This is a genomic window from Beijerinckia sp. 28-YEA-48 (assembly GCF_900104955.1).
GTDB lineage: Bacteria > Pseudomonadota > Alphaproteobacteria > Rhizobiales > Beijerinckiaceae > Terripilifer.
Genome location: NZ_FNSI01000002.1, coordinates 229,496 through 344,838, shown reverse-complemented (window position 1 = coordinate 344,838; position 115,343 = coordinate 229,496). Strand labels below are relative to the sequence as shown.

110 protein-coding genes and 2 pseudogenes (2 of these 112 running past the window's edge) are annotated in these 115,343 nt (G+C 56.2%); 55 read left to right on the top strand and 57 right to left on the bottom strand.

Annotation, left to right across the window (positions count from 1 at the left end; genetic code table 11):
* Nucleotides 1-915, bottom strand: partial view of an FAD-binding protein gene (locus BLW50_RS29465; protein WP_090710550.1) — the 5' portion only. The gene continues 792 nt to the left of window position 1, outside the view; 915 of the gene's 1,707 nt are visible here — the first part of the coding sequence; its start codon is at nt 913-915; its stop codon lies beyond the left edge, outside the window.
* 61 nt (nt 916-976) lie between these two features.
* On the opposite strand from BLW50_RS29465, the gene BLW50_RS29460 reads away from it, so the two are divergent.
* Nucleotides 977-1,753, top strand: coding sequence for a GntR family transcriptional regulator (locus BLW50_RS29460; RefSeq protein ID WP_139267782.1), 777 nt, complete (start codon nt 977-979; stop codon nt 1,751-1,753).
* A 113-nt stretch (nt 1,754-1,866) separates the two neighbouring features.
* Here BLW50_RS29460 and BLW50_RS30805 read toward each other — a convergent pair whose 3' ends face one another.
* Nucleotides 1,867-2,091 carry a hypothetical protein gene (locus tag BLW50_RS30805; protein ID WP_090710543.1) on the bottom strand — a complete coding sequence of 75 codons (225 nt, stop codon included), beginning with the start codon at nt 2,089-2,091 and terminating at the stop codon, nt 1,867-1,869.
* Between the two features lie 96 nt (nt 2,092-2,187).
* Between BLW50_RS30805 and BLW50_RS30800 the strand changes: the two genes are divergently transcribed.
* The 17 genes from BLW50_RS30800 (at nt 2,188) to BLW50_RS29375 (ending at nt 20,306) form a co-directional block, all read left to right on the top strand.
* Nucleotides 2,188-2,346 carry a hypothetical protein gene (locus BLW50_RS30800; RefSeq protein ID WP_170850459.1) on the top strand — a complete coding sequence of 53 codons (159 nt, stop codon included), beginning with the start codon at nt 2,188-2,190 and terminating at the stop codon, nt 2,344-2,346.
* Between the two features lie 420 nt (nt 2,347-2,766).
* Entirely contained in the window at nt 2,767-4,335 is a 1,569-nt protein-coding gene (locus tag BLW50_RS29450; RefSeq protein ID WP_090710540.1) for a class I adenylate-forming enzyme family protein, read from the top strand.
* A complete protein-coding gene (locus BLW50_RS29445) occupies nt 4,325-5,443 on the top strand; it encodes an acyl-CoA dehydrogenase family protein (RefSeq protein WP_090710536.1) in 1,119 nt (372 codons plus the stop codon). Before BLW50_RS29450 ends, BLW50_RS29445 begins: the two co-directional genes overlap by 11 nt.
* A gap of 100 nt (nt 5,444-5,543) precedes the next feature.
* Complete coding sequence (locus tag BLW50_RS29440) at nt 5,544-6,233, top strand: TetR/AcrR family transcriptional regulator (RefSeq protein ID WP_170850457.1); 690 nt, start codon at nt 5,544-5,546, stop codon at nt 6,231-6,233.
* 144 nt (nt 6,234-6,377) lie between these two features.
* Nucleotides 6,378-7,298, top strand: coding sequence for an SDR family NAD(P)-dependent oxidoreductase (locus BLW50_RS29435; RefSeq protein WP_090710532.1), 921 nt, complete (start codon nt 6,378-6,380; stop codon nt 7,296-7,298).
* Between the two features lie 14 nt (nt 7,299-7,312).
* Entirely contained in the window at nt 7,313-8,224 is a 912-nt protein-coding gene (locus tag BLW50_RS29430) for a MaoC/PaaZ C-terminal domain-containing protein (protein ID WP_090710894.1), read from the top strand.
* On the top strand, nt 8,224-8,640 hold the full coding sequence (locus BLW50_RS29425) for a Zn-ribbon domain-containing OB-fold protein (protein ID WP_090710530.1): 417 nt from the start codon (nt 8,224-8,226) through the stop codon (nt 8,638-8,640). Before BLW50_RS29430 ends, BLW50_RS29425 begins: the two co-directional genes overlap by 1 nt.
* Nucleotides 8,637-9,785, top strand: a complete 1,149-nt coding sequence (locus BLW50_RS29420) for a thiolase C-terminal domain-containing protein (protein WP_090710527.1) — start codon at nt 8,637-8,639, stop codon at nt 9,783-9,785. Before BLW50_RS29425 ends, BLW50_RS29420 begins: the two co-directional genes overlap by 4 nt.
* Nucleotides 9,786-9,974: 189 nt before the next feature.
* On the top strand, nt 9,975-11,510 hold the full coding sequence (locus tag BLW50_RS29415; protein WP_090710523.1) for a class I adenylate-forming enzyme family protein: 1,536 nt from the start codon (nt 9,975-9,977) through the stop codon (nt 11,508-11,510).
* Between the two features lie 23 nt (nt 11,511-11,533).
* Complete coding sequence (locus BLW50_RS29410; protein WP_090710891.1) at nt 11,534-12,346, top strand: ABC transporter ATP-binding protein; 813 nt, start codon at nt 11,534-11,536, stop codon at nt 12,344-12,346.
* Nucleotides 12,343-13,059: an ABC transporter ATP-binding protein gene (locus BLW50_RS29405; protein WP_090710521.1), complete on the top strand. Its 717-nt coding sequence runs from the start codon at nt 12,343-12,345 to the stop codon at nt 13,057-13,059. The genes BLW50_RS29410 and BLW50_RS29405 overlap by 4 nt, the downstream gene beginning before the upstream one ends.
* Nucleotides 13,060-13,122: 63 nt before the next feature.
* On the top strand, nt 13,123-13,995 hold the full coding sequence (locus BLW50_RS29400) for a branched-chain amino acid ABC transporter permease (RefSeq protein ID WP_090710889.1): 873 nt from the start codon (nt 13,123-13,125) through the stop codon (nt 13,993-13,995).
* An 8-nt stretch (nt 13,996-14,003) separates the two neighbouring features.
* A complete protein-coding gene (locus BLW50_RS29395; protein WP_244544523.1) occupies nt 14,004-15,017 on the top strand; it encodes a branched-chain amino acid ABC transporter permease in 1,014 nt (337 codons plus the stop codon).
* A 17-nt stretch (nt 15,018-15,034) separates the two neighbouring features.
* The gene (locus tag BLW50_RS29390) at nt 15,035-16,237 is read left to right on the top strand and encodes an ABC transporter substrate-binding protein (RefSeq protein WP_090710516.1); all 1,203 of its coding nucleotides are present in this window, start codon (nt 15,035-15,037) and stop codon (nt 16,235-16,237) included.
* Nucleotides 16,238-16,336: 99 nt separating this feature from the next.
* Nucleotides 16,337-17,449, top strand: a complete 1,113-nt coding sequence (locus BLW50_RS29385) for a CaiB/BaiF CoA transferase family protein (RefSeq protein ID WP_090710514.1) — start codon at nt 16,337-16,339, stop codon at nt 17,447-17,449.
* Nucleotides 17,450-17,667: 218 nt separating this feature from the next.
* Entirely contained in the window at nt 17,668-18,771 is a 1,104-nt protein-coding gene (locus tag BLW50_RS29380) for an aromatic ring-hydroxylating dioxygenase subunit alpha (protein WP_170850456.1), read from the top strand.
* A gap of 773 nt (nt 18,772-19,544) precedes the next feature.
* Entirely contained in the window at nt 19,545-20,306 is a 762-nt protein-coding gene (locus tag BLW50_RS29375; RefSeq protein ID WP_090710507.1) for a Crp/Fnr family transcriptional regulator, read from the top strand.
* A gap of 131 nt (nt 20,307-20,437) precedes the next feature.
* Here BLW50_RS29375 and BLW50_RS29370 read toward each other — a convergent pair whose 3' ends face one another.
* The 25 genes and pseudogenes from BLW50_RS29370 to BLW50_RS29250 form a co-directional block, all read right to left on the bottom strand.
* Complete coding sequence (locus BLW50_RS29370) at nt 20,438-20,812, bottom strand: DUF488 domain-containing protein (RefSeq protein WP_090710505.1); 375 nt, start codon at nt 20,810-20,812, stop codon at nt 20,438-20,440.
* A gap of 148 nt (nt 20,813-20,960) precedes the next feature.
* Nucleotides 20,961-22,131, bottom strand: a pseudogene (locus tag BLW50_RS29365) (NnrS family protein).
* Complete coding sequence (locus BLW50_RS31205; protein ID WP_244544522.1) at nt 22,131-22,316, bottom strand: globin family protein; 186 nt, start codon at nt 22,314-22,316, stop codon at nt 22,131-22,133. Before BLW50_RS31205 ends, BLW50_RS29365 begins: the two are co-directional and overlap by 1 nt.
* Complete coding sequence (locus tag BLW50_RS31200; RefSeq protein ID WP_244544521.1) at nt 22,317-22,616, bottom strand: group III truncated hemoglobin; 300 nt, start codon at nt 22,614-22,616, stop codon at nt 22,317-22,319.
* Between the two features lie 4 nt (nt 22,617-22,620).
* Nucleotides 22,621-22,830 (bottom strand): cbb3-type cytochrome oxidase assembly protein CcoS, encoded by a 210-nt coding sequence (gene ccoS, locus BLW50_RS29355; protein ID WP_090710886.1) that lies wholly within the window; start codon nt 22,828-22,830, stop codon nt 22,621-22,623.
* Nucleotides 22,827-25,058 carry a cation-translocating P-type ATPase gene (locus BLW50_RS29350; RefSeq protein WP_090710503.1) on the bottom strand — a complete coding sequence of 744 codons (2,232 nt, stop codon included), beginning with the start codon at nt 25,056-25,058 and terminating at the stop codon, nt 22,827-22,829. Before BLW50_RS29350 ends, ccoS begins: the two co-directional genes overlap by 4 nt.
* Nucleotides 25,055-25,834, bottom strand: a complete 780-nt coding sequence (locus tag BLW50_RS29345) for a DUF2189 domain-containing protein (protein ID WP_090710501.1) — start codon at nt 25,832-25,834, stop codon at nt 25,055-25,057. The genes BLW50_RS29350 and BLW50_RS29345 overlap by 4 nt, the downstream gene beginning before the upstream one ends.
* Before the next feature lie 11 nt (nt 25,835-25,845).
* Nucleotides 25,846-26,046 carry a hypothetical protein gene (locus BLW50_RS29340; protein ID WP_090710499.1) on the bottom strand — a complete coding sequence of 67 codons (201 nt, stop codon included), beginning with the start codon at nt 26,044-26,046 and terminating at the stop codon, nt 25,846-25,848.
* The gene (ccoP, locus tag BLW50_RS29335; RefSeq protein WP_090710497.1) at nt 26,043-26,921 is read right to left on the bottom strand and encodes a cytochrome-c oxidase, cbb3-type subunit III; all 879 of its coding nucleotides are present in this window, start codon (nt 26,919-26,921) and stop codon (nt 26,043-26,045) included. Before ccoP ends, BLW50_RS29340 begins: the two co-directional genes overlap by 4 nt.
* A 4-nt stretch (nt 26,922-26,925) precedes the next feature.
* Nucleotides 26,926-27,090 (bottom strand): cbb3-type cytochrome c oxidase subunit 3, encoded by a 165-nt coding sequence (locus BLW50_RS29330; RefSeq protein ID WP_090710495.1) that lies wholly within the window; start codon nt 27,088-27,090, stop codon nt 26,926-26,928.
* A gap of 5 nt (nt 27,091-27,095) precedes the next feature.
* A complete protein-coding gene (gene ccoO / locus BLW50_RS29325) occupies nt 27,096-27,827 on the bottom strand; it encodes a cytochrome-c oxidase, cbb3-type subunit II (protein WP_090710493.1) in 732 nt (243 codons plus the stop codon).
* Nucleotides 27,828-27,832: 5 nt separating this feature from the next.
* Nucleotides 27,833-29,491, bottom strand: a complete 1,659-nt coding sequence (ccoN, locus tag BLW50_RS29320) for a cytochrome-c oxidase, cbb3-type subunit I (protein WP_090710491.1) — start codon at nt 29,489-29,491, stop codon at nt 27,833-27,835.
* A 21-nt stretch (nt 29,492-29,512) separates the two neighbouring features.
* Nucleotides 29,513-29,959 carry an Rrf2 family transcriptional regulator gene (locus BLW50_RS29315; protein WP_090710488.1) on the bottom strand — a complete coding sequence of 149 codons (447 nt, stop codon included), beginning with the start codon at nt 29,957-29,959 and terminating at the stop codon, nt 29,513-29,515.
* On the bottom strand, nt 29,959-30,216 hold the full coding sequence (locus tag BLW50_RS29310; RefSeq protein WP_090710485.1) for a hypothetical protein: 258 nt from the start codon (nt 30,214-30,216) through the stop codon (nt 29,959-29,961). Before BLW50_RS29310 ends, BLW50_RS29315 begins: the two co-directional genes overlap by 1 nt.
* Before the next feature lie 1,547 nt (nt 30,217-31,763).
* Complete coding sequence (locus BLW50_RS29300) at nt 31,764-32,279, bottom strand: MarR family winged helix-turn-helix transcriptional regulator (protein ID WP_090710480.1); 516 nt, start codon at nt 32,277-32,279, stop codon at nt 31,764-31,766.
* A 94-nt stretch (nt 32,280-32,373) separates the two neighbouring features.
* Nucleotides 32,374-32,859 carry a (2Fe-2S)-binding protein gene (locus tag BLW50_RS29295; RefSeq protein WP_090710478.1) on the bottom strand — a complete coding sequence of 162 codons (486 nt, stop codon included), beginning with the start codon at nt 32,857-32,859 and terminating at the stop codon, nt 32,374-32,376.
* Between the two features lie 7 nt (nt 32,860-32,866).
* On the bottom strand, nt 32,867-36,247 hold the full coding sequence (locus tag BLW50_RS29290; protein ID WP_170850455.1) for a molybdopterin cofactor-binding domain-containing protein: 3,381 nt from the start codon (nt 36,245-36,247) through the stop codon (nt 32,867-32,869).
* A gap of 325 nt (nt 36,248-36,572) precedes the next feature.
* Nucleotides 36,573-37,256: a helix-turn-helix domain-containing protein gene (locus tag BLW50_RS29285; protein WP_139267781.1), complete on the bottom strand. Its 684-nt coding sequence runs from the start codon at nt 37,254-37,256 to the stop codon at nt 36,573-36,575.
* Entirely contained in the window at nt 37,210-37,740 is a 531-nt protein-coding gene (locus tag BLW50_RS29280) for a helix-turn-helix domain-containing protein (RefSeq protein ID WP_210186181.1), read from the bottom strand. The genes BLW50_RS29285 and BLW50_RS29280 overlap by 47 nt, the downstream gene beginning before the upstream one ends.
* Nucleotides 37,741-37,882: 142 nt before the next feature.
* Entirely contained in the window at nt 37,883-38,713 is an 831-nt protein-coding gene (locus BLW50_RS29275; protein ID WP_090710468.1) for an ABC transporter permease, read from the bottom strand.
* The gene (locus BLW50_RS29270) at nt 38,704-39,444 is read right to left on the bottom strand and encodes an ABC transporter permease (protein WP_090710466.1); all 741 of its coding nucleotides are present in this window, start codon (nt 39,442-39,444) and stop codon (nt 38,704-38,706) included. The genes BLW50_RS29275 and BLW50_RS29270 overlap by 10 nt, the downstream gene beginning before the upstream one ends.
* An 11-nt stretch (nt 39,445-39,455) precedes the next feature.
* Nucleotides 39,456-40,268 (bottom strand): ABC transporter ATP-binding protein, encoded by an 813-nt coding sequence (locus BLW50_RS29265; protein ID WP_090710465.1) that lies wholly within the window; start codon nt 40,266-40,268, stop codon nt 39,456-39,458.
* Nucleotides 40,269-40,374: 106 nt separating this feature from the next.
* Complete coding sequence (locus tag BLW50_RS29260; RefSeq protein WP_170850454.1) at nt 40,375-41,400, bottom strand: fumarylacetoacetate hydrolase family protein; 1,026 nt, start codon at nt 41,398-41,400, stop codon at nt 40,375-40,377.
* A 90-nt stretch (nt 41,401-41,490) separates the two neighbouring features.
* On the bottom strand, nt 41,491-42,090 hold the full coding sequence (locus BLW50_RS29255) for a thiamine pyrophosphate-dependent enzyme (RefSeq protein ID WP_170850453.1): 600 nt from the start codon (nt 42,088-42,090) through the stop codon (nt 41,491-41,493).
* Nucleotides 42,077-42,640: a thiamine pyrophosphate-binding protein gene (locus tag BLW50_RS29250; RefSeq protein ID WP_090710458.1), complete on the bottom strand. Its 564-nt coding sequence runs from the start codon at nt 42,638-42,640 to the stop codon at nt 42,077-42,079. The genes BLW50_RS29255 and BLW50_RS29250 overlap by 14 nt, the downstream gene beginning before the upstream one ends.
* A 396-nt stretch (nt 42,641-43,036) precedes the next feature.
* Here BLW50_RS29250 and BLW50_RS29245 point away from each other — a divergent pair, with 396 nt between their 5' ends.
* The 9 genes from BLW50_RS29245 (at nt 43,037) to BLW50_RS29200 (ending at nt 53,369) form a co-directional block, all read left to right on the top strand.
* A complete protein-coding gene (locus tag BLW50_RS29245) occupies nt 43,037-44,044 on the top strand; it encodes an ABC transporter substrate-binding protein (RefSeq protein ID WP_090710455.1) in 1,008 nt (335 codons plus the stop codon).
* A 102-nt stretch (nt 44,045-44,146) separates the two neighbouring features.
* Nucleotides 44,147-45,166 (top strand): ABC transporter substrate-binding protein, encoded by a 1,020-nt coding sequence (locus BLW50_RS29240; protein WP_090710453.1) that lies wholly within the window; start codon nt 44,147-44,149, stop codon nt 45,164-45,166.
* Between the two features lie 27 nt (nt 45,167-45,193).
* Nucleotides 45,194-46,897, top strand: a complete 1,704-nt coding sequence (locus BLW50_RS29235; RefSeq protein WP_090710451.1) for an asparaginase domain-containing protein — start codon at nt 45,194-45,196, stop codon at nt 46,895-46,897.
* 336 nt (nt 46,898-47,233) lie between these two features.
* The gene (locus BLW50_RS29225; RefSeq protein WP_170850452.1) at nt 47,234-47,815 is read left to right on the top strand and encodes a helix-turn-helix domain-containing protein; all 582 of its coding nucleotides are present in this window, start codon (nt 47,234-47,236) and stop codon (nt 47,813-47,815) included.
* An 11-nt stretch (nt 47,816-47,826) separates the two neighbouring features.
* Nucleotides 47,827-49,944: a hydantoinase/oxoprolinase family protein gene (locus BLW50_RS29220; RefSeq protein WP_090710446.1), complete on the top strand. Its 2,118-nt coding sequence runs from the start codon at nt 47,827-47,829 to the stop codon at nt 49,942-49,944.
* The gene (locus tag BLW50_RS29215; protein WP_348272892.1) at nt 49,910-51,772 is read left to right on the top strand and encodes a hydantoinase B/oxoprolinase family protein; all 1,863 of its coding nucleotides are present in this window, start codon (nt 49,910-49,912) and stop codon (nt 51,770-51,772) included. The genes BLW50_RS29220 and BLW50_RS29215 overlap by 35 nt, the downstream gene beginning before the upstream one ends.
* Nucleotides 51,772-52,044, top strand: a complete 273-nt coding sequence (locus tag BLW50_RS29210) for a hypothetical protein (protein WP_090710443.1) — start codon at nt 51,772-51,774, stop codon at nt 52,042-52,044. Before BLW50_RS29215 ends, BLW50_RS29210 begins: the two co-directional genes overlap by 1 nt.
* Before the next feature lie 9 nt (nt 52,045-52,053).
* On the top strand, nt 52,054-52,653 hold the full coding sequence (locus BLW50_RS29205) for a helix-turn-helix domain-containing protein (RefSeq protein ID WP_090710441.1): 600 nt from the start codon (nt 52,054-52,056) through the stop codon (nt 52,651-52,653).
* 11 nt (nt 52,654-52,664) lie between these two features.
* Nucleotides 52,665-53,369, top strand: a complete 705-nt coding sequence (locus tag BLW50_RS29200; protein ID WP_090710439.1) for an isochorismatase family protein — start codon at nt 52,665-52,667, stop codon at nt 53,367-53,369.
* A 147-nt stretch (nt 53,370-53,516) separates the two neighbouring features.
* On the opposite strand, the gene BLW50_RS29195 is transcribed toward BLW50_RS29200, so the two are convergent.
* Nucleotides 53,517-54,512 (bottom strand): LysR family transcriptional regulator, encoded by a 996-nt coding sequence (locus BLW50_RS29195; RefSeq protein WP_090710437.1) that lies wholly within the window; start codon nt 54,510-54,512, stop codon nt 53,517-53,519.
* Between the two features lie 117 nt (nt 54,513-54,629).
* Here BLW50_RS29195 and BLW50_RS29190 point away from each other — a divergent pair, with 117 nt between their 5' ends.
* From BLW50_RS29190 to BLW50_RS29145, 10 genes are all read left to right on the top strand, one after another.
* Entirely contained in the window at nt 54,630-55,838 is a 1,209-nt protein-coding gene (locus BLW50_RS29190; RefSeq protein WP_090710435.1) for a metal-dependent hydrolase family protein, read from the top strand.
* 49 nt (nt 55,839-55,887) lie between these two features.
* Nucleotides 55,888-56,799: a branched-chain amino acid transaminase gene (locus BLW50_RS29185; RefSeq protein WP_210186180.1), complete on the top strand. Its 912-nt coding sequence runs from the start codon at nt 55,888-55,890 to the stop codon at nt 56,797-56,799.
* Between the two features lie 11 nt (nt 56,800-56,810).
* Complete coding sequence (locus BLW50_RS29180; RefSeq protein ID WP_170850451.1) at nt 56,811-57,974, top strand: M24 family metallopeptidase; 1,164 nt, start codon at nt 56,811-56,813, stop codon at nt 57,972-57,974.
* A 10-nt stretch (nt 57,975-57,984) separates the two neighbouring features.
* Nucleotides 57,985-58,962: a hypothetical protein gene (locus tag BLW50_RS29175; RefSeq protein ID WP_090710430.1), complete on the top strand. Its 978-nt coding sequence runs from the start codon at nt 57,985-57,987 to the stop codon at nt 58,960-58,962.
* 37 nt (nt 58,963-58,999) lie between these two features.
* A complete protein-coding gene (gene dctP / locus BLW50_RS29170) occupies nt 59,000-59,986 on the top strand; it encodes a TRAP transporter substrate-binding protein DctP (protein ID WP_170850450.1) in 987 nt (328 codons plus the stop codon).
* A 42-nt stretch (nt 59,987-60,028) separates the two neighbouring features.
* Nucleotides 60,029-60,559 (top strand): TRAP transporter small permease, encoded by a 531-nt coding sequence (locus tag BLW50_RS29165; RefSeq protein WP_090710424.1) that lies wholly within the window; start codon nt 60,029-60,031, stop codon nt 60,557-60,559.
* Nucleotides 60,560-60,568: 9 nt separating this feature from the next.
* Entirely contained in the window at nt 60,569-61,879 is a 1,311-nt protein-coding gene (locus tag BLW50_RS29160; protein ID WP_090710422.1) for a TRAP transporter large permease, read from the top strand.
* An 8-nt stretch (nt 61,880-61,887) separates the two neighbouring features.
* A complete protein-coding gene (locus tag BLW50_RS29155; RefSeq protein WP_170850449.1) occupies nt 61,888-63,159 on the top strand; it encodes a metal-dependent hydrolase family protein in 1,272 nt (423 codons plus the stop codon).
* Nucleotides 63,160-63,336: 177 nt separating this feature from the next.
* Nucleotides 63,337-64,635, top strand: a complete 1,299-nt coding sequence (locus tag BLW50_RS29150) for an MFS transporter (RefSeq protein WP_170850448.1) — start codon at nt 63,337-63,339, stop codon at nt 64,633-64,635.
* 390 nt (nt 64,636-65,025) lie between these two features.
* Nucleotides 65,026-65,850, top strand: a complete 825-nt coding sequence (locus tag BLW50_RS29145) for an alpha/beta hydrolase (protein WP_244544520.1) — start codon at nt 65,026-65,028, stop codon at nt 65,848-65,850.
* A gap of 44 nt (nt 65,851-65,894) precedes the next feature.
* On the opposite strand, the gene BLW50_RS29140 is transcribed toward BLW50_RS29145, so the two are convergent.
* The 21 genes from BLW50_RS29140 to BLW50_RS29040 form a co-directional block, all read right to left on the bottom strand.
* Nucleotides 65,895-66,485, bottom strand: coding sequence for a malonic semialdehyde reductase (locus BLW50_RS29140; RefSeq protein ID WP_090710881.1), 591 nt, complete (start codon nt 66,483-66,485; stop codon nt 65,895-65,897).
* Nucleotides 66,486-66,537: 52 nt separating this feature from the next.
* The gene (dapA, locus tag BLW50_RS29135; protein WP_170850447.1) at nt 66,538-67,434 is read right to left on the bottom strand and encodes a 4-hydroxy-tetrahydrodipicolinate synthase; all 897 of its coding nucleotides are present in this window, start codon (nt 67,432-67,434) and stop codon (nt 66,538-66,540) included.
* Nucleotides 67,435-67,468: 34 nt separating this feature from the next.
* Entirely contained in the window at nt 67,469-68,197 is a 729-nt protein-coding gene (locus BLW50_RS29130) for an ABC transporter ATP-binding protein (RefSeq protein ID WP_244544519.1), read from the bottom strand.
* 89 nt (nt 68,198-68,286) lie between these two features.
* Nucleotides 68,287-68,682 (bottom strand): VOC family protein, encoded by a 396-nt coding sequence (locus BLW50_RS29125; RefSeq protein ID WP_090710410.1) that lies wholly within the window; start codon nt 68,680-68,682, stop codon nt 68,287-68,289.
* A gap of 29 nt (nt 68,683-68,711) precedes the next feature.
* A complete protein-coding gene (locus tag BLW50_RS29120; RefSeq protein WP_244544518.1) occupies nt 68,712-69,500 on the bottom strand; it encodes an ABC transporter permease in 789 nt (262 codons plus the stop codon).
* A 19-nt stretch (nt 69,501-69,519) separates the two neighbouring features.
* Nucleotides 69,520-70,065, bottom strand: coding sequence for a VOC family protein (locus BLW50_RS29115; protein WP_090710408.1), 546 nt, complete (start codon nt 70,063-70,065; stop codon nt 69,520-69,522).
* Nucleotides 70,066-70,122: 57 nt separating this feature from the next.
* Entirely contained in the window at nt 70,123-71,109 is a 987-nt protein-coding gene (locus BLW50_RS29110; protein WP_090710406.1) for an ABC transporter substrate-binding protein, read from the bottom strand.
* A gap of 64 nt (nt 71,110-71,173) precedes the next feature.
* The gene (locus BLW50_RS29105) at nt 71,174-72,109 is read right to left on the bottom strand and encodes a fumarylacetoacetate hydrolase family protein (RefSeq protein WP_090710404.1); all 936 of its coding nucleotides are present in this window, start codon (nt 72,107-72,109) and stop codon (nt 71,174-71,176) included.
* A 185-nt stretch (nt 72,110-72,294) separates the two neighbouring features.
* Entirely contained in the window at nt 72,295-72,978 is a 684-nt protein-coding gene (locus BLW50_RS29100) for a GntR family transcriptional regulator (RefSeq protein WP_090710400.1), read from the bottom strand.
* 293 nt (nt 72,979-73,271) lie between these two features.
* Nucleotides 73,272-74,183, bottom strand: a complete 912-nt coding sequence (locus tag BLW50_RS29095) for an alpha/beta hydrolase (protein ID WP_090710397.1) — start codon at nt 74,181-74,183, stop codon at nt 73,272-73,274.
* 13 nt (nt 74,184-74,196) lie between these two features.
* Nucleotides 74,197-75,285 (bottom strand): DODA-type extradiol aromatic ring-opening family dioxygenase, encoded by a 1,089-nt coding sequence (locus BLW50_RS29090; RefSeq protein ID WP_090710395.1) that lies wholly within the window; start codon nt 75,283-75,285, stop codon nt 74,197-74,199.
* 59 nt (nt 75,286-75,344) lie between these two features.
* Nucleotides 75,345-76,100 (bottom strand): SDR family NAD(P)-dependent oxidoreductase, encoded by a 756-nt coding sequence (locus BLW50_RS29085; protein WP_090710393.1) that lies wholly within the window; start codon nt 76,098-76,100, stop codon nt 75,345-75,347.
* A gap of 10 nt (nt 76,101-76,110) precedes the next feature.
* Nucleotides 76,111-76,908: an FAD binding domain-containing protein gene (locus tag BLW50_RS29080; RefSeq protein ID WP_090710877.1), complete on the bottom strand. Its 798-nt coding sequence runs from the start codon at nt 76,906-76,908 to the stop codon at nt 76,111-76,113.
* Nucleotides 76,909-76,923: 15 nt separating this feature from the next.
* Nucleotides 76,924-77,406: a (2Fe-2S)-binding protein gene (locus tag BLW50_RS29075; protein WP_210186179.1), complete on the bottom strand. Its 483-nt coding sequence runs from the start codon at nt 77,404-77,406 to the stop codon at nt 76,924-76,926.
* A 23-nt stretch (nt 77,407-77,429) separates the two neighbouring features.
* Nucleotides 77,430-78,293, bottom strand: coding sequence for a PDR/VanB family oxidoreductase (locus BLW50_RS29070; protein ID WP_244544517.1), 864 nt, complete (start codon nt 78,291-78,293; stop codon nt 77,430-77,432).
* 126 nt (nt 78,294-78,419) lie between these two features.
* Nucleotides 78,420-78,803, bottom strand: coding sequence for a RidA family protein (locus tag BLW50_RS29065; protein ID WP_090710871.1), 384 nt, complete (start codon nt 78,801-78,803; stop codon nt 78,420-78,422).
* A gap of 49 nt (nt 78,804-78,852) precedes the next feature.
* Nucleotides 78,853-79,893, bottom strand: a complete 1,041-nt coding sequence (locus BLW50_RS29060) for an ABC transporter substrate-binding protein (RefSeq protein WP_090710388.1) — start codon at nt 79,891-79,893, stop codon at nt 78,853-78,855.
* Nucleotides 79,894-79,933: 40 nt separating this feature from the next.
* On the bottom strand, nt 79,934-80,737 hold the full coding sequence (locus BLW50_RS29055) for an ABC transporter permease (RefSeq protein ID WP_090710386.1): 804 nt from the start codon (nt 80,735-80,737) through the stop codon (nt 79,934-79,936).
* Entirely contained in the window at nt 80,734-81,609 is an 876-nt protein-coding gene (locus BLW50_RS29050; protein WP_170850446.1) for an ABC transporter permease, read from the bottom strand. Before BLW50_RS29050 ends, BLW50_RS29055 begins: the two co-directional genes overlap by 4 nt.
* A gap of 11 nt (nt 81,610-81,620) precedes the next feature.
* Nucleotides 81,621-82,682: an ABC transporter ATP-binding protein gene (locus BLW50_RS29045; RefSeq protein ID WP_170850445.1), complete on the bottom strand. Its 1,062-nt coding sequence runs from the start codon at nt 82,680-82,682 to the stop codon at nt 81,621-81,623.
* A 175-nt stretch (nt 82,683-82,857) separates the two neighbouring features.
* Nucleotides 82,858-84,132 (bottom strand): aromatic ring-hydroxylating dioxygenase subunit alpha, encoded by a 1,275-nt coding sequence (locus BLW50_RS29040; protein ID WP_170850444.1) that lies wholly within the window; start codon nt 84,130-84,132, stop codon nt 82,858-82,860.
* 188 nt (nt 84,133-84,320) lie between these two features.
* Between BLW50_RS29040 and BLW50_RS29035 the strand changes: the two genes are divergently transcribed.
* The 5 genes and pseudogenes from BLW50_RS29035 to BLW50_RS29015 all read left to right on the top strand — a co-directional run bounded on the left by BLW50_RS29035 (nt 84,321) and on the right by BLW50_RS29015 (nt 91,074).
* Nucleotides 84,321-85,091: a FadR/GntR family transcriptional regulator gene (locus BLW50_RS29035; RefSeq protein ID WP_090710375.1), complete on the top strand. Its 771-nt coding sequence runs from the start codon at nt 84,321-84,323 to the stop codon at nt 85,089-85,091.
* Nucleotides 85,088-87,403: a xanthine dehydrogenase family protein molybdopterin-binding subunit gene (locus tag BLW50_RS29030; protein WP_090710373.1), complete on the top strand. Its 2,316-nt coding sequence runs from the start codon at nt 85,088-85,090 to the stop codon at nt 87,401-87,403. The genes BLW50_RS29035 and BLW50_RS29030 overlap by 4 nt, the downstream gene beginning before the upstream one ends.
* Entirely contained in the window at nt 87,403-88,455 is a 1,053-nt protein-coding gene (locus BLW50_RS29025) for an alpha/beta hydrolase family protein (protein ID WP_090710371.1), read from the top strand. The genes BLW50_RS29030 and BLW50_RS29025 overlap by 1 nt, the downstream gene beginning before the upstream one ends.
* A 548-nt stretch (nt 88,456-89,003) precedes the next feature.
* Nucleotides 89,004-90,005, top strand: a pseudogene (locus tag BLW50_RS29020) (IS30 family transposase).
* Between the two features lie 373 nt (nt 90,006-90,378).
* On the top strand, nt 90,379-91,074 hold the full coding sequence (locus BLW50_RS29015; protein ID WP_090710369.1) for a vWA domain-containing protein: 696 nt from the start codon (nt 90,379-90,381) through the stop codon (nt 91,072-91,074).
* Nucleotides 91,075-91,622: 548 nt separating this feature from the next.
* Here BLW50_RS29015 and BLW50_RS29010 read toward each other — a convergent pair.
* The 5 genes from BLW50_RS29010 to BLW50_RS28985 form a co-directional block, all read right to left on the bottom strand.
* Nucleotides 91,623-92,849: a CaiB/BaiF CoA transferase family protein gene (locus BLW50_RS29010; protein WP_090710366.1), complete on the bottom strand. Its 1,227-nt coding sequence runs from the start codon at nt 92,847-92,849 to the stop codon at nt 91,623-91,625.
* Nucleotides 92,846-93,658, bottom strand: a complete 813-nt coding sequence (locus BLW50_RS29005; protein WP_170850443.1) for an IclR family transcriptional regulator — start codon at nt 93,656-93,658, stop codon at nt 92,846-92,848. Before BLW50_RS29005 ends, BLW50_RS29010 begins: the two co-directional genes overlap by 4 nt.
* Nucleotides 93,659-93,662: 4 nt before the next feature.
* On the bottom strand, nt 93,663-94,802 hold the full coding sequence (locus BLW50_RS29000) for a thiolase family protein (protein WP_090710361.1): 1,140 nt from the start codon (nt 94,800-94,802) through the stop codon (nt 93,663-93,665).
* 1,395 nt (nt 94,803-96,197) lie between these two features.
* Nucleotides 96,198-97,148: a PDR/VanB family oxidoreductase gene (locus BLW50_RS28990; RefSeq protein WP_090710357.1), complete on the bottom strand. Its 951-nt coding sequence runs from the start codon at nt 97,146-97,148 to the stop codon at nt 96,198-96,200.
* A gap of 10 nt (nt 97,149-97,158) precedes the next feature.
* Nucleotides 97,159-97,860 (bottom strand): TetR/AcrR family transcriptional regulator, encoded by a 702-nt coding sequence (locus BLW50_RS28985; RefSeq protein WP_090710354.1) that lies wholly within the window; start codon nt 97,858-97,860, stop codon nt 97,159-97,161.
* A 283-nt stretch (nt 97,861-98,143) separates the two neighbouring features.
* Here BLW50_RS28985 and BLW50_RS28980 point away from each other — a divergent pair, with 283 nt between their 5' ends.
* From BLW50_RS28980 to acs, 13 genes are all read left to right on the top strand, one after another.
* The gene (locus tag BLW50_RS28980) at nt 98,144-98,629 is read left to right on the top strand and encodes an aromatic-ring-hydroxylating dioxygenase subunit beta (RefSeq protein WP_090710352.1); all 486 of its coding nucleotides are present in this window, start codon (nt 98,144-98,146) and stop codon (nt 98,627-98,629) included.
* 47 nt (nt 98,630-98,676) lie between these two features.
* Entirely contained in the window at nt 98,677-99,939 is a 1,263-nt protein-coding gene (locus tag BLW50_RS28975) for an aromatic ring-hydroxylating oxygenase subunit alpha (protein ID WP_090710349.1), read from the top strand.
* A gap of 44 nt (nt 99,940-99,983) precedes the next feature.
* Nucleotides 99,984-101,183 carry an ABC transporter substrate-binding protein gene (locus BLW50_RS28970; protein WP_090710347.1) on the top strand — a complete coding sequence of 400 codons (1,200 nt, stop codon included), beginning with the start codon at nt 99,984-99,986 and terminating at the stop codon, nt 101,181-101,183.
* Nucleotides 101,184-101,237: 54 nt separating this feature from the next.
* The gene (locus BLW50_RS28965) at nt 101,238-102,113 is read left to right on the top strand and encodes a branched-chain amino acid ABC transporter permease (RefSeq protein WP_090710345.1); all 876 of its coding nucleotides are present in this window, start codon (nt 101,238-101,240) and stop codon (nt 102,111-102,113) included.
* The gene (locus BLW50_RS28960; RefSeq protein ID WP_090710343.1) at nt 102,106-103,917 is read left to right on the top strand and encodes a branched-chain amino acid ABC transporter ATP-binding protein/permease; all 1,812 of its coding nucleotides are present in this window, start codon (nt 102,106-102,108) and stop codon (nt 103,915-103,917) included. The genes BLW50_RS28965 and BLW50_RS28960 overlap by 8 nt, the downstream gene beginning before the upstream one ends.
* Nucleotides 103,914-104,612 (top strand): ABC transporter ATP-binding protein, encoded by a 699-nt coding sequence (locus tag BLW50_RS28955; RefSeq protein ID WP_090710340.1) that lies wholly within the window; start codon nt 103,914-103,916, stop codon nt 104,610-104,612. Before BLW50_RS28960 ends, BLW50_RS28955 begins: the two co-directional genes overlap by 4 nt.
* Before the next feature lie 13 nt (nt 104,613-104,625).
* Complete coding sequence (locus BLW50_RS28950) at nt 104,626-105,450, top strand: alpha/beta fold hydrolase (RefSeq protein ID WP_090710338.1); 825 nt, start codon at nt 104,626-104,628, stop codon at nt 105,448-105,450.
* Nucleotides 105,451-105,480: 30 nt separating this feature from the next.
* A complete protein-coding gene (locus BLW50_RS28945; protein WP_090710869.1) occupies nt 105,481-106,611 on the top strand; it encodes an FAD-dependent oxidoreductase in 1,131 nt (376 codons plus the stop codon).
* A gap of 36 nt (nt 106,612-106,647) precedes the next feature.
* Nucleotides 106,648-107,148 carry a YbhB/YbcL family Raf kinase inhibitor-like protein gene (locus BLW50_RS28940; protein ID WP_244544516.1) on the top strand — a complete coding sequence of 167 codons (501 nt, stop codon included), beginning with the start codon at nt 106,648-106,650 and terminating at the stop codon, nt 107,146-107,148.
* A 13-nt stretch (nt 107,149-107,161) separates the two neighbouring features.
* Nucleotides 107,162-108,553, top strand: a complete 1,392-nt coding sequence (locus tag BLW50_RS28935; protein WP_170850442.1) for an MmgE/PrpD family protein — start codon at nt 107,162-107,164, stop codon at nt 108,551-108,553.
* 3 nt (nt 108,554-108,556) lie between these two features.
* Entirely contained in the window at nt 108,557-108,961 is a 405-nt protein-coding gene (locus BLW50_RS28930) for a RidA family protein (RefSeq protein ID WP_090710333.1), read from the top strand.
* Nucleotides 108,962-109,002: 41 nt separating this feature from the next.
* The gene (locus tag BLW50_RS28925; protein ID WP_090710332.1) at nt 109,003-109,632 is read left to right on the top strand and encodes an amino acid synthesis family protein; all 630 of its coding nucleotides are present in this window, start codon (nt 109,003-109,005) and stop codon (nt 109,630-109,632) included.
* 170 nt (nt 109,633-109,802) lie between these two features.
* The gene (gene acs / locus BLW50_RS28920) at nt 109,803-111,734 is read left to right on the top strand and encodes an acetate--CoA ligase (protein ID WP_090710868.1); all 1,932 of its coding nucleotides are present in this window, start codon (nt 109,803-109,805) and stop codon (nt 111,732-111,734) included.
* Between the two features lie 1,275 nt (nt 111,735-113,009).
* On the opposite strand, the gene BLW50_RS28915 is transcribed toward acs, so the two are convergent.
* From BLW50_RS28915 to BLW50_RS28905, 3 genes are all read right to left on the bottom strand, one after another.
* On the bottom strand, nt 113,010-114,224 hold the full coding sequence (locus tag BLW50_RS28915; protein WP_090710330.1) for an amidohydrolase family protein: 1,215 nt from the start codon (nt 114,222-114,224) through the stop codon (nt 113,010-113,012).
* A gap of 91 nt (nt 114,225-114,315) precedes the next feature.
* Nucleotides 114,316-115,341: an ABC transporter ATP-binding protein gene (locus BLW50_RS28910; protein WP_090710328.1), complete on the bottom strand. Its 1,026-nt coding sequence runs from the start codon at nt 115,339-115,341 to the stop codon at nt 114,316-114,318.
* Nucleotides 115,334-115,343, bottom strand: the final stretch of a protein-coding gene (locus tag BLW50_RS28905; protein WP_090710327.1) for an ABC transporter ATP-binding protein. 980 nt of this gene lie beyond the right edge of the window; only the last 10 of its 990 coding nucleotides appear in the window; the start codon falls outside the window, past its right edge; the stop codon is at nt 115,334-115,336. Before BLW50_RS28905 ends, BLW50_RS28910 begins: the two co-directional genes overlap by 8 nt.

Genomic DNA, 115,343 nt, shown 5'->3' with positions numbered 1-115,343 from the left:
TGGCGAGCCTCGTCCTGCTTCGTTTTCCTTGACGATGGCATAGGCGGTCACATCGCGTGGCGCCGTATAGACACCGCTGTCTTTCAGCCCATAGTTTTCGAGGAACTCCTCCATGCGTCCGTTCAACAGACGCCCGCCGAGCTTGTAGCGGAACGGATCCCACATGATGGGGTCCATGCCGACGAGGCGCGGCGCAAGATGTCCGATGGGGAAAAACTGCGGGAATTCCATGTCGATAAGATCGGCGCCGGCGCGCAAGGCGAGCGCATAGGCATCGCCGTTCATGTTGGTCGAGGCGCTGTTGCGTTGGAACAGCTTGGTCAAGCCACCGGCGGCGAGAATGGTCGCCTTGGCGTTGATGGTCACCGTGCGCCCATCATCCACATTGACGCCGACAGCGCCGACGACACGGCCGTTATGAACGACAAGGTCGCGGATCGCCAAGCCGCTGACGCGTTTGAGCGTGCGCACGCGCGAAACCTGGGTGCGCAAAACTTGGGCGACAGCCGGGCCAGTGTTGAGAATGTCGACATAGACGCAGCGCGGAACGCTATGGCCGGGCGCTTGCACGCCATTGATGCGTCCCTCAGCGTCGCGGGCCCAGCCGACATTCCAGCCATCGAGTTCGCGGATGCGCTCAGGCGCTTCGCGGCACAGGATGCCGGCGAGCTCTTCATTGCAGATGCCGCGGCCGGCTTTCAGCGTATCTTCGAGATGAAGTGACCAGCTGTCCTCGGCCTGCTCGCCCAAGGCAGCGGCCACAGTCATCTGCGCCATGATCGTCGCGCCGCCTCGGCCGACGAGGCTCTTGTCAACGAGCAGCACTGACGCGCCAGCCTTGGCGGCTGTGATTGCGGCGGTCATTCCGGCCGCTCCAGCCCCAATCACCAGAACGTCGGTTACAATATCGGGCATCTGTGCCTCCCTGCTACCGTGGGTGTTAGATAACCGTTCTTGACATGTCAAACTAAATTATTTGAAATGTCATTGGACAGGAAGCAGCGGAGGCGTTATTGCGCCAAAATCAGAAAACTGCACTGGGGAAATGATGCGTGCGGACGCCGAAAGTCTTCCGAAGAAATCGCTCAACGAAGAGGCTTTTGAGCAGATCAAACACGACATCGTCTGGTGCAAGCTTTCGCCTGGCGAGGAAGTTAGCGAAGCTCGGCTGACGGGCCTCTATGGTTTTGGCAAGGCGTCCATCCGTCGCGCCCTGTCGCAGCTTGCCCAGGAAGGATATGTGATCCCGATTCCTCGATCTGGGCATCTGATCACGCCAGTGACGCTGCAGTCGGTCAAGGAAGTGTTCGAGCTGCGGATGTTGATCGAGCCCGTGGTGATGGAAAAGGCCTGCGGCCATGTCGATGCCGCCCGGCTGCAGGCTCTAAATGCCGAATGCGCCGTTGGCTATGTTCCCGGAGACACGGTGAGCGAGGGCCGTTTTGTTGCGGCCAATCGGGCCTTTCACATGGAGATCGCCAACTGCTCCGGCAACTCCCGCATGGCCAACTCCCTATCGCAGATCATTGATGAAATGACCCGCTTGCTTCATCTCGGCTTCGTCTTGCGCGAACGGCCGGAAGAATTGCATCAGGAGCACGATACCTTGATCGAAGCCCTGTCTAGCGGCGATAAACCACGCGCTCGCGCCATCACCGAGGCGCATATCAACACCATTCGCACCTTGGTAGTCGAGGGCATCATCAAGCATACGAATTTAAGCGGAACCAGTATTTCACGCGCCAAAGCTTGATACCAAGCATGATCCCTGCCGGAGGATAGGCGCGATGGAGAGCAGGAAATAGTGAAGGAGAGCCGCTGAACAAAAGTGTGCAATGTCGAATGTTGATCAGCACGTCGATCCTGTCATACCAGGCTGCGATCACCCGGCCGCATGGCGCCTCCCGCTGACAGAAGAACAATGAGACGCCGCGACTCTGGATGTCGCTTGGCCAACAGCTCGATGCGCTGCTGAGCGCGTCCCGTGCGGTCACGACTGAAATAGCCGCAAGTTTCGACGCCGATCTGCAACCGGCGACCTACCAGATCGTCCAATGGCTTCACGCCTTCGGGGCCGCCCAGGCGAGCCATGTCGCGGACGCGTTGCGCAGCCGGCCGCCTGGTGCGGCAGCTCAAGCAAGCCGGAATCGTCAAGTCCCGTCCCGATCCGGCTGACAGCGCGGAGTGATGCTGTCCCTGACAGATCAGGGCTCGAACAAGATGCGCGCCGCGATCAAGTACAAGGGCGAAGTCTTTCGCCGTCTTCTCGACAGCTGGAGCGAAGCCGACCTACGTATTTTCACGAGCTTGCTGCGTCGCTTCAACACCGGCAAAGCCGATGACTAGCTACGGTCTTTGCCTACGCATCCGCCCCATGGCACCGGCGCGCGACGGTCATCAGACGACAGGCTGTGTCTCAAGGCGGGCCAGCAGGTGCGTCGTAAAGAAGGGCGTCAATTTCCGATCGCGGCGTTCACATGCTCCGCAGGCTTCTTATCATCGATGCGCGGGAAATTCGTGGTGCTTGAGTTCGTGGCCCCGGCTGGGAACGGCGTGAGGTTTAGGAACTATTCCTTTTAACGAACGCGTTCGATTGCCTAATTTTGTTGGGCTTTCAGCGAGCCCAGAGGAAGCCTCTCAAGAGCTGAATCTTTGATCTAACGCCCGGGACAGGGAGCACCAATTGGTGCCGGTTAAGTTGGCATTGACTGGTTAAATAAGTAGTATTACTGTTTAATCAATAAGAAACGATGTTCAGGGGCGAGCATGAGTATCACGTCTGCCTTAAAGAGGGCTGGGCAGGTGGCGGGGAGCCACTTGGCCATGGTGACAAACGATACGAGCATATCGTGGCTTATGTTGAATGATCGCGTCGCAAGAATCGCGGGGGGCTTGCGGGACGAGGGTATCGAACCTGGAGATCGTGTCTGCGTTCTGATGCTCAACCGACCCGAATTTCTCGAAATCCACTACGCAACAGCGTGGGCCGGCGCGATCCTGGTGCCGCTCAACTTCAGATTCGCGGCCGCCGAACTGCGCGATGCCATTCGTAAAACCAACTCCCAGCTGCTGATCGCCGATCCATTTTTTGCCGAAACGGTCCGACAGGTTTGCCAGGAGATTGATACGTTGCGGGTGATTTGGACCGGCGGCGAGGACATGCCGCAGGCCGATCGCTATGAGCGCCTTCTCGAAGCCGATGCCATCGAGGATTTGAGTACCGGGCAAGACCAGTCGGTGGCCGGCATTTTCTTCACCGGCGGCACGACCGGTTCGCCGCGCGGCGTGGCGATTTCCAGCGCCAGTCTTCGCGTCGAGTTTCTCGAATTGCGCCAAGCGCTCGAATTCGATCGTAGCAGCATCTACGTCCACATGATGCCGATGTTTCATCTCGCAGACTTCGGCATGGGCAGCGCTCTGACTTTGGCCGCAGGCACCCATTGCTTCCTGGAGCAATTTACGCCGCAAGCCTGCCTCGATCTGATCCGGCGGTATCGGCCGACGCATCTGTGTCTCGTGCCGACCATGGTGTCGATGGTTCTTGATGAAGCGCAGGCGCAGGCTTCCAGCGGCGGCAGCGCGATGGATCTGCTGTCGAGCGTCAAGATGATCGTATATGGCGCGGCGCCAATGACACCGGCCTTGATCGAGCGGCTTCAAGAGGTCGTGCCCGGTGTCAAGCTGCGCCAATTTTATGGCATGACCGAGTTGGCCGGCGCCTGTGTCACCCTGGCGCCGGAAGATCACGATCCCGCGCCCGACAAGGTTCATCGGATGCGCAGCATCGGCCAGTCGATGGCGACGTCCGAAGTCAAGATCGTGCGCGAAGACGGATCGACATGTAAAGCCGATGAAGCCGGAGAAATTCTCGTCCGTGGTCCCCTCGTCATGCTCGGCTATTGGGAGGACCCGGAAGGCACCGCCGCCGTGCTAAAAAATGGCTGGATGCACACTGGTGATGTCGGCAGCATAGACCTGGATGGTTTCATCAAAATCCATGATCGCACCAAGGACATGATCATCTCGGGCGGTGAGAACATCTATTCGCTCGAAGTCGAGAATGCACTGGCGCGCCATCCAAAAGTGCTGCAATGCGCGCTCGTCGGCTTGCCCGATGAGAAATGGGGTGAGCGGGCTCATGCTGTTGTCGTCGTGCGCTCCCCGGATGTGCAAGACAGCCTCTCCAAGGATTTCGAGACGCACTGCCGTGGGCTGATTGCCGGCTATAAAATCCCCAGAAGTTGGACTATTCGCAGCGAGCCGCTGCCGCTCAGCGGCGTCGGCAAGGTCCAGAAACAGAAACTGCGTGCGGAGATTATCGCCAATGCGGGTTGAGACGGAAGAGCTTCGGATTTTTCAGGATCACGTGCGGCGCTTTGTCGAACGCGAGATCAGCCCGTTTCACCGCCAATGGGAACAGCAGGGCATCGTGCCGCGCGATCTGTGGCTGGCCGCCGGTCGTGCTGGCATTCTGTGCTGCACGGTCTCGGAAGAATTCGGCGGCGCCGGCGCCGATTATGCCGCCAGCGCCATCGTCACCCATGAACTGGGGCGTGCGGGCGCAACAGGGCCGGGCTTTATCATTCATTCGGAAATGGCCGCGCCCTATATCCAGAAACACGGTAGCGCCGCGCAGAAGCAGCGCTGGCTGCCCGATCTGGTGGCCGGCAAGGCGATCGCCGGCGTGGCGATGACCGAACCTTCCGCCGGCAGCGATCTGCGCGGCATCAAGACACGGGCGAGGCCGACCGCTGATGGCTATGCCCTCAGTGGCCAGAAGGTGTTCATCTCCAACGGGCAGCTCGCCGATGTGCTGATTGTCGCCGCCAAGGTGGAGGGCAGCGGGCGCCTGTCTCTGTTCCTGGTCGACACCACGTTGCCAGGCTTCAAGCGCGGTAAGAATCTTGAAAAGATCGGCTGCCATGCGCAGGACACATCGGAAATCTTCTTCGGCGATGTGCCGCTCGGTGAGGCCGATCTTCTCGGCGGTCTTGGCGGCGGCTTCGATCTCTTGAAGGAGGGACTCATTCGCGAACGCTTGACCGTCTGCATCTCCTCGCAGGCACGGGCCGAGGCCTGTTTGGCGACAACAGCGGACTATGCCAAACAGCGCGAACTGTTTGGCCAGAACCTTCTGTCGTTCCAAAACACGCGCTTCAAACTGGCCGAAGTCAAGGCGGACCTGCTGGCTGGCCGGGCGTTGGTGGATCGGTTACTGGCCAGTTATCTTGCCGATGACATCGACGGCGTGGATGCGGCCGCCGGAAAGTTGTGGGTAACTGAAATGTTGGGGCGTACCGCGGATACCTGCCTGCAAATTCACGGTGGTTGGGGGTACATGCTAGACTTCCCGATCGCCAGGGCTTTCGTAGATGCGCGGGTCGATCGGATTGCTGGGGGCAGCAGTGAAGTGATGAAAGAGATTATCGCGCGGGCGATATGATACACGATGCCGCAAATCGCGGTCGATCCGGCACAGTCCGATTTCGGCGGTGAAGCGGAACGGGGTTGGCCGGGCCTCCTGAGCCAAGTCGGGGATCGACGTGAAAGCAGCAACGAAGCGGAAAGCTAAACCGAAGATCGCCGAGGCGCCCAAAGTCGTCAAACGCGGACGGAAAGACGCGCAGTCGTCTCGGACTTCTCGTGACGGTTTGTTGCAGACGGCTGTCGAACTCTTCGCCAAGTTTGGCTTTGATGGTGTTTCGACTGGCGACATCGCCGCCGCCGCAGGTTACTCGCAAGCGATCATTCATTATCATTTTGGCTCGAAGGATCAGCTTTGGCGCGAAGCGCTCACCTTCCTGATGCATGATCTCGATGCGCGCTTTCCGCTCGACAAGAACGAGCTGCGGGATTTGAAACCGTCCGATCGGCTGCGTGTCATCGTCCGGCGCTTCATTGCGCTGTCGCACTATAACGCCGATCTGGCGAGCATCATGATGCGCGAGACATTGGCCGACAGTGATCGCCTGAAATGGCTGATCAGCCGCCACTTTCAAAAGCGCGTCGATTTTCTGGATGAAACGATCAAGGAGCTGATCCAGGCTGGAGAAGCCAAGGACATTCCTTCTTATCTCGTGACGCAGAATATCTTGACCACGGCCTCCATGATGTTTTGCCTGGCGCCGATGATCAAGCTCGTCCATGGCGTTGACGTCAACGACAAGAGCCAGGGCGGCGCCATTTCCGATGCGCTGCTGCAGCTGTTTCTAACGGGTCTCCTGAAAAACTAGTAGGTGTTGCGGCAAAGCTCGCGCTGACGATGAGCTTCGGCCTCGCATCGAACGGTCGTGACAAAAACTGTTTGACTAAGTAGGAAAACAACTAATATAAATTGGATCAACGAACGCCACTCAGGCTTAAAAGGACATCCGCCGATGCAGGCCGCCAATCTCGCAAACAAGGTCGTGATCGTGACGGGCGCCGGGCGGGGCATTGGCCGCGAAATCGCATTGTTCGCCGCTAAGGAAGGCGCGCGCGTTATCGTCAATGATCTTGGCGGTGAGCCCAATGGCAGCGGCAGCAACAGCACGGTGGCGGGCGAGGTCGTGCGCGAAATTCAAGCCGCCGGTGGAACGGCGGCCGCTAGCACCGATTCCATTTCGAGCAAAGAGGGCGCGGAAAAAATCATCCAGACGGCGCTCGATCATTTTGGCCGTGTTGATGGTGTCATCAACAATGCCGGCTTCCTGCGCGATCGCATGTTCTACAATATGAGTGATGAGGAATGGGATGCGATCATCCAGGTCCATCTCTACGGCTATTATTATGTGTCGCGCGCCGCCGCGCCGCATTTCAAGGCGCAGAACTCCGGCGCCTATGTACATTTCACCTCGTCGTCCGGCCTGATGGGCGCTGTCGGCCAATCAAACTATGCGGCGGCCAAGATGGGCGTCGTCGGCTTGTCCACAGGCATCGCCTTTGACATGGCGCGCTACAATGTCACTTCCAATTGCATCGCCCCCTCAGCCTGGAGCCGGCTTGTCGCGGGCGTTCCCTTGCGCTCGAAGGCCGAGGAGGAGCGCGCGGCGATGTTCCAGAAGAAGATGGGCCCGGAAAAGATCGCGCCGCTTTGCGCTTTTCTCACCAGCGATGCGGCCAAGGATATCACGGGCCAGATCTTCAAGGTGCGCGGCAATGAGATTTTCCTGATCAGTCAGCCGCGTGCGGTCCGCTCGGTGCATCACGATGGTGGCTGGACCATGCAAAGCCTGGCCGAAACCATGCTGCCGGCCCTGTCGCCGTCCTTCTTCAAGCTTACCTCCCATCTCGACCAGTTCAACTGGGATCCGATCTAGGATTGGCGCGCGCCATGGCTTTCGATCCGCACAAGCTGATGAGCTGGCCGTTCAAGGACGTGATGCGCTCCTATGACGACCGCGACACCTTGCTCTATGCGCTCAGTATCGGCCTCGGCGAGCGCTTGGACGACGAACGTTGGTTGCCGTTCGTCTATGAAAAGCAATTGAAGGCGCTGCCGACCATGCTGACCGTGCTCGGCATGACCGATATCGGCTTTATGACGGACCCTGATATTGGTCTCGATCTATCGAAAATGTTGCATGGCGAAGCAGGGCTCGAAATTCATGCACCTCTACCGGCGACGGGGTCGATCGTCAGCCGGATGCGGCTCGTCGATCTCATCGACAAGGGACCGCAGAAAGGCTCGCTCCTTTATTACGAACGTCATATTCGCAATGGATTCGACAACACCGCTCTGGCGACCGAGCGCGGGTGCTTCATTCTGCGCGGCAATGGCGGCTTCGCCGATACGAGCCGTGTTGCACCCACCCCGCATGCGATCCCTGATCGCCCGGCCGATCTCGTCTGCGATCTGCCGACTTTGCCGCAATCGGCGCTGCTCTATCGTCTGACTGGCGATCGCAATCCACTTCATGCCGATCCTGATCTCGCCCACGCGGTGGGCTTCCCGCGCCCGATCCTGCACGGCGCCTGCACCTTCGGCATCGCCGGCCACGCTCTCCTGAAAACCCTCTGCGATTACGATCCGACACGCTTCAAGCGCATGGACGTGCGTTTCGCCGCGCCGGTCTTTCCTGGCGAGACACTGCGCACGGAAATCTGGATCGAGGACGAACCGTATTTGTCGTTCCGCAGCAAGGTGCTCGAGCGCGACAAGGTCGTTCTCGATAATGGCTACGCGCAGTGCGATGTGGTCGCGTCCGTACGCGATCGTTTACGTTCATCGGGAGTGCTGGCGTGATGGCTAAAGGCGAACGCTACATACCCGCGCCTTCGCCCGAGACGGCGCATTTTTGGAGCGCCGCGCGCGAAGGCCGCCTCGTCCTGCAGCGATGCGAAGATTGCGACCATGTCTATTTTCCGCCGCGGCCCTTTTGTGCCCGCTGTCTGTCGCGCAATGTCGCTGAGCAAGAGGCCAGCGGACGGGCCAAACTTTACAGCTATGTCATCAGCCATCGGGCGGCGCCGGGCTTCGACGCGCCCTATGCCATCGCGGTCGTCGAGCTGGAGGAAGGGCCGCGCATGATGACCAATATCGTCGATGTCGCGCAGACGCCGGAAGCGTTGCTTCTCGACATGCCGCTGCGCGTCACGTTCCGCAGATTGACCGACGATATTTCCCTGCCGCTGTTCGCGCCCGACGAGGCCGTATCATGAACCGCGCCAAAGCTGCTGTCGTCGGTGCCGCCGAGTCGACGTCCATGGGCGTCGTGCCCCATATGTCGCAACTGCAACTCCATGCCGATGCCGCCCTCAATGCCCTGCGCGACGCCGGGCTCTCCGCCACCGCCATCGATGGCATCGCGACTGCCGGCGAAGATTCAGTGCAACTGGCCCACTATCTCGGCATCCGGCCAAGTTGGATCGACGGCACTGGGGTCGGCGGTTGTTCCTTCATGATGCATCTGCGTCATGCGGTGGCGGCGATTGGCCAGGGCCTCTGCAAAACGGTTTTGATCACTCACGGCGAAAGTGGAAAATCACGTCTGCCGCCGCCGCCGTTTCCATGGCCGCCGCCACCGACGAGCTTGATGGGACAGTTTGAAACGCCCTTCGGCATTATCGGCGCGCCGACGATGTTCACGATTCCGGTGCTGCGCTATCTGAAAACCTATGCCATTTCGCTAGAAAAGCTGGCGATGGTGCCGGTCATTCAGCGCGAATGGGCAGCCCGCAATCCGCGCGCCTTCTTCAAGGACGCGATCTCTGTCGACGACGTTCTCGGCGCCAAAATGGTGGCCTATCCGTTCACCCTATTGATGTGCTGCCCGCAGACCGACGGTGGTGGGGCCTTGATCGTGACGGCACCGGAGCGGGCACAAGAGTTTTCGACACGGCCCGTCTATGTCGTGGGCACGGGCGAGGCGTGCGAAAGCTCGTTGATCAGCCAGATGGAGGATTTCACCTCCTCGCGCGCCTTCCGCGATTCCGGTCGTCTGGCTTTTGCCGATGCGGGCATCACGCAAAGTGATGTCGATCATCTGATGATCTATGACGCCTTCGCTCATCTGCCACTTTACGGGCTGGAAGCGCTTGGCTTCTGCAAGCCTGGCGAAGCCGCCGATTTCATTTCCGAGCGTCATACGGCGCCGGGCGGTAAGCTGCCGGTCAACACTAATGGTGGCGGTCTCAGCTACATGCATTCGGGCATGTACGGCATGTATGCCTTGCAGGAAAGCGTGCGCCAGATGCGCGGGATCGCTCCAGCGCAGGTTCCTGGTGCGAAAATCTCCGTCGCCCATGGGGTTGGCGGCATGTTCGCGGCGAGCAGTACCATCATTTTCAGCAACGAAAAATCATAGCGCACGGCTTTGCACGGTTCCGCCAGAAGGACCGCAAGAAGAAAGATGATCCGATCGTATCGCAAGGAGGGGTGAATGGGTCGAAAGCACAAATGGGTTCAGGCCGGTGCCGATAAACGCGCCATGCCTTGTTGCGGCCACCGCAAAGGCATCGACATCTTCGGTTCATGATCGACAGAGGGCGGGATCGTGCATCTCATCGATATGTTCAACACAGCCGCGCAACGATGGCCAGATCGCATCTTCCTGCGCGAGGGCGAGAAGACGCGCGACTATGCCACGGTGCGCTCGGCCGCGATCGCCATCGCCAAGGGCCTGCGCGCCAGAGGGGTCGGCGTCGATACGCGTGTCGGCATCATGGGGCCGAACACCTCCGATCTGATCGAAGGCGTCTTCGGTATCTTCATCGTCCATTGCATCTGGGTGCCGGTCAATGTGCGCAGTACGGCGAGCGAGCTCGTCGATTATCTCACCGCCCTAGACGTAGACATATTGCTTTACACGTCGTCCGTGACCGAAGTCGTCAGGCAAGCGCAGGCGCGTTTGCCGCATCTGCGTCTTGTCGCGGCTCTCGATGGGCCAGGGCGGCACGAATGGCTGGCGGGCTCGGACCATGTTGTGCTCGACGATCTGCCGCCGCGCGCCCATGCGGTCATCTCGCTGACGTCGTCGGGTGGCACGACGGGCAAGCCGAAGGGCGTCGCCCTCACGGAGCTGAACTGGGAGACCGCTGTCGCCACGGCCGCCTCGCAGTTTCCCGGCGATCATCCAGTCTTTCTTTTGGCGGCGCCCATGAGCCATGCGGCCGGCGGCTTGGCGTTGATGTTCCTGCCACGGGGCCCGGAACTGATCGTTTTGCCGAGTTTCGAGCCGGAAGCGGTGATGGCGGCGATCGAAAAGCACCATATCACCCATCTGTTTCTGCCACCGACCGCCATCTACATGATGCTGAGCCATCCCAAGCGGCATCAGTACGATTTCTCCTCGTTGAAATACTTCATCTATGCCGGCGCGCCTATGTCGGTCGATAAGCTGCGCGAGGCTTTGGCTCTCTTTGGCCCGGTGATGACGCAATTCTATGCGCAGATGGAATGTTTCGGCTCTATCACCTGCTTGACGCCGGACCATCACGCCGAAGCTTTGGCCGATCCCCATAAGCAGCATCGTCTCGCCAGCGCAGGCCAGGCGAATATCTATGCGCGGGTCGAGATCATGGGCGAGAATGGCGATCTGCTGAAAGCCGGCGAACGCGGCGAAATCGTCGTGCGCAGCAACCTCGTATTCTCCCATTACGTCGGCGTGCCAGATGATCAAAAGCCCAAGCCTGACACGTGGCATCACACCAGCGATGTCGGCTATCGCGACGAGGACGGCTTTTTCTACATCGTTGATCGTCTGCGCGACATGATCATCACCGGCGGCTTCAACGTCTATCCGTCCGAGGTCGAACAAGCCGTTCTCGCTCATCCGGCCGTGAAGGATTGCGCTGTCATTGGCGTGCCCGATGAGAAATGGGGCGAAGCCGTCGTTGCTTTCATCGAAGTCAAACCGAGTGAAGCTGTGACGGAGAGCGACTTGATCGCTTTCTGCCGCAAAACTCTGTCGGGCGTGAAGACGCCCAAGCGCGTGATCGTGGTCGACGAGCTGCCACGCAGCCCGGTGGGCAAAGTGCTGCGGCGCGTGGTGCGCGACGAATTGTGGAAGAACCGGCCGCGAAACATTTGAGCAGGAAACGGGCGATGGACGGTATGACCAGCGAACAGGGTCAGGCGAAGCCGCTTCTGCGGGTCGACGGTATTTCCGTTCGATTCGGCGGTATTGTTGCCCTGGACGGCGTGTCGTTCGAGGTCGCCGCTGGGCAGATTTGCGGGTTGATTGGGCCGAACGGAGCCGGCAAGAGCACGTTGTTCAATTGCATCTCGCGGCTCTATAGCCCGGCTGCCGGGCATATTGATTTCGATGGCCGCCGGCTGACCGATCTCGCCAGGCACGACATCGCCGGCATCGGCATTGGTCGGACATTTCAGAATGTCGCTTTGTTCGACTCCATGACGGTGACCGAGAACATCATGGTCGGCTGCCATGATCGGCTCGACGCCGGGTTCGCGCGCAACGCGCTCCGCTTGCCGGGTGCCGTCCAAAGAGAGCAGGAGACCCAGGATCGCGTACGCCAGCTCGTCCATTTCCTCGGTCTGGAGGCCGTGGCCCATCGTCCCGTGGTGGATCTGCCGTTCGGAACACGCAAACGTGTCGAACTTGGCCGCGCTCTTGCGGTGGAACCTAAGCTCCTCCTGCTCGACGAGCCGGCCTGCGGCCTCAACCGCGAGGAAATCGACCGGCTGGCGGATCTGATCGTCGATCTGCGTGGTCGGCTTGGCATCACGGTTCTGCTCGTCGAGCACAATATGAGCCTCGTCATGGCCATCTCCGACAAAGTTGTGACGCTCAATTTCGGCCGTGTGATTGCACAAGGAACACCCGCCGACGTACGTGCCCATCCCGAAGTGATCCGCGCTTATCTCGGCGACGACGATGAGACCGTGCTTGAGGTCTCATCATGACAAATCTCCTCACCGTGCAGGGTCTGTCGGCCACGTATGGCGCTTCGCTCGTGTTGTGGGACGTCGATCTTGTCATCGCGGAGGGCGAGATCGTCGCTCTGCTCGGCGCCAATGGCGCCGGCAAGACGACGACGCTGCGGGCACTCTGCCAGATGATGGTCTCGACCAAGGGCCGCATCTCGTTTGGCGGCGTGTCGGTGACGGGGCGTACGACTGAACAGATCGCCCGGCTCGGCATCGGCCACGTCCCGGATGGTCGCGGCACCTTCCTCGGCCTGACGACGGAGGAGAATCTGCGCTTGGGGCTACAGGCGCGGCCGCGACAGGCGGGCGGAAAAGCCGATATTGCCCGCATCTACGATTATTTCCCGCGCCTTTCTGAACGGCGCAAGCAGCAGGCCGGCACATTGTCGGGCGGCGAACAGCAGATGCTCGCCATCGGCCGTGCGCTCGTGGGAAAGCCGAAACTGTTGCTGCTCGACGAGCCGTCTTTCGGTCTGGCGCCCCTCGTCGTGAAGGACATCTTCGCGATCATGCGGCGCATCAACCAGGAGGAAAAGGTCGCCATCCTGCTGGTCGAGCAGAACGCCAAACTGGCGCTGGATCTGGCGCACACCGCTTACCTCATCGAGACGGGTCGCATCGTGAAATCGGGACGCGCCGGAGACATTCGCCGCGACGATGCCGTCCGTCAGGTCTATCTGGGAGGATAGGGTCATGGTCTTTGCCACTCGACCGCAAAAGAGCGTTTTCACGATCCGCCAGTGGAGGTTGTTGTGAGTTCGCTGCTGCCGCAAGTGCTGGCGGGCCTGGCGACTGGTGGCATCTATGCCAGCGTCGCCTTGGCGCTGGTGATGATCTACCAGGCGACCAACCATGTGAACTTCGCCCAGGGCGAGATGGCGATGTTCTCCACCTTCCTGGCTTGGGCGCTCATCCAGAATGGCATGCCCTATTGGCTCGCCTTCGTAGTGACCTTGGCGCTGTCGTTCGTCATCGCGGCGGTGATCGAATTTGTTGTCATCCGGCCGATGCACAATGCGCCGGTATTGTCGATTGTCGTCGTCTTCGTCGGTCTGTTGGTGGTCTTCCACAGCCTCGCCGGATTGCTGTTTGGTTATACGATCAAGGAGTTTCCGAGCCCCTTTCCGGCGGAGGCCTGGTACGGCAGTTCGCTGATGTCGGCCCATGATGTTGGCGCCATCGGCGTGACCTTGATCATGGTGACGGCGCTGTTCTGCTTCTTCCGCTTCACGCCATTGGGCCTTGTCATGCGCGCCGCGGCCCAGAATGCGGCCTCCTCGCGTCTGGTCGGCATCAATGTTTCGCGCATGCTGATGCTCGGCTGGGGATTGGCTGGCGCCGTGGGCGCCGTTGCCGGCATGATGGTCGCCCCGGTCGTCTTCCTCGATCCCGACATGATGACCGGCGTGCTGCTGTATGCTTTCGCGGGTGCGCTGGTCGGCGGGATCGACAATCCGTTCGGCGCTGTGGTCGGCGGCTTCCTCGTCGGCATTCTGGAGAATGTGGTCGGCACCTACATCGTCGGCACCGAGCTGAAGCTGACCGTCGCGCTGGCGATGATCATCGGCGTTCTGATCGTGCGGCCATCGGGCCTGATGGGCCGAACCATCGTGACGCGGGTGTAGCGATGGGGATGTCGCACTCTTCCACGCCGGCCCTACGGACCATCTCGATCGTCGCCGGCGCGTTGGTGGCGGTCGCCTTCCTGGTCGGCGCCAGCGGCTATCATCATCTCCAGGCAACGCTGGTTCTGTCCTATGCGGTCGCTTTGCTCGGCCTCAACATTCTCACCGGCTACAGCGGCCAAATTTCCCTCGGGCAGGGGGCATTCTTCGCGATCGGTGCCTATGCGACCGCCATCGCCATGGACCGGTTCGCCGCGCCCTATTGGCTGACGCCCGCGTTTGCGGCCATCGTTTGCTTCATCGCCGGATATCTGTTTGGCCGGCCGGCGCTCAAGCTGGAAGGGCTATATCTGGCGCTAGCGACCTTCGCGCTCGCCGTCGCCATGCCGCAATTGTTGAAGTCGAACCTGATCAATGGCTGCACCGGTGGCGTGCAGGGGATCGTGCTCGTCAAGCCCGAGGTCCCGTCGGGCCTGCCGTTGACGCAGGATCAATGGTTGCTGCTTTTCTCAGCCCTCGTGACCGCGGTGATGTTCCTCTTGGCGCACAATCTGCTGCGCGGCGGCAGTGGCCGCGCCATGCGGGCCATTCGCGACAATGCGGCTGCCGCCGAGGCGATGGGGGTCGATCGCAAACACATCAAATGCATGGCCTTCGGTATATCGGCGGCCTTCACCGGTGTAGGCGGCGCCTTGTCGACCATCGCCATTCAATTCGTCGCGCCTGATTCCTTCACCGTCTTTCTGTCGATCTCCCTTCTCGTCGGTATTGTGATCGGCGGCATGGGCACATTGTCCGGCGCTTTCCTGGGCGCTGTCTTCATCATGTTCGTGCCGACCTTGGCTGAGACGATTTCCAAAGACGCACCCTGGTTCGTTTACGGCGTCGTGCTGATCGTCTGCATGTTCGCCATGCCGAATGGCGTCGTGGGTCTCATCACCCGTCTGCGCAGCCGTTATGGCGCCTCGCATCTCGCTTCCAGCCAACCGGCCGCCAAGACCAATCCGACGTCAGTTCAATAACCAGAGGGAGTGTACGGATGAGAAATTCAGTGTGGAGCGCCGCAGCGCTTTTGCTGCTGGCCATGCCCATGGCCGATGCGGCACCGAAATATAGCCCGGGCGCCAGCGATACGGAGATCAAGCTCGGCCAGACCATGCCCTATAGTGGCCCGGCTTCTTCGCTCGGCGTTACCGGCAAGGCGGCGACGGCTTATATCAAACGCATCAATGAGGCTGGCGGCGTCAACGGCCGCAAGATTAATCTCATTTCGTTGGACGATGGATTCAGCCCGGTGAAAACCGTCGAGCAGACACGGCGTCTGGTCGAGCGCGGCGAGGTTCTCGCTATGGTCGGATCGCTCGGCAGCGGGCCGAACAGCGCGGTGCAGACCTATCTGAACGGCAAGAAAGTTCCGCAGCTCTTCATTATGTCGGGCGCGGCGCGTTTCCTGAATCCGAAGGAGTTTCCGTGGACGATGCCATGGACAGCATCTTCGGCGCGCATCGGCGAAGCGTTCGGGCAGTACATCCGTGAAACCAAGCCCGATGCCAAGATCGCCATCATCTATCAAAACGACGAATATGGCCGGGAGGCGGAGAAGGGCATCCGTAAGGGCCTCGGCCCCAACGTCGATAAGATGATCGTTGCCGAACGCACCTATGACGTCACCGATCCGACGATCGATTCGCAGATCATCAGCCTCAAGGCGAGTGGCGCCGATGTTCTTTTTCATGCCAGCATTTCGAAATTCGCCGCGCAGGGACTACGCAAGGTCTATGATCTTGGCTGGAAGCCGATCCAGTTTGTAGATGTTCCGTCCGCGTCCATCGCCGCCACCTTCAAGCCGATCGGCCTTGAAAAGGCTGTCGGTGTGATCTCGGCCACCTATTTCAAGGATCCGCAGGATGAGCGGTGGAGCAATGACGCAGGGGTGAAGGAATATATGGCGACGCTCAAGGCCCATGCCCCTGAGCTGGACCCTTACGATAGCACCGTTGTTTTCGGATATGCGATGGCTGAATCTGTCGTCGCGGTGTTGAAGGCCTGTGGTGACGATCTCACTCGCGAAAACCTTCTGAAACAGGCGGCTGCTCTCAAATCCGTTCCCATCTCGATGCTCCTGCCGAGCGTGTCGCTGAACACGTCCGAGAACGATTATGCGGCTATCAAGCAGCTGCAGCTGATGAAGTTCAATGGCAGCGGCTGGGACCACGTTGGCGAGACCATGATGGTTCCGTAGCCTGAGCGTAGGGGCTGAGATCGGACGACATTGCGTCCGATCTCGGCGTGTTCCGTCAGCCCCGCCATGTTGAACGCGATTGCGTTTCGAGGAGATGACATGTCTGAAACTCCAACTACGTCCGTCCGGCGAGGGCCGTTGACCGGCGTCCGGGTCGTCGAGTTTGGCGGGCTTGGGCCTGCCCCATTCGCGGCGATGCTGATGGCCGATCTTGGCGCCGATGTGCTGCGCATCGACCGGCCGGGCAAGGGTGCGAGCGAATCGCACGACATCACCAGCCGCAACCGGCGCTATGTCGAGCTGGATCTCAAGCGGGACGCCGATGTCGCTTCGGCGCTGGCTCTGCTGGAACATGCGAATGTTTTAATCGAGGGCTTTCGTCCGGGCGTGATGGAGCGTCTCGGTCTTGGCCCCGATACAGCGCTCGCGCGCAATCCAAAGCTTGTGTATGGCCGCATGACCGGCTGGGGCCAGACGGGGCCGCTCGCCGAGGCGGCAGGTCACGACATCAATTACATCGCGATTACGGGCGCGCTCGGCGCTATTGGCCCGGGGCAGGGCCGCCCGGTGCCGCCGCTCAACCTCGTCGGCGATTATGGTGGTGGCGCTCTTTATCTTGTCGTCGGCGCTCTCTCGGCTCTTCTCTCAAGCCGCGAAACCGGTCGCGGCCAAGTGATCGATTGCGCGATGTGCGATGGTGTCAGCCATCTGCTTTCGCTCTTCCATACCTTCCAGGCGATGGGTCAATGGGTTGATCGGCGCGAAGCCAATCTGCTCGATGGTGGCGCCCACTTCTATGGCACCTATGAATGTGCCGACGGAAAATATGTCGCTGTCGGAGCGCTGGAGCCGCAATTCTACGCCGAATTATGCAAACGCGCCGGCCTGGAGGCGCATTTTACCAACAATCAGAACGATCCGGTGCAATGGCCGGCGTTGAAGCGGGACATAGCGACGCTCTTCCGTCAGCGCAGCCGTGCTGAATGGTGCACCATTCTCGAAGGGACGGATGCGTGTTTCTCGCCGGTGCTGTCTCTACGTGAAGCGCCGGAACATCCACATCTGAGCGCTCGCGGAAGCTACATCGATCTGCAGGGCGTGAAACAGGCGGCACCAGCGCCGCGTTTTTCTGGAACGCCGACCGCATTGCCATTGCCGCCGCCGAAGATGCCCACGTCATTCATAGATGCTTTGCACGCATGGTCGCGGTGATCGGCCGTCCATGATGGCGGCGTACGAGTGCGGCAGGAAGCTGTCGCTTCCTGCCCGTGTATCAGTATTAGTCCCTGATGTACGACGGCTTTCTGGTTGACAGCTTGGAGGGCCTCTTCCAGGATTTCCTACAATAGAAATTTGATTGAAAATTATCGTTTGCGCTGAACCGCGATGGAGGGACTTCGCGATATAGGCTGTCTGAGGAGGAGATGACCATGAACGTCATGCAAGCCGCTAGCGCGGAAACGCCGACCGCGCCGCACGATGCGCGCTATCTGAAGAATTGCTGGTACGCGGCATGGTGGTCATGCGACCTGCCCGCCGGCGAGATCAAGGCGCGCACTATCCTCAATCAGCCGCTGGCTTTCTTTCGCGGAAATGATGGCGGAGCGCGCGCCATCGCCGATCGCTGCTCGCATCGGCTGGCACCGCTCAGCATGGGCCGGCTACTGTCGAACGGCCATCTGCGCTGTTGCTATCACGGTCTTGAATTCGACAATGATGGCCGCTGTGTCGTCAATCCGCATACGCCCGGCGTCGCGCCGACCGCACGCCTGGATATTCCTTCCTATCCGGTTGTCGAAAAGCACGGCATAGTCTGGGTGTGGCTTGGTGAGGGCAAGCCGGATGCGACGCGTGTTCCCGATTATGCTTGTTTCGACGGCGCTCAGGAGCGTCATATGAGCAAGCGCGATTATTTGCGTCTTGAGGCCGAAACGGCGCTCGTCGTCGACAATCTGCTCGATCTCAGCCACATCGCTTTCCTGCATGATGGTATTCTTGGCGATTCAGCGAAGGCCGAGGCGGATATCAAGGTCGAACACAAGGACGATGGGATCATCGTCAGTCGTTTCAATGCGGATGCGTCGATCCCCGGCATTTTTGCGGAATTCTGGCCCGACCCGCCACAGCTCGTCGACAAAGAAACCGCGATTCGCTGGACTGCGCCCTCCAATCTGTTGAACGATACGGGCGTGCGAGTGCGAGGTGGCGACCGCATGACGGGGACGGGTTTCTATGGCGCTCATATCCTGACGCCGGAGACTGATCAGACGACACACTATTTCTTTGCCGCCGTGCGTTGGAATGTCAGAACGCAAGGCGAGACGGATCTGCGCATCCAGAAGAACCTGAACGAGCTGCGGCGCTTCGCTTTCGAGCAGCAAGATGCGCCCGTGATCGAGGCGCAGCAACGGCGCATGAACGCGCCTGGCGCTCCGAAGCCGCTGTTCCTGTCGATCGATGCTGGCCCCGCACAATATCGCCGGATCCTTGAGCGCATGTTGCGCGCGGAGCAAGAGGCATCCGATCCGGGGTAGCGGCCGCCCGTCTGCTGCATCACCTCTTCGGGGAAAGCGGTGAGGGCTTGGCCAATGGGCCCGTTCCAGGCGTTGGAGCAAATTGCCGCGGTCCAACTGGTGATGGTGAAAGTCAGTTACTGTTGCTGTCGAAAATTGGCGCCGACATCGAGTTCTGTCCCGCATAGCGTTCGCTACTCGCTCGTGACAGGTGAGTGGCGCCGCACTTCGGCGATGCGTTGGCCGTAGTGCTTGCGCAACCGGCCAAGGCGGGTTCGTCCGGGGCCTGCGCCCTTTGGGCGAGTTTCGTTTCCTCACGTGGTGCGGTCTTCATTGCTTCGAGGAAGGCGGCGAAGGTCCGGCCGGCATATGTGTTGGACAAAGGATAGCGATGCTGCGCCGAGATTCGGATAGGCACCGGCCGATCGCTCTCTTGCATTTTTTAGAACCATTGGCCCGGTCGGGCTCCATATGGACAGCCCACTCGATTAAGGCCTCGTTTGGCGATCGGCGAAAATGATCAGTCCCGCGAAAGTCAAGAATGTTGCTATGGCGCCAATCAGATAAATTTGTTCAATCGCCGTCCAGGCCATTGTCTACTCCATTGTTCGCGATGGATATTCAATGGAGTAGGAGTTGTGTACATTGATCTATATCAATCAGGATGCGCAAACCTCCGGAAGCAGGCTGGCATAGTCTCCTAATTGTTCAATCATTGATTGATATCAATTGGTTCGATATCGGTGGATGCGTGGTTAAAAGAAATTGAGGACGCTTTCAGCGGGAATTGATCGATGAAAACCGCAATAGACAGCCAGAAGGACCAGCCATGCGGCGCTCCGCACGCGGGGTGCTACGAATGTTCCGTGCGGTCTATAAGCGTTTGTGCGGCTCTTTCACGCGAGGAGTTGCATGAGCTTGAAAACCTCAGCCGCCCGGAACAATTTGCGCCAAGACAAGCATTGTTTCTCCAAGGCGATGCCGTTGACAGCGTTTTCAATGTCACCTCAGGTTGCTTCAGGCTGGTGAATGTTCTTCACGATGGTCGCCGACAAATTATGGGCTTCGCGCTTCCAGGGGATTTCCTTGGCCTCTCCTCGGACCTGGAGTATGGAGTGTCAGCCGAAAGCTTGGGGCCGGCTTCCATTTGCCGTTTCAACAAAGCTGCATTTTCTTCTTATCTCTCGCGTAAGACCTCCTTATTGACCCGGTTGCTCGATTACGCTGGTCATGAGCTCAGTCTTGCTCATGAGCAGATGGCACTTTTGGGTCGACGTTCCGCCGAAGAGAGAGTGGTCTCATTTCTTCTGGGCTTGAGGAAAAGGAACGAGCGCTTTGGCAGGCAGGGGGTGACGCTACATCTGGCAATGCCTCGTCAGGATATTGCCGACTATCTTGGCTTGACCATTGAGACCGTTAGCCGCGTTATGACACATCTTGCGCGCGAAAAGCTGATTGTCGTTGTACCGGATGGAGTTCGCTTCCTTCAAATGGAACGCCTTCAGAGCTTAACCGCAGTCGACCCATCAGTATCTAAAGCTTCGGGTGAACGCTGACTGGAGTATGTTTCGGGAGCGAGTAGTACGTTGTCCAATCGATCATTATCGGTCAGATGCTTCGTTTGACCACAGAGAATTCGAAAAGATTGCGATCCTTCCTGGATGAACGAATAAACCTGCTCGCTTTATTATTTGTGCGATATCCGATTTCTGGAGGAAATCAAATATTGTCGAAGCGCTTCCGCGTTACTGTGTTGACCATCATGAGCAGCGTAAAGCAGGGTCACTTGGCCTTTGCTTATTAACTCGGCCAATAAAGTTAATTTATCTGGGCTTTGAGAGATCTCGTGTTTGTATCTGTCTTTGAATTCAGGCCACCGTTTTGGATCATGATTATACCATTTGCGGAGCGCCGTGCTTGGTGCGATGTCCTTGAGCCAAAAATCTAGCGACGCATTTTCTTTTCGCAGTCCGCGGGGCCAAAGACGGTCGACAAGAACGCGTATTCCATCCGTTGGTGACTTTGGTTCGTAAACGCGTTTGATCTGTATCTGAGGAGGCATGCGAGTTCCTCCACTGTCGATCACCGTTCAGCTTTAGCGGTGACACTGGCCGCTTTCTTTTCATCGTAGTTTGGCTGCGATAATATCGTGCCGTTTCTAAGCTTGTTTTTTAATGAGGCAAACCGAGTTCTTGCCGAGCGGTGGTATCCTATGGGTATCGCTGAAACAGCATACCACTATAGCGCAGGCAAAATCCGAGAAAAGCCAACGACCAGAGGATGGCGGCTGTATGCAGCAGGAAAATATTCGCCGGCCAGAAAGTAGCTGACAGCCGCGTCAAGGCGGCGATTATGATGAGTGTATAGATCAGGCAGGTCCAGGTGTCGGCGCGCAGGGCATGCCCAGTATGGCCGAGCGTGGCCCGCGTCATCACCGCCAATGTCATCGTGCCCATGGCGCCGACGCCGAGTACATGGATCGCGGCCACGTCCTGGCTGCGATCATTGAACAGCGCGCTGAATCCAGCCAGCAGAAGGCCGAGCGGTACGAAGAGATAGCCGGTGTGCAGGATCAGCACCAGGGGATCGCGCAGCGTGCGATCGCCCGCCCAGCGAGCAAGTCGCAGCAGATGCAGGCTTGCGGCGATGAGCAGCAGAACGCCGGTCAGCTTGTGGTCCGGTATGAATGTCCAGGCCGTCAATGCGGCCGCGCCCATCGCAAGCGACACACCGTCGAAGCGGCCGAAGGGCGCCGGCAGGCGGCCCGGGTTCTCGCGCGCGAGCCAGTTGCGCGTGAAGGATGACGCGGCCGCCGATAATCATGATCAAAAGTACGATTACGCCGATGGCCAGCCGCCGGCTTACATCGCTGGTGCCGAGGACGTGTACCTCGACATGGAACAGGACATTGGCGCCGAGCAGAAGACTCACGGGTACCAGCACCATGAGATTGCGCCAGTTGCGCCCGGCGACGATTTCGATCGCGGCGGCCGTGGCGACGGCAGCCAGGAACAGGCTGTCGATCGCCATGGCGAGCATCCAGTCGAACGCGCCCGAAAAGAACACAGCGATTCGCCCGGTAAGCCACAACAGCACCAGGGCGAGAAGCGGTAGGCCTTGCACCGGCAATCGGCCGGTCCAGTTGGGAATGGCGGTTAAGAGGAAGCCCGTGATGACGGCAGCGACATAGCCGAACAAGGTCTCGTGCACATGCCAGTCTACAGCGGCGAAGCTGCTGTTGGTCCGCAGCATACCATGGAGAAGCGGGAGCCAGACGAGAATGATGAGCGCGGCATAGGCGGCGCCCAGGAGGAAGAAAGGCCGGAAACCGTAGGAGAGAATGGCGGGATAATTGCCGGACTTGACGCGCGGCACGGGCATCAGGGAACGCCCGGCTGATGGCCTAGGCACTCCTCAAGGATCGGCTGCATCTCCATGGCGTTCTCGCCGTGATGAAAGGCGATGGCGAGCCGGAACGAATGGGCGATGCGCAAGGCGCGATCGAGGAACAGCGCCGCGGCATCGGGCGGGCACAGATCCCGGACGGTTTCGCGGAACAGCGTCAACTAGCGGCGGAAATGCTCTTCGCCGATCCCGGGCAAAGCCAGATGGGGCCGCAGCGGATGTCCTTCGTAGCGATTGGTGCGCCGCAGGGTCGATGACCAGAAGTCGCACATCTTGGCGAGGTGATGCGGCCAGGCTTCGGGCGCGATGGCGCTGTTGAAGATCGGTCCGAGCAGCTCGTCTTTGCGGATATTGTTATAGAAGCCGTGAACGACGGCGTGAATCATCGTTTCGTCCAGGGCATCGGGGATGAGCCGACCGTCGATGGTCATAGTGCGCGTCGGAGCGGGACGTCCCTTCATGATCTTAATCCTTGTTGTTGGTCGTGCTTGTCGCTTCCGCGGTGAGCGGGCTGTGGGGGGCGTCGGCACGGTCCCCGGTTTCGTCGACGAAAATACGGGCGCCAGCGCCTTCGAGATCGTCGTATTGGCCGTTGCGCAATGACCAGAAGAAGGCGGCCAGTGCGGCGGCGCCGAGCAGAAGGGCGAGTGGAACCAGAAAGACGAGGCTGCTCATCGGGCGGTCCTCCATCGCACAGTGGTCATCAGCGGAGATGTTGAATGCGCATGCTGTGGCTTGCCTTTCAGGCGCAGGGCATTGGCGACGACGAGGACGGACGACAGCGACATGGCAAGAGCCGCTATTAGGGGCGTGACATGGCCGAGGATTGCCACCGGCAAGGCAATGGCATTGTAGGCGATGGCCAGCGCAAAATTCTGCCGCACCAGCCGGCCAGCCTCTAAGGCGATACGATAGGCGAGGGGCACGGCGCCAAAATCTTCGCGCAAAAAGACGAAATCGGCGGCATTGCGCCCGACGTCGGCCGCGCTCACCGGCGCCATGGAGACATATGCTGCGGAGAGCGCGGGCGCATCGTTGAGGCCATCACCGATCATCAGCACCTTGCGTCCACGAGCGGCGAGGGTCATCAGCCGCTCTACTTTCTCCGCCGGCAGCAAGCCCGCCCCACGATCTGGAACGGCGAGGCTATTGGCAACGGTTGCGACGGCGATCGCGGTGTCACCGGAAAGGATCTGCAGTTCGAGGCGATCGCCGCGTAGCGCGTCGATGGCGGCGCGAGCGCCGGGGCGAAGTCGTTCCTCGAAACGGTAGGTGGCAAGCGGGTGTCCCTCGACAGAAAGCACGGTGCCGGTGGTTTCAGGTTGCGACGGCGCTGCCCAGGTGCCGCGTCCGAGCCGATAGAGTTTGCCGTCGTGCCAACCTTCGATGCCGAGCCCGGCATGTTCACGGATGTCGGACAGAGCGGGTGTGTCCACATTGTCGGCGAAGAGTGAAAGCGCGCGTGACTGCGGATGTTTCGAATGGGCGCCGAGCGCCGCTGCGATGGCGAGGATGCTTCGATCGAGCGAAGCCGTCTCACAGAGTTGCACGTCGGGTGTCGTCAGCGTGCCCGTCTTGTCGAAGACCGCCGTATCGATCTCTGCCAGCCGCTCGAGGCCGGAACCGTCTTTCACCAGAATGCCGTTTTCAAACAGGCGCCGGGCCGCCATCACTTGCACGATAGGCACGGCCAACCCCAGCGCGCAGGGACAGGTGATGATCAGAACGGCAATGGCAATGGAAATCGCATGGTGCCAATCACCCGTCACCGCCATCCAGCCAAGGAAGGTCAGGAATGCCGTGGTGTGGACAACTGGTGAATAGAGGGCGGCCATCCGGTCGGCGAGCCGCCGATAGCCCGCTCGCCCGCCTTCGGCGGCTTCCATCAATCGTACCATTTCGGCCAGAAAGGAGTCCTGTGCGCGGGCCGTGGAGATCATGGTCAGGGGGCCGGTCAGATTGAGTGTGCCGGCCTGGATGGCGTCGCCGGGCGCCATCGGCCGCGGCACGCTCTCACCCGTGGCTATGGCGCAATCGAACTCGGAGCGGCCATCGATCACGACTCCGTCGACAGGTATCCGATCGCCCGCCGCGAGCGCGATGCGCATCCCAGGCTCTATATCGTCGATAGGCAGATAATCTCGGCTCCCGTCGTCACGCAGGACCATGGCCCCGCGAGGCGTCAGGCGGATGAGACCTTGCACGGCGGCGCGGGCTTTTTCCCGCATCACGTGATCGAGCGTCCTGCCGATCAACAGAAAGAAAATCAGCGACGTTGCCGCATCGAAATAGGCATGTGTGCCGTGATTGATCGTATCATAGAGGCTCAACGCAAAGGCGAGACTGACGCCGATCGAAATCGGCACATCCATATTGGTGCGGCCGCTCCTCAAGGCGCTCCAGGCGGAGACGAAGAAGATCCGTCCGGAGTATACGAGACAGGGCAGGGCGAGTGCCGCCGAAATCCAATGAAATGCCTGTCGGGTTTCGGGCTCGGCTCCGGACCAGACCGACACCGAGAGCAGCATGATGTTCATGGCGGCGAAGCCGGCGACCGCGAGCGCACGGATCAGCCGAGCGAGTTCCGCATCCTTCTGTTCTGCCACCACCTCGAACACATGGGCGGGGAAGCCAAGCGCTGCCAAGGTTTCAATGATGTCCGGCGCTTGTTCGCCACGCCATTTCACGCTGGCGCGCCGGGTCGACAGGTTCACCCTGGCCGCCTCGACGCCAGGCAGGCGTAGCAGCCCGCTTTCCACTGTGCGGATGCAATGGGCGCAGTGCACGCCCGGTACCGAAAGATCGGTCTGATAAAGCCCTTCGCCCAGCACTCGGCTTGCCAGGCGTAGCTCGTTCGCTCCCGGCGAAACGTCTCCCTGGACGAGTGGGACGCAGCAGCTCATTTGATCGCTCTATACGCATGCCAAGTGGCGTGGCCGAGGAGCGGAAAGACGATGATCAGGCCAATGAGCGCGGTTGCCAAGCTGACGAGGAACAGGGCCAGCACGATCAGCCCCCACATCAGCATGACCGGAAGGTTGTTCCACACGAGTGAAATACTTGTGCCCATGGCGGTGAACGCATCGGTGTTCTCGTCGAGCAGCATCGGCACGGCGAACACGCTGATGGCGAAGGAAAAGGCGGCGAACAGGCCGCCGACGGTCGTGCCAACTATCAGCATACCCCAGCCTTCCGGCGTCGTGATAAGCATCTGGACGATGTGATTGAAGCCTGGAAAGGCCACCAGCCCGAAGAATAGCGCGTAGATCAACACGGCGGCCCGCATCCACACCAGCATCAAGAGGCAGAGGATGGCGCCGGTGAAGAGGACCTGGGGTCCAGAGGCCGCATTGACGTATAGCATTGTGCCGAGGCTGACTGGCTGGCCGGTCTCGATCGCGCGGCTTTTCTCATAGAGGCCGAGGGCGATCAACGGCCCCACGACCATGAAGCCGGCGAGCGCCGGGAAGAGAATGTAGTCCAGTTCGAACTTGAACAGGCCCCAGATGATCGCCAGGGAGACGAGAAAGACCGCAAAGCCATAGGCGAGGCTCGGACCAGGCGTAGTCCAGAGATCGCGCCACCCCTGGCCGAGCCAGCTGAAAGCGGTGCCGGCCGGCAGATTGCGCTGTTTTTGCACTGCGAGCGGGACGACGGTTCCTGTCGTGTTGGTGGCCATGATGCGCTCCCTCAGCAAGCCGATTTGGCGGCGCGAAAAGCGCCGTCACTGCCGGCATCTTTCGCATGTGGCACGCATCCGGTTTGCGAAGTTATCGCCACATAAACCAGATGCGCATTGGCTCCGATCATAACGGCGATGCTGATGCCGACGATCAATAGCGAAATCAATTTCCAGTTCCGGCGTGGTCCACTCAAGGTGCTGGGGCTCATTCTGCTTTCTCCCCCAAGGTGCCGACGTAGAGAGCGAGAATCTTGATTTCGGTAGGCGAGAGCCGGCCCGACCAATGCGGCATCTGTCCTTGCCGGCCGTTGTTTATGCTGTTGGTGATCGCTTGTTCGTCGCCGCCGTAAATCCAGGTTGCATCGGTTAGGTTGGGCGCGCCGAGATCCTGTTTACCCATGCCATTGTCGCCATGGCATGAGGCGCAGTCGGAGGCGAATACCTTCTGACCAGCCTCGACCAGCGCCTTATCCTGAGGGCTGAGAGGCTGGTTCGACAACGAGCGCACGAAAGCGACGACGCTGCGGATCTTGGCACTGTCGAGCATGGCGGTCTTTCCGAACGCCGGCATTTGCGACATGCGCGACTTTGGATCGCTGGAATTGATGCCGACCGAGATGGTTTCTGCGATCGCAGCAGCGTCTCCCCCCCACAACCATGCCTTCGCGGCGAGATCGGGGAAGCCGGGGCCACCGGTTCCCTTGACACCGTGGCAGACGGCGCAATTGTCACCGAACAAGGTGCGACCGGCTTCGCGCACATCGCGCATCAGGGCAGGATTGGCGGCGATCTCGGCGAAGCTCGCCTTAGCGACCTTGTCCATCCAAACCGATCTGTCCGCCGCCGCGGTCTTGAGCTGCTCTGCGAGAATCTCGCGCTGATCGTTGCCGAGCAGGCCTTTGGTATAGCTGGTCCAGGTTGGCCAGGCCGGCATCAAGATCCAATAGACGATGCTGAAGAGGGTAAAAATGGCGAGGAAGAACAGAACAACGCGCGGAACCGGGGTATCCAGTTCCTCGATGCCGTTCCATTCATGTCCGGTCGTCTTGCGTCCGGTGACGGGATCAAGTTTCTCCAGCGCCATCGCTCTAGCTCCTTGGCCGATCGTCGGTGTCGAGAATGCTGTTCTTTGCCCGTTTGAAACGTTTGCGGTTGGATGGCCACAAGGCATAGACCAGCACGCCGATGGCCATGGCGATCAGGTAGAACAAGCCCCAGCTTTTGGAAAAGCCGACGATGGTATCGTGATCCATCTCCGTTACTCCTTCGTTGAGGCGGTTTGCCTGTGGGCCGCATCGGTGAGGCGCCCCAGCACTTGTAGATAAGCGACGACGGCATCCATTTCGGTCAGACGATTGGGCTCGCCGTCAAAGACACGCACATTGGTCGCCTCGCCATAGCGCTGGCTGACCCCAGCAGCCTTGTCGCTGTCGGGATTCGCCTGGCCATAGGCATCCTGCGGTCCATTGGCGATCATCTCGTCGGTGTAAGGTACACCGACCGCGCGCAGCGCCGCCAGATGCTGGCCGGCATCGTCGACGCGCAATTCGTTCTTCATCAGCCAGCCGTAGCGAGGCATGACCGATTGCGGCACGACATGGCGCGGATTGATCAGATGCGCGACATGCCAGGCGTCGGAATATTTATTACCGAGCCTGGCGAGATCGGGGCCGGTACGCTTCGATCCCCAGAGCATCGGATGGTCGTATTTTGACTCCACCGCGAGGGAGTACGGACCATAGCGCTCGACCTCGTCACGTAGAGTGCGGATCATCTGGCTGTGGCAGGCATAGCAGCCTTCGCGAATGTAGATATTGCGTCCGGCCACTTCCAGCGGCGTATAGACGCGCATGTCCTTGGCCGTTTCCACCGTTTCCTTGATGGTGAAAAGCGGTGCGATCTCGACGAGGCCGCCAATGGCGGACACGCCGATGATGGCGAGGACAAAGCCGATGGCGCTGCGTTCCAGTTTGCGATGCGTCTCTGACATGGCGCTTACTCTCCCGCCTGGAGGGCGACAGCAGGTTGCGGCACGGGAATATCGGCCTTGCTGTTGTCGGTGGTGCCTTGGGCTTTTGCCAGCCGGATTGTCATCCAGATGTTGTAAGCGCAGACCACGGCTCCGGCGAGGAAGAGGAGGCCGCCGAAGGCGCGGGCGATGTAGTAGGGATGCATCGCTACGAGGCTGTCGATAAAGGAATAGGCGAGCGTGCCGTTCTCGTTGTAGGTGCGCCACATCAGGCCTTGGATGATGCCCGAGTTCCACATCGCGAAGACGTAGATGATGGTGCCTGACAAGGCGAGCCAGAAATGCACCTCGACGAGCTTTGGCGAATACATCCGTTCTTGTTTCCACATCCAGGGCACAAGTGCGTAGAACGAGCCGAAGGTGATCATCGCCACCCAGCCGAGTGCACCGCCGTGGACATGTCCGATGGTCCAGTCGGTATAATGGGACAGAGAGTTCACGGCACGGATCGCCATGAACGATCCTTCGAAAGTGGCGAGACCATAGAAGACGGCGGCAACCATCATGAAGCGCAGCGTTGCGTCATCGCGCACTTTGAACCAGGCGCCGTTAAGGGTAGCCAGTGCATTGCCTGCGGATGCCCAGGAGGGGACAAGGAGAATAACCGAGAAGGTCATCCCGAGCGTCTGTACCCATTGTGGCAGAGCGGTGTAGTGCAGGTGGTGCGAACCCGCCCACATATACATGAAGGTGATGCCCCAGAAGCTGATGATCGACAGTCGATAGGAGAAGATCGGCCGCCCCGCGCGCTTGGGAAGGTAATAATACATCATCCCGAGGAAGCCGGCGGTGAGAAAGAAGGCGACGGCATTATGGCCGTACCACCATTGCACCATGGCATCCTGCACGCCCGAGAACAGGGAATAGCTCTTGGCATGGCCAAGCGAAACCGGAACGGCAAGGTTGTTGACGATATGCAGAACCGCCACGACCAGAATGAAGGCCATGTAATACCAGTTGGCGACATAGATATGCGGTTCTTGCCGCCGCTGCAGTGTCCGAAGATAGATCAGAAAATAGACGACCCAGACGATCACGAGCCAGAGGTCCGCGTACCATTCCGGTTCGGCATATTCCTTCGACTGGGTAAGCCCCATCAGGTAGCCGGTGGCGGCGAGAACGCAGAACAGATTGTAACCGATCAGTACGAACCAGGGACTGAGCTGATCGGGTAGGCGTGCGCGTGATGTTCGCTGCAGCACATGGAAGGATGTTGCGATGAGCGCATTGCCGCCGAAGCCGAAAATAACGCCGGAGGTGTGCACCGGCCGCAAGCGGCCGAAACTTAGCCAGCCGACATCCCATGTCATATCAGGCCAGGCGAGCAGTGCAGCGACCCAGACGCCGACAGCCATGCCGACTACGGCCCAGATCATGGCAAGCACGATGCCGGCTCTGGTCGGGTCGTCGTAATATTCGGCCAAGCGTTCCTTTGGCGGTTCCGGATCGTAGTAGTGGCCGATCACGGCGAAGATCAGTGCAGTGCTGATCAGCAAGACGATGCCGCCATGGTAGCCGAGTAGATCAGCGCGTCCGACGATGGCCATCGCCAATCCGACGAAGGCCATCACAGTGAGAATGATAAGGGCAGATTGCCGCTCCGAAACTGTCAGCCCCGAAATCATCTGATTTTCCCCGTTTGCTGGTTATGCGGCATCGGACATCCCACCTAGCAGTCGCCGGAGCAGAGTCCGATTTTGCATGACGTGTTCTAGAGTATAACGGTCGAGCACGGCGAGATAAGCGTCGAGGGCTTCCGCGAACATGCCCTTCAGTCGGCAGGCTGGTGAGATGGTACAGGCACCTCCGCCAGCTTCAAGACATTCGACCAGTCCAAAATCGTTCTCAGTCAACCGTACCAGAGCGCCAATGTTGATTTTATCCGGCGCAGTCGCCAGGCGAATGCCGCCGGCGCGGCCGCGTGTCGTTTCGATAAAGCCAAGGTGGCGTAGATGCTGGGCTACCTTCATAAGGTGATGCCGCGACAGGCCGTAAGCTTCCACGACATCGTTAACCGTGCAGATGCCTGAAGGCCGAGCGGCGACGAAGATGAGAATGCGAAGGGCATAGTCGGTGTGCAGAGTCATCCGCATCAATTTTGCCCTCCGCCACGCGCCAGCTGTATTTGCGACGCCAGCGATAACCCGAAAAGCAGCATGGCCTTGGCTGCCTCCGTCGCGATGTAGAGAAGATGATGATTGGAATTGGGGATTTCCGCACCGGCGATGATTGCGCTGACGCGTGCGTCAAGGATGGGGAGCAGCCAGAATGTTTGGGTAGCCAGAAGTGCCGCCAGCAGCAGGCAGCCCGCCCAACGCCACGGGCGCCAGGAGCTAATGGCAATGCTCAAGGCGACCAGCGCCCATAGTCCCCATTCGATACGGATGAAGAGAGCAAAGGTGACCCTGCCGATCTCGAGGGCCTGTCGCCAGATTGAGTAACGAAGCCTGGAATTTGACCGGCGTCGAGACGAAGGAAACGCCGATCAAAGCCCCGAGCCAAAGCACGGTTAAAAACGCATAGGGGACATCACGAACGGCTAGAAGCAGCGCGAAAAGATCTGTCGGCCTTGCCGTTGGCCGTGGACCATCATAGGGGCCGCCTGGGGACTTTATAGCTTCCCGTGTCAGCATTTGTTGCATCGCTTCCGCCGCTGCATGCTTGGTGGCTTAAATAGGCATTTAATATACCACTTTATAATGACATCTCGTCGGTCTCCTCCCAAGCCGCAAAAAGGTCGCAGATGCGTCGCCGATTGCCGCAGGACATATTTGATCTAAATCAATGACTCGGTCAGGATTCGGGGAGGCTGCGAGCTGAAGCCCGCCTGCTGGGAGGCATACTGACTTATGCCGTCGAGCTCGGCGTGATCGAGAGCAATCCAGCTCATGGTTTTAGCAAGGCAAAGGGCGGAAACACTGGCCGATCGAATCTGATGCGCTGGCACGTTCACTGGAAGCGTAACTATCTAAAATAACTGGTTGAGAGCTATTGCGACTGAATACGTTGGTGCAAACGCCCGATATCTACCTCAAAGCGTTGATGCGTTCCGCGCGCTGCCTGTCCTAATTGATCTGCCTCCTTTGAAGTGGTCCTCCCTGAAGTATGATTTTTGGATGGAGGAAGATATTGATGGCCAGGAAGCGGCATACGGTAGAAGAGACCGTTGCGAACCTGCGGCAAGTGATGTGCTGATGGCACAGCGTCAACAGGTGCAGACGCAGTCCGAGCGATAGGCGATGGTGAGACCGGCGACATTAAAGATGAGTGGGAAGATGCAGGTGGTAAGGGCTTTGGGAATCGCGGGTAAAATGCCAGACCCGAAATCGGTGCGACGGCGACTTCGGGATCGACAAAAGCCGATCAGTAGAGGGTAGGCGATGCCGCAGGTGGAGCGCGAGATGCTAATCCAGCGCGCCGAGAACCACATCGATTACCGAGCTGAACAGGAAGCTGATCGGGGTAGCTAACTCCGTCCGATAGGTGGTTTCGTCGGTGCGTGGGCGAGCAACCTCTTTACTAGGAACGATACTATCCGTCTGGCCGAGGTTTTCGGTTGAACGAAAATCGTAGGGATTCCAGCGAGAGCGCCGCGAACATCAATCTCAATTTTGTCCGTTACGAGGATCAGGATGATCTCGTCCGCAAGCGAGCGGATGATATCTGCTACCCTATCTTGTGGACCGGAATCATCCTCTGCTCAGACAATGACCAAAAAACCGCTACAGAAGAAACGACTGCTACGTCGTTCGGTTAGCAGGGTTCAGGCTCCTCGCTTGGGAGAGCGGGCAGGTGAGCTTCGGGACGTGTTTTCGACCTGTGGCGCTTTATTTGTTGCGCTCGCCATGATCGCCGGAGCTTACTTCAAATTGGAAGGCAGGGGCGCAACGTCATGGGTCATTCAGAATCGGCCCGATTGTTTGGATCGATCTTGATCCTTGTTTGGACTTCGAGGCCGACCATCAGCAAAAGCATTTTCATGAAAAGATCTCGGTATTCGCTTGGAAGTGTCGCTAGTACTTTCGCCTGTAATGCAGCTGTCCTTTCCGTGGCAGCATCAACTAGTTCCGAGCCGAGCTCTGTAAGGTAGAGCGCCATCGCTCGTCCATCCTCTTTCGCCGGGCGCCGCTCGAGAAGGCGCCTGGAGATAAGTCGCGGAACCATTTCTGATACTGTCCCCCGGTCCATTCCGGTAAAAATCGTTAAAGCGCTGATACTACCTCCTTCACAGATTTTTACTCCATAGAGCAGGGCGGCTTGTCTTGGTGTGAGCCCAAGGTCGGCCATGGCGCCATCAAATAACTGATCGGCGCGCGCATGCGCGCGCCGCAAAAGATAATTGACGTTTCTGGTTAGGTCGAAAGGCTCGGAGTTGACTTGGTCAATGTCCGATTGAGATGCCGTATTCTTCATAATTGCTCAACACCGTACTGATAGGAGGTTTTTACTTGTCGTGCGGTTGCGTTAATCCGGATCATAGAGAAAAATCGGAATCAGTGGATAGCGCTCATTCATGATCTGAGCGCTGGGGATCTCTTCCGGTCTGGGGGAGTAATTTAAGTATTGCCCGGAGAATTCCGGCATAGCCGGTGCATCGGCAAATATTTCCAGACAATTGCTCTCTCAACCAGCTTTCGTCTTCATTTTGTTCCGGCTGAGCTTCCAGGAGGAATACGGCGTTCATGATTTGACCGGGCGTGCAAAAACCACACTGGAACCCGCCCTCGTCCGCAAAGGCCTGCTTTACCTTGAGATAAGTGTCCGAGAGGCCCTCGATTGTGAGCACCTCCTGGTCCACTTTAGCTGCGAGGGTCATGCATGCCAGATGAGGGCGACGATCAATCAGAACGGTGCATGTGCCGCATTCTCCCAAGCGGCAACCTTCTTTTGTTCCTGTGAGGCCGAGTTGTTGGCGCAAGATGTCGATCAAGCGGGCACCGGCCGATATCACGACCTCATGGCTCCTTCCATTCACTCGCAAGACGGTTTTCATTCCATGTCTACCTAAACAACGCCGACAAAATCTCTCGAACAACATTGGCTGCGGCAAATGCTTTCCAATGATTATGTTCAAGAGGGTGCGTGCGCAATAACCAGCGATGAACGCATTCGTCGATCACCTGGGCGTCGACGCGGCGACCTATAAGCGCCTTCTCCAAGTCACGCTCTCTCGACGGTGTGGGCGCAACAGAGCCTATGACGATGCGTAGATCCGATGCGATCCCAGTTTCATCGATCTGAGCGGATACGCATATGTTCATTATGGAAAATCCGCCATGCCACAGCGATAGCTTCCGATAGAGTGTGACGCGTTGCCTGGCCTTGGCTGAGATGGTGATCGAGGTGATCGCCTCGCCCGGTCTCACGCCAAGCTCACCTGGGCCGATATATAGTTTTTCGATATCTACGCGCCGGGAGGTGTCTACCGTCCGGAGTTCAACTTCGGCATCAAGCGCTATCAGTGTTGTAGCTAGATCCGAGGGTGTTACTGCCTGGCAGCGATGCGCATCTTGTATTGCGTGGTAGAAGCGATGATCCCCAGTTATGGCGTAACACGGACGACTGCTGCCACTGCGTTTATAGCAGTCAAATCCATTGCGATAAAACCAGCATCGTTTGGCTTGAGCGAGGTTGCCGGCAAGCGTTGCCGACTGGCGTATCTGCGGCGTGGCGATTTGCAGCACTGTTTCGACGAGTGCGGAGCCGAAGAATTTGCTGGTGGAAAGTTCGGAAAGCGTAACTGCAGCGCCGATAGAGAGAGAGCCATCAGAGCGCATCTCAATTTTCTTCAGTTCGTTGATGGCCGTCAGATCGACGATGGTTTCGGGTACCGGCAGCCCGCTGGTCTCAAGAGCGAGAATGTCGGTGCCCCCCCCGATGGGAGCTGCGGCCTGGGTGTGATCCAGAAGAAGGAGCGCTTGGGATAAGGACGTGGGCTTATGAAACGTTCCGATGGGACTGGGTGGATGCCGTTGATCAAGATGCGCGGCGAACCAGCGCATTCCTTGATAGAGCCCTCGTGGGTACAGTTGACGTACGAAGGCCGTCCACCACCGTTCCGGGCGGAAAGCTATTTTCCCGGCATGTTGAGGCGCCCCATCTCTGGTCCTGAGCGCCTGAAGGACGCGATCTGGAGAATGCGGCGCTTCCTTCAGTCGTATCCCAACGGCGTTGTGAATAGCGTTGGTGATCGCTGGGCCTATCGTAATTAAAGGTATTTCGCCGAGCCCCTTGGCGCCAAAAGGTCCTAAATTATCCGCCTCTCCGACAAATATGGTTTTTATGTTCGGCATATCGCTGGCACGCGGCAGCACATAATCGGAATATGTCGGGTTGACGACGCGGCCATCTTGAAAAATGAGGGACTCGCCGAGAACGGCACCCATCCCCATGACGATGCCGCCTTCGACCTGTCCCTGGGCGCTGATGGGATTCAGGATGGTTCCAGAATCGTGAACGGCGACGACATTGAGAACTTTGACGATTCCGGTTTTTTGATCGACCTCAACTTCGACCGCATGAGCTGCGAACGAATAGGTAGGTGCAATGTCTTCATACCCTTGAGGATCGGGCCCGTGACTTTTGCCAATATATTGGGCCTCGACAGAATAAATGCCGTTTCCGGTCAGTTTCACCAGTTGAGCTAAATCGATCGTGTGGTTGCCTCGACGGGCGCTGCCACTTGTCCATTGAATATCTTCAATATCAGCATCAAGGTGCGCAGCTGCCAGGGCGGAAAGCTCGGTCCGGGCTTTCTCGGCCAATAATCGCGCTGCCGTGACCGATACGAAACTGCCACGGGATGCGCCAGCTCCCGCATCGTGGGGGGTCGTGGCCGTATCGATCGTGACGATGGATATTTGTTCCACCGGAACATCCAGAACGTCCGCGACGGCTTGGCAGATCAGTGTTTTCTGGCCGGTGCCTGCATCGCCGCAACCTGAGCGGATTCGAATGGAACCGCCGCTTTCCACATCAAGAGCGCAAGTGGAATTCAGCATGTAATCGCGTGAGAGGGCCGTCACATGTATCGTACAGGCGATACCGACACCGCGACCGGAGCCACTGATTTTGCGTTTCTCGTCCCAACCAATCTCTCGGCGGGCGGTTGTCAGGCATTCCCGCAGCGCGGCTGATTTAATGGACCAACCGGTGACCGATGTTTCTCCGGGCTCTGCGATCGCATTGGTAAGACGAAAATCGATTGGATCAATTCCGGCGGCCTCGGCAAGTTCATCCACGGCGCATTCGAGCGCCCAGTTCACAGCGTAGCCGCCTGCGCCCCGAAATGAGGATGCCGATGTTTTATTGGTGTAAACACAGCGTCCATTGACTTGATAACTATGCCAGCGGTAGCTGGCGCCGAGCGCAATGGAGCCATAGAGCATCTCGCCCGGTCCGGCTTGGTTGTAGGCGCCATTATCGACATCGAATTTTGCGACAAGATCGGTGACTTTGCCGTTGGCGTCACAACCGAGCTCAAGATCGATATCCCAAGACAAGCGCCATTTTGTGAAGGCAAACTCATCCGCTCGCGATTGATACAAGGCAACTGGGCGGGCCGTTGCCAGGCTGAGAGCGCATGCCAGAGCCTCTGTGCTGGATATCTGTGTGCGTCCTCCAAAGTCGCCGCCAATAGATACCTCGTGAAGGCGAACCTCGTTGGGAGCAAGACCGAAGAGCTGGGCGAGATCACGATGTATTAAGCGAGGATTCTGCGAAGGCGCCCAAACATGCAGGCAACGTTCGTCCGGTCTCCAATGGGCCTTGACTGTGTGTGGCTCCATGGTCGCATGCGTCTGTCGGCTCGATCGGTAAGCCGTTCGCAGAAAGTGCCTTGAAGCGGAGGGATGCTTAGAAGCAGTCCCAAATGAGCGATCCACACCAAGCGCAACGTTCTTCTCTGTTGGATGAGGATGTATGGCTGCCGCTGCTCGTGCGAGAGATTTTTCGATCGAATCGAGCACGGGGAGCGGGCGATAACGAACGGCAATGAGATTGATGGCCTGTGCCGCTATTTCAGCGGTTGCTGCAGCCACAATGGCAACCGGCTCTCCGATATGGCGAACGACCTTGGCGGCCAGAATTTGTCGATCCCGATCGGGCTCGCGATAATCCAGATAGCGATTTTCGGTAACGTCGGCGGCGGTCAGAACCGCATGAACGCCTGGCAGAGATCGAGCCCGAGTGACTTCTATGTCGATGATTTCGGCATGGGCATGAGGGCTACGAAGGACCATGGCGATCAGCTCGCCGTCTAGTGATACATCCGCAGTATAGAGCGCGCTGCCGCTCGTTATCGCGTTCCAATCAACATGCCGTGTCCGAGCGCCGACTACCGTCATCGCGGATCTCACACCTCCATTTTCAAAAGAAGGCATGACCCGTTTCCGAAGTTGCAGTCTTGACGGCGGCATGCGCTGGGTAAGGCGCGTGCATGCCGACTAAGAATGCCTGATGTCTTTTGCCATGGAAGGCGAGCTGTTGAATGCTCTCAGCTCGTGTCACGGGTTCCTCGGATCGGGTGGCCTTATTATAAATAGTACGTCATAATTTCAGTTCGTCAAATATTTTTCGTATCTGCAATGAGTGTTCGCCGAAAAGATGCCGTCGACGGTCCTCGCTAAGCCTCGCTCCAAGCAAGATATCTGTTGGGGCCTATGCGTACGCTGTTTCTTCCCGATCGATACTTCGGCATCGTGCGGCTTAGAAAGAAAGACCATCGGAGAAAACCCATAGAACGGTGGCTTCGCTGCCGGACGCGCATCTCCACGAATGCGGCGTATTGGACTTAAATTGGATGAACTGGCCGGCTGAAAGAAGAATGTCCCGTCCATCAATGCGATAAGAAATTTTGCCTGCTATGACATAGCAGAGCTCCTCGCCGACATGACTCATGTCGTGCCCGCCAGAGCCCGCGCCTTTGGAGAGAATTCCGATCCGCGCTTCGAGCACGCCTGGTACGAAGTGGCCACTGACGTCCTGGAGGACCAAGCCCATGTCATCATAATGAATGGTTTCGCGAGCGAAAGAGCGAACGACGACCTGTGAGAGCGGTGAATCGCGGTAGCGTCCGATGAGGAAGCCCAAATTCTCCCCCAATGCTTGGGCGAGGTTAATCGCATTCACTAAGCTTGGTCGCAGATGTCCGTTTTCAATTTTGCTGATGGTGCTCGCAGGCACGTTGGAAAGTTTCGCTAACTGGCCGATCGTTAGTCCGTGGGACATACGCATATTGCGCAATCGCTCACCGATTTTTTGCGCCTCGTCATCCGGCTCTATGTCGCTATGAGCCATCTTGCCCGTACCTTCCTTACTGTTGAGCCGGAGGAGTAAATTCTGCTTAGTTTCGCAGATCTGAAACACAGAGAAGAAGACTGCGGCGGCCAACAGAGTTTTCTATACGCGTGGGTACCTCATCGAGAAGATGAATGGCGTCTTGCGTGCGAAGGTGTTCAAAACGGCCGTTTGGAAATTGGAGCGAAACGCTTCCCTCAAGTACATAGATAAACAACGGAGCTTTCTTCAATTCTTTCTCGACACTCTTTTTGGGGCTCAAGCTCAGGATTTCGGCGCGCATCGCACGGTCTCCGATCGCGCCTGAGAGGTCCACGGCTGTGTCGGGGATGGCCTGTGGAGAGCCATGGACCATGGTCACGGATCGAATTGCATCTCGCGCCGCGGTGACCAAATCCGGCAAAGGCTGTCCCAGAGCGTCGGAGAGGCTGACGGCCGTTTGCAAGCTTGGATTGGTATTTCCGCGCTCGATCTTCTGAATACCGGCAACACTAATACCGCTTTCCGTCGCCAAGCGTTGCAACGACCAGCCTCGTTGAAGACGTAGCCTGCGGAATTCGCGGCCAAGAGCCATCATTTCCTGTTCGCCAAAGGCCCCCTCCTCCTGAAGGGGGTCTTCGGGCGCTGTTACCTTCCGAGGCATTGATCCAAACCTAATGTTTCTAATAGGTGTCTATGTTGACACTATAAGAAAAGTCAAGATCGTCGGCTCGGCCCGCTCAGGACATCAATCCCGTTTGGGTTTCTGGGTGCCATCTGAGGACGCGGCGACGGACAGCGCTCATAATCTGAATGAGAAGAAGGCCGACGACCGAGAGTTCGAATAAGCCGGCGAAAACGCCAACAGAATCCGCGAATCTCCAGGCTTCCATCATGGAGCCACCCAGGCCAGCGCCACCAAGCATCATTTCGGTAATGACGGCAATAATCAGAGCGATCGGAAGGGCGACTTCTATGCCACTGAGAATCTGGGGCGCGGCCGCGGGGAGTATCGCTGTGTACCAAAGATGATGTTCGCGAGCGCCGAGATTGCGCGCGGACCAGATAAGGTATCGATCCATGCCCTGAATTCCAGCCACGGTACTGGTGATGACGGGAAAGATCGCATCGCAAACGATCATGAGGACTTTTGAACTATCATACACTCCAAGCCACAGAATGAAGATGGGCATGAAGGTGATCTTGGGCAAGGGAAAGCCCAGCGAGATGAGGGGAGTTAAGAGCCAGTTCGCCGTTGCGTTCCGGGCGATGATAAAGCCGATTGCAACTCCCACAACAACGGCGATCCCAAACCCGAGTAGCGCTCTCCTCATCGTTTCAAGGAGATTTTCTGGGAATGTTCCATCCCCGAGTTCAGTCCAAAATCGAGCCAGAACATCGCTAAACGAAGGCAGCATATAGGGAGAGACGATCTGCATCCGTGCAACGATCTCCCAAACCAGCAGCAGAACCAGCAGGGAGCCGTAGTTGCGCAGAAGGTCAACGATCGCTTTTGCAATCTGGATCGTGAACTTGCGTTGAGAGGATGGGAGGTTGGGAGCTATTGCCATGAGAGCACCGAACTGGTGAACCGCGCATAGAGACGATCGGCCAGCAATCCGATGCCGGCGATGGTCAAAACAACAGCGAACATCCCGTCATACTGGCCAGTGCCACCGAGAAGGCCGATGAGATAGCCTAGGCCATTCTTGGCGACGATGAGTTCCGCGCTGACCAAAAGGACAAATGCAAGGGCGAGGGCCGTTCTAATCCCGTTTAGAAGCTCGGGGAGGGCGCTTGGGACAACGACGTCTATGAGCGTGCGTAGCTTGCTTGCGCCCATTCCCCGCGCCGACCATATCAGAACGCGCTCACAGCCTCGGGCGCCATTGTAGGCGCCTATGGTCACCGGGAGAATGCAGCCAAGAGCTATAAGAACAACTTTGGAGGCGTCTCCAAGGCCCAACCATAGGGCGGTCACGGGTATGAGTGCCGATTTTGGTATGGGATAAAAGGCTTCCATGAGCGGACGGAAGAGGAGCCGAATGGGCGTCCAGGTCGCCATCGATACTCCAAGGACACTTCCCGTTATGACGGCGATCAGAAGCCCCGCGCCGGCCCGTCCGAGTGACATTCCAGCGTGGATGAAAAGTTCGCCATCGCGAGCGAGCTGAAACCAAGCCACGGCGATATGCGAAATGGGTGGTAACGAATCCATGCGCACCAGGCCAACCCGCGGGGCCAATTCCCACAAAATGGCGAGAGCTAGGATGCTAATGTTTCTTTTGACGCCGCTCATCATGGGAGGTCGCCCTATTTCGCTTCGTGCAGGAGGTGCCAGATTTCTTCAACCTGATCCACGAACACTTGCGATTTCACGAAGTCTGGATCAGAGCGGTCGATATTCGTCGGTATAACCGACTTCAATCGCCCGGGGCGCGCCGACATTACGAAAATCCGGTCAGCGAGCAGAACTGCTTCATGTACGTCGTGTGTCACAAAGACGACCGCTTTGGGAGAGCGTCGCCAAAGCGCCAGAAGTTCGATTTGCATCAGATGGCGGGTCTGCGCATCCAATGCTCCAAATGGCTCGTCCATCAAAAGAGTCGTCGGATCCAGGACAAGTGTTCGGGCGATGGCAGCTCGCTGACGCATTCCGCCCGAGAGTTGGGACGGGTAGCTCTCCTCAAATCCGCTGAGACCGACTTGAGCAAGAATGTCCTGAACTTTCTGGGTCGCTTCCTGGCGCGGAATCCCTTTGCGTTCGAGACCGTACATGACGTTCGCACGGACGGTCTTCCAGGGGAATAGTGCAAAATGTTGAAAGACGATACCGCGATCCGGCCCAGGTTCCCGCACGGGTCGGCCAAGGACGGATATCGATCCCTGTTCGATCGGTAGAAATCCACCCATAAGATAAAGCAGAGTCGACTTGCCACAGCCCGATGGACCCAGCAGGGCGACAAACTCATTTTTGGCGACCGTCAAACTTACGTTATCTAAGGCGATCACCTGACGCCCCTGTTTGGGTCGATAAGTGTGGGTGACGCCGTCGACGACAATCTGTGCTGTCTGATCGCTTGTATTCACATCAATCACATCGGCCCGCCCCGATGAAATCCGCATCGCTTGCCTCTTGCTTATCGTGGTTGGCAGCTGCGAGAGCGTCTATCCGGACGGAAAAGTCATTCCGTTCTACAGATAGGCGCCCTCGTCAAACGGCTTATTAGATCTATGCCAGCTGCTCGTTCGCGGCTGGGAAGATGCGATTTTCCAATCTTCCGATACCGTCAATCTCGACGGCGATCACATCGCCGGCCTTTAGCAAGCGTGCTTTGCCCGCGTACATGTGTTCGAAAACTTTCTCCATTTCATTCCACCCAACCTTAATTCCATTGGCCATTCCTGCCCCGGCGCCCGTGCCGCAAGCGATGACATCGCCCGGTGAAAGGGTCGTAACAGAGCTGACCGTTTCGATAAGGCGAGGAATCTCGAAGATAATATTGCTCGTCGAGTAATTCTGCACCATGTCTCCGTTATGGAAACATTTGATCGAAATGTCCGAAACATCGCTCATGAACTTACGCGGAAGAATGTAGGGGCCAATCGGGCCGAAGCTGTCATTGCCCTTGTTGGAGAACCAATCGTAATCAAATGTTTCGTTCCAGCGACGCATGCGATCGCGCGCGGAAATGTCATTGAAGCAGGTATATCCAGCAATATAATCGAATGCATCCGCTCTACTGACGTTCTTAGCGGTACGGCCGATCACAACCGCGATTTCGGCCTCCCAGTCGGTGTAGTCCGACCTTGGGGTCAGTCTGACTTTGTCGCCGTGTCCGATCAGAGTGTGCTTTGATCCCTTGTAGAAAAAATAGGGCTCTTGCTTGTCGGGTTCGGGAGGTGCTGCTCCCATTTCCTTGGAATGATCATAGAAGTTTGAGCCCGCATTTAAAACTTTATCCGGATAAAGAATGGGAGGGCAGAACTCCACCTCTTTAGGAGAGTAGGCGAAGTTAGGCTTCGATTGAACCAGGTAGTTGGCGACGTCATCGAGGATGGAGTCAAATAGATCCCATTCTTCCAAGATATCGAGCATCGAATAGTTGTGCCGGGCTTTGAAGAAGTCGCGACGACCCGTCGCGGCTTTGAAAGCCTCATAGGCTGCGTTGAAGTCGAATAGAGTGCCGTCAATTTCCAGCACCACGAAGGGATGCGACCGGTGCGACACTGTTGCGAGGCGATACACGACTGACATTTGTTCTCCCATTTTAAAAAAATGTTACAGGCCATCCCCTATCTGGCGGCCCAGCCATCGAAGCCTTATGACGAGCAAATAGGTGCCGCGTTAAACCGCCCAAATAGGCGGTACCAAACCTTTGTCTTCGAGGGTTCTGCGAAAGCGAATGCTCGATTCGACGATGTCGAACGGCATGGCCGACGATACGCCGACTTCGCTCATATTCTCTTGATCGATCTTGGCGACGATGAAGAAGGGACCGCGCCGCGATTCTCTGGCAGAGAACGCTTGTTCCAACTCGTAGGTGTCGTGCGCGGAGTATACTTCCGTCAGGCCAGCGCCTCGCGCAATCGCAGCGAGATCAGATCCTGTTGCCGTGGCCGAGGGGATGGAGCCAGTTGTCACGTAAGCGCGGTTGTCGATCACGAGAATGGTTAGGTTTGGCGGGGCGTACCGGGCCACTGTCGTGAGTGTTGCAAGGCCGGCCAGCATCGAGCCATCCCCCTCAACGGCATAGATTGGCTCTTGAGGTAGCGACAGCGCCAGGCCCAGGCACACAGCTGTGGGATAACCTAGCTCCATATTGTAGATGGTGGCTGGCCGATGGGCGAGAGCGTAGAGAATGCGCCCTCCAAAGCTAGGCCCCAGAACCGCGGGACTTTCTTCGCGATAGCGCGCAAATATTTGGAGGACGTCATGCCTGTTCATGGGCGCTCTCCGCATGCAAAGCGTGTCGAGGCAAAAGAAGTGCGACTGGGCATCGATCTCCGTACACCGTCATCTGAGCTTCTTTTATGAGTAGAGGCAGGTCGGCGCCGCGCATAACGACGACATAAGGAATTCGCAAAGCATCCAACAGTGGCTCGGTTACGCGCCGGGTCGCCGCCGCATAATCATGACGCTCACCCAGAGCTCTATTGTGGCTCGCTAAAATGAGCATGGGAGTGCGTTGCACCACGGCTCGTGCGAGTGCCAGCCCCGCTAAGCCCAATCCGGACCCCTCGGTGAACAGAACAGGCCAGCGCCCGCCTAGATAGGCACCCATGGCGAGGGCGACCCCTTCGTCCTCTCTTGAGCAACTTACCGAAACAAAATCGGGATCGTCCGCAAGGGCGTGGATCAGCGGATAGTTGATTGTGTCCGGAAGATGGGCGGCGAAGCTGATACCGGCTTCCTTAAGCGCCAGATGGGCGGATCTTATCGCGCCCATATCGTGCTTGTAGCCCGCGCGGGCCGGGGATGCTTTTGCGGCCGACATTGATCCTCCCAGACACGCCAATCGAATTTATCGAGGCTCTCCTCAATGTAGCGATCGTGAACCGCCTCGATAATTATGTCAATTGGAATATTATTTCTCTTATATGAATTTAATGCGCGGGTGCTGATCGGTGTATGAGAGAGGCTCGATCGTCAGTGATTATATGTAGTATACATCATTTAAGGTCCTGGCTGTCTACAAAATTTTGATGATAAATCGGATATAAAGGCTAAGGCAGAGATCAAAAAATGATCAGCTATTTGTATTATGCACGACTAAAGCAATGTCGTGGGTGCCGAGTGTGAGAGGTAATAGCGGAGCGGCTTCCTTATTTAAGTTGCAGATTGCATAATATGTGATATCAAATGAACTAAGCGTCGCGTAGGGGAGGATGAGATGCGTCTTGGAAAAACAGGCATTATTGCGGGCGTTTGTTTGCTCGCCGGGGTGATGGCTGCGAAGGCGGCCGAGCCGATTAAGATTCGGATCGCTTGGATGGCCGCGCCGACCAATCTGGCGCCCATACTGTTTGCGAAGCCGGGCATCGCTAAGCATCTTGGAAAGAGCTACACGGTCGAGCCGATCCGCTTTAACGGAAGCCCGCAGATGATCACCGCGATGGGCGCGGGAGAGCTCGATATCGCCTTGTTTTCCTATTCCTCATTCGCGCTAGCTGTCGAAAATGCACGAATGAAGGACCTTCGAGTTATCGCGGATGATTTTCAAGGAAATGTTCCCGGTCGGTTTCAGGAGGGCTATCTCGTTTTAAAAGACAGCCCCATCAAATCGATCGAGGATCTGAAGGGGAAGGTGCTTGCGACGAATGGAGCCGGCGGAGCGATTGACATCGCGCTGCGGACGGCGATGCGCCGCCATAACATGAGAGACAAGAGAGATTTCACCATTATCGAGGCGCCGCTGCCATCGATGAAAGCGCTTCTTATCGAAAAGAAGGTCGATCTTGTTCCTCGCTCCATTCCATTCGCGCATGATCCTGAATTGAAGAATGCCTCTCGAGTTCTTTTCACTCAAGGCGAGTATGTTGGTATCACGCAGACTCTGCTGTGGGCCGCAAAATCGGAGTTCATCCAGAAAAATCGTGCGGCTTTGACGGACTTCATGGAGGACGTCATTCGGGCCAGAAGCTTCTATTTGGATCCTGCGAATCGAGAAGAAGCGATCGCCCTTGTGATCGATTTCACCAAGCAGCCCCGGTCTTATTTCGATAGCTGGGTGTTTACGGAAGAGGATGCGTTCCGGGATCCGCAGGCTCGGCCCAATGCGAAAGCTCTCCAATCCAATATCGACACGCAGTATGAATCTGGCTTCCTCAAGAACCGGATCGATGTCGCGCCGTATATAGATGTCAGTTTAATCGACGCCGCCGTTGCTCGGCCAAAATGACCTGTTCCCGCAAGGGTGGTCCGCTTATGGGCGGCACTCTTGCAGGACTTGCATCGCACTTACCAACGACTTGTCGAATAGACGGATAGAAGGAGCGCACCGATGCGTATGCCTCGTTTTTTGGCGGCTGTTTTATCTATCGCCTTTCTGATGGGCAAGGCACCAATCGTTCAGGGCGCCGACCTGCCCAAGATCCGTATTGGCTGGATCGCCGCTCCAACCAATTTGGCGCCAATTTTGTTTGCCAAGGCGGGTATCGCACAGCATTTAGGGAAGACCTATGAGCTGGAGCCGATACGGTTCAATGGCAGCCCTCCGATGATTACGGCCTTGTATGCGGGCGAGTTGGATATCGCGCTGCTGGCCTATTCATCGTTCGCTCTGGCCGTTGAGAATGCCAAGATGGAAGACCTTCGCGCTTTCGCCGACGACATTCAGGGCAATATACCGGGCTATTTTGCGGATGGGTTTCTTGTGCGCAAAGACAGCCCGTTGAAAACGATTGAGGACTTAAAAGGCAAAGTCCTCGCGACCAATGGGGTCGGAGGTGCGGTGGACATTGCGTTGCGCGTCGCGTTGCGAAGCCACAAGATGGAGGACAAGCGTGACGTCACCATCATCGAAGCGCCTCTCCCAAGTATGAAGGCGATGCTTTTGGAGCGCAAAGTCGATCTGATACCGGCGGTGGTTCCGTTCGCCTATGATCCGGAACTGATGCAAAATTCCCGTATGCTTTTCGCGCGTGGCGACAGTATGGGCCCCGAGCAGACGCTATTGTGGGCAGCGCGTGCGAGCTTTTTGCAAAAGAATCGTTCCGCCATGGTCGACTTCATGGAGGACGTGTTGCGTGCACGAGATTTCTATCTCGATCCCAAAAACCACCAAGAAGCCGTCGATATCGTCGTCGCATTTACCAAGCAACCGCGAGTGTTCTTCGATAGCTGGGTCTTTACGAGCAAGGATAACTATCGAGATCCAAACGCTCTACCCAACCTTGAGGCGATGCAATCCAATATCGATAAGCAGAAAGAATTGGGGTTTATCCGGCGCGCGATAGATGTGAAAAAATACTCTGACTTGACTATCACCTTGGAAGCCGGCGCGCGGCTAAGGAAGCAATAGAAGGTGGAGAGGTTTGGGGAGCGCACGATGAACGATAGAGCCAAACTCCGTATCGCTCATCTGTCTGGTGCGGCTGCGACGATCCAGAATACCCCGCCGCTTGTCACATCCAATAAAGCGCGCCTGAGGCATGGTCTGCCGCCTCGATTGAACCGAGACGGCAGCCTCCCACAGTTTGATGGATTGCGCGCGCAACGGTTGGCGGCTCCGGCCAAGGTTTATGTGGAACAGTTTTCCGCGCATCCTCTGGAAGGTGATGCTGCGGAACTCTACGGGCCGCCAGATGGCTATCTCGGAACGGACGGTCAGTTCCGCAAAGTCCGGGTTGGGAGCGACGACAAGCCCGTCTACGAAATCGAGCTTCATCCCGACGATGGCTTATATCCTTTGCCATATATGGCGCTACAGGCCGACGGGCGCGCTTGGGAAGAAGAATGTGCCTACCCTGGCGCGCCGAGTAGCTTTGCTCGCCAAGGCTTCTTTCCGGACGGATCGAGAGGTTTTGAAGAGATTGATCGTTTGTCCCTTGGGGCAGATGGCATGGCGAGCCAGATTTCCTCCCGCGCCGTTGTTGATTTCTATCGAAGCGCCCCCCCTGCCGGTTTCACCAAGGGGCTGGCTGCGCATCTACGTACCGATATGGGTGCGGGTGACATTTCACAAGAAGTTCTCGGAAAAGACTTCTATCCCTATAAGCCTTACCACTTGGCCTCCAGTCCCACACGTCCAGTGTTGGCTCGAGAAACCAATGATATGCAAGCCATTGCACTGAGCGGTGCGTATGATGGCATAATATGGACGCAAGGTAGCCCGCAGATCGAGGAAACTGCATACTGGTTCAACCTTCTGATTGATACCACTTTGCCCATATGCGGTTGCGCTGCGCAGCGGCCTCAAGGCCAAATCAGTGCCGATGGCCCTAAAAATCTTCTCGATGCGGTGGAGTTTATCTCTTCGCGGGCTTGGGCCGATGATCAAGGACGCAATCGCTTTGGGGTTGTTCTCGCTCAGGATCAGCAATTCTTCGCGGCCCGAGAGGTGGCCAAAGTGGATGCACGTCCGGGAGGGTTTAATGCGACGGGTGGGCATGGGGGCATCATTGGGCAGGTGACCCATCGTGGTCGAATCCACCTCACCTATCTACCCGTTTACAAACACACATATACGTCCGAGCTGAGACTCACCAAACTGCCCAGTTCGGTCAAAGTTGTTCGTCGAGGGGTGGCTGGCATCGATTACGTCGATCTTGCAATTAAAGATTCTGAGGGGCGGCTGCTTGCGGATGCCATTCCTATCGTCTCGATCATGAAGGATGGGAGTTACTCGGGTATCGATTTCGGCGATGATCCTGAGCTTGAGGTCGATCTGATGGCCTCCATCAACCACAAGCTTGATATGGGGCTTCTCGCTGGCTTTGTGGTTGAAGGACTTACACCCTACGGAATAACACCCTCGCAGGCGCGGCATAAAGCACTGATACGGGCCTCATTCTGCGGCATGCCAGTTGTCAAAGTCGGGCGTGGAACTCCAGAAGGTTTTGCCGACCCGCACGAGTTTCAAATAGCGGCGTCGAATCTGACGGCCACGAAAGCGCGGCTTCTTTTGATGGCGAGCCTTCTGAAGCTCGGCAGCTTACCGCCGGCTCGCGATCCCGATTCTCCAACTGTCACGGAAATTGAGGCGTTGAAAGTCGCGGTTGCAAAATATCAGGCAATCTTTGAATCACATTGAGACCGCGAGCATCAGTTAATCGGGATGTACGAAATGAATGACGAAATTTGTTTCGTAAGAATAGCAGAGTGGGGGCGGGAGCGGGACATTGAAGGGCAGGAGACCGAGCTTCCGGTCGCCGATCTGTGCTGCAAACGTGGCGCGAGAGGAATCAGTATCGACGAGTGGAAGGTCAAATCTCGGAAACAGAGCTCTTCAAGTCGACAAAAGTGAATTTTCAAATAGCATACATGCGTATGGTATTTGACAATTCAGATTTTCGATGCTCTCATTGCTGGCAGAGGCGATATGCCCGCGCATCGCGCGATGTCCAACCGCTGATCAAGAGAAGTGCTCGTGGCGCGAACTGAGTTTGGGGAAACACAACTTCGAAAGCTGGGCGAGCGGCTCAAGACGCTGCGCGAAGCGCGAAAGATTTCGCTTCGGAGTTTGTCCGTGGAAAGTGGCGTCAGTGTTTCAATGATCCGCGATCTTGAAGCCGGCAAAAGTAGCCCGAGTCTATTGAACGTTCTGGCGTTGGCTGAAGCGCTCGAAGAGCCTGTTGATCGACTGATTGCGGCGTCGATCGAACCGGATAAGCCACCGGAAATTATTCGAGGGTCTCTGCCGAAACGCACGACGAAGTATAGCGCACAGATGGGACTTCTGGTTCAGCCGCGTATGCGCAGCTCGATTCATATCATTCCATCGAAGAGCGCGCTGCCGGAGGCCGAACGGCCGATCGGCGTGCCATTCTTCATCTATGTGGTCGAAGGGGATTTTGAGATCACGATAGGAGAAAGTCGTGTTGAGCGGCTTTCGGAGGGCGATGCGCTTCACGTGGCGCAAGAACAGCAGACAGCTTGGGCCAATCGATCCACGAAACGCGCCATAGTTCTCTGCGTCGTCACCATTGCTGAAGCTGCTGCGGTATCCTGAGGGAGGTTGTTGTGCTTGATCGTGCTCAAAAGTATCTCGTTGCCACTGATGTTGGCGGAACTTGTACGGATACGGTCGTATTTGCTGCGGGTGAGCCTGTTCACATTGGCAAGGCGCTATCAACTCCGCCCAACTTTGCCGCAGGCGTTCTGGATTCGATCCGCTCCGCGTGCGATGTGATGAATGTTTCGCTCGAGGAGCTGCTTTCCCAGACGAAGCTCTTCGTTCATGGCTCGACGGTCGTGGATAATACGGTCTTTACCCGGGATGGGTCCAAGATCGGTCTCATCACCACCAAGGGATTCGAGGATACGATCCTGATCACCCGCGGCGCTTACGGCCGGTGGGGCGGACTGACGGAAGATCGTCTCAAGCATCCGGTGAAAACGAGCCGGGCAGCGCCGCTGGTCGCCCCCGATTGCATTGTCGGGGTGGGCGAACGGGTCGACTACAAAGGCGCTATCCTCCTGGACCTTGATCCGAAGGAGGCCGAACGGGCTGTTCGGTTCCTCGTGGAGGAGAAAGGCGTTGACGCGATCGCCGTGTCATTCCTGTGGTCATTCTTCAATTCGCGGAATGAAGAAGTGCTTCGGCAGGCGGTTGAGCGCGTTGCGCCTGGGGTCTATTGCACCCTGTCCTCTCAGGTTGCGCCGACGCCGGGTGAATACGAACGGACTTCGACGACGGCTATCAATGCCTATGCGGGCAGAGTGACGAAGAATTATCTTGGCGACCTCTCAAGATTGTTGACCTCGCACCGTTACGGCGGCCCTCTGATGGTCATGCAAGGCTATGGCGGACTGCTTCCCGGCGTCGAAGCCGCGGAACGCTCCATCGGCATGCTGGAATGTGGGCCCGCGGCCGGCGTGATTGGTAGCCAGGCGTTGGGCAACCTTCTTGAGCAGCCAAATGTCATCGCGACCGACATGGGGGGGACTACATTCAAAGTGTCGGTCCTTCAGAACGGAGAAATTGAATACGCCCGTGAACCGATGGTCGATCGGTTTCATTATACCCAGCCAAAAATCGAGGTCGTATCTATCGGCGCGGGGGGCGGGTCCATTATTTCTCTTGAGCCGGGAACGAACGCGCCGCGTGTCGGGCCGCAATCGGCCGGTTCCCGTCCGGGGCCTGTGTGTTATGGATTGGGAGGAGGCGAACCGACGCTCACTGATGTTTTCATGCTGGTTGGCTATATGGATCCCGATACGTTCCTGCGTGGGAGCATGAAGCTCGATCGGGAAAATGCCAGGCGGGTCTTTGAAACAAGGATCGCCAAGCCGTTGGGAATGTCGGTGGAGCAGGCGGCGTTTGGCGTGTATCGCGTGGCTTGCGCGCAGGTCTCCGATCTCATCCGCGAAATCACCGTTGAACGTGGCCTCGATCCAAGAGACTTTATCCTCCACGCATTTGGCGGCTCTTGCGGCATGATCGCTGGTGTGTTTGGTCCCGAACTCGGCGTCAAGCGAATCGTCATTCCCTATACGGCTTCGGTCAATTGTGCCTTCGGCATGATCTCCGCCGATATCGTGCACGAATATTCGGTCGCGAAAGTATTGCCTTCGTCTGCATCGCCGGCGGAGGTGAACGCTCTTTACGCGCCTATGATCGATCAGGCTCGCAAGAGCCTTGCCGCGGAAGGTTTCTCTCCCGATAAAATGGCGTTCGATTGGTCGATAGACCTTCGCTACCTCAGACAGGTTCACGAAGTGACCACGCTGGTACGGGGCGTCATGCCGATGGATGATCACTCCCTCGAGCGCCTCATCAACGATTTCGAAGCTCTCTACGAACGCAAATTCGGCAAGGGCTCGGCCTATCGGGAGGCAGGTATCGAGATGACCATGTTCCGGTTGACGGCGCGCGGTCTGATGGAAAGGCCCGAGCTTGCGCCGCTTCCCTTAGGCTCTTCGGAGGCGAGAGGGGCTCTTATGGGTAAACGCCCTATCTATGTCAGCCTCGACAATGATTTCCGGGAGGCGGACATCTACGATTTCGAGAAGCTCGAACCTGGAAATGTTCTGAGCGGCCCGGCCGTCATCCATACCCCGATTACGACAATCGTTGTCCAGGCCCAACAAACGGCCCGGATGGATGGCTACCGCAACATTTTCCTCGAAACGGTTTGACCGGGAGTTGACAATGGATCCCATTACCTTTGCCATCATCCGCCATCGCTTGTTTCGCGTTGTCGAAGAGGCCGTCATCACGCTCAAGCATGTGTCGGGCACGGCCATCACCAATGAGGGACACGATCTGATGGTGTCCCTGTATCGCGCTGACGGCTCGCTGTTGATGGGCGGCGTCGGCTTTCTGCACCATCTGACCAGCGCTTCCGAGGCGTGCAAGTCGATCATCCGGCGCTTCAAGGACGACATTGAAGAAGGCGATATCTTCCTTCTGAACGATCCCTTCACTGCAGCCCTGCATACCTCTGACGTTTATCTTGTCAGCCCCATTCATCATCAAGGCCGCTTGATCGCCTGGAGCGCCTGCTTCGTCCACGTGTTCGACATCGGCGCCATGAATCCAGGTGGGTTCGCGCCAGATGCCGTGGATATATTTTCAGAGGGTTTCAGCAGCCCCGGCATCAAGCTGGTATCAAAAGGCCAGCTTCGGCAGGATGTGTGGGACACGATCTTGAACATGGTTCGAGGACCGGAGATGGTCGCCCTCGACCTGAAATCGATGATTGCCTGCAACAACGTGGCCCGCGAGCGCATGCTGGCGCTTGTCGACAAATATGGTGCGGAAACTGTTGACGCGGCCAGCCAGCAGTTGATCGAACAATCGGAGACGCGGCTCAGAGCGAGGCTGCGGGAGCTGCCTGATGGCGAATGGCAGTCCAGACAGTATCTCGATGTCAAGGGCGAGGTCTTTCGCGTCTTTCTGACGATGCGCAAGCTCGGCGACACCCTGACGTTTGACTTTACAGGATCCTCTCCCCAGTCGCAGTACAGCGTCAACTGCACCAAATGGGCATCCTTGGGCGGACTGTTCGCGCCGTTGTTCCCGCTCCTCTGCTATGACATCGTCTGGAATGAAGGCGTTATTCGCCCCATTACAATGGTTGCCCCCGAAGGTAGCATCGTCAATTGCACGCGTCCGGCTCCCGTCTCCGTGGCAACGGTCGGCGCTATTCAATCCGTCAACAATGCCGCCTGCTCGGCAATCGGCAAAATGCTGGCGGCGAGTGAGAAATACGCGGAAGAGGCGACGGCTGTCTGGCACGCCAATCATTTCGCTCTCTTCATGTTCGGCCAAAATCAGCACGGACGACTATCCATTGGTATTTTGACCGAAACATTTGCTGGCGCTGGCGGCGCCCGAACGTTCGCAGATGGCGTCGATGTCGGCGGAGAAATTCCCAATCCCATTTCTCGCATGGCGAACGTCGAGACGATCGAAAGCACTTTTCCCATTCGATATCTGTTTCGGCGCCGTTTGCTCGATTCTGGTGGACCAGGTCAGCACAGAGGGGGAGCCGGCGGCGAGATGGCCATCGTCCCTCACGATGCGCCGAACGGCGGGTTGGACTATGTCCTCTCCGGCAAAGGCTCGAGATTTCCGCAAAGCGATGGCCTCGCCGGCGGGCTTCCCGGATCGGTCAACGACTATGTCTGGGTCAAGGCGGAAGGAGGTGGCAACCGGAAGCCGGCCTTCGAACAGAGCCTTTCGGACTTGCCAGGCAAAAAGGAGCCGATTTCGTGGGGTGTATTCCCGCTTCGTGGCGATGACGCTCTTTATTTGCGGTGGAATGGCGGCGGCGGCATTGGCGACCCGATCGATAGAAAGCCCGAAGCCGTCTTCGACGACGTCGCCTCGGGGATCGTTTCGATGGAGGCTGCGGAATCCGTCTATGGCGTCGTACTGAAAGAGGGCGTGGTCGATGCGCAATCGACGCGCGAACTGAGAAGCCAGAGACGGTCTCAACGTCAAGCCAGCATGGGTGTGTGATGACCAGCAAACGTATGTCCTTGAAACTTGAAATCACCGACGGTCACGTCTGCTGCGCGCATTGCCGTAAATCGATCTGTTCGACAGAGAAAATCTGGAAGGAGCATAGCGCATTGAGCGAAACTCCTGCCGCTGATCTGCCTGGCCAAGGCCTCGGCATAGGTTTGGATGTGATGATCCGGCAATTTAGCTGCAAGCAGTGCGGCGCGCTTCTTGATACCGAAGTCGCGCTGTCGGGCGATCCGTTTCTCAATGATCGCCTCTTTTCATGAGCCGCGATTGTGCCTAAGCCCAAGAAAAAGCTTCCCCAGTCCAAGTATGTCGTGGAAACCGTCGGCAAGCGGCTCAAGCAGCTACGCACTGAGCGCGGTATGACGCTCACTCAGCTTGCTGATATGTCTGGCGTACCTGCCAGCACAATCAGCAAGATCGAAAATCAGCTGTTGAGGCCCAGCCTTGTCAACGCGATCAATCTCGCGATGGCGCTTGAGGAGAATCTTGGGTTTCTTGTGGAACGATATCGCAAGCGCCCTGAGCCCGTGGTCGTCATTCGGAAAGATGGACGCGACACCATCAACTATTCCGAAATGAACATGACTCTGCAAGATCTTAGCGGCAACTTCTTTCCCGGCGCTCTGGAATCACGCGTGGGTGTATTGGACAAGGGCGCCCATTCCGGCATCAGCCCAATGCAGCACGAGGGAGAGGAACTCTGCTTCGTTCTCTCCGGCGCAATCCGCTATCGCATTGGCGATCAACTGATCGATTTGGCGAGCGGCGAATATATCCAATTCAAAAGCCAGATTGAGCATTCTTGGGAAAATACGCACCCGGGAGAATCAACCGTGGTGTGGGTGTTTAGCGATAAGCTATCGTTCTAAGGAGCGGTGATATGCACGATGTAAAGATTCGACAAGAAATTATTGACCGCTTGATGGCACGCCGAGGTCGCGTGAGCTGGTTCGATTCCCTGAATCCGGCACGGACTGCATTGGTGGTCATCGATATGCAGAATACCTTCTGCGAACCCGGATCACCAGCCGAAGTTCCGGTCTCCAGAAATATTGTTCCCAACGTCAATGTCCTGACGGACAGCCTGCGTGAACGGGGCGTTCAGATCATCTGGGTCCTGCATGCCAACGCTCATTTCAGCGAGAAAAGCGACTGGAATCTCTTTTTCAATCATGTTGTCGCCGACAATGTTCGTGAACGCACGATCGAGAGCCTGGCGCCGGAGCGACAGAGTGTGTGGCAGGATCTTACAACCTCGAAGCAGGATATCGTGGTTATCAAGAACCGTTACAGCGCTCTCATTGCCGGCTCGTCAAATCTCGAACAGATTCTCCGCAATCTTGGCATAGACACCGTTCTGATTGCCGGAACTAAAACCAATGTATGTTGTGAAGCAACCGCGCGAGACGCGATGATGCTGGATTTCAAGGTTGTCATGGTTTCCGATTGTTGCGCCGCCCTTTCCGACGATGAACATAGAGCGACTTTGGAGACCATCATTCAACAATTCGGTGACGTTCTCGAAACGCAGGACGTTCTGGAACTTCTGGATCGCGCCGGGGTCTCGAATACGCCGCTGGCTTAATAGAGCGCCGCTACGGGGCTTCGGAGGATCGTCGGGTTCGCAGGCTCAAAGATGACAGCTGAATCGGCATAAGCGGACCTATCGAGTACACTCTGAATAGCTGCCGAGGATATCGAAGATGAGAGGCGCGAACCTTCGAACGTGTCATCAGGTCTTTCGAATCCGTTTGCCGCGCTGGCTTTGGGCGTCAGCTGCGGACGTGTCTAGATCCGGACTATGCCCCAGTTTTGGCAATGGCAACGTGCTGGCCAGTGCCTTACGAAATTCGGCTATCACGAAGTTGGTAGCCGGTAAAACGGGTCCCGTGGTACGGCGAAAAATTGCGAGCTGTCGGTGCCAAATCGCCTCGCGGAGCGGAAGGGAGCGGAGTATCCCGTTCTTCTCCTCTGCTTGAATCGAAATACGTGGCAGGACGGTCACGAGATCGCTGCACATGATCAAAGTTTTGAGCGTCTGTATCGAATTTGCCGTCACGACGACGGTAGGCGCCTCAAGGCCCAGATGATTGAAGGTGGCAAGAAAATCCCGCCAAATGGTGCCGCCCTTCTCCTGAAGCGCCCATGAATAAAGGCACAAATCCGCGGGTGCGATCTTTTTCTTGGAAAGGAGCGGATGATCGTCTCTCGCGACGATGCACATCTCGTATTGGACAAGTGAAGTGACCCGAATATTATCCTCGGCGAAATCTGGTGAAACGGTCGCGATGGCGAAGTCGATCTCGCCGCGCAGTAGCGAAAAGATGAGCTGATGGTTTGGTCCTTCTAGAATTTGTAGTTGGACGCCTGGCAGTTTCTGCAAAACATTGGGCAGAACTATCGGCAAATGATCTGGCGCGAGACTTGGCAAAATGCCGATCCGGACCACCCCCTTCGACGCGCCTTTGAGCTGATCAATCTCATCAACCGCGCGGCGCAATCCGTTGGCGAGCGATTCTGCGTGTGGGAGCAACGATCGACCGTATGTCGTGAGCTCCATGCCGGTGGAGTGGCGAATAAATAGAGACACGCCAAGTTGCTGCTCTAGACGACGCAACGTCCTGCTGAGTGCGGGTTGCGTCAACGCCATTGCCGCAGCGGCAGCGCCAACGCTGCCAAGCCGTGCCACGTTCAAAAAGACCGCAAGTTCGCGATGATCGATAGCCATGCCGAATTGTTATGACCTCTCTATCAAAAAGCAATACTGCCCATCAAAGATAATAGGTACAGGTTGGTTGAAGAGCATCGCTCCACTTATTGGTGATGCGAGGGAGACGAGCAAACTATGGCGATCGCGTATGTAAATGGCCAGGTGATCGATGGTCGTGGCAATGCTTATCAAGGATATGTGATTGTCGATGGCGACAAGGTCGCCGAAATTGGTCGCAGTGATTTACCCTCTTTCGGTGGTGATGTTGAGCTGCGAGACCTGACTTCGAAGTCAATTCTACCTGGCCTCATCGACTGCCACGTTCATCTGCGTAATGATGGGGTCGCCGACCCGCGAGCACAGGCTGCGGCGGATTCGGATGCGGTCGCCACTCTACGCTCCGCTCGCAATGCGCGCCGCACATTGGATGCGGGAATTACGACAATCCGCGATTGTGGGTCGCGCGGCGGCATCGACTATGCTTTACGGGCTGCGTCGCAGCAGGGCCTGTGTCCCACCCCGAGGCTCGTTTTGAGCGGTATGATGATCTGTATGACCGGCGGACATGGCTGGTCGCTCGGCTATGAGGCTGACGGCCCGGATGGATTGCGCCGGGCGGCGCGCGCCATGATCAAGGCTGGTGCCGATAATGTTAAATTGATCGCGAGCGGTGGCATCCTCTCGCCGGGCACCGATATTGGAGCCCCACAATTCACGATCGAAGAGATGCGAGCCGCCGTTGAGGAGGCGCATGCCGCCGGTAAGATCTGCTGCGCACATGCCCACGGCGCAACGGCCATCAAGAATGCGACCAAAGCCGGGGTCGATTCGATCGAACACGGCTACTTGATTGATGACGAGGGCATTCAACTGATGCTCGATCGAGGAACCTATCTGGTCGCGACATCGGCGGCGGTGCGCAATGTCGTTAAACACGGCACAGCCGCGGGCATTCGTCCCGATGTGGTGCGCAAGGCGCAGGAGGCGATCGAACGGCATGTGGATGGCTTTAAACGCGCATACAAGGCAGGCGTGAAGTTGGCGATGGGCACCGATACCGGCGTCCCATTCACAGATCATGGCAACAACCTCGACGAGATCGTTTATCTGGAGGAAATGGGTTTGACGCCCATGGAGGCTTTGACGGCGGCGACCTTCGATGCCGCCAAGCTTCTAAAAATGTCGGACCGCATCGGGAGTCTCGAGGTCGGGAAGCTCGCCGATTATGTCGTGGTCGACGGCGACCCTCTCGCTGACACCAAGATCCTGCAGGATAGGAACCGCATTCTGACTGTTGCCGTCGGCGGCAAGGTCCTGGTCGATCGCGCCCCGACCAAGCGTTGATATCCGCACTGAAGGCGTTAATCGCCATTACCGACATCTGAGGTTGATCGTGGAAAAGGCAGAAAAAGTCTGGACGAATGGCAAGATCGTTGATTGGAATGCCGCGCATGTGCATCTGATCAGCAACACTTTGCAGTATGGATTTGGAGTGTTCGAGGGTATCCGCTGCTACAAGGCTGAGCAGGGCCCGTCGGTCTTTCGGCTGAAGGAACATCTTGATCGCCTGCGCCGCTCCGCCACGATCCTCGGATTCGAGGTTCCCTTTGGTATTGAGGAACTGACGGAAGCCACGCGCCAGGTCATTCGCGAAAACAAATTTGAGCAGTGCTACATTCGCCCGATCGCGTACATTGGCTACGGCGGTATGGGGCTTGCCTATGAAGAGTGCAAGATCGATGTTTCGATCGCGGTATGGCACTGGGGCGAGTATGTTGGCAAGGGAACGCTAGAGAATGGCAGTCGCGCTCGCGTTTCAAGCTATGTTCGCCAGCATATCAACACGAACATGTCTAAGGCCAAGGCCTGTGGCAACTATATGCTGTTTCAGATGGCGCGAACAGAAGCAAAACGTGACGGATACGATGAAGCGATTTTGCTCGACACCAATGGATATGTGGCAGAAGGCTCGGTGGAACATATCTTCCTCGTGCGTGACGGAGCGTTGATTACGCCGCCGCTCGGCAATCTTTTGGACGGTATTACGCGCGACAGCGTGATTCAGCTTGCCCGCGCGAATAAAATGGAAGTGCGGGAAGAACTCTTCTCTCGCGACTACATGCTGACCGCTGATGAGGTGTTTTTTGTGGGCACCGGTGCGGAGGTTACTCCAGTCGTGGAGATCGACAATCGAAAGATAGGTAACGGAAAGCGTGGCGTGGTGACTGCCGCGATGCAGAAAGCCTATTTCGATGTTGTCTACGGCCGTGACTCAAACTGGTCGGAATGGCGAACGCCGGTATAGGGGTTGGAAAAATGGCGATGTTTTTGAGTCCACCCGACGAGTACGACAACCGTGTCGGTCGGGCTCGTGCGCTCATGCGGCGCCACGGGCTTGACGGCCTTATTGTCACCGATCCTGTGAACTATTCGTATTTCACCGGCCACAAGGTCGCATCTTGGATGCGGTCGCGGCCGGCGATATTCGTGCTGCCGCTCACCGGTGAGCCAGCGCTGATTTGCTGGTCGGGCCCTGAAATGTTTGCGCGGCTGTACAAGCAGCCGTTTCCATCATGGGTCACCGATCGCCGCATCTATCCCGAAGTGCCGTTTACGGAAGCGCCTCGGGTGGATTGGGGTATTGCCGACGTACTGAAAGAACGAGGGCTGTCTTCGGGCAAGCTCGGGATCGAACTCGGACGCGAGGTCTGGCTCGGGATCGCTGTAAACGATTTTGATTTGTTGCGGGAGACGCTGCCGCGAGCCACCTTCGTTGATTCCAGTGACGTGATCTGGGGCTGTCGGCTGGTTAAATCGGAATGGGAAATCGAGTGCATGCGCAAGGCATGTGCCATCGGCGGGAGAGCCTGGCAGCGTGCGTTCGAGGAGTTGCGGCCGGGCATCAAGGCTACGGAAGTCCAGCGTAAAGTGCTGGACTACTATTTCGATGAAGGTGGCGATCTCACATCGGAACCACCTATGGTGATGGGATCAACCGGGCCGAACCGCACCTTCCAGGCGGGAGATATTCTGTACATCGACGGTGGTGCTAATTTCTGCGGATATAAGATGGATTATGCCCGCCGCGCCGTATTCGGGCCAGCATCTTCTCGGCAGCGTGCCGAGCACGACGGTATGTGGGGGATCCTCCACGAGCTTATTGAACGCATGAAGCCTGGAGTGTCGATGCGCGAGTTGTTCGAGTTCTCGCAACGCTGCTTGGCTCGCCATCCAGAGTGGCAAAATTATTCAGACCATCCATCAAAGCGCATCGGCCACGGCATCGGGCTTGAAAACGAGCCTCCTTCGATTTCGGCGACCGACGATGCCGTGCTGCAAGTTGGCATGGCGTTGACGCCGGAACCGAAGATCGAAACCGTTGAGGGTTTGCTGAACCCGGAAGAGCACGTCGTAATCCGGGAGGGTGGCTGCGAAATTCTATCCTCCGTCTCCGATTGGCGCCTTTTCCAAGTGATGTGAGAAATTGGTCATGAAGATACGGCTGCTCAGCGAAAAGGACGTAAAGGCGGTTGCTCCGACGGCGCAAGAGATCGTTGCTTTGGTCGAGCAGGCTTACAGTATTGATGCCGCCGGTGATGCGGAGGTTCCGACCAAGATTGGCGTTCACCCCGACCGGCGGAAGTCATTTCTCCATGCAATGCCAGCCTGGGTAGGAGGATCAAGCCGCGCCTTGGGTATGAAGTGGGTGTCGTATTTTCCCGGAAGCTTCGATCATGGAATTCAGGACTCTCATGGCCTAATCGTTTTGAATGAGCCTGATCACGGTCAGCCATGCTGCTTTATGGAAGGGATGTATGTCACCTTCCTGCGGACCGCTGCTTGTGCCGCCGTCGCTGCTAAGCATCTTATCGCACGTGAACCAAAATCGCTTGGATTGGTTGGTTGCGGCGGCCTTGGTTTATGGTCGTTACGCATTATGAGCGCCGTTTTTCCTTCGATCGAGCGCGTCATGGTCTCATCGCGAACCGCGGAAACGCGTGAGACATTCTGTGCCAATATGGCCAAAGAAGGTACTTGGACGATCACCCCGGTTTCCGACGCATCGCAGGCAATGCGCGATATGGATATTGTTGTCAGCTCCGTGCCGCCGACCGGGGCGCGTCCGCTGACCGGTGATGCCTTTACACCAGGCACGGTGTTCATTCCCCTTGATATAGTCAATTCCTGGTCCGACGATGTTCTGTTGGCGGCAGATCGAGTCGTCGCCGACGATTTTCCGCATTTCGCCAAGCAGGTGGGAGCTCGTAGCGAACAGGATTTCGCCGCGATGCGTGCACCAGTTCGAACGCATGACCTTGTAACCGGAAATGCTGCGCGTGCCGGACTTTCGGATCGAAGTGTCGTTGCGGTATGCGGCATCGCCAGCACCGATGTCGTGGTCGGTTGGGAAATCTATCGGCGGGCACTGGCGGCCAAGATAGGCATCGACTTCGACATGTATGGATAGGGACAACTGAATAGTCGTTTTCAGAGGGGGGATGAGTATGCGCAGGACCATGAATTTCATTGGCCGGGCATTACTGGTGGCTATTCTTGGATGGTTGCCATGGTCTGCGGCATCAGCTGAAACAGTGCTTCGTGCCATCGCCTATGTACCGCCGTCCAAGATCGAGGACAGCATGGCGATCTTCAAGATGTGGATCGACAAGGTAAACACCGCTGGCAAGGGTGATGTTCGCATTGAGCTGATTGGTGGCCCGGAAGTATTTCCGATTAGCGATCAGATCAATGCGCTCAGCAAAGGCCTTGTCGACATCGTCATGACCTTTACAGTCCATACGCCGCTTGTTCCGGAAGTCGATACCTCAGGACTATCTGATATCACGCCAACGGAGGAGCGGCAGAATGGCTATTTCGAGCTTCTCGACAAAGCGCACGAAAAGATCAATGTCAAAGTGATCGGACGGACCGCGACAAATTCAGGCTTCTACATATTTTCTAAGCAGCCGATCAATAAGCTTGCGGACTTCAAGAATATGAAGATTCGCTCGCACTCAGGCTATGATCCACTATTCAGGCAAGTAGGTGCTGTTCCGATCGGTATGAACATTGCGGAAATTTATGGTGCCCTGGAACGCGGAATCGTGACCGCCGCTCCGTATAACATATTCGTTTACGACATGGGACTTCAGGAAGTTGTCAAGTATGGGCTCGCCGATCCGTTCTGGCCGTCATATACAACGTTCACTTTCATGAATCTCAAGAAGTTCAGAGGTCTCACCCCAAAGCAAAAAGCAATTTTGACCGACGCTCAGCTTGAGATCGAGAAGGATATGGCCGCTATCGAAGCCAAATTGATCGGCGAAGAACGAGCGAAGCTGGAAAAATCCGGCATAACTTTTACACATCTGTCGCCGGACGAAGCCAAGCAATGGCGGCAAATGGCCAACAATTCCCGGTTTGAAACGCTCGCCAGCAAGCTTGGTGCCGAGCAGACCGCGAAGATTCGCGCTTTGATCAGCCGCGACTGACCCGTCGCATGAACTCTAAGATGGACAAACGGAGGGAACGCCGTGGATCGCCTTTGCCGAAAGCTTGGGATCACTTTTGATTGGCTTCTCGATCTTTGCGCCTGGATTGGATGTGCGTTGCTCGGCTTCCAGGTGGTGAGTGTCTCGATCGAGGTGCTGTGTCGCTATTTTTTCGATCTCTCGTTCAGCATTGTCACGCCATTGAACGAGTGGAGTCTCGTTTATCTGACCTTTATCGGTGCTGCTTGGTTGCAGCGTGAAGGTGGCCACACAAGCGACGACTCGATCGTTACGCTGTTGCCGCCCTGGGTGAACTGGGCGGCGGAGCGGTTTGGCTGGGTTCTGGCGGTCACCACCTGCATGCTTCTGACCTGGTACGGGACGATCGTCACGTGGGACAATTTTTCGAAGGACACTTATGACTTCTTCAAGCTGCGTGAAGTCCCCATTGCTTACATTTACGTAATCATACCGATCGGCAGCCTCCTGTGGCTGATCCAGCTCCTGCGCCGCCAAAGTTGGCCGGGCGCGGATGGCAGAACACACTCTCATGACAGCAGCGCCGATATCTGAGGGCATCCGATGGAATGGTATACCGCTTTCTTGTTGTTGATGGCGTGCTTCTTCGTGCTGGTACTGCTCGGCATTCCAGTCGTTTTCGCATTCTTCGGCGTGAACGTGATTTTCCTTGGCTATTTCATGGGCGAGCCTGGGTTCGAACTGTTGATCGACAGCGTTTATGGCAGCCTGTCCGTTTTCGTCCTCTTACCAATCACGATGTTCATCCTGCAGGGCGAGATCTTGTTCCGAACTGGGCTCGTCATGCGGATGATCGATGCGTTGGATAGCTGGCTTGGCTCCATTCCAGGACGATTGTCGCTGTTGGCCGTGGGATCAGGAACGATCCTTGCGTCGTTGTCGGGCGCGAGTATAGGAACCACGGCAATGCTGACGCGCGCGCTCGCCCCGGCCATGGAGGAGCGCGGTTACAGCAAGAAGCTGAGCGTCGGTCCTTTGCTCGGCAGCGGAGGCCTCGCGGTGATGATGCCGCACAGTGCGCTCGGTGTGATCTTGGCGGTGATAGCCAATGTCTCCGTCGGCAAGCTGCTGATCGCTATCGTGATTCCTGGTTTTCTGCTCGCACTGCTCTACGTCGTTTATATTCTTGGTGTGTGCAAGATCGATCCGAATGCCGCGCCACGCTATGAAGCGAAGCGGGTTCCGATCAAGGAACGATTGGTCATGACGGCAAAGTATGTTTTGCCATTGTCCTTCCTGATCATTGCAATGATCGTGGTGATTTTCCGCGGTGTTGCAACACCGACCGAGGCCGCTTCGCTCGGCACCTTCGCCTCTTTCGGCCTGGCTGCCGTTTACGGTCGGCTCACCTGGGCTGCGACCCGCGACGCGCTATTCTCGACATTGCGGATTTCCGTGATGGTTCTGGCGATTCTTGCGGCGTCGCAAACGTTCACTCAATTGTTGGCCTATACTGGTTCGGCGCAGAAGCTGGTGCAAATTGCCGGCACATTGCCGATCCCAGCCATATGGGTCATCGTTTTGATGCATCTAGTGACGTTGGTCCTCGGCGGACCGATCGGCGGCATTCCTCTGATCATGATGACGATCCCGATCTTCATCCCAGTTGTGAAGTCGTTGGGTTATGAGCCGATCTGGTTCTGCACAGCTATGCTGCTCAATGTCGAGCTGGCGCAGATTACGCCACCGTTTGGCATATTGCTGTATGTGGTACGAGGGGTCCCACCCAATGCCACTATGGCCGATATCACGCGCGCGGCTTGGCCCATCATCATCATCAATCTGATCTTGATGGCGCTGCTGATCGCATTCCCGGTGCTGTCCCTCTGGCTACCTAGCTATATGACCAAATGAGGGACGCGATGACACGTTCCAGCGCAAATTCTGTCACGGTTTACAGCAACGGTCGTATTCTGGACGGGTTGCGAGATATTCCAAATGGCTATTTGGTCACGAAAGACGAGTCGATTGTGGCGGTCGGCGTGGGGGAGCCAAAGCAGCGATTGCCGGAAGGTAACGTGCGGCAGGTCGATCTTGCCGGACGGGCGTTACTGCCAGGCTTCATCGATTGCCATGTTCACCTGACAATGCATGGCCATGCTGCGCCCACACCAATCGTCACAAAGATGGACGAAATGGTGACATTGATGCGTGCGTCGATCAACGCATTGACGACGCTGCACGCTGGCGTCACCACCGTTCGGGATTGCGGCGCCCCAAAGCAGATCGACTTCGCACTACGCCGGGCGGCTCAGGAGGGCCTCTGTATCACGCCGCGATTGCTCCTGAGCGGGACGGCGCTTTGTATGACTGGAGGGCATGGTTGGCAACTGCTCGGTGAAGAAGTCGATGGGCGAGATGCGATTCGTCGCGCGGCACGGACACAGCTTAGAGCTGGTGCGGACAATATTAAGCTGATTGCCAGTGGGGGGATCTTAACGGCTGGCACAGATATCGGTCGACCGCAGTTCTCGATTGACGAAATGCGTGTTGCGGTCGACGAAGCTCATGACGCAGGCAAGATCGCAGCGGCGCATGCGCATGGTGCTGAAGGCGTTAAACGTGCGACGCTCGCAGGAGCGGATTCCATCGAGCATGCATATTTCATCGATCAGGAGGGCATCGAGTTGATGCTCGCTCGTGGTACCTGGCTGGTCGCAACGTCGGCGGCCGTGCGCAATGTCGTGTCACATGGCGTCGCAGCGGGGATTCCGTCGCATATTGCGGAGAAGGCGAATTCAGCTATCGAAGCTCATATGTCGAGCTTCAAAGCCGCACATCGCGCGGGAGTCCGGATGACAATGGGGACCGATTCTGGTGTGCCCTTCACGTATCACGGTAGCAATCTCGATGAGCTCGCCTATCTCGTGGAGATGGGATTGGCGCCGCAGGAGGCGGTTCGCGTCGCGACGCTTGATTCCGCGCGCCTCCTGAAACTCGACCAGCAGATCGGCTCTCTGGAGGAGGGCAAGAATGCTGATCTTATCATACTCGATGGTGATCCATTGACTGATATCCGCGTGTTGCGGCAACCCGAAAAGATCCGGCAGGTGGTGCTAAACGGTCGGACAGTTCTGGATCGTGATGTGAGCGCCATGCTTGTTGGAGCTGGAATTTCGGGACCGATTCCGTGATCTGCTTTTCGCCTCGTCGACAATAGAATCGATGATGCGCGCGAGGCGGCCTATCGGCCGGGTTGCGCCGCTCACACGGGATGTGAGTGGTCGGTGCGGCCCCGATCAGGCAAGCCGCGAGTCACGCCATGATCCTTGTGAACGATGAATCGATGTTAGGTATCAATGGAGGGGCCGATGCCGAGAATTGATCAAGCGAGTTCGTATCCGAAAAAGGTTCTCATCGCGGCTGCACTTGGGAATGCGTTCGAGTGGTTTGACTTCGTCATTTATGGATATCTGGCCGTAACGATGTCTCGGCTATTCTTTCCAACTTATGACAGTGACGTGGCCTTGATGCTGACGCTTGCGACGTTCGCGGCAGGTTTTATCATGCGGCCAGTAGGCGGATTATTGATTGGGATCTACGCGGACCGCGTGGGGCGGCGAGCGGCGTTAACAACGACAATCTGGATCATGGCCGTCGCGACAGCCTTGATAGCTTTCTCACCGACATATGAGATGGCGGGGCCAATCGCTCCAGCGGTCGTTCTGATGGCGCGGCTTTTACAGGGGTTTGCCGCATCGGGTGAATATGGCAGTGCGGTTGCATTGTTGGCGGAATCGGCCCCACCGAATCGTAAGTCATTCTATATTGCATGGCAGATGACGAGTTCGCTTCTCGCGATCGTATTGGCCGGAGCTATTGGCCTGGCCGGCATTTTGTTTCTTACCACCGCTCAGCTTGAAGCATGGGGCTGGCGAGTTCCATTCCTTGTCGGTCTATTGATCGCGCCGATTGGTTATTACATTCGGCGACAAGTGGACGAAACACTCGACCTTTCATCGCATAGGCGGTCGTCTTGGCTCCAAGACATGGTTTTGCTCTCAAGGGAGAAAAGTCGGGAGTTGATCGCGGCATTTGCCCTCATGGCCATGAGCGCCGGGAATTTCTACGTGACTTTTGTTTACATGCCGGCTTTTGCTGTACGTGAACTTGGCCTCGGTCCGCTTGCTCCCTTTTTGAGCACCAGCGTTGCGGGCCTGATGTGCGCCGTTGGTGGTATATTCTGGGCGTCGCTCGTTGATAGAGGCGTTTCGGCGCGTTGGCTTCTCGGTCTGGCAGCGCTGTTGTTGGCTGTCATCGTTTATCCGCTCTATGTTTGGGTTATTGCACATTCGAGTCTGGGTGTATTGATCGCGATGCAAATGGCGTTGGCGATTCCAGGGAGCATGATCGTCGGTTTGATGACGGTTGTTTGTGCGCAGCTTTTTCCAGCTAGTGTTCGCGCCTCCACTCTTGGAGTAGGCTATAATGTGGCGAATATGGTCTTCGGTGGACTTGCACCGTTGATGGTCTCGTGGTTGGTCTTTTTAACCAGCGACAAGGCGTCGGCCGCCTACTACGTATTGGCCATGGCGTTGATTGGCCTGGTCGGCGTCATTACACTCTTGTTACCTTCAAAAGCGGCATCAGGGCAGGCGGCGATCTCATAATTTAGCAGGGTATGGCTCTGGCCTATTAGCCTGTGGGCAATCCTCCGGCTTCATCGACCGGCCGGACGTCGCCGAGCATTGGTGAGGGGAGGCAAGCGGCGGTCTTAATAGTATGTTCGTCCGCATCTTAGCTATCAGCAGTTGCATCGAGCTTAGAAAGCGCGATCAACGAGCCGCGGAGAGTGATATTTGAAATGAGGTCGGTAGGAACATTTCTATTGATCGTCTACACGATCCCTTAGGGCCGCGACGCGGCATAGATCATAGCTCCGCTGATTTTGCTGTTCGTGGCAGATATCCAAGGTCGTTTCGAAATCCTTGCAGCTATTGTCATTTTCTTACATTGTCCTCCACTAGAGGCTTCGCGAGCTGACTTCTTAGGAGAATTGAGTGAACTGGGAACTGATGTCAGGAGAAGAGCGCAACCTCGCTTACAATAATACAGCCCATGTCGGAGCGGAATTTGTAGCTCTTGAGAATAAGCGATTAGAGGTTTCCTCTGGGGCTCTTCGCAGTCAATATTCCCAGCATCTCGATCTTATCTACAAAAACTCTGAACGAACAAAGTGGGATCTCTATCCCGGCTTTGATCCCAATGCCCCTTGTCTTGTTCATATCCATGGCGGCTATTGGCAGCGAGGGAGTAAAGAGCTCTTCGCTTGCGTGGCTGAAGGAGCACTGGCACGTGGTTGGTCTGCCGCGCTTCCCGGTTACACGCTCGCACCACAGGTGAGTCTAACGCGAATTACCGAAGAGTTGCGAACTGCCTTTGACTGGTTGTCGGCCAACGCCGCCCGCCATGGGATTGCGGGACCCGTGATTGTGACCGGTTGGTCAGCTGGTGGTCATCTTGCTGCTTATCTTCTCGATCATCCTCGCATTGCCGCGGGTCTCGCGATCTCTGGTGTCTACGATCTCGCTCACTTACAAGGTTCGCCACACGTCAATGATAAAGTGATGCTGACTGATGTGGAGGTTGAGTTTCTCTCACCGAAACGATTATCGCCGGCAAACAAGGCTTTCTCAATCGCTTATGGGACAAATGAGCTTCCAGCGATGATTGCATCGAGCCGAGACTATCACGCCTATCGCGCGGAAAAGCATCTCGGCGGCCAACTCGTACCTATCTGCAATGCAAACCATTATACGGTTCTTGAAGGCCTGAGATCTCCAAACTCGTTATTGATGCGGCAGATTGCCGATCTGCTCGTCTGAAATGCATGCCAGGCCCGATCAGGAATGACTATTATTTCCCTTGTTCAAAAAAAGCTGCAAACCTCGTCCACTTCCAACCGCGGAAGACGATCGAATAGCTTTTCGCCACTACCGTAGCCGATATTGCAAATGAAATTAGTGCGTACCGTTGTTCCTGACCAGAATTCAGCGTCCACAGCATCATGGTCGAAACCCGAGATAGGGCCGCAGTCGAGCCCCAACGCGCGTGCCGCCACGATGAAATAGCCGCCCTGTAGCGAGCCATTGCGCAAGGCCGTAGCCGCCGCAAAGACCTGCCTCTCCTCGCCAGAGAACCAGCCTTCCGCCTGCGAATTATGAGGAAAAAGCGTGGGAAGCTGCCGATAGAACTGGGTGTCATATCCGATGATCGCCGCTACCGGTGCGGTCATGGTTTTGTCTATATTAGCTGGACCGAGATAAGGCTTCAGTCGTGCTTTAGCCTCCGCTGTGCGCAGAAAGATTAGACGCATGGGCGAGCAGTTTGCCGATGTCGGGCCCCATTTCAACACATTCCAAAGCTCCCGCAACAGGTCGTCTTCGACCGGGCGCGGTAGCCAGCCGTTCTGAGATCGAGCCCGGCGAAACAGCAGATCAAGAGCTGGATCGTCGAGCATTCGGCGTTTGTCGGGGTTCTCTTGTGTCTTGTGCGCGGAACTTAACATCAGATCAGCGGTCTTCGGCCGCAATGCGTTCGACGACGGTTTTCAAATCGGCGATCTTATTGGCAGGCAAGCCGGCGATCGGCCGCCGGGCAGGGCCGGCGCTGTGACCGACGAGGGTCATTGCCTCTTTGATCACGACCGGAAAAGAACCCCAGGCCCAGGCGGCCCGCAAAGGCGCAAAGACGTTGGAGATCCGGCGTGCCTCGGCCAGATCGCCGGCCATGAAGGCATCGTAGAGCCGCACCATCAGACGCGGAAAGACGTTGGCGGCCGGCGAAATCGTGCCGTGACCACCATGCATGAACAGCGCCAGTGCGATCGTATCGCGGCCGGAGAACAGCAACGACCGTCCTTGGGTCAGCAGCAGATACTCCACCGATTGAGTCACGTCGCCACTCGAATCCTTCATGCCGACGATATTTTCGGCGGCGGCCATGCAGCGTGCCAATGTTGGCGGCGAGACATTAACCGCGGTGCGGGGAGGATTGTTGTAGAGCATCAGTGGTAGTTTGGTGCTCTTGGCGATGGCTGTGTAATGCTCGACCAGTTCGTCTTGCGTCGGCTGCACAAAATATGGCGTGATCACGAGGGCGAGGTCGACACCAATCGCTTCGGCGGCTTGAGTGAGACGAAGCGTTTCCTTCGTATTGCCGGCGCCTGTCCCGGCATAAAGGGGGACGCGACCGCCAATTGTCTTCATCGCCGTTTCGAGCAGTTTGATATGTTCGTCGTGATCGAGTGCGAAGAATTCACCCTGGCTGCCGGCGACCGAGATGCCGTGAACGCCGGAGGCGAGGTACCATTCGATCAGTTCACGTGTACGACCCGCATCAAAACGTTCATCAGAGCTGAATGGCGTAGCCATGGCGGGGATGACGCCACGAAACTTGCTTAGATCCACGATGGATCTCCTTTGCATGAGGATGGGAAGCGGGTCAGTCTACGCCCATGATGCGACTGAGGTGTTGCACATACTGGCCGAATTCAGGTCGCCCTTTGGTGGTGCGGGGATCGCGCGGGCGTGGCAAATCAATCTTGATATCTTCGACGATCCGGCCTGGACGGTCCGACATCACCAAGACGCGGTTCGCGAGGAAAACCGCTTCGGCAATGCTGTGGGTGATTAAGAGGACGGTCTTGTGGATGTCCTGCCACAGGCGAAGCAATTCGACATTGAGTTGGTCTCGTGTGAGTGCATCGAGTGCGCCGAAGGGTTCATCGAGCAGAAGGACCTGCGGGCGTAGGATGAGAGCTTGTCCGATTGCGGCCCGCTGACGCATGCCGCCGGACAGTTCGCAGGGGTAATTCTTGCGGAATTTCTCCAGTCGTAGCACCGGCAGAATATCATTCACTCGGCTGTCGATATCGGCTGCCGCCATACCTTGAACTTCGGCGGCGAGGCGAATGTTGGCCTCAACTGTCAGCCAAGGCAACATATTATGGGTCTGGAACACCACACTGACATCACGCGATGGTTTGATCTGATGGTGCCCTAAGACAGTGATCTGGCTGCCTTCGTCTGCTTGAATGAGGCCGGCCAGGATCCGTAGCAATGTGCTTTTGCCGCACCCGCTGGGTCCAAGCACAGCGACAAAGTCACCACGCTCGACTTCAAAACTCACTGCGTCCAAAGCTTGAACGGCACCTCCGAATGTCTTGGACACGCGATCGGCCCGAATGGCGACATCACCGCTCTGTTGGAACGCAGAGAGGAGTGGCCCAGACGATAGCGAGGGAGCCTCCGAAAGCTGGATCACTTCTTCGCCCCGACCCAACCATTGTGGGAAATGTCGAAGATGATGCCGTTGGGATCGCGGAATTTCATTTCATAATAGAGCGATTCCTTATCCAGAGGGAGTTCGCGGAAAAAGCTGCCGCCGTTCTCCTTGATCCGATCGGATTGCTGATCCAAATCGTCGACCCAGAAGCCGATATGATTGATGCAGACCGCATCCTTGTTCATGCCGGCCCATTCGTCAGCTTTGTAGTTGAGCAGGGCGAGCGAAATCGTGCCATCGGAAACGTATAGCCCGCTGGCGAGTGGCGAATCCGTTTCGCCGACGATCTTCATATCGAAGGCATCGCAATAGAACTTGGCCGCTGCCTGAGGATCTGGAACGGACATTGCCACATGTCGGATCTTTGCCATCTTTAATTCCTTTCAATGTTCAACGGGAGTCAGGTTAGAGCCCGCCACCAGACACGATTTGCCGCGATCTCGACGAGCCAGTAGAGGAGGGTGGCAAGAATCGAGATAGCAACGAGTGCAGCAAACAGCAGATCGGTTCGTGCGGCGGCATTTGCTTCCAGGATCAGATACCCAAGCCCGTGCTGCGCGCCGACGAACTCGCCGACGATCGCGCCGATAACGGCGAGCGGCATGGCCGTTTTGCATCCGTCCATGATGGCTGGCAGCGCAGCCGGCATTTCGAGACGGCGGAACGTGGTTAAGCGCGAAGCACCGATCGATTTAAAATGCTCGATGAGATGAGCGGGTGTGCCCGCGAGCCCGCCGAGTGTGGCGATTACCACGGGGAAGAAAGCAAACAGAAAGGCCATGAGGACTTTGGAGGAGGTGCCATAGCCAATCCAAACGACCATCAGTGGCGCGAGAGCAACCTTTGGCAGTCCCTGAAACAGAACAACCAAGGGATAGAGAAGGCGCTGTCCCATAGGCCATGCGAAAATAGCTAGTCCGAGTGCCAAGCCACCGAAAACCGCAGCGATATAGCCGAGGACGATTTCCCAAGTGGTGACCAGTGAATGCTGAAGCAGGATGATTTTATTGGCCCACAAGCTTTCAAGAACACGGGAGAGTGGTGGCAGCAGATAAGATTTGATCTGGAAGAGAGTGACGGCATATTCCCACAGCAAAGCGAGCAGGGCGAAGAACACTGTGCGTTCGACGGTCGCGCGCCAATTCCAGAGTCTACTTGATCCCGTCATGTTCATTGTTGTTCCGTCCATGCTAGTTTCGGCGGCGCTTCTATTTCAATTTGTTGCGTGTGCCGGGTGGGCCGCCCCAATTTGGCGGCGGAACAACGAATTTCTCAAAACGCCATTGATCGAAAGCTTCGAGATTGTTCTCCCAGACGCTGGCCGAATAGGGCTTTTCTTCCGTCACCTGGACCATTTCCGCATAGAACTCGACATAGTTGCCGTCGGGATCCTTGAAGACGAGGAACAGGTTTTCTCCGGGTCCGTGCTTGCCGATGCCGCGCACGATCTCGATGCCATTGTCCTGTAGGTGTGTTGCTGCCGCCTCAATAGCTTCAAGCGACTCGAGTTCGTAGGCGAAATGTTCGAGACCGGGCCGCCCCCAATAGTAGAGGTCGTTCATATGTTTAGCGTCGGTCGGGATTTGGGCTAGCGCTAGATCGTGATGATCGGTTCCACAGCGCAGGAAGACCATCTGATCTTCGATCCAGTCCGAGACTTCCAAGCCGACGATGCGAGTGTAGAAATCGACAGACTTCTTGAGATCCCGCGCGAACATGACGAGATGACCGAGCTTCCTGGGCTGGGGTCGCATGGCGCTTTCCTCCGAGGGTTAATCGAGCGATGGCAAAAGTAATGCTGACTGTCGTCTTCAGTTCAGCAATGCATTCGTGTAGATATCGGCAGGTTTTACCTTGCCTTTCAGGTCGAAGGACTTGTCGATGAATTGCATCGTCGACTGGATGCGGTCGTCGCGCATGAAGCCAAGACCGCTGTTTCCCGCTGATTTGTCTGCGATCAGATCGTTGATGTCCTTGATCTGGTCGAGCACCACGGACCGATCCAAAGTCGGGAACATCCTCACCATGATGTCGGCGGCCTGATCGGGATTGGAGCGTGCAAAGTCATACCCCCGGTAGGAGGATTTGAGGAATTTGCGGATCACATCTGGCTTTTTGGCAATCATATCTTCGCTTGCCGCGAAGCCGCTGCCGTAGGCATTCAAGCCGTAGTCGCTGTATTCAATCCAAGCCAGATCGACGCCAGCGATTTTGGCTTGCTTGGACATGACAGGCCGGTTGCTGGCGCGCCAGCATTCCGCCAGGTCGATCTTCCCTTCGACCAACGATGCGTCGACCACAGCTGGATCAAGCCGCAAGAGGCTAATAAAATCCTTCGGTTTGCCGTTCGCTTCGAGCCAGGCCGGGATGATATTGTGGACGGGTGAGGCGGATCCACCGCCGAGCTGCATTCCTTTCATGTTGTCGAGTGTTTTCGGCTGCCCGTTTTTCTTAAGGTAGCAAATGCCGGCGGGCCAATGTGTGTTGATCGCGCCGACGAGCCGAATCTTGCCGCCATTCACTCGGTTCAGGACTAGGCTTACGGGATCGACATAGCCGATTTCATATTGCCCTTGATCGAGTTCGTTCGCGGTGCGATTGCCGCCGTAGCCGCGCATCATGGTGACATCGAGCCCAGCTTCCTTGAACCAACCGCGATCAATGGCGACGGCGACACCGACGCTGCTGCCCTGAGGCAGCCACGCCATATTGTAGGTCACCTTTTCTTGCGCAGAGGCCGTTAGAGTAGCGCCCAGCGACAATGCAAGGCCGATCATTACGGAAATAGGGCGTTTCATTTGATGACCCTCCTTGGCGCATCGCCAATCATCACATGTTCGTGCCGACGACCGCCGGAACGGCTTATTGTTCCGCGACAACCGTATTGGTGAGCGTGCCGATGCCGTCTATATGGGCCGAGACGACATCTCCGGCTTTCAAGAAGATGCCGCGGCCGATGCCGACACCGGTCGGGGTGCCGGTGGCGATGACATCGCCCGGCTCAAGCGTTACGATCGTGGATAGATAGGCGATCTGCTCGCGCAGGGTCCAAATCATGTTCCGGGTGCTGTCTTCCTGCATCACCTCGTTGCCCACGGTCAGGCGCATATGGACCGCCTGCGGATCGCGGATGGATGAGGCCGGCACCATCCACGGGCCGAGCGGTGCGAAAGTGTCGTGGCATTTGCCCTGAAACCAGTCGAACTTGAAGGGATAATCGGTGCGTTTGTTGAGGTCGCGGGCAGTGATGTCGTTGACGATCGTGTAGCCGGCGACATGATTCAATGCGTTTTCGGCCGTAATGCGCCGACCACGCGTACCGATGACAGCGCCGAGTTCTATTTCCCAGTCGAGCTGGGAGGTTTCGGGCGGCATGCGAATTTCATCGTTTGGTCCAACGACGGCGTTCTGCAATTTGAGGAACATATACGGCTTACTGTCGGCCTTCGCGGCAAGGACAGTGCCCATTTCGTTGGCATGCTCGATATAGTTCGAGGCCGCGCAATAGATGCGTTCCGGGCGATAAGGCGCCGTCAGCTTCGACAGCCCATCGGTGATGGCGGAAAGCCGATTGCTCGCGACAAGCTTGGTGACCGCCTCCGCGAATGCGGTGAGCGCTGGCCCGCTGCGGCTCCAATCTTTCAGCATCTCCGGCAAGCCGTTCGACATCCAGGTTGCCTCGGGAAGTCGCGCGCCTGCTGCCGCCGCATCCTGGAAATCGTAGAGCTGGCCATCCAGCATCAAAGCGGGGGCCACGTGGCCGTTCTTACGATAGGTCGCCAATGCAAACTGGATCATTTCGATTTCCTGCCGACAAAATATAAATATTGAGCTCTGTTTGTCTATTTTGCATGCAAAATGTCACCTGTGTGTTCGGGATGTCAATAGGGAAAATGGCCGGAGCTTCGGATGGCTTTTCGCAGAGGCTCGACGCGGTTCCGTTTAACTGCCTTAAACCAGCGAATTAGGCCGTCTGACCTAAGCTAGCTGCGTATCCGACGGCGGCGAGGCTCTGCTTCGTTGGGTAGGATTTTCGAGAAGTGTTGCATGACATTCATCACGGAGCCGGTGGAATGGTCGCGCATGGCCTGTGCAGCATCACCACTGTTTTGAGCAAGAATCGCCTGCACGATGGCGTCATGCTCGGAGAGGGACGTCTGAACACGGTCTGGTGAAAAGAAGACGCGGAGGCGAAACGGAGCCAGACGCTGACGCAAGTTGATAGCCATCTCTTCGATGGTTTTATTGCGCGCGCCGGCATAGATCGCCAGGTGGAAGTCTTCGTTCAACGCCGCGTAGGCTTTGACATCATTGCGGTCCAAGGCTGCGCTGGCCTGCTTGTGAAGGAACTCGATGCGGCTGCGGTCAGCAGCACTAGCGCGTAATGCGCACATTCGAGCGGCTAAGGCTTCCATCTCGCTTGCAGCTTCGAACATGTCTTCAAGTTTAGTGGGTTCAATATGGGCGACTGCAAAGCCACGCCGGGGGAAATATTCGACGAGCTGTGTCGTCACCAGTTCATGTAAAGCGTCGCGTACAGGGCTCCGTGAGACATTGAAGCGGGCAGCCAGGGACATTTCATCCAGCTTACGGCCAGGTTCAAGCTGTCCGGCAACAATCTGCTCGGCCAAGGATTGGGCGATGGTTTGGGATAGGGTGGTTTCCATTTAGCGAACTCTTCAAATTTGCATTCAGAATGGCGTACGGACGAGCTTAGGTTGATATAATAAATGCACTTTTGATGTTTTGCATGCAAATATATCGAGCGCCCGCAATAAGCTAAGGTGCAGCTTGTTGCGATTGAGATTTCTTGTCCTCGCCTGTGGCGTGCCAGCTAAGCGGGAACGAAGCCATTAGCGAATAGTCGGCGTGATTGGAGATGTGCCGCGCTGCTGCCGGAAGCTAGCAGTCAAAATTGCAGCAGCAAAACTGTCACCCGATCATTTTCAACTTTCCGCGTTTATCGTGGGCGATTGATGAAGTCACGCAAGGCTGAACCGAGATTATCTTCGCTCGTGTTCAAATGGGCGATGGTGGATGTGTGATTGTGCCCGCGCAGCCACATCGTCGGCGGAGTATATCCTTTGGCCTGTGCAAGCCAGTGAACGAGCTCCGCACAATGTACGTCGATCAGTGGGTTTTCATATTCGCCCCAGGCGATGAACGTTGGGATCGATTGGGCATCGACCTGTGACACGGGCGACAGCCGATCGAGCGTACCGGGATCAGTGGTCTCGTAATAGGTTTCGACCCGCCGCGCATTGGGGTTTTCGGGACGGTTCTCGGCGCGCACCCGGCCACTGACGATGACAAGCCCGGCAAGCCCCGATCCGGCCACTGGATGCAAGCTGCGATCATAGGCGTAGGTCGCCACATGAGCCCCGCCGGCGGAATGGCCCATTAGAAAGATGCGCTGTGGATCGACGCCGATCTCCGGTGCGCTGTTATGGATCGCCTGAACGACTTCGCCAATGTCGCGGCTCGCCTCAGGATAGCAGGCCTGGGGCGCGATACGATAGCCAATGTTCACGCCGACGATGCCGTGGCGGGCCAGGTAGTAGAGAACGTTGGCGTAAATCTCGTCGGTGCGGTTGCGGTGACCTTCGGTGAAGGCGCCGCCATGCACGAAGAGCATAGCCGGTCGGCCCGTGCCTGCCGCTTGAGGTAGAAACAGGTCATAGGCCTGCCTGGGATCGACGCCGTATTTGATCTCTCGCCTGACCTCGACGCCCTCTTTCGGTGCATCCTTCAGGAGCGCGCTGAAGTTATCGAGCATCAGGCGGATATGCCCGCTGATATCGTCTTTCCAGCGCGGGCCGACATCGGCCATCAGTTGGCGCAGCGCTGGTGGAATATAGGGTGGCAAGCTCATGGCGGATTCCGGGTTAGCTGGCCTTCTTGCGCAACTGCAATCGGCGCGTGGCTCCGCCTACGAGCAGGGGGTGAATCTGCAGTTCGTCGCGCAGGCGTTCCTCTTTCATCTCCAGCAGAGCGGCGCGTTCTTCGGACGACAGGTCAAATCGGTCGGCGAAGGCCAGCGGATCGCTCATGTAAAAATCGCAGGCGGCATCGTCCGTTCGCAGCGCGTGCATGGCGTGGGAAAGTTCGACGCGGTGCGGTGGCGTCGGCGGATACCACAGCCGGTCGCGCTCAAGCGGTTTGATGTTCGTCCAACCGAACATGCCGTAGGTGTGATGCCAGTTGGGTTCGAAAGTGGCGACTTCCGGCCGCCGGTCGCCAATCGCACCAGCAATGATCAGCCATGCGCGCAGTTCGATATTGCCTGACTTGTCGAGCTCTTGGGCGTCGAGGCTCAAGAGGTAATGTAGATTGCCTTCCGCCAGCTTCTGATAAATTTTCTCGTCGGCTGCCAGATCTGGACCGGGTGAGGCATAGCGGGCCGTGCCTGGATAATGCGAGAGACCGCCGCTGCCGATGATGGCGGCGCTGAGGCCCATGCGGGTCACGGCGCGCGCCAGCGCTTGGCCGAAGGCATAGCAGCGCGTCGGGTGCGGCTGCGGTGCGACATAGGAATTGACGAACAACGGCACGATCGGCGTTTCCTGGTCAAAGCCGAAGTATTCGACCGGGATTGTGAAAAAGGTGCCGAGATCGGCATCGAGCGTGAAGGCGGGATCAAAGCCCTCCTCCTGCATGGCTTCCACCAGGGCGTAGCCGGCGGCACCGTCGACCTTCCACCAGCCGGTATGCCCGTCATGCCCGCGGGCGCGATTGCCGCAATGGAACATGAAGGCCGGGATGGACTTGAGAATAAAGTCGTCGCCATGGTCGTTGGAGATGACGATCAAGATGTCGGGCTTCGCTTTGCGGAAACCATCGCCAATTTCCTGCATGGCGGCTTTGACGCGCGCGACCTGCTGTGCGTCCTCGCTCTTGGGCAGACTCAGAAGCTGCGGCGCATGCGGCACGGCCGCCGCGGCAACAATACCCGTGCGCTTTTTTTCGTTGTGCATGATCCATCCCTTTATGCGTTGCTCGCCATTCTGCCGGCCTCCGACATGTGGACGATATACTAGTGAAAGAACGCGCCGCCATTGACGAGCAGGCTTTGTCCGGTGACGAAATCGGAGCCCGGCCCCAGCAGAAATACCAGGGCGCCGGTCACGTCTTCGGCGGTTTCGGTTCTCTTGAAACAACGTTGCGCCACGACGCGTTTGTTGCCGACGATCCCGTCCTCGTTCTGCAGATCGCTTGGATCGGGAATGAGGTCGGGACACAGATTGTTGACGCAGATACCGTAGTCGCCGACTTCGCGCGCCAGAGCGCGGGACAGGCCTATGATCGCTGCCTTGGAGGAGACATATTGCAGCATGCCGCCAACGCCTTTGAAGGGCGTGTTGGACGAGATGTTGACGATCTTCCCGTAGTTCTGCTGCCGCATATAGGGGAAGACGGCCTTGCAGCACAGCCAGGTTCCCCTGACGTTGACGCTATAACAGCGGTCCCATTCATCGACGGGAATGTCGGCGAAGGAGCCCATCGTGCAGCCGCGATAGAAGCCGGCGTTGTTCACGAGGCCGTCGATACGGCCGAAGGAGCCGACGACCTCATTCGCCATGCGCTCCACCGAAGATGGAGTGCTGATATCGACGATCAGCGAAACCGCCTTGCCGCCGTTGCGGGTGATCGTATCGACCAGGGCAGGCTGCGGTTCGAGATCGGCCAGAATAGTATTGGCGCCGGCCGAGCCGATGGCGTTGGCGAAGGCCCGCCCGATCAGGCCGCCGGCGCCGGTGATAATGATGGTGCGTCCGCTGAGATTCGTCATGGTCCTGTCCTCAGGCGAGCGCCGATTCAACCGCGCGTCGCGCGAGCACCGGAATCAAATGGGCGCGATATTCGGCATTGGCTTGCAGGTCCGTGCTCAGCCCGTCGGCCGACACGCGGATATTCTCCAATGCATTCGGCGAGAAGGAGGCACCGAGTGCCTGTTCCACCTCGGCAATGCGAAACACCTTCGGGCCGGCGCCGGTCACGGCCACCCGCACATGATCGCCGAAGTCGGCCACGAAAACACCGACCAGCGCGAAGCCGGACGCCGGGCTCTTGAACTTCACATAGCCGGCGCGCTTGGGAACCGGGAGACGGATTGAAACGAGCAGTTCGTTCGGCATCAGTGCGGTCTCATAGAGGCTAACGAAGAAATCGTCGGCGGCAATTTCGCGATCGTTCGTCTTCAGAGTGGCACCAAGCCCCAATGCTGCTGCCGGATAATCAGCGGCCGGATCCGAATTGGCGAGGGAACCGCCGATCGTACCGTTGTTACGAATCTGCCGGTCGCCGATCTGCGAAGCCAGATAGGCCAGGGCGCCGATCCGCTTTTTGATCTCGGCATGGCCATAGACCTCGGCATGCTTGGTCATGGCGCCGATCGAGATTGCTTCGTTGCGAATGTCGATGCCGCGAAGTTCGGCGAGGCCACTGAGATCGATCAGATCGCTGGGGGCGGCCAGGCGTAGTTTCATGGCCTGGACCAACGTCTGCCCGCCGGCCAAGAATTTCGGGTCCGGCAGCTCTGAGGCGAGCTTCAAGGCGTCCGACAGGCTGCCCGGGCGATGATAGGTATAGGGGTGCATGAACATCGGGCGCTCCTATTTCCGCGCGTTCATGGCTTTGGCGCCGGCGATCACCGCGTCGATGATGCCGTTATAGCCCGTGCACCGGCACAGATTGCCGTCGAGACCTTCCTGTACGATCTCGCGCGTCGGCGCGGGATATTCCTTGATGATATCGAGCGCGGTCATCACCATGCCCGGCGTGCAAAATCCGCATTGCAGCGCGTGATTTTCGCTGAAGGCGTGTTGCATGGGATGCAATTGGGTGTCGGATTCGGCGATGCCCTCGATCGTTGTGATCATGCCTCCCTGCGCCTGTAGGGCCAGCATAGAGCAGGCTTTCACCACCGCGCCATTCAAATGGATCGAACAAGCGCCGCATTGCGCCGTATCGCATCCGATATGAGTGCCGGTCAGTTTCAAATCTTCTCGGATGAACGTCACCAGAAGGGTTCGCTCGTCCACGGTGGTTTCGATCGCTTTGCCGTTCACGACCACTGAAATGGGTACGCTCATCATCCTGTCCCGGTTCACGGATACGGTTATAGGTCCAGAGTCAGCGAGTCGCTGGTGGCGCCGGAGCAGCAGACCATCATGACCCGGTTGGTTTCGCGCTGTTCGTCGTCGAGGATGAAATCGCGGTGATCTGGAATGCCCTTGAGGACCTTCGTCTCGCACGCGCCGCACAAGCCTTCCCGGCAGGAAAACTCGACTTTGATGCCGGTGTCTAGAAGGGCATCGAGAATGGATTGCCCTGGCGACACCGAGATCGTGCGGCCATCGCGCGCTAGTTTGACCCGGCAGCCACGATCGTTGATCGTGCCGGTCTGTCCTGAGAACCGCTCGATGTGAACGAAGTCGGAGGAAACGGTGGCGCTGGCGATAAAATGATCGAGCATGCCAGCTGGGCCGCAGCAATAGAAATGAGCCCCGGCTGGCGCGTTGTCAAAGATGGCGCGCAGGTCCAGTGCCGGCGTGCCGTCCTCGGGAAAGAACGTTTGCACCTTGCCGGGCAGAGTGGAGATTGATTCGAGCAGAGCCGCATGGGCGAGCGAGCGAGCTGTATAGTAGAGGCGCCAGTTTCGCCCCAGGTCCGTCAGCCGGTGGGCCATCGCGTAAATCGGCGTGATGCCGATGCCGCCGGCGACCAGGATGGAATGTTCCGCCTCCTCGCGCAGGTGGAAGTTGTTCGCGGGAGTGTCCGCTTTGAAGATGTCTCCCACTTTCACATGATCATGCAAATAGGAGCTGCCGCCACGGCCGGCGGCATCGCGCTTGACCGCGATCCGATAGCCGTCGCCATTCTCTGGCGGATTGATCAGGGAATAGCTACGCGCCATTCCATTGGGCAAATGCAGTTTGATATGCGCGCCCGGATCGAAAGCGGGAATGCGATGATCATCCACGGGTGTCAACCCGTAGGACCGTATATCGATCGCTTCCCGCCTGATATCCGTTACCCGTACTTCCAGCGGCTGCATGCCAAGGCCTTGTACGAAAGAGATAAGTCTTATCGATAAATGCCGCGATCCCTAAAAAGCGGCAACGACCTCTATTTCCAGAAGCATTTCCGGCCGCGACAGATCGGCGATGATCGTAGTACGCGCGGGGAAATTTCCGGCGCTGAAGCGTTTCCGGTAAAGGTCGTTCATCGCCGCGAAGTCGCCCTGCCGGGTCAAGATGACATTCGTCTTGACGATTTTGTCGAATGACGATCCAGCCTCGGTAAGGATGATGTTGAGATTGTCGAGGGCCTGTTCACACTGCGCCTCGAAATCATCCACGGCCAGTTCGCGATCGCCAAAATAGCCAGGGACGCCGGAGACATAAAGAAGGTCACCGATGCGTACGGCATGCGCGAGCGGCGCTGCAACCTTATGGGCGTTGGGAATGGGAATAATTTGTCTATTGCTCATGACGTTATCCAGCTTGGGTTTGCAATTCGCTTCGGGAAACACTGACGCCTCAACGATTGACGATCTGGTTCCATTGATCGACGATGTTGTTGCGATAGCGATTGAGGTAGTCGATATCGACCTTGTTCAATTTACTTGCCGTCGGGCAGGAGGCGGCGACGTCGTCTGGCACCTTGGCCTTCGTGTTGACGGGACGAGTCTTGCCCAGCTCCGCCCATTTCTCCTGGTTCTCTGGGCTCAACATGTGATTGATGAAGCGGCTGGCGCCATCGTTCTCAGGGCGGCCCTTGACCTTCGCCACCGCCAGCGGCGCGTAGTAGGCGCCTTCTGAGGGAACGACGAAGCGCAGATCCTTGAGATCAGGATCATTCATCATGACCAGGACGTTGCCGCTGAAATAGGGCGTAGCCCACACTTCGCCAGTCTTGAGCCAACCAACGGCGACATTTTCCTGATCCCACAGGCCGGGCCCGGAGGTGCGGATGCGCTGATAGAGCTTCATGCCTTCCTCGGGATTCTTGAGGGTGCCGCCCTTAGTGCGCGATAGGCCGTCCAACGTGTTGAAAGCGCCGGTGTAAGTCACATTGGGGGCCGAAACGTGTCCCTTGAGATCGTCGCGTAACAGATCGGCCCAGGAGGTGATTGGATTTTTCACATATTTGGCATTGTAGGCGATGCCAAAGCAGCCATAGGTGAAGGGAACGCCGGCATCACCAGCTACGCGTACCGACGGGTCGACGTCGGCAAGTGCGGGAATCGTCTTCGTGTCGAGCGGCTCGAGCAGGCCCGCGGCCGCAACGAGCGGCAGGGTGAGATCCGTGAAGGTGACGACGTCTTCTTTCGGATTGGCGCGATTGGCCTGCATCTGCGTGAAGCGCGCGCTGTCCCAGGATTCGAGGTAGCGGAGGCCCGAAGCCCGATCGTATGTACCGACGAAGGCCTTCTTGATGTTGTTGCCGATCGTGCCTGGGTATCCGCTCATGATGAGCTGCTGCTGCGCCGAACTTTCGGTAACGGCCATCACGGACAGGGCTCCGACCAAAGCCATCGACCCGTACAACCGAACTAGATTTGCTTGTTTGATGTTCATGCCACCCTCCTTCAAAACTCAAATGATCCGATGATCCCGATCAGGCGGTCCCTCGTCCGCCGATATGCTCCAGCAAGCCTAGCTTTTGCAGGCCGAATGCGACGACGAGACCAAGAATGACCAGCGTGCTGGACACGGCCGCCGCGACCGGATCGTTGACGTCGTAGACATATTTGTAGAGCGCCACCGGCAGCGTGATCTGATCGGACTGCGTCACGAACAGGCTGACCGTGAACTGGTCAAACGAAACGATGAAAGCGAAAATTGCGCCCGACGTAATGCCAGGGACGAGGCTAGGCATCACGACGCTGAAGAAAGTGCGCCAGGGACCGGCACCGAGAATCTCGGAGGCTTCTTCCAGATGTTTCTTGATGTCGAGGGCGTTGACTAAAATCGCCCGGAACATGAACGGAAAAACCAGGAGCGTGTGGGCGCCCAGCAGAGCTGGAAACGTGTCGATCATATCGACGCGGATCAGGAAGTAGAGCAAGGCGATGCCGATGATCAGGGCCGGCACGATCAGGGGCGTCAGCAGGACAAATTCCAGAACCCGCGCCAGGAGCGAACCTTGCAGGCGCCGCAAGGCGAGCGCCGAGGGAATGGCGAGGACTGTGGCGAGAAATGTCGCGCTGACCGCCAGAATGATACTGCGAATGGCCGGTCCGCCGAAAATGCCGAGTTCCCAAGCTGACTTATACCAGCGCAGGGAGAAGCCTTCTGGCGGGAAGGTGAAGAACGACTTTTCGCTGAAGCTGAAGAGAACGACAATGATTAGTGGCGCGAGCAGGAACAGATAGATCAGCGCGACACTGATACTGAGCGTGACGTTGGGCCTTGAGCTCATCGTTGGGTCTCCTTGAGGCGGGGAGACAGGCGCGCCTGGAAGGCGTAGATGGCCGCCGTGATCGCCAGCAGGATCATCGACAGGGCGGTGGCGCGCGGTAGATTGAACAAAACAAGCGCGTCGGTATAGACCGAGACCGAGAGGTACTGGATTGCCGATCCGCCAAGCATGAGTGGAGTGACGAAAGCGCCGAGCATCAGGCTGAACACGAGGATGGCACCGGCGATCAGCCCCGGCGCGGCGAGCGGCAGGTCGACGGTGAAGAAGCGGTAGGGCCCCGATGCGCCTAGGATGTCGGCTGATTCCAACAGGCGGCGGTCGATACCTTGCAGGGATGTGGCGATGGACAAGATCATGAAGGGCAAGAAGACCTGCGTGCTGCCAACGACGAGGCCGATGTAGTTGCTCGTCAAGGTCAGCGGATTGTCGATCAGCCCGAGCTGCATGAGAACCGTATTGATCACGCCTTTGCGACCAAGCAGTAGCAGCCAGCCGTAGGTGCGAACGACGGTGTTGACGAGTAGCGGAGCGGCGATGAGGAAGAAGAGCAGGGGCTGAACGCTCTTGCGTGCGTTCACGAGATGCCAAGCGACGGGATAGCCCAAGATCGTGCAAAGCAGTGTCACTAGCGCCGCCGCGCCGAGCGTCTTGGCGTAGATTTCCCAGTAGAGCGGAGAGAACAGAACCGTCTGATAGTTCTCGAAGGTTCGGCCGGGAAGAATCTGGCCGAACTCGGCGCGGTGGAAACTGGCTTGGACGAGCTGGGCCAGCGGAACCGCCATCAGCCCCGCGATGACGATCAATGCGGGAAGGACCAGGACGGCCGCCATCAAGGTCGTCTTGCGTCGGCGGGCTGAAGTCAGCGAGGTCATCGTCACATCCCTCATGCGGCGGGGAGGCAGACGGTGGCCCCGGCGATCTCAGCCCAGACCCGCTGACCGATTTCGGTGGCCGATTCCGGCAGACCCAGCACCCGCGCTTTCACAGTCGGTCCGTTGTCGAGATCGACACGGATGAGCGAAGAGCCCCCCTCAAAGCCGACATCGGCGATCCGCCCCGGAATGCCTCCGATCGAGGCATCTTTGTGCAGCAGCACATGCTCGGGGCGGACGACGAGCTTGAAACGGCCCGGAACACTGTCAGCGGGAATGCGAATTTCGTAGCTGGTGCCGTCGATCCGGGCCATGCCGGACGGCGCGCCGCTGCGATCACAGGAGACGAGGCTGACTTCGCCGATGAAGTCGGCGACGAAAGCCGTCTGCGGCGCCTGATAGATCGAGCGCGTGTCTCCCAGTTGTTCGATCTTTCCGTTCTTGAGAACGGCGACGCGATCGGACATGGATAGGGCTTCTTCCTGGTCGTGCGTAACGAACAGAAATGTCGTTCCGGTCTGCCGATGAATGCGCTTCAGTTCTACTTGCAGCTGCTTGCGCAGCTTGAGATCGAGAGCACCGAGCGGTTCGTCCAGCATCAGCACCTGCGGCGATGTCGCCAAGGCGCGGGCTAGGGCGACGCGCTGTTGCTGGCCGCCGGAAAGCTGATGCGGATAGCGATTGGCAACTTGCGGCAGCTGCACCATTTCGAGCATTTCTGCCACGCGTTTGGCGGCATCCGGACCCTTCCAGCGTTTAACGCGCAGGCCGTAGCGGATGTTTTCGGCGACCGTCATGTGTGGAAATAGCGAATATTGCTGGAACACCATGCCGAGATCGCGTCGGCGCGGCGGCTCTCGCGTCACATCGCGTCCGTCGAGATAAACCGTGCCACTGTCGCACATTTCCAAACCGGCGACGATGCGCATCAGGGTCGTCTTGCCGGAACCGCTGCTGCCCAGAAGCGTCAGAAACTCGCCGGCGAGAATATCCAGATCAATACCATCGTTGACCGTCAAAGGCCCGTAGCGCTTGGTAATTCCCTTGAGAGCGACCTTCGGTGGCGTACTCATGTTGACCATCCAATTGGGTCCGAACCTTTCATCCAGCGTCCGCCGCTTTGGGGCGTGAACGAGTGGACTAACCTGCAGTTTGTGAATGCGGCTGCGAACGGCTTTCACGTCTGAATGTCGAAGATGCCTTGCGGACAAGCGATGCGCGGGTCCGCAAGGTAAATGGTCGATGACCTCAGTCCCTGAACTCGCCGGTGAAAACGCGGCGGCCAACTTCGCGCACCTGCTTCTTGTCTTCATCCGGATCGGAAGTCTTGGGCGTGCGCACGACGGCATTCTGGGTATAGGTCTGGATGACGGCGCCTTCCTCGCGGCCCAATCCTTTCGGATCGCGGCCCGCTTTCACGTCGTCGATGCCGGCGCGCAGCATGCGGCGGAACATCGTCACACCGCGGTCGCTCGCGCCGAGATGTTCGCGCGCATGAACATGGATGGCGCCTTGGGAAACTTGGGCATCGTAGTCGCCTGGCGTCCGCTGCCGTTCTTCGAACGGGCGGTCGTCCATCATGCCGAAATGCAATTTTTCGATCATTTCAGCGTCGAACTGCATGTCGTCGCTTTCGATCAGCCAGCCGATTTCCATGAAGCTGCTGTCGTCGATCGGCGTGGCCCAATGCAGAAGATAGGGCGGTCCGAATTTCTTTTCTTTCTTGCCGTCTTCATTGACGGAGGCGACGAGATGGATATTCGGCATGATCAGGTCATGCATGCGGACCCAGACATTGTCGCCGATGCGGCGACTGGCGATATACACCATGCCAATCGGCGTTTCTTTATATTCCAACTCCGGCACAATGCCGAATTCCGGCGTGAATTGTGAACCACTGGCGATCGTGTGCAGATAGTAGGTGTGCACAGGATCCATTGAGTTTTCTTTGACCTGCACCCAGTTGCACGGCCAGACATATTTGCGGCCCGGCGTCCAGCCGCTGGGGATCAGGCGGCCGCCAGGACGCAGGCAGGCATCGTAGATCGGTAGCGCCGGCATTTTATCAGGCGGCCCCATATAAGCGAAAATGAGGCCCTTGAATTCCTTCACCGGATAGGCGCCGTGGCTGATGCGATCCTTGTAGGGGGAATTGGCCGGCTCAGCAGGCATCTCCAGAATTCGGCCATCCGTTCCGATCAGCCAGCCATGATAGCAGCAGCGGATACCGCGCTCGTCGGGAATGCCGAATTCGAGTGAGGCGCCACGATGCGGGCAGTGCGGGCGAACAAGGCCGACATTGCCGGACTTGTCGCGGAAGAGAACCAGATCTTCGCAGAGCACTTTGATGCGCTTTGGTAGATCCTGGATTTCCTCTGAAAAGGCGACCGGATGCCAAAAGCGCCGCAGATATTCGCCCCCAGGCGTGCCCGGGCCGACATGCGTCAGATCCACGTCCTCCCCGGCGTCGACCTCCCGAAGGTGATAACCGCCATACGGAATAACAGCATCTCGACTCTGCATAACCCCCGCTCCTGTCAGCTTTTCTCGCATCCAACGTGTTCGAGATCAGCGCGCCACTCCCTCGGCGCAACTTTCATTTGATCTGATAATCATATTATCATATAAATAGGTCAAGCGAAATGTTGCGCAGCCTGACAGAATCGTTCCGATGATGAGGTCGCAACAATTCGCAAAGGAAAGATCTGGGAATGCGGTACCCAAAGCGCGGCGATGTCATCGCCGATCTGATTAAGCAGTCGATTGTCACCGACGGGCTGAAGCCAGGCGATCGCTTGCCGACGGAAAAACAGCTTGTCGAAAAGTATGAGGCTGGAAAGGCCTCCGTGCGCGAGGCTCTTAAATCACTGGAGGTTCAGGGCCTGATCCGCACGAGCACCGGCCCCACTGGCGGTTCGTTCATCGCGGAAGTGACCGAGACACGTATTCTCAATCATCTGCAAAGCTATTTCTTCTTCAAGCATCTAACCGCTGCGCAAGTCTATGAACTTCGCCGCGTTCTTGAGCCGCGATTGGCCGGACACATGGCCGAAACGGCTAGCGAGGATCTGATCCGCCGGCTTGAGGCCAATGTGCAGGCCTCGCAAGGTGATCCGACGACGCGCGAAGACTGGCAGCGGCATCAGCAGATTCATATCGAGTTTCATGATCTGTTGGCTGATGGCGCCTCCAATCCGCTGCTGTGCGTGCATTGCAAATTCATCAACCGCAGCTTGCGAAGCATCGTTCGGTCCCGTGAGAGCCCCGAACAGCTCAAGATCATCAACTCTAACAGAATATGGCACGAGAAAATCTGCGAAGCCGTGCGCAAACGTGACAGCGATGCCGCTGAAAATCTGATGCGTGAACACATTGTCGAGCTGGAGAACGCCTACAAGATCACCAATCCCGTTCTTCGCAACAGTCTCCATCTCGAGACTAAAGATCCTGAAAAAATGAATGCGCTGTCGGAGCTGCCATGATCGGAAAGCGGAATCTGCGAAAAGAGGACAATAGGCTACTACGCGGCAAGGGGCAGTTCGTCGACGACTATACGCCGGCCAATTGCCTCTATATGGCACTTGTTCGCTCGCCGCATCCTTCCGCGCGAATTGTCTCGGCAAGCTCCGAGGCGGCGCTTGAACAGGGGGCACATTCGGTCTGGTTCTTTCACGACCTGCCGACGCTTGCCGAGTCTCTGCCTTTGTTTCGTGAGCCTGCGACCAACCCCTATTGCGATCTTATGCGGCCGCCGCCACAGCTCGCTTTGGCCGATGGAGTGGTGCGCTATGTCGGTGAACCTGTTGCCGCGGTTTTGGCATCGACGCCTGCGGGGGCGGTCGACGCCGCGGAGGCGGTCGAGATAGATTACGAGCCTACCGATCCCGTCGTTGACCCAGTGTTTGCCATGTCGGATGAACGGCGCGTACATGAAGGCCAATCCAATATCGTGGCGCATCTGGCAGCAAATATAGGCGACATCGATGCAGCCTTTGCCAATGGCGACGTAGTGCTATCCGAGCATTTTGTTTATCCGCGCATTACGTCCGTGCCGATAGAAACGCGCGGTGTTAGCGCAGAATATGAGAGCGCGCGTTCGTCCTTGACGATTCGAATCGGCCATCAACTTCCTTATACGGTGCGCTCCGCCGTCGCCCGTTTCACTGGGCTGCGCGAGGAAGATATCGTGGTGCTCTGCCCGGATACAGGAGGTGCATTCGGGCCGAAATCCGGCCTCTATTCCGAAGACATTCTTGCGCCACTGCTGGCAAAGACGGTCAATCGTCCCGTCAAATGGATTCAAACACGCTCTGAATTCATGCTGAGTTCGCAACATGCGCGTGATCAGATCATTGAAGCGCGGGTGGCGGCGCGAGCGGATGGCACGCTGCTCGGCCTTGATGTCAAACTTCTCAAGGACACGGGTGCCTATCTCTGCTGGGCCGTGATTGAGCCTACCAACACCATCAATCACATTCCATCACAATACGTTTTACCGGCATATCGAGCGGAAGCGCATTCCGTTCTCACCAATAAGGTACCATCGGCGCCATATCGTGGGACCGGCCGGCCCGAGGCGACCTGGGTGATGGAGCGTTGCCTCGATCTGCTGGCAATCAAGCTCAATATTGATCCGATCGAAATTCGCCGCCGAAATCTTATTCCAGCTTCCGCGATTCCCTATAAGCCCGGCAATGTCTACCGAGACGGTGTCGAGGTGACTTACGACTCAAACGATTTTCCGCTCGTCTTCAATGAAACGGTTGCGGCAGTGGATGTCGAGCACTGGCGGGCCAGGCAGAGGGAATGTCTCTCCGGGCAAAAGCGCCGCATTGGGATCGGCGTCGCAAACTATATGGAAGCTGGTGGAATCGGCTGGCCATGCGAGGGCGCCACCGTTAAGATCGACGAGGCCGGCCGCGCGGAGGTCATGATTGGCGTTTCACAATCGGGGCAGGGACATGAAACGGTCTTCGCCCAGATTTGCGCGGATCTACTCAGCTTACCATTTGAGAATGTGCGCGTGCTCGGCGGTGACTCTCGACTGTTGCCCTACGGCTTTGGAACCGGGGGCAGCCGCGTGACAGTCAACACCGGTAACGCTGTGGCATTGGCCGCCAAGGATGTTCGGCGACGTATTCAGCTTGTTGCCGGAAAACTGCTTGGCTGCGAATCCGATCAGGTACAGATCGAGAATGGCGAGGTCTTTGCTGCCGACGATCGGCAAAAAGTCGCTGCGTGGCCGACAATCGCGGCAACGGCGGCCTTCTCGCGCATTCTCGCGACCGAGGGAACACCGGGTCTGTGCTCGACGCAATACTTCTATCCGTCGACCGTAACTTGGGCCAGCGGGACACATGCGGCTGTAGTCGAGCTGGATCTAGAAACGGGCACTTGGAAAATTTTGAAATATGCCATCGGGCATGACTGCGGACGGCAGATCAATCCAACGCTCGTTGAGGGACAGGTGATGGGGTCCTTTGCTCAGGGGCTAGGCATCGCGATGGGCGAGAAGATCATTTATTCGCCCGAAGGCCAACTCGTGACCGGCACTTTGATGGACTATGTCATGCCACACGCCCGGGATATCCCGGAACTGATCCTGAAACATTTTGAATTTCCGGCAACGACTAACCCATTGGGCGTGCGTGGGGTTGGCGAAGGTAATGTCGGACCTGTCGCAGCAGCCATAGCTGGCGCCATTACCGATGCACTCGGTGGGCACATCGCCATACGCGAGCCAATGATGACCCCGCCAACGGTGCGTGAACTCATGCGACAAGGACAGATATAGTGGATATTGCTGTCGCTAATGCCATCGATGCCAATGCTATGCGCATTGTCTCCGATGGAATCCCTTGTCGTGATCTCGACTTTCTCAAGCGTGACATTACCAATCTGCAAGATTGGTGTGCTCGTTGGATCGTCTTATCGGAAGAGTATGAGGCGCAGGCTTACGATGCCCTTGATAAAGGGGGCAATCTGACAGCTGGTGAGCGGTTCTGGCGCGCCGCTTTATGCTGTCATTTCGGCCAGGGCATTCTTATGGAGATTGGTGCTGAGGAAAAGCTCCAAGCCGATCAACGTAAACAGCAATTGTTCGCGCGCGGTGCTTCGCTTCTGCAGCCGCAGTGCGAATCTGTTGCCATCCCGTTCGAAAACTCCCTCCTACCGGGCTATCTCCGCTTGCCGATCGGCCTGGGACCGTTTCCCTGTATGATCCTTTTTGGTGGCCTCGATACCACTAAGGAAGATGCGTTCGAGCTGTCGAGCTACTTCTTAGCGAGAAATATCGCGACTTTGACCTTCGATGGTCCAGGGCAGGGTGAAGTGTTCCACCGCATGAAGATGCGGCTTGACTATGAGAAAGCCGTTTCTGCCACTGTCACTTTTGCCGGTGCGCAAACGGCTATTGATCCAAATCGGATTGGCGTTCTCGGACGCAGCACCGGAGGACACTGGGCGTGTAAAGCCGCTGCGACAGACCCAAGGATCAAGGTCGCGATCGCCTGGGGGCTCATCTACCATCTGCGCGACTTCGATCAGCTATCGACATCACTGCAGCAGCGATTCATGCGCGCGGCCAGCATGACCTCCCTTATAGAAGCTCGCGCCTTCTTCAAAGGTTTCGATTTGGATGGCTTCGCGGAGCGCATAGATGTGCCCTTGCTTGTCGTGCAGGGAGGACAGGACCCCATCGCACCGCGGGATTCGATAACGAGGCTGGGCGAAAGAGCACAGAGTTCCATGGACGTCATTTTCTATGAACATAGTGGACACTGTGCGCATGACAGGGCGCATCTATTCAAGCCGGCGATGGCAGATTTCGCCAAGAGCCATCTTTAAAGTCGATTGTGTTTGTGAGGTAGTATGGATTTGGAGAACTTCGCACTTCTCCTCATATTGGGTGTTTTATACATCGCTCGCATCTTGTGGCTTCCGGTTTCTGACGATTCAGCCGACCAAATTTATCCTCCTCCTAATTGATGTGAAGTTTCGGCCTGACTGATGAGGTCTTTCGTTTGACCACTGCTCATGAGATTGCCGAATTTACACTCGAGGAGACCGCTGAAGGCTGCACGCAAGTTAGCCTTCAGCGAAGAACGTCACGGCGCCAATGATGCAGCGGACCACGATCTGGCCAACGCACGATCGGCAGATGCTTGCTCCTTGGCTTACCGATGTTGAAGTCACATTGTGCGGTGTCTTGAAAAATCGGCCCGGCTCTCCTTGGAATGTGCGTGAAAGGCTTAGAGGCGTTTCCGCACATTTCATCTTAGATTTTAAGTTCCATAATGATCGTTATGCGAATGGTATATATAAGTGGGTGGGTTCTACCTTGAAGTGCGACTTGGCAACGATACCTATAACTTGTCGCACGCAAGGAACCGCCGATGGTACGCTCCTACTCGCAGATCGATCTCGATGAACGCCGCAAGATTTAACGCTGGCGGCAGGCCGGCGTATCGGTCGATGTGATCGCCGAGAGGCTCGGACGCCATCGCTCGACGATTTTCAGAGAGATTGCGCGCAACCGGTTTGACGATGCGGAGTTTCCAGGACTGACGGGGTATTTCGGCGTGGTGGCGAACGGTAAGGCCAAAGAGCGCCGGAGCTGCTATCGCAAGCTGGCTCGGCATCCGAAGCTGCGCGCGGCGATCATTGAACGGATCGAGCACGGTTGGTCACCGGAGCAAATTGCTGGTCGATTAGCCTATGAAGGCCGTGGTGTGCGTGTCTGCCATGAAACGATCTACCGCTTTGCGTACTCCGCCGTTGGTCAGGAGATCAAACTGTGGCGCTATCTTCCTGAGGCCCGCGCCCGGCGTCGGCCACGCCACGTTCGACGCCGGCATGGCCGCAGATTTAGCCCAGAACTGAGCATATTGCATCGCCCGGACATCGTTCGAGAGCGAAAGCAGCTCGGCCATTGGGAGTGCGATCTGATCCAGTTTCGCCAGAAATTTGGCAAGGCCAATGTGACGTCGCTGGTTGAGCGGGTGAGCCGCTTCACTGTCTTCCTCCGCAACAATGATCGGCAATCACGATCCGTCATGGAGGGGCTGATCAATGTGCTCAGCCCCCTTCCCCACGCCGCCCGACGATCAATCACCTTTGATCGCGGGACCGAGTTTACGGATTGGTCTTACCTGCAGGCCGGTCTCGGTGTGCAAACCTGGTTCTGTGATCCGCAGGCGCCGTGGCAGAAAGGAACGGTCGAGAATACGAACCGGCGCGCGCGAAAATGGCTTTCAAGAGACACTGACCCGTTGTCGATCAAAGGTCGCGAGCTCTATGACATTTGCGCTCATCTGAACTCGACGCCACGCAAATGTCTTGGCTTCAAAACGCCAGCCGAAGTGTTCCGGCAAAAGCTACTGGCTGCCAGCCGATGATCCGGCTACGTTCATAGACGCTGCTCGTCGCACTTCGGCTGGAACTCGCACCTTGCGCGACTACGTGACCGATCGGGGTCTTTGGACGTCACGCCACATTATGCGTTTGCTTTGCTAACTTAAACATGCCTCGACTGATTCAGCCTGTTCATCGCTCATGACGCTCCTATTAAGATCATACTGGCTAAAAATCATGGCTGTCTATGCAAGTTCTCGCTACGATGAGGAGTATCGTGACGGAGAGCCGATGAGTTTTAGGAGCCGGGAATTTTTCCGGCGGAAGGGCGCTTCAAAACATAGATGACACGGTATGGATTTCACCTTCCAATAGAGCCGGAGCCTAGTTTATCGTGTTCAGTCGCGGGAAAGTTATATGAGTAACGATAAACAAGAATACATTGGCGACAGTGGGTTGTTGGATAGCCGACAGGCGCGGTGTCCTTGTATTCTTCTGTTTGATGTCTCCATCTCAATGGAGGGAGCCGCCATCGCACCACTGAATGAGGGACTGCGTCTTCTACAGGAAGAGGTTCAAAGCGACAGCCTTGCTGCTATGCGGGTCGAAATTGCCACTGTGACGTTAGATCCCTTAAAAGCTGAAACAGACGTCACCGGGGCGAAAAATGTTCTCCCAACCCCTTTTTCATCTCAGCGCGCGGCCACGATAGGCGAAGCTATCGAGACGGCTTTGCAGATGTTGCGTGATCGTAAGGATCGCTATCGGGCCAGTGGCATCAGCTTCTATCGTCCGTGGATCGTTCTCATTACCGACGGCATCCCAAGCAGCAACTTGGGAGCCGCGGCGAAGTTGATCCAGGACGGCGAAGCCGCGAAAGCATTCAGCTTTTATGTAGTAGGCACCGACGATGCTGATTTAGGCGCCCTTGCTAAACTCTCTGTACGTCAACCCCTTAAACTGAAAGGACTCCAATTCAACGTGTTCTTTAAATGGCTTTCGAACTCTTTGATTGCGATATCGCGATCTAATCCCGGCGATCCAGTTCCGCTCGCAAACCCTGCCGGACCTAATGGTTGGGCCGTACCTAATGGTTGGGTTGTCGCTGGATAACCAACGTTAACTGGGACGTCTATCGGCGGTCTGCCGCATACTCTCTCGGACAGGAGTTCACTGCCTTTCGCCCTATTGCTACGGCGACAACGAGCGCTTCTGACGATGAAATCCGGCCATTCATCTGGTTGGTCGGTAATTGCACTTTGCGGGCTCGCGAGTGACGGCTCGGAGCATCGTTTCCCTCGCCACCAGTCGGCGTGGGTCATGGCGGCTCGCGATCCAACCGCCTACCGGATCTGGCAGCAGCGGTGCACGGCTGGAGCTTCTCTACGCCCAGAGACCACCGAAAGTGTCGCCCCCCTATCCATCGGTGTTTAATATGGGGTACTACTCATCGCGTTCGCTGGACAGTAGGAGTGCCAGCTACGCGCCCTGCAGCCTTCTTAATCTTCACTCCGCGTGCTTCAACTGCTAAGAATTCGGGCAGGTTCACGAATTCTAGATCGTAAGCATCGCTCTTTATGTGATCCGTTCCCGGCGCGTGCATGTACAGACAATCTCCGAGACTTGAGCCAATAGGGATTTGAGTTCGCATTCCCTTTAGCTCACCGACCATTCGGCCCAAACGCACTGTCGCAGCGGAGTTCATTTACATCACCTGCGTTCATTCCTAGCCAGTCGGACAAAACGGACAGGCTGTCTCCTCCTAGCAGCGGAGGATATCGATGATTCACTTCATCTTCATTTGCAAACTTTATTGGATTTCCCGCCACTCGCAGTTTTTCACCGTTCGGCCCAGCTAGCTCCAGAACCATATTTCGGTGGATAACTTGAGGATCTGTAAGGCTACGATCAAGTGTGTTTACAACTGCAGCTGGCACTTCTGCTGCTAGCATTAGGTCGACCCATTCTTGGGCCGACTTAGTTAAAAACGCGTCCTCAAGAATCCTCCATAGCGCCTCTCGATTGATGTATCGGCGCTTATTATCGGCAAACCTGGAATCAGTACTTAGCTCGGCACAACTAAGGACGTCGCATAAACTGCTCCACATGCGCTCCGTATTAGCTGTAACGACGATATCCGCCGCATCCCCGCAAGTGAATGTTCTATATGTCGGAATAGAATCATGCCCCCGTCCCTGTCGTTCCGGCACATTCCCTGAATTCAAATAATAAGCGGCTTGATATGACAGCATAGCCACTTGACAGTCGAGCATACTAATATCGACGTGCTTGCCTTTACCCGAGCGATCGCGGTCGGCAAGAGCTGCCAAAATACCAATGACCCCGTACATTCCAGCCGCGATATCTCCCAGGGGAATTCCGGATCGCACCGACGGCCCTTCCGTTGGACCGGTAATGGACATTCCGCCAGACATCGCCTGTACAATCATATCATATGCAGGTCTATTTTTGTACGGGCCTGCTTGTCCAAAGCCAGAAATAGAACACCACACCAGACCAGGCCTGACTGCCTTGATGTCTTCGTAAGAAATGCCAAGCTTTTCCAAAATACCTGGTCTAAAGTTTTCGACAACGACGTCAGAAACTTGCGCAAGCTTACGAACAAGAGCGAGGCCAGCTGCCGTCTTCATATCGACGGTCAGACTTTTCTTGTTTCTGTTGACAGATAGGTAATATGCGCTTTGTGTGCCAACGAAATGCGGCGGAAGCCGCCGTGTCATGTCACCATCTGGCGCTTCAATTTTTACAACGTCTGCTCCCATATCCCCTAGCAACTGCGTCGCATAAGGACCGGACAGAAATTGAGTCAAATCAAGCACCTTCAGATGCGAAAGCGGACCGTATCCGCTCGTTGCTTCCGTATTCATGAAGTGGCCGCCTTTCTACGCGGGTTCGAATAATTCGTGAAGCCAAGAGCTGTTGAAAGCGCCGCCGACGAATTCTGAACCATCGCGCCGAGCTTTGTTTGATTTCTAGTGTTGACTCGAGATTCAGGAACGGTGAGGCAAACGCTTCCGACAACCTTTCCATTGGCCGAAAATACTGGCGCAGCGATTCCAACAGCGCCAACAATCTTCTGGCCGAAGGTGAGATCGAATCCTCGGTCTCTAATAATGGCGAGTTGTTTCTCGAGGCTTTTCCTACTTGGCGGGCGCTCTCCAGACGCTGGAGCCCGTTCTTCGTTCTCTAGAGCGCGATCCAAGTCAGAGCTATCAAGGAACGCGAGGATCGATCGACCGCTTGCGCCCCACAGTGGCGACATCGGCAGATTCATAGGAAGCTGATACCGCAACATTCTAGTTGAATCGGCTCTTTCAGCGAAGAAGACCTTACAGTCTCGCGGCAGAAACACGCTCAATACGGCCGTCTCATTGCATCTATTCGACAAGTCCTCAAGAAAGGGAATAGACAGGCTGCGCAGATCGTTCTTTGCGTTCACCAAGGCCGAAATTCTGAATAGCTCACGCCCGATTTTATACTTCTTATCGATTTCATCCTTTTCAATAAGACCGTCCCTGCTTAACAACTCGCATAGGCGATGACATGTGCTGGGTGCTAGTGAAAGCGCTTGGGACATTTCTTTTAATGTCGCGCTTCCTCGCTCACTGAAGAATCTTAAAACCTCAGCAACTCTCTGGACGGTGCCGAGACTTTCGGTTGAGGGTGCGATGCCCATAGCGTTATCGGGAGAAGATGTGGATGGAGCACGCTCCATGATCAAAACCCGATATACCTCCACCGGTCGCGTGGGTAACCCCCACTTTCGCCCCTTCTACCTGATGGCTTCCTGCGCGCCCCTCAAGTTGTCGAACGATTTCGACAGCTTGAGCTGCACCGGTCGCTCCGACAGGATGGCCTCGGGAGAGAAGTCCTCCTGATGGATTAACGCAAACGTGGCCACCCAGAGATGTCGCACCGCTAGCTAACAACTCATATGCTCCTCCACGCTCGCAAAAGGAAAAGGCCTCATAGTACATGAGCTCGGCGATCGTGAACGCGTCATGTATTTCCGCAACGTCTATGTCCTCGGGCGCAATTCCTGCCATTTCATATGCTTCAGCTGCGCCTCTTGCAGTTAATTCCGCCCAAGTCATGTCGCGGTACCCGTTGGTATATTTTCCCGACGTAACCTCAGATGCAACTATTCGAACTGACTTCGTTCTTCCTTTCCGAGCCACATCACCGCTTGCTACGATAATGGCTGCGGCTCCATCGCCGGTTGGACAGCAATGCCAAAGGGTAAATGGATCGGCGACCGGACGTGACGCCATGACCTCTTCGATGGTGACCTTCTTACGGATTTGCGCATTAGGATTCAAAGATCCATGCTCATGCGCTTTAACCGCAACCTGCGCTAATTGTTGATCAGTTAGTCCATATTCATGCATGTATCTTCTGGCGCGCATTGCATATAAGGCCGGCATAACCATACCCTGATTTACTTCCCAATCTTCGCGCTCGAGAGGAAGCGTACCGCCGCCGAACTTTGTGAGCTTTTCGACACCAATAACGAGAGCCACATCATGCCGGCCGCTAGCAACTGCGGTCCACGCTTCGGCCAAAGCCGAAGAGCTAGATGAACAGGCATTTTCAATGTTGATGATTGGCATGCCAGTTATGCCCAACGTTTTCATCACACGTTGGCCTGTCAACATTCCGCCTAAAGCCGACCCGCAATAGACCGCGTCAATGGACTGGGGCGACAGTTCCGACTCAATGATTGCCTCTTTAACAGCCGGCCAACCGATTTCAGCTAACGTTTTGTGAGGGTACTTCCCAAAGGGAATCAAGCCCGTTCCGACAACGAATACATCGCGCATAGTATGATCTCTTAGATGTTAGTGAATGTGTAGGTGTGGCGTGCCCGACCAAAATCGTCAGATCCAACAGCGCCGATACTCACTTTTAGTGGCATATCCACACGTACATTCTCAGGTGAAAGGGCGATGTGGGCTAACACTCGCAGTCCGTCAGTTAAATCTACATAACCGAGTACGTACGGAACATTCCATCCGTTGGGCGCCTGGTATATTGTTGAGTATGAGTATAACCGTCCCTCTTGAGGCAAGTCGTACTCCTCAATCTCCTCTGAGAGACACTCGGTGCAAACAGCAGCTCGCGGAAAGCTCAAAGCTGAACACGCGGCACATCTTCCGCCCTTTAGAAGCGGCCTGCCGTCTGGGCCAAGTGCCATCATCTCTGGCGCGATGATATTCAACGAAGTGGCATCTCCGCCGGAGCTGTTAGCACTCACCGAACCCATATTAAGACCTCCTCCAACCAGATTTCTGTATAATTCCACTGAGTGGAATTACATTCCATTCAAGAGAAGAGAACCAGGTACGCCGCTTGCTGTCAAGCAGTCGGGCTACGTTGATTACATTCAATCGAATTTGGTACGCTGGGGCCATTCAGTTTTTAAAAAGTAGTTGGTTGCTCGTGCTGTCGAGATGGAAGGTCTAGAAGCGGGGCAACTCGCGGTTAGGACACCATGATGGTCGGGCCGTCCCAATGAGTGCCGCCTACTACTAGGTTGCGCGTGATCACATTCCACCTCAAGATAAAGCGAACGAATAGCCTGTTCGTCACCGCCGAGGACTATCTTCGCTCAGAAGAGTTTCATTTGTAATTGACGTTGTTTGATAGAGCTACGGATACGCATCATAAATGCGTTCCGTGTCTCGCACGGTAGCGTGATCATTCGCGTCAGAGTCTCTCGTGCGGGGAGCTCAGCATGGCGTGGGGTAAAGCATCTAGAGTGGCATCGATTCTTTCGCAGCTTGCAGCCAGTTCATTCGATTTAGGTTACACTTGTGCAGCTCTACTGTTTGTTCGAAGGGCTCGGCCGACGACAGTAGTCGATCCTGGCTTTCACAAGCGGCTGGATCTCTCAGTATATCTTCTGGGTGCGCTATTAGTTGTTCTCGAACGACTAGGCATTCAGCCTTTGCTCAGCTGGTGCATCCCTATTCCCATTGGCACGACGCAAACAGCAGATACCCGAGCTGCCCCCGTCCAATCTTTGATAGGAGCCGCAAATCCGTTCAAAAATCTGAACGACTTTGGAGAGGTTGGGAGTAGGATCGAGTGTCGCTGGCGCTAGATCCAGGCTTGATCGTCGTTTATCCGTGGCTGGTGGCCAGCCGGCTATGCCTATTCCTCAATGCGCGATCTTGCCATTGCGATTCAGGCAAACGTAATCTTATGGAAAACTGTCAAATATCTATGATTAATACATCTGACTTCGAGCGCGTACAGCACAATAGTACGTAATCTTGGCGTGCTTCATCATCCAGCAACTCGTCGCGATGATCTGGTTGGCCTCCGACATATGGAGTCATGCAGGTCCCACAGTATCCTTCACGACATGAGAGCTGAACATCAATTCCATTTTCAATGAGAACTTCAGCAATCGACTTATTCGGGGGTACTTCAAACTCTGCGCCGCTGCTTAGGACCTTCACATGGAAAGACCTGTTGAGATCGGCAGCTACCTGACTCGAGTTTCCCGACGGGCCAAATAATTCGAAGTGCACGCGATCAGCAGGCCAGTGACTGGATGCCTCTTTAATCGCGCGCATGAAGCCAGGTGGACCGCAATAGTACAAATCTACACCTTCTGGCACCTCCCGCAATAAACTACGGATATCCAAACCTTTCGCCGGATCACCTTCATCGAAATGGAGCTCGATAGCCCCAGCGTCACGATACGATCCTAATTCGCTTAAAAACGCTGTCCGTGCAGGATTACGCGTGCAATAATGTAAGTCGAACTGCTTCCCCGAGGATGATACTTGCCTAATCATCGAGATAATCGGAGTGATGCCAATCCCCCCCGCTAAAAAGAGGTGCCTGTCTGAGGAGGTTGACAACTTGAAATGATTAAAGGGACGAGAGATCTCGATTTCGTCTCCAACTTTTAGCCGCGCGTGAACGTATTCAGAGCCTCCTCGGCTATTCTGCTCACGGAGCACCGCAATCTCATAGCAGGTTCGGTCACTAGAATTCCCGCAAAGCGAATACTTCCTTACGATCTTGTCCGAGATTAAGAGGTCAATATGCGCGCCCGCAGCCCACTCCGGCAAAATAGAGCCGTCGAGAGAGGTTAGTTGCACTAGCATTATATCTTCAGCAACGATCCTAGTCTGCACCACCCGCACAAGCATAGCCTCTCTCCTAATGGTTGCCGTGCCCAAACATTGCTACGAGCGCAAATTGCACGATATGTTCCCTGCGTCTCGTTACGTCGCGTTTTGTTCCAATCGGGCGCGCTAGTGCTACGGAAAGAGTGTTGATGTTTGTAAAGTAAAACGCGCACATCCCTGCTATAGTCAAATAGAGGTCGACGGCGCTAACTTCCAACTGAAGTGCGTGATCATTTCGTGCTTGAGATATGATGGACTCTAACGCCACGAGAAGCGGCGAAAGCGTGTTCCTTATCACCTTGGATTGTCGAATATGACGGCCGCCGTGCACGTTTTGATCTGTAACGAGCGCCAGAAATTCCTTATCTTCATTTAAGCAATCAAAAAGTAACTCAACGAATTTCTTTAGTCTCTCGGGCGCGGAGCCCGCGTGGCTTCGAAGTACTGTAAAATGTTCCGCAAAACGTTGATAAGCATCTTCTAGAACAGCCAGGTAAAGACTGTCTTTGCTGCCAAAATAATGATAAACAAGTTGCTTGTTCACGCCGGAACTGGCAGCGAGTCTGTCGACGCGTGCACCCTCAAGGCCATGCGTAGCAAACTCCGATCTTGCAGCTTTCAGGAGGACGCCTTGCGTGGATTCGGCATTGCCTCTCGGGGGCTTTCGGTCTGAAGCTTTGCTTCGAGATGGTTGACCTGCGCCGCTTGACCGTACTGTGCCTTCGCTAGCCACCTAGCTCTCTCCTCTTCCGTTGCAAATTCGCAATCGAAAAGCCGATCGACAAAGACGCTCAAGCGGACTGCAACGTATACACCGTCGCGAGAACATCTTCGCAACCAGCGCATGTATGGCACGCAATTGCGAGGTGTCAACTATCATCTAACTGGTTGGTTGAATTTTACTCCAAAAATTTCTTACGGGCTCCTCATTGACGATCTTTTGACCCTCTGGTAGAAATCAACCAACTAGTTGGATAGCGAGGGGCGATCCACTATCTTTGATAGGGGGAATTTAAATGCCGGAACACATCGACATCACCACTTACATCGCTATAACGCGATTTCTTACGCGCTGTGCGACTCTTATTGATGAGTACAAATTGGAGGAGATGCTTGAGCTGTTTGACGAAACAGCCAGCTACGAAGTCTTGCCACTCGAGAATTTGAAAGAGGGGCTGCCCAGCTCTCTTATGAGATGCACGAGCAAGAATACCCTTAGAGATCGCATTCTCGGGCTGCGAGAGGCTACGATTCTCAACTATCATACCGATCGACACATCCTGAGTTTTCCAGAGATAGAGCGCGTCGGATCGTCGGAAGAGTACCGGGTCAAGACAGCGTTCTCGTGTTACCAAACTGACCAAGAGGGCGTCACCACCCTTTTCGCGGTTGGATACTACGATGATGTAATCCGCCACGCTGAATCGACGCTTCATTTCGTGAAACGTGTGGTCGTGCTCGATACCTTTTCCGTCCCGTCCCTGCTTGGTGTGCCGCTTTAGTCGACGCCACAGATCGCATCGTCACTATTGGAAATAGGAATAATAAAATGACCGACACTCAGCAGCTCCACAGCTTTCCGAAGCCAGACTATTCCCGCATTCCATTTGCGTTTTACCATGACCCAGAAATCTACGAGATCGAACAGAAGCGCATTTTCCAAGGCCCACTTTGGCAGTTCATTGGACTCGAGGCAGAAATTCCCCAGGTCGGCGATTTCCGTACCACATACCTTGGCGATCTTCCGATCGTATATAACCGTGGGCGCGATGGTTCAGTATATGCCTTTGTGAATCGCTGCTCTCATCGTGGCGCGCTGGTTTGCCGAGAGAAATTTGGTAACGAGCGGGCCCATACTTGCGTCTATCATCGCTGGTCCTTCGACCTAGAAGGCAACCTTACTACCGTTGCATTCCAGAACGGCATTGAGGGAAAGGGAGGGATGCCGCCAGAGTTCAAACGTAAGGACCATAACTTACAAAAACTGAAAGTTGCCTCCCTCAATGGTGCGTTATTTGCTTCGTTTCGGGATGATGTTGAGCCGCTAGAGCAATATCTCGGCACCTTTATGGTTGCTCACTTGAAGGGGCTGTTCAAAGAGCCCGTGAAAGTACTGGGTTATCAGCGCCAACGAGTCAAAGGGAACTGGAAGCTTTACACCGACAACCTTCGAGACAATTATCATGGCCCCCTCCTCCATGAATTTCAGCGTACCTTTGGCGTAAGCCGTTCTACCCAGGATGGTGGATCGCGGATGGACCCGCGCCATCGCCATCATCTTACCTATTCCACCGAGGGTACGGACAACGCTGATATAACGGCCCGTAGCTTCGCAGAAGCTGATGCTAAAATGGACCGTCTCAAGCTATCGGATCCATCTATACTTTCGTTCACGCCTGAAGCGGACGATGGACTTACGTTGGCGATCGCAAGCTTTTTCCCAAATGCTGCATTCCAACGGATGCGCAACACGATGGCTACCCGCCAAGTTCGTACGCGCGGCGTTGGCGAGTTCGAGCTCTTCTGGACGTTTTTTGGATATACTTCCGATACACCTGAGATGACCGAGACGCGACTACGGCAATCGAATTATGTCGGACCAAGTGGCTACGTCTCAATGGAAGACGGCGAAGTTATCGAAAATGTGCAGCTTGCTTCACGCTCAGCGTTCGACCGCGCAAGTGTAGTTGAGGTTGGCGGCAACGGTCCCATTGAAGACAAGCTGTTCCGCGTTAACGACGTCGCCATCCGCGGATTCTGGTCCTATTACGCCGAACTGATGGATATGGAACCTCCCGGCGCGGAGAAATAGCTCGGTCAAAAAAACGTCGCATTTAAGAAAATTGGAGGGATGCAATGCGTTACTACGACTTCACCAGACGGGCTTTCGGTGCTCTCACGCTTGTAGGAATGTTAACACTCGGAAGTCAGATAGCGTGCGCTGAGAACGGGGTAACTGAAAATGAGATTCTAGTTGGTGCACTCGGTCCTTTAACTGGAGCTACGGCATTTGTTGGCGGTCCAGCAAGAGACGGCTTGACGCTTGCTTTCGACGCAATCAACGCGAGAGGTGGTGTTAATGGCCGAAAACTGAAGCTGATTTTCGAACAAGCCCTGACGCCGGCTGAAAGCGTTGCCGCGGCAAAGAAGCTGGTCGAGAGCGACCGTGTTGCGGTTCTGGTTCTCGCGTCAGGTAGCACGGGTGCTGCCGCTGTTGCGAGCTATGTGCGGCAGACCGGAGTTCCTACATACAATATAGCTGGTGCAACACCAATCATTCGCGAACCGTTTGCTAGAAACATATTCCATGGCGCAGTTACTGAGGCCGCACATTCATCGGGCGTTTTGATCGGGCGTATCGATAACTATGTAAAGGCTCCACGGCGAGTGGGTGTGTTAGTCGGTACTTACGCGTTCCCGCAGGCAGAACTAAAGGGAGTTCAAGACAATCTCAGGGGGCATGCGGAAGAGATCGCCGTCGAGCAATTTGACCAAGGCGCTCGCGACTTCACCTCTCAACTTCTATCTTTCACCCGGAAACGGATCAACTCGGTCGTGATCCTCGGTGATTTCTCAGAAGCTGGATATGCGATCAAACAAGCACCAGAGAAGGGACTCGTTGGTATCACGTGGATACTAGCAGGAACTGCTGCCACGGATGGAATCATACCGATTCTTGGATCCGAGAATTCAAAGAATATCTGGAGTTATTCCACAACGCCGACTTTTCCGATGCAGCCTCATCCAACCTCGAAAAAGTTTCTGGAGCTTTGGTCGGCACGTTACGGTCGACCCCCTCAAGGGCGTCCAAACTTGTATGACATGATTGGATACGGATCTGCATATGTACTGGCGGAAGCCATCGAAAAGGCGGGCCGTGATCTAACAAGAGAACGTCTAATCTCGGCTTGGGAAACGCTCGTCGAAGCAAAGCCATCTCTAATGGGGGGAGTCGACGTTATTTATCCTGAAAGTTACACGGAGGCCGACCATCAAGGAAATAAGGTGCGCGGGCAAGCAACGATCCGCGATGGCATGTGGCAAGTCGTAGATTGAGAAGAAATAGAAATAGGAACGGCTTGCTACCCAAAATTGTGTGAGGGATCACAAATGGCTGAATTTTTCATGGTAGTGATTGGCGGTGCCAAGATCGGAGCGATCTATGCGCTCGCTGCACTCGGCGTCGTCGTAATTCACAAAGCTACAAAAGTCGTAAACTTTGCACATGGCGGACTCGTGCTCCTCGGCGCAGTTGGCGCTTACATCGTTGTGGTCGCATTGGAGTGGAATTACGCATTTGCCTATCTGTTGGTGCCCCCCGCGGTGGGCTTATGCGCAGTTGCGTTGGAGTTAATCGTCCTTCGGACATTGCGACGCGCCGATCTGTATACGGTGGTTATTGCAACGATATTTCTCGGAATTGCTTTGTCGGAAGGCGTTCGCTTATCCCATAGAGCGGAGATCTTGGCGGTTCCGGCGGTGTTTAGTCCAATTCCGCTCATATTTGACGGCGTGATAATTATGCCCGAGCAGATTTGGGTTATCTGCGGTGTTCTTGCTGCCGCGGCGGCGGGTATTGTTCTATTTCAATATGGTCGAATCGGACGAAGCATGCGCGCAATGGCCTCGAATATCAGAGGCGCACAATTGTGCGGATATTCGATCGAAGGAGTGTACGCGTTAGCATGGTTCTTCGGTGGTACGTTGGCGGGGCTCGCGGGTGTATTCACCGCTCCAGTGAAAGGCGTTACCCCTGAACTCGCGGTATCTACGGTTGCTGCAGCGTTCGTAGCGGCGGTTATCGGTGGGTTTGACTCGCTTATCGGTGCGATTCTAGGCGGCTTGCTTCTCGGCATTTCCGAGACATTAGCCGCAGCATATGTCTCAAGCGCCACCAAGAGTGCGACAAGCTTCATTCTTCTCTTCGCGGTTTTGATGATCCGCCCCCAAGGCCTTTTCGCCGGTGGGAGGGTACGAAATGTTTAACAACGTCGAGTTACGGCGCCGTCTCGCGCTAGTAGTTGCTCCTTCTATCGCAACTCTCGCGGTTATCGTGATCGGTCTATGTGTCGATTCATACTGGCAGTATGTGCTTGCTGTATCTCTGTCGGCCGCCTTCGTGGGAGCTTCCGTTGTTTTGCTCGTGGGACTCGCAAGATGCGTTTCTTTGGCCACGGGTTCGATGATGGCATTGGGAGCATACGGGTCGGCGCTCGCTGTAACGCATTTCAACTTTCCCTTTCTGCTAGCTGTCCTGTTTGGAGCAGCCATTGGCGGATTTGGCGGGCTCATACTTGCCGTGCCCGGAGTAAGATTTAGAAGTCATAATCTAGCTATGGTGACCCTGGTTTTCCAAGAAGTATTGATGATCCTAATTCGAGAGGCAAAGCTCGTTACGGGTGGCCCGGAGGGCCTTGCAGTGCCACCAGCATCGATCGCCGGTGTCGCGATTACCTCGGATCTTAGCTTCCTCGTAGTAATGAGCGTCGGTATCGCTCTCGGTCTTATCCCGCTGGCTATTCTCATTAACGGTGCGTTCGGCAAGAACCTTCGAGCTATCGCAGCGAGCGAAGTTGCGTCGCGGGCTTATGGCATCAATATCGAACGTTACTTGATCGCGGCTTTCGTTGTGAGCTCGTCCGCCGTTGCTTATAGTGCGGCGCTGATAGCACCTCGGTACCGGATCATAGATCCCGATTCTTACGGAATACTCTCTTCCATTTTCGCACTGTCGTACCCAATAATTGGAGGGACCAATTCCATTTGGGGCGGCATCGCGGGGGGCGCATTTTTGCGCACGCTTCCCGAAGTACTAAGACCCGTCGCTGACTATATCGAATTTGCGACAGCATGTTTGGTTGTTGTTGTGATCCTTTTTCTTCCAGGTGGGCTAGTCGAAGCAATTCGTTCGAGATTTAGCAGTTCTGCTAAGCCTCAAAATCATGCGTTTGCCAAATCGGAGTCGATCCCGCCCTCTCCAGTCGTAAGGGTAATAACGCCTGCTAAAGAGAATGACGTACATCTGTGTGAAGTCCGGAACCTATCGATGCATTACGGTGCACTTAAAGCAGTTGATAATGTGTCCATCGATATCACTTCTGGAAATATTCACGGACTCATGGGGCCCAATGGTGCAGGAAAAACGACCCTATTCAATGCAATTTCCGGCTTTATTAAACCGACTTTTGGAGACGTATATACATCCGGGATTTCCCTCCTAAGCCAGTCGATCGATGCTCGGATCGGTCTAGGTATCACTCGCACCTTTCAACACGTTGCAATCTTTCCAAACCTGACATGCTTGGACAATGTGAAGATCGGTCTGGGCTACAATTCCGTTTTGCGCTCGATGTCGAGGAGCGTAACGGAGTGCATTATGTCTCGGTCGTCTGATGACGAGGATAAGCGTGCGCTGTTGGCACTATCCGCAGTGGGCCTCGATCATTGTGCAGAATTGCGAGCCGGACTTCTTTCACTGGGTAATCAACGACGACTAGAGCTCGCTCGAGCAATTGTATCGAGACCAAAGCTACTTTTGTTGGATGAGCCCGTTTCTGGCGTTAGTTCAGAAGAAGTTGAACGCATTGGATCCCTGCTCCGTCAAATCAATCGAGAGTTTGGTATCACAATGCTCATCGTGGAGCACAACATAGGGTTTTTGGTATCGATCTGTGACAAGTTGTCTGTGATGCACTCTGGAACTGTCGTCGCAGAAGGCATTCCAGATGACGTTGTAAATTTGCCCGTTGTCCGAAATGTCTACTTTGGCGAAAGGGCTCTTGCATCATGAAGTTCGTCGTTGAGAATCTCAAGGTTACATATGGGCACATCATTGCTGTCGAGAATCTAAGTTTGACGCTTGAGCCAGGAGAATCATTGGCCCTGCTCGGTGCAAATGGTGCTGGAAAGACTTCTGCGGTCGAAGCAATGGCCGGTCTTCTGTCGCCTGCCGCTGGCGGCGTATTTCTCGGTGATCTGCAGTTGCACGGTCTTCCTGCAAATAGAATTGTTAGGAAAGGCGTTGCTCTTGTTCCTCAATGGCGTGAATTGTTTCCATCTTTCACGGTCGAAGAGACCTTGATTTCTGGATCGCACGCCGCTGAGTCACGTGGCTCTATTCCTCTAGATCAGATTTACGCCTACTTCCCAAAGCTTGCGGAGCGCCGAAAGCAAAACGCGGGCCTGCTATCGGGTGGAGAACAGCAAATGCTCGCAATCGGTCGAGCACTGGTAACTAACCCTCGAGTGATACTGCTCGACGAGCCATCAGCGGGCCTCGCCGTAGGAATTGTTAGATCCCTCATCGGGATACTGGAGCAAATTCGCGCTTCCGGCATCGGTATTCTTCTCGTTGAGCAGAATCTAGAGATAGCGCAATCAGTGGCAGAACGCTGCGTAGTTTTGGCTGCGGGTCGCGCCGTGTGGTCAGGCGACATAGAGGAAGCGTTACGCACTGATGAGATTAAACGGGCCTATTTCGCTTAAGTAGGAAACAATAATGACGAAAGCAACTATATCGACTAGGCGTGTCAATCTTGGCCAATTGACATTGAATCTGAGAGAGGTTGGCTCAGGACAGCTAATTATTTTTCTGCATGGAGTTACGTCAAATTCCGCGATATGGGACCCCATACTTCTTAATTTGTCTGGGCGGGCTCGATGTGTTGCGATCGATCAGCGTGGACACGGGTTGAGTGATAAACCCGATGCTGGATACGCTGCCGGAGACTTCGCTGAAGATATTGCGAAAATAATTGCGTCTTATGGAGGTGAGCCAGCAACAGTCGTTGGCAACTCACTTGGATCGCGCAACAGCATCGCCGTGGCAGCCTTATACCCCGATCTCGTGAAATCAATCGTACCTATCGATTTTACACCATTTATCGAGAACGAGGTCTTCGACGCGCTGGAAAAGCGCGTAGTTGCCGGAGACCGCAGATTTCGTTCTCGCGAGGAGATCACGGAGTACCTTCGTGATCGGTACAGATTAATGCCAGACACTGCAATTCGAACGCGTGTTGAGTCTGCATATGTCGAAGAAGATGGTCTATGGAGACCTCGCGCTTCGCCGAGTGCAATGGTTCAAACTGTAATTGGCCTCAGAGAAGAGCTCGAAACCTCTATGCTACGCGTGAAATGTCCAGCGATGATTGTTCGTGGGGCGCAGAGTAGCTTTGTTTCCGAAGAAGCTTTTCAAAAGACACGCGATCTTCGTCCGGACTTGTCTACTTACGTAGTTCAGGGCGTCGATCATTATGTGAACGAAGAGGCCGCTGACCTTGTAACACGAATGATCGAAGCCTTCTGCCTAGATCGGCGATAATATCAATCGAATATTCATATGGTGGTAACGATGACTAGTGTGCTCAAGTTTCCTAAAGACCGTCACGCGGAAATCTCCGGCGGGGGATTTGCTGGCCTGACTGCAGCAATTGCCCTGAGACAACGAGGGTGGTCGGTTCGGCTGCACGAGAAAGGGCCGGAACTGCGTGCCTTTGGTGCAGGAATTGTGCTTTGGCACAATGGCCTTCGAGTTCTTGAAGGTCTAGGCGTTCTGGAAGCCGTCCTGAACGGCTCGATGACGCCTCCTGTATACGAAACGCGTTTGCATAATGCCGTAAAGTCTCGTGAAACGTTTGGCGGAATGCCCTGGCGCGTTATGACTCGAAAGCACCTTCACAATTCTCTTGTTCAACGAGCGATCGATGTAGGTGTCGACATTCGCGTAAACTCTGAAGTTGTAAGTGCCACAACGGACGGATACGTAACACTGGCGTCGGGAGAACGCTTATCCAGCAATTTGGTAGTTGGCGCGGACGGTGTTGGCTCCAAGGTGCGTGACTCAATCGGCTTCAAGATGGTCAGAGATGTTTCGAGAGATGGTCTTATTCGGCTTATTGTGCCCCGTATGAAATCAGCACTCGGGAGTGGTGATTGGGACAATATGATCGATATGTGGAACTTTTGGCCGAGCGTTCTTCGCATACTATATGCGCCGTGTAACGATGAAGAGCTGTATCTGGGACTTATGGCACCCGCCGATGATGTTGGTGGGTCACAGGTTCCGCTTCATTTAGAAACGTGGGCGGAGATGTTTCCATTTCTCGAGCCAGTTCTCAGAGAAGCGGCTAAAGTTCCATCGCCTCGATATGATCGCTACGAAACAAATTATCTCGACGAATGGACAGCAGGGCGCGTCGCGCTCGTCGGTGACGCTGGTCATGCGATGTGTCCTTCGTTAGCGCAAGGTGCCGGCTGCGCGATGGTAAACGCATACAGCCTTGCAATGGAGCTGTCTGAAATTCCAGATGTGGAGACCGGATTAAAATCTTGGCAGCAGCGCATGAAGCCAATTACCGATCGCTGCCAGGCGTTGTCGAAGGACCTTACTGCTAATCGGGTTCTTTCGCAGGGAAATCAACAACACCGAGAGGCCTTCGAGACCGCGCGATACGATCCACTCCGGCGCGTTTCCTCCTGGTAGCCAATCGCCGATAAGCGCGCTTGAATAAAGAAGGAGATGCAGAAGCATCTTCTTCAATCTTGTGTCTGGGGTTCAGCTATGGTGAATATTAAAGATCTTCGTATTGAGAGTAGCGACTTTCGGTCTCTCGAAATGATTCCGGAGCGATATGCTGCTGACAAGGGCAATATTGCTCCGTCTTTATTAATTAGCGGCGTACCAAGTGACGCTGTGGAGTTGGCCGTGATTTGTCATGATCCGGATGCGCCTCTACCTGATGGATTCACGCATTGGATTGTATATGGCATATCGCCGACCACTGCCCATGTGGACAGTAATACAAAAGGAATTCGGATTGGCCCAAATGGGTTGAACTCCTGTGAGTATTTCGGACCGCAGCCCCCTACAGGTCATGGTGCTCATCACTATTACTTTTGGATCTATGCTCTCAATACGAAAGTCACAGGAACGCCCACTCGCCAAGAGTTCCTGACTTTGTATGGTAACAATATTTTGGAGCAAAATCGCGTCGTCGCATTGTATGAGAATGCCGCTTAAAAGAGCTAGCGTAGTGGGCCTTGAAAACTCGGACATCTTCACCATGACGCGTTTTACTATAACTCAGGAACTCATCGCGATCGGTGAAGGTGTTTATAAAGCGCGCCTACCTTCTGATGTCATTGAGCTAGCTAAACTGTCTCTACTGGACTTCATTGGCGTTGCAATATCTGGTTCTGCGGATCCGAGCATTGAATCCTTAGTTGATCGGCTATTGCCAGATGGTAGCGGGGTTTGCTCAATTATCGGCCATAGTGTCGGGGCATCTCTCGAACAAGCTGTGTTGATAAATGCCACGGCGGGACATGTCTTAGATTACGACGATGTTCATATGGCGTTGCCGGGACACCTAAGTGCTGTTATTTGGCCCGCGATTATCGCTGTTGCACAACATCGCTGTATATCGCCTGAAAAGCTAATTTCCGCGTACGTGGCTGGGTTTGAAGTGGGATGTCGAATTGGAATATTGGTTGCCCCCGGACATTATGACCGTGGCTATCATGCAAGTGCCACAATAGGCACATTCGCCACAACTATCGCAGTTTGTCAGTTGCTTGGGTTGAGCAGTGATCAAACCGCGTCTGCCCTCGGCATTTCGAGTATGTGTGCTTCCGGTTTCAAAGCGCAATTTGGAACCATGGGAAAGGCATTTCAGGTCGGATTGGCATCAAGAAATGGTATGTCTGCAGCTATATTCTCTGAAGCTGGAGCAGTTAGTTGCTCAGATATATTTGGAGATCCTCGCGGATTTTGTCGATCGACGAGTTCAAACTTTAATGCCGAAGCGGCCCTGTCGCAAATTCCAGGCACATTCAAATTGAGAAGTAATTTGTTTAAGTTTCACGCTTCTTGCTACGGAACACATGCGGCGATCGAGTGTGCACTAAAGTTACTGCGAGGAGGGATAGATACGTCTTCTATCCGGAAGGTGGTGGTTCGCATTGGGGCTGTGAATGAGACGATTTGCAACATTCAGAACCCAACGACAGCAGCCGAAGCTAAGTTTAGTGTCCGCTTGCTCGTTTCTTATGCGCTCAACCAAATCGACACGGCCCGACTAGATGTATTTGATTTACGTCAAATAGTTGCGCCAGAAGTTCAAAGTTTGTTGGAAATTATTGTTGTCGAAATCGTGGACGGGTACACGCTTACGCAGGCGAGTGTGAGGGTATGTCTCGAGGGAGGCATCGAGCATTCCGCGGAAAGTGATGTGTCAGATCCGTATCAGGACTACGCGCTACTTGGGTCAAGGCTACTTAGTAAATTTCAGGCGCTCGTAATTCCTTGCCTCGGAACCAAAGCTGCCGGCGAGCTGGTGAATGTTGTCGAGAGCTTTCAGAATCATAAATCGTTGTCTGCTTTAGGGCAGGCTATGCAAAGCCCATTACACACACTGAGGAATTGAAGAATGAAGATTGAGAAGATCCATCCGAAAGGAATATTCACGCGCCAAAGTGCTGGCAGGCCGCTTTATTCGCAAGTTGTGAAAATCTCCGGGGGATCTCTCATATTTTTAGCGGGGCAAGTAGCGCGAGACAGCGACGGTCAAACAGTTGGCAAGGGAGATATGCGTAAGCAGTTTGAAAAAATTGTCGAGAATATCGGGCGATGCCTAGAAGCAGCTGGGGCCAGCTTGCGAGATATAGTAAAAATTACGACTTTTGTGGTTGATATGAGTGAGTATGCGAAGCTGTCTGATTTGCGGGGCCTTTATTTTGGAGATGCTGCCCCAGCAAGCAGTTCTATCGAGGTCAGCATGCTCGCTAGTGAAGACTATTTGATTGAGATCGAGGTGGTAGCTGTAACGGCTTAGCGCGGTTCAATAGTTTTCATATAGCCATATGGTATAGAAGAATGGACGAAACGGATCCCGTACCGCTTTTGTGGCAGCCAAATTTTAACGGCCTCTGTATCCGCAAATGGTATGCACTCTTTGATGAAACCTTGATCAGCGAAGGTGGGCGAATAGAAGATCGCGAAGCCTTACAACGGGTCGCGATAGGTGTTGCTATCAGAAACCCGTATGCAGGCGGCTATCAGAATGATCTCTCCGAAGCTATCGAGCAGTCGGAGCATTTGGGCCGCGAGTTCGGGCGGCGAATCAAGTTAGTACTGGGTAGTCGTGCCGTTGAAAGCTACGGAAAGGCATGCGTCGTTGGTTCCCTAGGGGAGTACGAACATGGCAATGCGTTTTTGACAACGAAGTTTGCTGGCCCCATTCGGGATGCTCTTGGCGGAGCCCTCGCCTGGATCCCTTCTACGGGCAAAGTTGGAGGGCCTCAGACGTCAATTGATATTCCTTTGGCGCATAAAGATGCATTGTATGTCCGATCACACTACGACACATTCAGCGTGTGCTTGGGAGATGCACCGGCTCCCGCAGAGATTGTTCTGTTATTCGCATGCGCGACGAGGGGTCGTTTAGATGCAAGACTGGGCGGCTTGACCTCAGCTGAAGTCAGCCAACGAGACGGTCTTCGATAGATGTGTAATGAAATAAATGCGGCGTCGACATTGAATGCGAGCAACAACGATACTTCATAGAATTGCGTCTAATTAGTTTTCTCAGAATTTTCTATCCAATATCTGTGTAGCACCGTTTGCTCTGTTCATGGACAATGATGTCCGCATACGCCTTTATTCGGGAGGCCTGCATGTCCGACAAGATTTACCCCGTCGCTCCGGAATGGGCCAAAAAGGCCTATGTCGATGGCGCCGGCTATAAGGAAATGTATGCCCGCTCGATCAAGGATCCGGACGGTTTCTGGGCGGAGCACGGCAAAAGAATCGATTGGATCAAGCCCTTCACCAAGGTGAAGAACACGACCTTCGGGCCGCCCGATGTCTCGATCAAATGGTTCGAAGACGGCCAGCTGAATGTGTCAGCCAATTGCGTCGACCGCCATCTGCCCAAGCGCGCCCAGCAGACCGCGATCATCTGGGAAGGCGACGATCCGTCGAAGTCCAAGAACATCACCTATCAAGAGCTTTACGAGAACGTCTGCCGCTTCGCCAATGTGCTGAAGGCGCAAGGCGTCAAGAAGGGTGATTGCGTCACCATCTATCTGCCGATGATCCCCGAGGCGGCCTATGCCATGCTCGCCTGCACGCGCATCGGCGCGGTGCATTCGGTGGTCTTTGGCGGTTTCTCGCCGGATTCACTTGCCGGCCGTCTCGAGGATGCGAAATCCACGGTGCTGATCACCGCCGATGAAGGCGTGCGCGCCGGCCGGCCGATCCCGCTGAAAGCCAATTCCGACGCGGCGGTGAAGAAGGCCCCGGTCAAGAGCGTGATCGTCGTCCAGCACACTGGCGGCAAAGTCGATATGCAGGCCGGCCGCGACGTCTGGTATCACGAGGCGGCGGCGAAAGTGCCGGCCGAATGTGCGCCCGAGGCGATGAATGCGGAAGATCCGCTATTCATTCTTTATACGTCAGGCTCGACCGGCAAGCCGAAGGGCGTGTTGCACACCACGGGTGGCTATCTCGTCTATACGTCGATGACGCATCAATATGTCTTCGACTATCACGATGGCGATATCTACTGGTGCACCGCCGACGTCGGTTGGGTGACGGGGCACAGCTACATCATCTATGGACCGCTCGCCAATGGCGCGACGACACTGATGTTCGAAGGCGTGCCGAATTATCCCGACGAGTCGCGCTGCTGGCAGGTGATCGACAAGCACAAGGTCAACATCTTCTACACCGCGCCGACGGCGATCCGCGCTCTGATGCAAAAGGGCGATGGGCCGGTGAAGAAGACCAGCCGCGCGTCGTTACGTCTGCTGGGTTCGGTCGGCGAACCGATTAATCCGGAAGCCTGGGAATGGTATCACCGCGTCGTCGGCGATGATCGTTGCCCGATCGTCGATACCTGGTGGCAGACCGAGACCGGCGGCATTCTGATCACGCCGCTGCCGGGCGCGACGCAGCTGAAGCCGGGCTCTGCGACCAATCCGTTCTTCGGCGTGCAGCCGCAGATCGTCGATGGCGAAGGCAAGGTGTTGGACGGGGCCACCGAGGGCAATCTGTGCATCACCGATTCCTGGCCGGGGCAGATGCGCACGGTGTTCGGCGATCACGAGCGTTTCGTGCAGACCTATTTCTCGACCTATCCGGGCAAGTATTTCACCGGTGATGGCTGCCGGCGCGATGCCGACGGCTATTACTGGATCACCGGCCGGGTCGATGACGTGATCAATGTCTCGGGCCATCGCATGGGCACGGCGGAAGTGGAAAGCGCGCTCGTTGCTCATGACAAGGTGTCGGAAGCAGCCGTCGTCGGCTATCCGCACGACATCAAAGGCCAGGGCATCTATGCCTATGTGACCTTGATGGCGGGCGAGAATGCGTCGGAAGATCTGCGCAAGGAATTGGTGATGTGGGTGCGTAAGGAGATCGGGCCGATCGCTTCGCCCGATGTCATCCAGTTCGCGCCCGGCCTGCCGAAGACGCGTTCGGGCAAGATCATGCGCCGCATCCTGCGCAAGATCGCCGAGAATGAAATCGGCGCGCTGGGCGATATGTCGACATTGGCCGATCCGTCGGTGGTGGATAATCTCGTTGTTAATCGGATGAAGTAGACGCGCGACGCAGATCGTCAGGTTAAATGCAAAGCTGCATTCGCAAACGATATCATTTTAAGCACGTTTCCTCATTTCGGTTCGCCAACATCTCGCGCGTAGTCTGTTGATTGGCGTTTTGAGGGCGTTACGACGCAAAAATATCCGTAGGCGATAAATGCGTACACGATGAGAACTCCCCACAATAGCAGGATTGGGTTTTTCAGCTTGGGCACGCCAAGCATCACAGGAAGCGTAAGAAGAAAAACAAGGTAACAGTACCAAAGTAGTAAACTCAATATATGGCAGGCGTTTATTCTCTCGATTGCATGCCTGATCTTCTGCGAATAACCGCTGCTAGCTGCAGAATTCGACTGGTCAGCCATTTCTTCACCGCAATAAATAATGTGGGACAGAGCCGCTCCGGGCGACACTTTCCGATGCGGCGCGTTGGGACAGCCTGGCTCTCACGCTTATCGCTTTCCGACCTCAATGGCGTTCGTGCGATCGCACTGCTGGGAGAAATGTCCAGCGGTCAGATAGACCCAGCATGTAGCTAGCATAGGCACAAATCATTTCTCAGGCATTGACCGGAGTCAATGCACAAAGAAACTTTACTCCGCTATCTTTCAGAAGGCAGAAATCGAGTATCGATCTTGTCATCGACAAGGCCTAATCTAATACCGAGATCATAATGGAAATCGCTTCCGAGATGGCATCTCTTTTCCCTCTCAGCGTGAGCACGATCAGAGAGACTGAAATGCGTCGTGTACTAGAAGCATATCGACGCGGCGTTATCGGTGTGCTGACCGGTATTGTGCGCGATGGTTGCTGTTCTTAGCTATTGGCTGCCGCCAGCTGCACCCTTAGAGCATCTGATTGATCGATCTTGATAAGTGAAGATGGAAAAATTTGCATCGCGTAAGATTCGTACGTGTTATGGCGGCTTAAAATCAGTCGTCGATAGTGCCCTACCCTAATACAACTATTCCGGCTCCGCTTGCGAAGCCAATTGTGCGTCCGGCCGATTCTCAACTATTGGTCGTTTCCGATCGGTGAAGCGATGCGTTAGCGGGAGAGGTGGGACCGAGCGTCGTTGTGGCTAGTCCGACGACGAGCGAGATGCGCGAGCCACGCATCAGCCTGGTAAATACGTCCCTGCTCATTGAGCTCGTTCCCCGGGGAAAGGCAGAGTTCTGCTCACGCCATAGCAGAGGCTGATCGACCGTGCTCAGCGGATCGCCCTCAAATGACAACGGCAGCCAAAGGGCCACCACCACGTTGCACTTTTTTGGTTCAGACTAGCTGCAGTTGGTCGGCAACCACGCGACCTTTACGCAAAACGGTTCGGTCTGAGGAACGGTCCATGACCGCCGAGGTCGGGGTCTGGCCGTCGAGAAGGATGAGGTCGGCTGTATCTCCGACCGCGACCCCTTGACAACCACCCCGAACCAATCGTGGGACTTCGGCTGGCGCTATCATCGAACCACCGCCGATGGTTCCTATACCGAGACACATCTCGATGTCCTGATCGTGCAGGAAGTTGTTGGTGAAAGCTAGCTGCCAAGTGCGGTCGAGCATGTCAGCATTGCCGTATGGCTTCCAGTAGTCTCTCATGCCGTCCTCGCCCAAGCCGATACGAACGCCAGACTCCACCAAGCTGCGGAGCGGCAGCGCGGTGCTGACGGATGGGGCAACCGTGGCCATCGCGATGTCGAGCTCCGCGAACTGTTCGATCAGCCGTCTGGTTGTGGACTCTGACACGCCGCCAAGCGAGTATGCGTGTGAAATACTGACCATCCCGCGCATTCCCAGCGCACGAACCCGCTCCAGGATCAGCTCAACGCTGAACACGGCCAGATCGCCGGGCTCGTGCAAATGGAAGTCGACCGGAACCTGGTACTTCTGGGCGAGCCCGAACACGGTATCGAGGTGACGTACCGGATCCCGCTCGAGCTGACATGGATCGATGCCACCCATGACGTCTGCACCCGACCTCAGTGCCTCTTCAAGCAGGGGCAGCACGCCCTGCTCGCGGGAGAACCCGGTTTGCGGGAACGCAATGACCTTCACATCGGAACGCGCGCTGTGTGCCTCTCGAGCGGCCAACACCGCCTCGAACCGCTCCAGCCCGCAATCGACGTCAATCTGTGCGTAGCTGCGGACTCTCGTTGTTCCCCGTGCGATCATCAGTCCCAGGGTGTGGATTGCCCGCGAGGCGGCGGTGCCGTCCGCGGATCTCCAGTTGGCTCGATCGTTCATCACCATTCCCCAGACATCGGGTGCCCCGGTGTGCGGGCGGAATGGAAGGCCGAGCCGGCTCGAATCCAAATGCGTGTGGATGTCGGTGAAAGCAGGCAGAATGAGTCGCCCGCGACCATCGACGGTGTCGCCGTCCCGGCCCGCAGTCTGACGGTGCGGCGTAATCCCCGCAATGACACTGTCGACGATTTCCAGATCGACCGGCTCACCGCCCCAGGGGCGTGCGTTAACGATAATGGTGCGCGTCATGATGCGGCTGCCTGGGTGGAGGATTCGATCGGCTGCCGGCGATCACGCTCTGCAGCGATAACTCTGTTCAGGGCGATCTGATCGAGCATCTTTACGAGACCTTTCCGGTCGGAACGGTTGAGGATAGCGGATTGGCGGGCACTGACACGAGCGGGAAATGACACCGCACGGCGCGATCAGGACCACCGGCTAGAACAGGAGTGGATCGGCGGCAGATGTCCTGTACGATTGGACATCTGGTGTGGAACCGGCAGCCGGACGGCGGATTGGCCGGTGTCGGGATATCGCCCTGGAGAGCCTGATGGGTGCGGCTCCGCTCAATCCGGGGATCCGGATCCAAGGTCGCATCGAGCAGAGCTCGCGTATAGGGATGGGCCGGAGCTCGATAGATCCGCTCGGTGTCGCCGATCTCCACGATCTGCCCGAGGTACATTACCGCGACTCGATGCGCGAGCCCCGCCACCACCGCCAGATCATGCGCGATGAAGAGATACGCGAGCCCCCGCTCAGCCTGGAGGTCGGCGAGTAGTCTGACGATCTGCGCCTGGATCGAGACGTCGAGAGCTGAGACGGGCTCGTCGAGGACGATCAAGCTGGGATTGAGTACGAGAGCCCGCGCCAGCGCGATCCTTTGCCGCTGTCCTCCGGAGATCTGATGCGGATACCGTGCTCCGATGTCGGAGGCCAGGCCGACTCGGTGGAGAAGCTCACCGGCCGCCCTGGCACGCTCCGCCTTAGTGCCGAGACCGAACACATTGAGGGGTTCGGCGATGAGGTCAGTGATCTGCATGCGTGGGTTGAGCGACGCATAGGGGTTTTGGAAAACGGCCTGCATTTTGCGTCGTACGTTGCGCAGCTGGCGGTCGCTGAACACACTGATGTCGATCCCATCTAGTCGAACGGCACCACTGGTCGGTCTCTGCATTCTGAGTACCAACGAGGCCGTGGTCGACTTGCCCGATCCCGACTCACCCACCAAACCGAGCGTCTCGCCCGGTTTGATTTGGAAGCTCACCCCGTCGACTGCCGACACCACCACAGGCGAGCCATCTTTCGTCCGTTGGTCCAGCGTGAATTTCATCACCAGCTCAGAAACGTCGAGCAATGCCTCAGACATTG

Excerpts from the sequence above, each read along its gene's own strand:
- BLW50_RS30805 (WP_090710543.1), bottom strand. The coding sequence starts at position 2,091 with ATGGCTCGCCTGGGCGGCCCCGAAGGCGTGAAGCCATTGGACGATCTG.
- BLW50_RS30800 (WP_170850459.1), top strand. The coding sequence starts at position 2,188 with ATGCTGTCCCTGACAGATCAGGGCTCGAACAAGATGCGCGCCGCGATC.
- BLW50_RS29450 (WP_090710540.1), top strand. The coding sequence starts at position 2,767 with ATGAGTATCACGTCTGCCTTAAAGAGGGCTGGGCAGGTGGCGGGGAGC.
- BLW50_RS29445 (WP_090710536.1), top strand. The coding sequence starts at position 4,325 with ATGCGGGTTGAGACGGAAGAGCTTCGGATTTTTCAGGATCACGTGCGG.
- BLW50_RS29435 (WP_090710532.1), top strand. The coding sequence starts at position 6,378 with ATGCAGGCCGCCAATCTCGCAAACAAGGTCGTGATCGTGACGGGCGCC.
- BLW50_RS29430 (WP_090710894.1), top strand. The coding sequence starts at position 7,313 with ATGGCTTTCGATCCGCACAAGCTGATGAGCTGGCCGTTCAAGGACGTG.
- BLW50_RS29425 (WP_090710530.1), top strand. The coding sequence starts at position 8,224 with ATGGCTAAAGGCGAACGCTACATACCCGCGCCTTCGCCCGAGACGGCG.
- BLW50_RS29420 (WP_090710527.1), top strand. The coding sequence starts at position 8,637 with ATGAACCGCGCCAAAGCTGCTGTCGTCGGTGCCGCCGAGTCGACGTCC.
- BLW50_RS29410 (WP_090710891.1), top strand. The coding sequence starts at position 11,534 with ATGACCAGCGAACAGGGTCAGGCGAAGCCGCTTCTGCGGGTCGACGGT.
- BLW50_RS29405 (WP_090710521.1), top strand. The coding sequence starts at position 12,343 with ATGACAAATCTCCTCACCGTGCAGGGTCTGTCGGCCACGTATGGCGCT.
- BLW50_RS29395 (WP_244544523.1), top strand. The coding sequence starts at position 14,004 with ATGTCGCACTCTTCCACGCCGGCCCTACGGACCATCTCGATCGTCGCC.
- BLW50_RS29390 (WP_090710516.1), top strand. The coding sequence starts at position 15,035 with ATGAGAAATTCAGTGTGGAGCGCCGCAGCGCTTTTGCTGCTGGCCATG.
- BLW50_RS29385 (WP_090710514.1), top strand. The coding sequence starts at position 16,337 with ATGTCTGAAACTCCAACTACGTCCGTCCGGCGAGGGCCGTTGACCGGC.
- BLW50_RS29380 (WP_170850456.1), top strand. The coding sequence starts at position 17,668 with ATGAACGTCATGCAAGCCGCTAGCGCGGAAACGCCGACCGCGCCGCAC.
- BLW50_RS29375 (WP_090710507.1), top strand. The coding sequence starts at position 19,545 with ATGAAAACCGCAATAGACAGCCAGAAGGACCAGCCATGCGGCGCTCCG.
- BLW50_RS29370 (WP_090710505.1), bottom strand. The coding sequence starts at position 20,812 with ATGCCTCCTCAGATACAGATCAAACGCGTTTACGAACCAAAGTCACCA.
- BLW50_RS31200 (WP_244544521.1), bottom strand. The coding sequence starts at position 22,616 with ATGAAGGGACGTCCCGCTCCGACGCGCACTATGACCATCGACGGTCGG.
- ccoS (WP_090710886.1), bottom strand. The coding sequence starts at position 22,830 with ATGAGCAGCCTCGTCTTTCTGGTTCCACTCGCCCTTCTGCTCGGCGCC.
- BLW50_RS29350 (WP_090710503.1), bottom strand. The coding sequence starts at position 25,058 with ATGAGCTGCTGCGTCCCACTCGTCCAGGGAGACGTTTCGCCGGGAGCG.
- BLW50_RS29345 (WP_090710501.1), bottom strand. The coding sequence starts at position 25,834 with ATGGCCACCAACACGACAGGAACCGTCGTCCCGCTCGCAGTGCAAAAA.
- BLW50_RS29340 (WP_090710499.1), bottom strand. The coding sequence starts at position 26,046 with ATGAGCCCCAGCACCTTGAGTGGACCACGCCGGAACTGGAAATTGATT.
- ccoP (WP_090710497.1), bottom strand. The coding sequence starts at position 26,921 with ATGGCGCTGGAGAAACTTGATCCCGTCACCGGACGCAAGACGACCGGA.
- BLW50_RS29330 (WP_090710495.1), bottom strand. The coding sequence starts at position 27,090 with ATGGATCACGATACCATCGTCGGCTTTTCCAAAAGCTGGGGCTTGTTC.
- ccoO (WP_090710493.1), bottom strand. The coding sequence starts at position 27,827 with ATGTCAGAGACGCATCGCAAACTGGAACGCAGCGCCATCGGCTTTGTC.
- ccoN (WP_090710491.1), bottom strand. The coding sequence starts at position 29,491 with ATGATTTCGGGGCTGACAGTTTCGGAGCGGCAATCTGCCCTTATCATT.
- BLW50_RS29315 (WP_090710488.1), bottom strand. The coding sequence starts at position 29,959 with ATGCGGATGACTCTGCACACCGACTATGCCCTTCGCATTCTCATCTTC.
- BLW50_RS29300 (WP_090710480.1), bottom strand. The coding sequence starts at position 32,279 with ATGAAGAATACGGCATCTCAATCGGACATTGACCAAGTCAACTCCGAG.
- BLW50_RS29295 (WP_090710478.1), bottom strand. The coding sequence starts at position 32,859 with ATGAAAACCGTCTTGCGAGTGAATGGAAGGAGCCATGAGGTCGTGATA.
- BLW50_RS29290 (WP_170850455.1), bottom strand. The coding sequence starts at position 36,247 with ATGCCTTCTTTTGAAAATGGAGGTGTGAGATCCGCGATGACGGTAGTC.
- BLW50_RS29280 (WP_210186181.1), bottom strand. The coding sequence starts at position 37,740 with ATGATGGCTCTTGGCCGCGAATTCCGCAGGCTACGTCTTCAACGAGGC.
- BLW50_RS29275 (WP_090710468.1), bottom strand. The coding sequence starts at position 38,713 with ATGGCAATAGCTCCCAACCTCCCATCCTCTCAACGCAAGTTCACGATC.
- BLW50_RS29270 (WP_090710466.1), bottom strand. The coding sequence starts at position 39,444 with ATGATGAGCGGCGTCAAAAGAAACATTAGCATCCTAGCTCTCGCCATT.
- BLW50_RS29265 (WP_090710465.1), bottom strand. The coding sequence starts at position 40,268 with ATGCGGATTTCATCGGGGCGGGCCGATGTGATTGATGTGAATACAAGC.
- BLW50_RS29260 (WP_170850454.1), bottom strand. The coding sequence starts at position 41,400 with ATGTCAGTCGTGTATCGCCTCGCAACAGTGTCGCACCGGTCGCATCCC.
- BLW50_RS29255 (WP_170850453.1), bottom strand. The coding sequence starts at position 42,090 with ATGAACAGGCATGACGTCCTCCAAATATTTGCGCGCTATCGCGAAGAA.
- BLW50_RS29250 (WP_090710458.1), bottom strand. The coding sequence starts at position 42,640 with ATGTCGGCCGCAAAAGCATCCCCGGCCCGCGCGGGCTACAAGCACGAT.
- BLW50_RS29245 (WP_090710455.1), top strand. The coding sequence starts at position 43,037 with ATGCGTCTTGGAAAAACAGGCATTATTGCGGGCGTTTGTTTGCTCGCC.
- BLW50_RS29240 (WP_090710453.1), top strand. The coding sequence starts at position 44,147 with ATGCGTATGCCTCGTTTTTTGGCGGCTGTTTTATCTATCGCCTTTCTG.
- BLW50_RS29235 (WP_090710451.1), top strand. The coding sequence starts at position 45,194 with ATGAACGATAGAGCCAAACTCCGTATCGCTCATCTGTCTGGTGCGGCT.
- BLW50_RS29215 (WP_348272892.1), top strand. The coding sequence starts at position 49,910 with ATGGCTACCGCAACATTTTCCTCGAAACGGTTTGACCGGGAGTTGACA.
- BLW50_RS29210 (WP_090710443.1), top strand. The coding sequence starts at position 51,772 with ATGACCAGCAAACGTATGTCCTTGAAACTTGAAATCACCGACGGTCAC.
- BLW50_RS29200 (WP_090710439.1), top strand. The coding sequence starts at position 52,665 with ATGCACGATGTAAAGATTCGACAAGAAATTATTGACCGCTTGATGGCA.
- BLW50_RS29195 (WP_090710437.1), bottom strand. The coding sequence starts at position 54,512 with ATGGCTATCGATCATCGCGAACTTGCGGTCTTTTTGAACGTGGCACGG.
- BLW50_RS29190 (WP_090710435.1), top strand. The coding sequence starts at position 54,630 with ATGGCGATCGCGTATGTAAATGGCCAGGTGATCGATGGTCGTGGCAAT.
- BLW50_RS29180 (WP_170850451.1), top strand. The coding sequence starts at position 56,811 with ATGGCGATGTTTTTGAGTCCACCCGACGAGTACGACAACCGTGTCGGT.
- BLW50_RS29175 (WP_090710430.1), top strand. The coding sequence starts at position 57,985 with ATGAAGATACGGCTGCTCAGCGAAAAGGACGTAAAGGCGGTTGCTCCG.
- dctP (WP_170850450.1), top strand. The coding sequence starts at position 59,000 with ATGCGCAGGACCATGAATTTCATTGGCCGGGCATTACTGGTGGCTATT.
- BLW50_RS29160 (WP_090710422.1), top strand. The coding sequence starts at position 60,569 with ATGGAATGGTATACCGCTTTCTTGTTGTTGATGGCGTGCTTCTTCGTG.
- BLW50_RS29155 (WP_170850449.1), top strand. The coding sequence starts at position 61,888 with ATGACACGTTCCAGCGCAAATTCTGTCACGGTTTACAGCAACGGTCGT.
- BLW50_RS29150 (WP_170850448.1), top strand. The coding sequence starts at position 63,337 with ATGCCGAGAATTGATCAAGCGAGTTCGTATCCGAAAAAGGTTCTCATC.
- BLW50_RS29140 (WP_090710881.1), bottom strand. The coding sequence starts at position 66,485 with ATGCTCGACGATCCAGCTCTTGATCTGCTGTTTCGCCGGGCTCGATCT.
- BLW50_RS29125 (WP_090710410.1), bottom strand. The coding sequence starts at position 68,682 with ATGGCAAAGATCCGACATGTGGCAATGTCCGTTCCAGATCCTCAGGCA.
- BLW50_RS29120 (WP_244544518.1), bottom strand. The coding sequence starts at position 69,500 with ATGGACGGAACAACAATGAACATGACGGGATCAAGTAGACTCTGGAAT.
- BLW50_RS29115 (WP_090710408.1), bottom strand. The coding sequence starts at position 70,065 with ATGCGACCCCAGCCCAGGAAGCTCGGTCATCTCGTCATGTTCGCGCGG.
- BLW50_RS29110 (WP_090710406.1), bottom strand. The coding sequence starts at position 71,109 with ATGAAACGCCCTATTTCCGTAATGATCGGCCTTGCATTGTCGCTGGGC.
- BLW50_RS29105 (WP_090710404.1), bottom strand. The coding sequence starts at position 72,109 with ATGATCCAGTTTGCATTGGCGACCTATCGTAAGAACGGCCACGTGGCC.
- BLW50_RS29100 (WP_090710400.1), bottom strand. The coding sequence starts at position 72,978 with ATGGAAACCACCCTATCCCAAACCATCGCCCAATCCTTGGCCGAGCAG.
- BLW50_RS29095 (WP_090710397.1), bottom strand. The coding sequence starts at position 74,183 with ATGAGCTTGCCACCCTATATTCCACCAGCGCTGCGCCAACTGATGGCC.
- BLW50_RS29090 (WP_090710395.1), bottom strand. The coding sequence starts at position 75,285 with ATGCACAACGAAAAAAAGCGCACGGGTATTGTTGCCGCGGCGGCCGTG.
- BLW50_RS29085 (WP_090710393.1), bottom strand. The coding sequence starts at position 76,100 with ATGACGAATCTCAGCGGACGCACCATCATTATCACCGGCGCCGGCGGC.
- BLW50_RS29080 (WP_090710877.1), bottom strand. The coding sequence starts at position 76,908 with ATGCACCCCTATACCTATCATCGCCCGGGCAGCCTGTCGGACGCCTTG.
- BLW50_RS29075 (WP_210186179.1), bottom strand. The coding sequence starts at position 77,406 with ATGATGAGCGTACCCATTTCAGTGGTCGTGAACGGCAAAGCGATCGAA.
- BLW50_RS29065 (WP_090710871.1), bottom strand. The coding sequence starts at position 78,803 with ATGAGCAATAGACAAATTATTCCCATTCCCAACGCCCATAAGGTTGCA.
- BLW50_RS29060 (WP_090710388.1), bottom strand. The coding sequence starts at position 79,893 with ATGAACATCAAACAAGCAAATCTAGTTCGGTTGTACGGGTCGATGGCT.
- BLW50_RS29055 (WP_090710386.1), bottom strand. The coding sequence starts at position 80,737 with ATGAGCTCAAGGCCCAACGTCACGCTCAGTATCAGTGTCGCGCTGATC.
- BLW50_RS29050 (WP_170850446.1), bottom strand. The coding sequence starts at position 81,609 with ATGACCTCGCTGACTTCAGCCCGCCGACGCAAGACGACCTTGATGGCG.
- BLW50_RS29045 (WP_170850445.1), bottom strand. The coding sequence starts at position 82,682 with ATGAGTACGCCACCGAAGGTCGCTCTCAAGGGAATTACCAAGCGCTAC.
- BLW50_RS29040 (WP_170850444.1), bottom strand. The coding sequence starts at position 84,132 with ATGCAGAGTCGAGATGCTGTTATTCCGTATGGCGGTTATCACCTTCGG.
- BLW50_RS29035 (WP_090710375.1), top strand. The coding sequence starts at position 84,321 with ATGCGGTACCCAAAGCGCGGCGATGTCATCGCCGATCTGATTAAGCAG.
- BLW50_RS29030 (WP_090710373.1), top strand. The coding sequence starts at position 85,088 with ATGATCGGAAAGCGGAATCTGCGAAAAGAGGACAATAGGCTACTACGC.
- BLW50_RS29015 (WP_090710369.1), top strand. The coding sequence starts at position 90,379 with ATGAGTAACGATAAACAAGAATACATTGGCGACAGTGGGTTGTTGGAT.
- BLW50_RS29010 (WP_090710366.1), bottom strand. The coding sequence starts at position 92,849 with ATGAATACGGAAGCAACGAGCGGATACGGTCCGCTTTCGCATCTGAAG.
- BLW50_RS29005 (WP_170850443.1), bottom strand. The coding sequence starts at position 93,658 with ATGGGCATCGCACCCTCAACCGAAAGTCTCGGCACCGTCCAGAGAGTT.
- BLW50_RS29000 (WP_090710361.1), bottom strand. The coding sequence starts at position 94,802 with ATGCGCGATGTATTCGTTGTCGGAACGGGCTTGATTCCCTTTGGGAAG.
- BLW50_RS28990 (WP_090710357.1), bottom strand. The coding sequence starts at position 97,148 with ATGCTTGTGCGGGTGGTGCAGACTAGGATCGTTGCTGAAGATATAATG.
- BLW50_RS28980 (WP_090710352.1), top strand. The coding sequence starts at position 98,144 with ATGCCGGAACACATCGACATCACCACTTACATCGCTATAACGCGATTT.
- BLW50_RS28975 (WP_090710349.1), top strand. The coding sequence starts at position 98,677 with ATGACCGACACTCAGCAGCTCCACAGCTTTCCGAAGCCAGACTATTCC.
- BLW50_RS28970 (WP_090710347.1), top strand. The coding sequence starts at position 99,984 with ATGCGTTACTACGACTTCACCAGACGGGCTTTCGGTGCTCTCACGCTT.
- BLW50_RS28965 (WP_090710345.1), top strand. The coding sequence starts at position 101,238 with ATGGCTGAATTTTTCATGGTAGTGATTGGCGGTGCCAAGATCGGAGCG.
- BLW50_RS28960 (WP_090710343.1), top strand. The coding sequence starts at position 102,106 with ATGTTTAACAACGTCGAGTTACGGCGCCGTCTCGCGCTAGTAGTTGCT.
- BLW50_RS28955 (WP_090710340.1), top strand. The coding sequence starts at position 103,914 with ATGAAGTTCGTCGTTGAGAATCTCAAGGTTACATATGGGCACATCATT.
- BLW50_RS28950 (WP_090710338.1), top strand. The coding sequence starts at position 104,626 with ATGACGAAAGCAACTATATCGACTAGGCGTGTCAATCTTGGCCAATTG.
- BLW50_RS28945 (WP_090710869.1), top strand. The coding sequence starts at position 105,481 with ATGACTAGTGTGCTCAAGTTTCCTAAAGACCGTCACGCGGAAATCTCC.
- BLW50_RS28940 (WP_244544516.1), top strand. The coding sequence starts at position 106,648 with ATGCAGAAGCATCTTCTTCAATCTTGTGTCTGGGGTTCAGCTATGGTG.
- BLW50_RS28930 (WP_090710333.1), top strand. The coding sequence starts at position 108,557 with ATGAAGATTGAGAAGATCCATCCGAAAGGAATATTCACGCGCCAAAGT.
- BLW50_RS28925 (WP_090710332.1), top strand. The coding sequence starts at position 109,003 with ATGGACGAAACGGATCCCGTACCGCTTTTGTGGCAGCCAAATTTTAAC.
- acs (WP_090710868.1), top strand. The coding sequence starts at position 109,803 with ATGTCCGACAAGATTTACCCCGTCGCTCCGGAATGGGCCAAAAAGGCC.
- BLW50_RS28915 (WP_090710330.1), bottom strand. The coding sequence starts at position 114,224 with ATGACGCGCACCATTATCGTTAACGCACGCCCCTGGGGCGGTGAGCCG.
- BLW50_RS28910 (WP_090710328.1), bottom strand. The coding sequence starts at position 115,341 with ATGTCTGAGGCATTGCTCGACGTTTCTGAGCTGGTGATGAAATTCACG.